This window comes from Qipengyuania sp. ASV99 (genome assembly GCF_047872805.1).
Taxonomy (GTDB): domain Bacteria; phylum Pseudomonadota; class Alphaproteobacteria; order Sphingomonadales; family Sphingomonadaceae; genus Erythrobacter.
Map to the genome: position 1 here is coordinate 1 of NZ_JBLQUK010000009.1, position 113,012 is coordinate 113,012.

General features: G+C 60.9%; 112 protein-coding genes (1 of these 112 running past the window's edge). 47 read left to right on the forward strand and 65 right to left on the reverse strand.

Annotated features, from left to right (window positions below):
- Positions 1-426: 426 nt before the first annotated feature.
- Positions 427-1,602 (forward strand): saccharopine dehydrogenase family protein, encoded by a 1,176-nt coding sequence (locus ACM64M_RS10835; protein ID WP_416228705.1) that lies wholly within the window; start codon positions 427-429, stop codon positions 1,600-1,602.
- Between the two features lie 57 nt (positions 1,603-1,659).
- Here the strand turns inward: ACM64M_RS10835 and ACM64M_RS10840 are convergent, their stop codons facing one another.
- The gene (locus ACM64M_RS10840; protein WP_416228706.1) at positions 1,660-3,825 is read right to left on the reverse strand and encodes a TonB-dependent receptor; all 2,166 of its coding nucleotides are present in this window, start codon (positions 3,823-3,825) and stop codon (positions 1,660-1,662) included.
- A 189-nt stretch (positions 3,826-4,014) separates the two neighbouring features.
- The gene (locus ACM64M_RS10845) at positions 4,015-4,383 is read right to left on the reverse strand and encodes a response regulator (RefSeq protein WP_416228707.1); all 369 of its coding nucleotides are present in this window, start codon (positions 4,381-4,383) and stop codon (positions 4,015-4,017) included.
- A gap of 28 nt (positions 4,384-4,411) precedes the next feature.
- On the opposite strand from ACM64M_RS10845, the gene ACM64M_RS10850 reads away from it, so the two are divergent.
- Genes ACM64M_RS10850 through ACM64M_RS10870 form a run of 5 tightly spaced genes read left to right on the forward strand, consistent with a single transcriptional unit; the run spans position 4,412 to position 7,714 of the window.
- On the forward strand, positions 4,412-4,762 hold the full coding sequence (locus ACM64M_RS10850) for a DUF3572 family protein (protein WP_416228708.1): 351 nt from the start codon (positions 4,412-4,414) through the stop codon (positions 4,760-4,762).
- Positions 4,759-5,388, forward strand: coding sequence for an HAD family hydrolase (locus ACM64M_RS10855; RefSeq protein ID WP_416228709.1), 630 nt, complete (start codon positions 4,759-4,761; stop codon positions 5,386-5,388). The genes ACM64M_RS10850 and ACM64M_RS10855 overlap by 4 nt, the downstream gene beginning before the upstream one ends.
- On the forward strand, positions 5,385-5,843 hold the full coding sequence (locus tag ACM64M_RS10860) for a RidA family protein (RefSeq protein WP_416228710.1): 459 nt from the start codon (positions 5,385-5,387) through the stop codon (positions 5,841-5,843). The genes ACM64M_RS10855 and ACM64M_RS10860 overlap by 4 nt, the downstream gene beginning before the upstream one ends.
- A 6-nt stretch (positions 5,844-5,849) precedes the next feature.
- Positions 5,850-6,578, forward strand: a complete 729-nt coding sequence (locus ACM64M_RS10865; RefSeq protein ID WP_416228711.1) for a glycerophosphodiester phosphodiesterase family protein — start codon at positions 5,850-5,852, stop codon at positions 6,576-6,578.
- Positions 6,575-7,714, forward strand: a complete 1,140-nt coding sequence (locus tag ACM64M_RS10870; protein WP_416228712.1) for a GNAT family N-acetyltransferase — start codon at positions 6,575-6,577, stop codon at positions 7,712-7,714. The genes ACM64M_RS10865 and ACM64M_RS10870 overlap by 4 nt, the downstream gene beginning before the upstream one ends.
- A 9-nt stretch (positions 7,715-7,723) precedes the next feature.
- On the opposite strand, the gene ACM64M_RS10875 is transcribed toward ACM64M_RS10870, so the two are convergent.
- Positions 7,724-8,050 carry a hypothetical protein gene (locus ACM64M_RS10875; protein WP_416228713.1) on the reverse strand — a complete coding sequence of 109 codons (327 nt, stop codon included), beginning with the start codon at positions 8,048-8,050 and terminating at the stop codon, positions 7,724-7,726.
- 332 nt (positions 8,051-8,382) lie between these two features.
- On the opposite strand from ACM64M_RS10875, the gene dksA reads away from it, so the two are divergent.
- From dksA to ACM64M_RS10895, 4 genes are all read left to right on the forward strand, one after another.
- Entirely contained in the window at positions 8,383-8,841 is a 459-nt protein-coding gene (gene dksA / locus ACM64M_RS10880; RefSeq protein ID WP_416228817.1) for an RNA polymerase-binding protein DksA, read from the forward strand.
- Positions 8,842-9,085: 244 nt separating this feature from the next.
- Positions 9,086-9,463: a PilZ domain-containing protein gene (locus ACM64M_RS10885; protein WP_416228714.1), complete on the forward strand. Its 378-nt coding sequence runs from the start codon at positions 9,086-9,088 to the stop codon at positions 9,461-9,463.
- A gap of 191 nt (positions 9,464-9,654) precedes the next feature.
- A complete protein-coding gene (locus ACM64M_RS10890) occupies positions 9,655-11,049 on the forward strand; it encodes an ABC transporter substrate-binding protein (protein ID WP_416228715.1) in 1,395 nt (464 codons plus the stop codon).
- Positions 11,050-11,158: 109 nt separating this feature from the next.
- Positions 11,159-11,548 carry a DUF4112 domain-containing protein gene (locus tag ACM64M_RS10895; protein WP_416228818.1) on the forward strand — a complete coding sequence of 130 codons (390 nt, stop codon included), beginning with the start codon at positions 11,159-11,161 and terminating at the stop codon, positions 11,546-11,548.
- 51 nt (positions 11,549-11,599) lie between these two features.
- On the opposite strand, the gene ACM64M_RS10900 is transcribed toward ACM64M_RS10895, so the two are convergent.
- Positions 11,600-11,821: a hypothetical protein gene (locus ACM64M_RS10900; RefSeq protein ID WP_416228716.1), complete on the reverse strand. Its 222-nt coding sequence runs from the start codon at positions 11,819-11,821 to the stop codon at positions 11,600-11,602.
- Between the two features lie 81 nt (positions 11,822-11,902).
- Positions 11,903-12,511 carry an HNH endonuclease gene (locus tag ACM64M_RS10905; protein WP_416228819.1) on the reverse strand — a complete coding sequence of 203 codons (609 nt, stop codon included), beginning with the start codon at positions 12,509-12,511 and terminating at the stop codon, positions 11,903-11,905.
- Positions 12,512-12,667: 156 nt separating this feature from the next.
- On the opposite strand from ACM64M_RS10905, the gene gluQRS reads away from it, so the two are divergent.
- From gluQRS to ACM64M_RS10925, 4 genes are all read left to right on the forward strand, one after another.
- Positions 12,668-13,510: a tRNA glutamyl-Q(34) synthetase GluQRS gene (gene gluQRS / locus ACM64M_RS10910; protein WP_416228717.1), complete on the forward strand. Its 843-nt coding sequence runs from the start codon at positions 12,668-12,670 to the stop codon at positions 13,508-13,510.
- 25 nt (positions 13,511-13,535) lie between these two features.
- A complete protein-coding gene (locus ACM64M_RS10915; RefSeq protein WP_416228718.1) occupies positions 13,536-13,769 on the forward strand; it encodes a hypothetical protein in 234 nt (77 codons plus the stop codon).
- 16 nt (positions 13,770-13,785) lie between these two features.
- Positions 13,786-14,352, forward strand: a complete 567-nt coding sequence (locus tag ACM64M_RS10920; RefSeq protein WP_416228719.1) for a cob(I)yrinic acid a,c-diamide adenosyltransferase — start codon at positions 13,786-13,788, stop codon at positions 14,350-14,352.
- 103 nt (positions 14,353-14,455) lie between these two features.
- Complete coding sequence (locus ACM64M_RS10925; RefSeq protein ID WP_416228720.1) at positions 14,456-15,325, forward strand: 3-hydroxyacyl-CoA dehydrogenase NAD-binding domain-containing protein; 870 nt, start codon at positions 14,456-14,458, stop codon at positions 15,323-15,325.
- 47 nt (positions 15,326-15,372) lie between these two features.
- On the opposite strand, the gene ACM64M_RS10930 is transcribed toward ACM64M_RS10925, so the two are convergent.
- The gene (locus tag ACM64M_RS10930) at positions 15,373-15,852 is read right to left on the reverse strand and encodes a hypothetical protein (protein WP_416228721.1); all 480 of its coding nucleotides are present in this window, start codon (positions 15,850-15,852) and stop codon (positions 15,373-15,375) included.
- A gap of 47 nt (positions 15,853-15,899) precedes the next feature.
- Positions 15,900-18,551 (reverse strand): DNA mismatch repair protein MutS, encoded by a 2,652-nt coding sequence (gene mutS, locus ACM64M_RS10935; RefSeq protein WP_416228722.1) that lies wholly within the window; start codon positions 18,549-18,551, stop codon positions 15,900-15,902.
- Positions 18,552-18,700: 149 nt separating this feature from the next.
- Between mutS and ACM64M_RS10940 the strand changes: the two genes are divergently transcribed.
- On the forward strand, positions 18,701-20,962 hold the full coding sequence (locus tag ACM64M_RS10940) for an NADP-dependent malic enzyme (protein ID WP_416228723.1): 2,262 nt from the start codon (positions 18,701-18,703) through the stop codon (positions 20,960-20,962).
- Positions 20,963-21,032: 70 nt separating this feature from the next.
- Here the strand turns inward: ACM64M_RS10940 and ACM64M_RS10945 are convergent, their stop codons facing one another.
- The 3 genes from ACM64M_RS10945 to trmB all read right to left on the reverse strand — a co-directional run bounded on the left by ACM64M_RS10945 (position 21,033) and on the right by trmB (position 23,658).
- A complete protein-coding gene (locus tag ACM64M_RS10945; protein ID WP_416228724.1) occupies positions 21,033-21,533 on the reverse strand; it encodes a DUF892 family protein in 501 nt (166 codons plus the stop codon).
- Positions 21,534-21,665: 132 nt separating this feature from the next.
- A complete protein-coding gene (locus ACM64M_RS10950; protein WP_416228725.1) occupies positions 21,666-22,895 on the reverse strand; it encodes a DUF917 domain-containing protein in 1,230 nt (409 codons plus the stop codon).
- Between the two features lie 49 nt (positions 22,896-22,944).
- Positions 22,945-23,658, reverse strand: a complete 714-nt coding sequence (gene trmB / locus ACM64M_RS10955) for a tRNA (guanine(46)-N(7))-methyltransferase TrmB (protein WP_416228726.1) — start codon at positions 23,656-23,658, stop codon at positions 22,945-22,947.
- 99 nt (positions 23,659-23,757) lie between these two features.
- On the opposite strand from trmB, the gene ACM64M_RS10960 reads away from it, so the two are divergent.
- Positions 23,758-24,975 carry a mechanosensitive ion channel family protein gene (locus ACM64M_RS10960; protein ID WP_416228727.1) on the forward strand — a complete coding sequence of 406 codons (1,218 nt, stop codon included), beginning with the start codon at positions 23,758-23,760 and terminating at the stop codon, positions 24,973-24,975.
- Positions 24,976-25,036: 61 nt separating this feature from the next.
- Here ACM64M_RS10960 and ctrA read toward each other — a convergent pair whose 3' ends face one another.
- From ctrA to lptB, 3 genes are all read right to left on the reverse strand, one after another.
- Positions 25,037-25,732, reverse strand: a complete 696-nt coding sequence (ctrA, locus tag ACM64M_RS10965) for a response regulator transcription factor CtrA (RefSeq protein WP_416228728.1) — start codon at positions 25,730-25,732, stop codon at positions 25,037-25,039.
- A 205-nt stretch (positions 25,733-25,937) separates the two neighbouring features.
- Positions 25,938-27,491 (reverse strand): RNA polymerase factor sigma-54, encoded by a 1,554-nt coding sequence (gene rpoN / locus ACM64M_RS10970; RefSeq protein ID WP_416228729.1) that lies wholly within the window; start codon positions 27,489-27,491, stop codon positions 25,938-25,940.
- Between the two features lie 11 nt (positions 27,492-27,502).
- Positions 27,503-28,339 (reverse strand): LPS export ABC transporter ATP-binding protein, encoded by an 837-nt coding sequence (gene lptB, locus ACM64M_RS10975; RefSeq protein WP_416228730.1) that lies wholly within the window; start codon positions 28,337-28,339, stop codon positions 27,503-27,505.
- Between the two features lie 253 nt (positions 28,340-28,592).
- Here lptB and ACM64M_RS10980 point away from each other — a divergent pair, with 253 nt between their 5' ends.
- A complete protein-coding gene (locus ACM64M_RS10980) occupies positions 28,593-28,949 on the forward strand; it encodes a hypothetical protein (protein ID WP_416228731.1) in 357 nt (118 codons plus the stop codon).
- 21 nt (positions 28,950-28,970) lie between these two features.
- On the opposite strand, the gene ppa is transcribed toward ACM64M_RS10980, so the two are convergent.
- Entirely contained in the window at positions 28,971-29,510 is a 540-nt protein-coding gene (gene ppa, locus ACM64M_RS10985; RefSeq protein WP_416228732.1) for an inorganic diphosphatase, read from the reverse strand.
- A gap of 109 nt (positions 29,511-29,619) precedes the next feature.
- On the opposite strand from ppa, the gene hisS reads away from it, so the two are divergent.
- The 7 genes from hisS to ACM64M_RS11020 all read left to right on the forward strand — a co-directional run bounded on the left by hisS (position 29,620) and on the right by ACM64M_RS11020 (position 38,487).
- Positions 29,620-30,855, forward strand: a complete 1,236-nt coding sequence (gene hisS / locus ACM64M_RS10990) for a histidine--tRNA ligase (protein ID WP_416228733.1) — start codon at positions 29,620-29,622, stop codon at positions 30,853-30,855.
- Positions 30,856-31,170: 315 nt separating this feature from the next.
- Positions 31,171-32,238 carry a peptide chain release factor 1 gene (gene prfA, locus ACM64M_RS10995; protein WP_416228734.1) on the forward strand — a complete coding sequence of 356 codons (1,068 nt, stop codon included), beginning with the start codon at positions 31,171-31,173 and terminating at the stop codon, positions 32,236-32,238.
- A gap of 8 nt (positions 32,239-32,246) precedes the next feature.
- On the forward strand, positions 32,247-33,071 hold the full coding sequence (gene prmC, locus ACM64M_RS11000; RefSeq protein ID WP_416228735.1) for a peptide chain release factor N(5)-glutamine methyltransferase: 825 nt from the start codon (positions 32,247-32,249) through the stop codon (positions 33,069-33,071).
- Between the two features lie 275 nt (positions 33,072-33,346).
- A complete protein-coding gene (locus tag ACM64M_RS11005; protein ID WP_416228736.1) occupies positions 33,347-34,228 on the forward strand; it encodes a DUF4167 domain-containing protein in 882 nt (293 codons plus the stop codon).
- Positions 34,229-34,256: 28 nt separating this feature from the next.
- Positions 34,257-35,918: an apolipoprotein N-acyltransferase gene (lnt, locus tag ACM64M_RS11010; RefSeq protein ID WP_416228737.1), complete on the forward strand. Its 1,662-nt coding sequence runs from the start codon at positions 34,257-34,259 to the stop codon at positions 35,916-35,918.
- An 81-nt stretch (positions 35,919-35,999) separates the two neighbouring features.
- Positions 36,000-37,247 (forward strand): methionine adenosyltransferase, encoded by a 1,248-nt coding sequence (metK, locus tag ACM64M_RS11015; protein WP_416228738.1) that lies wholly within the window; start codon positions 36,000-36,002, stop codon positions 37,245-37,247.
- A 40-nt stretch (positions 37,248-37,287) separates the two neighbouring features.
- Positions 37,288-38,487 (forward strand): DUF418 domain-containing protein, encoded by a 1,200-nt coding sequence (locus tag ACM64M_RS11020; RefSeq protein WP_416228739.1) that lies wholly within the window; start codon positions 37,288-37,290, stop codon positions 38,485-38,487.
- A 56-nt stretch (positions 38,488-38,543) separates the two neighbouring features.
- Here ACM64M_RS11020 and ACM64M_RS11025 read toward each other — a convergent pair whose 3' ends face one another.
- The 7 genes from ACM64M_RS11025 to ACM64M_RS11055 form a co-directional block, all read right to left on the reverse strand.
- The gene (locus ACM64M_RS11025; RefSeq protein ID WP_416228740.1) at positions 38,544-38,936 is read right to left on the reverse strand and encodes a hypothetical protein; all 393 of its coding nucleotides are present in this window, start codon (positions 38,934-38,936) and stop codon (positions 38,544-38,546) included.
- 87 nt (positions 38,937-39,023) lie between these two features.
- Positions 39,024-39,572 (reverse strand): GbsR/MarR family transcriptional regulator, encoded by a 549-nt coding sequence (locus tag ACM64M_RS11030; RefSeq protein WP_416228741.1) that lies wholly within the window; start codon positions 39,570-39,572, stop codon positions 39,024-39,026.
- An 89-nt stretch (positions 39,573-39,661) separates the two neighbouring features.
- Positions 39,662-40,813 (reverse strand): CaiB/BaiF CoA transferase family protein, encoded by a 1,152-nt coding sequence (locus ACM64M_RS11035; protein WP_416228742.1) that lies wholly within the window; start codon positions 40,811-40,813, stop codon positions 39,662-39,664.
- Positions 40,814-40,817: 4 nt separating this feature from the next.
- Positions 40,818-41,711, reverse strand: coding sequence for an alpha/beta hydrolase (locus tag ACM64M_RS11040; RefSeq protein WP_416228743.1), 894 nt, complete (start codon positions 41,709-41,711; stop codon positions 40,818-40,820).
- The gene (locus ACM64M_RS11045) at positions 41,711-42,361 is read right to left on the reverse strand and encodes a 3-oxoacid CoA-transferase subunit B (protein ID WP_416228744.1); all 651 of its coding nucleotides are present in this window, start codon (positions 42,359-42,361) and stop codon (positions 41,711-41,713) included. The genes ACM64M_RS11040 and ACM64M_RS11045 overlap by 1 nt, the downstream gene beginning before the upstream one ends.
- Positions 42,358-43,515, reverse strand: a complete 1,158-nt coding sequence (locus ACM64M_RS11050) for a hypothetical protein (protein WP_416228745.1) — start codon at positions 43,513-43,515, stop codon at positions 42,358-42,360. Before ACM64M_RS11050 ends, ACM64M_RS11045 begins: the two co-directional genes overlap by 4 nt.
- On the reverse strand, positions 43,512-44,234 hold the full coding sequence (locus ACM64M_RS11055; RefSeq protein ID WP_416228746.1) for a CoA transferase subunit A: 723 nt from the start codon (positions 44,232-44,234) through the stop codon (positions 43,512-43,514). The genes ACM64M_RS11050 and ACM64M_RS11055 overlap by 4 nt, the downstream gene beginning before the upstream one ends.
- Before the next feature lie 537 nt (positions 44,235-44,771).
- Between ACM64M_RS11055 and ACM64M_RS11060 the strand changes: the two genes are divergently transcribed.
- A complete protein-coding gene (locus tag ACM64M_RS11060; protein ID WP_416228747.1) occupies positions 44,772-47,078 on the forward strand; it encodes a CDC48 family AAA ATPase in 2,307 nt (768 codons plus the stop codon).
- Between the two features lie 8 nt (positions 47,079-47,086).
- Here ACM64M_RS11060 and ACM64M_RS11065 read toward each other — a convergent pair whose 3' ends face one another.
- Complete coding sequence (locus ACM64M_RS11065; RefSeq protein WP_416228748.1) at positions 47,087-48,163, reverse strand: mechanosensitive ion channel family protein; 1,077 nt, start codon at positions 48,161-48,163, stop codon at positions 47,087-47,089.
- A complete protein-coding gene (polA, locus tag ACM64M_RS11070; RefSeq protein WP_416228749.1) occupies positions 48,160-51,009 on the reverse strand; it encodes a DNA polymerase I in 2,850 nt (949 codons plus the stop codon). The genes ACM64M_RS11065 and polA overlap by 4 nt, the downstream gene beginning before the upstream one ends.
- Positions 51,010-51,221: 212 nt before the next feature.
- Here polA and ACM64M_RS11075 point away from each other — a divergent pair, with 212 nt between their 5' ends.
- Positions 51,222-51,500 (forward strand): hypothetical protein, encoded by a 279-nt coding sequence (locus tag ACM64M_RS11075; protein ID WP_416228750.1) that lies wholly within the window; start codon positions 51,222-51,224, stop codon positions 51,498-51,500.
- A 111-nt stretch (positions 51,501-51,611) separates the two neighbouring features.
- Here ACM64M_RS11075 and ACM64M_RS11080 read toward each other — a convergent pair whose 3' ends face one another.
- A complete protein-coding gene (locus ACM64M_RS11080) occupies positions 51,612-52,670 on the reverse strand; it encodes a serine hydrolase (RefSeq protein WP_416228751.1) in 1,059 nt (352 codons plus the stop codon).
- A gap of 254 nt (positions 52,671-52,924) precedes the next feature.
- Here ACM64M_RS11080 and ACM64M_RS11085 point away from each other — a divergent pair, with 254 nt between their 5' ends.
- On the forward strand, positions 52,925-55,270 hold the full coding sequence (locus ACM64M_RS11085) for a DUF305 domain-containing protein (RefSeq protein ID WP_416228752.1): 2,346 nt from the start codon (positions 52,925-52,927) through the stop codon (positions 55,268-55,270).
- A 246-nt stretch (positions 55,271-55,516) separates the two neighbouring features.
- Here ACM64M_RS11085 and ACM64M_RS11090 read toward each other — a convergent pair whose 3' ends face one another.
- The 5 genes from ACM64M_RS11090 to ACM64M_RS11110 form a co-directional block, all read right to left on the reverse strand.
- The gene (locus tag ACM64M_RS11090; protein WP_416228753.1) at positions 55,517-55,828 is read right to left on the reverse strand and encodes a hypothetical protein; all 312 of its coding nucleotides are present in this window, start codon (positions 55,826-55,828) and stop codon (positions 55,517-55,519) included.
- Positions 55,829-55,987: 159 nt separating this feature from the next.
- Positions 55,988-56,836 (reverse strand): hypothetical protein, encoded by an 849-nt coding sequence (locus tag ACM64M_RS11095; protein WP_416228754.1) that lies wholly within the window; start codon positions 56,834-56,836, stop codon positions 55,988-55,990.
- 154 nt (positions 56,837-56,990) lie between these two features.
- Positions 56,991-58,643 (reverse strand): chaperonin GroEL, encoded by a 1,653-nt coding sequence (gene groL, locus ACM64M_RS11100; RefSeq protein WP_416228755.1) that lies wholly within the window; start codon positions 58,641-58,643, stop codon positions 56,991-56,993.
- A gap of 54 nt (positions 58,644-58,697) precedes the next feature.
- The gene (groES, locus tag ACM64M_RS11105) at positions 58,698-58,985 is read right to left on the reverse strand and encodes a co-chaperone GroES (protein ID WP_416228756.1); all 288 of its coding nucleotides are present in this window, start codon (positions 58,983-58,985) and stop codon (positions 58,698-58,700) included.
- Positions 58,986-59,104: 119 nt separating this feature from the next.
- On the reverse strand, positions 59,105-60,496 hold the full coding sequence (locus tag ACM64M_RS11110; RefSeq protein ID WP_416228820.1) for an MATE family efflux transporter: 1,392 nt from the start codon (positions 60,494-60,496) through the stop codon (positions 59,105-59,107).
- 282 nt (positions 60,497-60,778) lie between these two features.
- On the opposite strand from ACM64M_RS11110, the gene ACM64M_RS11115 reads away from it, so the two are divergent.
- A complete protein-coding gene (locus ACM64M_RS11115) occupies positions 60,779-62,002 on the forward strand; it encodes a hypothetical protein (protein ID WP_416228757.1) in 1,224 nt (407 codons plus the stop codon).
- A 10-nt stretch (positions 62,003-62,012) separates the two neighbouring features.
- Here ACM64M_RS11115 and ACM64M_RS11120 read toward each other — a convergent pair whose 3' ends face one another.
- From ACM64M_RS11120 to argB, 5 genes are all read right to left on the reverse strand, one after another.
- Positions 62,013-62,636, reverse strand: a complete 624-nt coding sequence (locus ACM64M_RS11120) for a MarC family protein (RefSeq protein ID WP_416228821.1) — start codon at positions 62,634-62,636, stop codon at positions 62,013-62,015.
- Between the two features lie 15 nt (positions 62,637-62,651).
- Positions 62,652-63,413 carry a hypothetical protein gene (locus ACM64M_RS11125; protein WP_416228758.1) on the reverse strand — a complete coding sequence of 254 codons (762 nt, stop codon included), beginning with the start codon at positions 63,411-63,413 and terminating at the stop codon, positions 62,652-62,654.
- A complete protein-coding gene (folD, locus tag ACM64M_RS11130) occupies positions 63,410-64,303 on the reverse strand; it encodes a bifunctional methylenetetrahydrofolate dehydrogenase/methenyltetrahydrofolate cyclohydrolase FolD (RefSeq protein WP_416228759.1) in 894 nt (297 codons plus the stop codon). The genes ACM64M_RS11125 and folD overlap by 4 nt, the downstream gene beginning before the upstream one ends.
- Entirely contained in the window at positions 64,300-64,596 is a 297-nt protein-coding gene (locus ACM64M_RS11135) for a YggT family protein (protein WP_416228760.1), read from the reverse strand. Before ACM64M_RS11135 ends, folD begins: the two co-directional genes overlap by 4 nt.
- 121 nt (positions 64,597-64,717) lie before the next feature.
- Positions 64,718-65,626 (reverse strand): acetylglutamate kinase, encoded by a 909-nt coding sequence (gene argB / locus ACM64M_RS11140; RefSeq protein ID WP_416228761.1) that lies wholly within the window; start codon positions 65,624-65,626, stop codon positions 64,718-64,720.
- A 246-nt stretch (positions 65,627-65,872) separates the two neighbouring features.
- On the opposite strand from argB, the gene ACM64M_RS11145 reads away from it, so the two are divergent.
- From ACM64M_RS11145 to ACM64M_RS11155, 3 genes are all read left to right on the forward strand, one after another.
- Positions 65,873-66,211, forward strand: coding sequence for a DUF2282 domain-containing protein (locus ACM64M_RS11145; RefSeq protein ID WP_416228762.1), 339 nt, complete (start codon positions 65,873-65,875; stop codon positions 66,209-66,211).
- 126 nt (positions 66,212-66,337) lie between these two features.
- Positions 66,338-66,895 (forward strand): thermonuclease family protein, encoded by a 558-nt coding sequence (locus ACM64M_RS11150; protein WP_416228763.1) that lies wholly within the window; start codon positions 66,338-66,340, stop codon positions 66,893-66,895.
- Positions 66,896-66,977: 82 nt separating this feature from the next.
- Positions 66,978-67,331 (forward strand): DUF4870 family protein, encoded by a 354-nt coding sequence (locus tag ACM64M_RS11155; RefSeq protein WP_416228764.1) that lies wholly within the window; start codon positions 66,978-66,980, stop codon positions 67,329-67,331.
- A 3-nt stretch (positions 67,332-67,334) separates the two neighbouring features.
- Here the strand turns inward: ACM64M_RS11155 and ACM64M_RS11160 are convergent, their stop codons facing one another.
- Positions 67,335-68,264 carry a sulfotransferase domain-containing protein gene (locus ACM64M_RS11160; RefSeq protein ID WP_416228765.1) on the reverse strand — a complete coding sequence of 310 codons (930 nt, stop codon included), beginning with the start codon at positions 68,262-68,264 and terminating at the stop codon, positions 67,335-67,337.
- A 259-nt stretch (positions 68,265-68,523) separates the two neighbouring features.
- Between ACM64M_RS11160 and ACM64M_RS11165 the strand changes: the two genes are divergently transcribed.
- Positions 68,524-69,222 carry a hypothetical protein gene (locus ACM64M_RS11165; RefSeq protein WP_416228766.1) on the forward strand — a complete coding sequence of 233 codons (699 nt, stop codon included), beginning with the start codon at positions 68,524-68,526 and terminating at the stop codon, positions 69,220-69,222.
- Between the two features lie 227 nt (positions 69,223-69,449).
- Here ACM64M_RS11165 and ACM64M_RS11170 read toward each other — a convergent pair whose 3' ends face one another.
- The 12 genes from ACM64M_RS11170 to ACM64M_RS11225 form a co-directional block, all read right to left on the reverse strand.
- Positions 69,450-71,099, reverse strand: a complete 1,650-nt coding sequence (locus tag ACM64M_RS11170) for a P-loop ATPase, Sll1717 family (protein WP_416228767.1) — start codon at positions 71,097-71,099, stop codon at positions 69,450-69,452.
- Between the two features lie 11 nt (positions 71,100-71,110).
- Entirely contained in the window at positions 71,111-72,157 is a 1,047-nt protein-coding gene (locus ACM64M_RS11175; protein ID WP_416228768.1) for a ribonucleotide-diphosphate reductase subunit beta, read from the reverse strand.
- A gap of 151 nt (positions 72,158-72,308) precedes the next feature.
- The gene (locus ACM64M_RS11180; RefSeq protein WP_416228769.1) at positions 72,309-72,611 is read right to left on the reverse strand and encodes a hypothetical protein; all 303 of its coding nucleotides are present in this window, start codon (positions 72,609-72,611) and stop codon (positions 72,309-72,311) included.
- Complete coding sequence (locus tag ACM64M_RS11185) at positions 72,608-72,790, reverse strand: hypothetical protein (protein ID WP_416228770.1); 183 nt, start codon at positions 72,788-72,790, stop codon at positions 72,608-72,610. Before ACM64M_RS11185 ends, ACM64M_RS11180 begins: the two co-directional genes overlap by 4 nt.
- An 86-nt stretch (positions 72,791-72,876) precedes the next feature.
- The gene (locus ACM64M_RS11190) at positions 72,877-73,227 is read right to left on the reverse strand and encodes a PilZ domain-containing protein (RefSeq protein ID WP_416228771.1); all 351 of its coding nucleotides are present in this window, start codon (positions 73,225-73,227) and stop codon (positions 72,877-72,879) included.
- A 92-nt stretch (positions 73,228-73,319) separates the two neighbouring features.
- Positions 73,320-73,691: a membrane protease subunit gene (locus ACM64M_RS11195; protein WP_416228772.1), complete on the reverse strand. Its 372-nt coding sequence runs from the start codon at positions 73,689-73,691 to the stop codon at positions 73,320-73,322.
- 26 nt (positions 73,692-73,717) lie between these two features.
- Positions 73,718-75,760: a ribonucleoside-diphosphate reductase subunit alpha gene (locus ACM64M_RS11200; protein ID WP_416228773.1), complete on the reverse strand. Its 2,043-nt coding sequence runs from the start codon at positions 75,758-75,760 to the stop codon at positions 73,718-73,720.
- 578 nt (positions 75,761-76,338) lie between these two features.
- Positions 76,339-77,247, reverse strand: a complete 909-nt coding sequence (locus tag ACM64M_RS11205; protein WP_416228774.1) for an alpha/beta fold hydrolase — start codon at positions 77,245-77,247, stop codon at positions 76,339-76,341.
- Positions 77,248-77,382: 135 nt separating this feature from the next.
- Positions 77,383-78,321, reverse strand: coding sequence for a TraB/GumN family protein (locus ACM64M_RS11210; protein WP_416228775.1), 939 nt, complete (start codon positions 78,319-78,321; stop codon positions 77,383-77,385).
- 94 nt (positions 78,322-78,415) lie between these two features.
- Positions 78,416-80,041 carry an L-aspartate oxidase gene (gene nadB / locus ACM64M_RS11215; RefSeq protein ID WP_416228776.1) on the reverse strand — a complete coding sequence of 542 codons (1,626 nt, stop codon included), beginning with the start codon at positions 80,039-80,041 and terminating at the stop codon, positions 78,416-78,418.
- Positions 80,042-80,518: 477 nt separating this feature from the next.
- On the reverse strand, positions 80,519-81,487 hold the full coding sequence (locus ACM64M_RS11220; protein ID WP_416228777.1) for an MBL fold metallo-hydrolase: 969 nt from the start codon (positions 81,485-81,487) through the stop codon (positions 80,519-80,521).
- A gap of 20 nt (positions 81,488-81,507) precedes the next feature.
- Positions 81,508-82,458: an ABC transporter ATP-binding protein gene (locus ACM64M_RS11225; protein WP_416228778.1), complete on the reverse strand. Its 951-nt coding sequence runs from the start codon at positions 82,456-82,458 to the stop codon at positions 81,508-81,510.
- Between the two features lie 141 nt (positions 82,459-82,599).
- On the opposite strand from ACM64M_RS11225, the gene ACM64M_RS11230 reads away from it, so the two are divergent.
- The 4 genes from ACM64M_RS11230 (at position 82,600) to ACM64M_RS11245 (ending at position 84,644) form a co-directional block, all read left to right on the forward strand.
- Complete coding sequence (locus ACM64M_RS11230) at positions 82,600-83,166, forward strand: DUF4402 domain-containing protein (RefSeq protein ID WP_416228779.1); 567 nt, start codon at positions 82,600-82,602, stop codon at positions 83,164-83,166.
- Between the two features lie 45 nt (positions 83,167-83,211).
- Positions 83,212-83,472 carry a zinc-finger domain-containing protein gene (locus ACM64M_RS11235; protein ID WP_416228780.1) on the forward strand — a complete coding sequence of 87 codons (261 nt, stop codon included), beginning with the start codon at positions 83,212-83,214 and terminating at the stop codon, positions 83,470-83,472.
- A 152-nt stretch (positions 83,473-83,624) separates the two neighbouring features.
- Positions 83,625-84,113, forward strand: coding sequence for a DUF4402 domain-containing protein (locus ACM64M_RS11240; protein ID WP_416228781.1), 489 nt, complete (start codon positions 83,625-83,627; stop codon positions 84,111-84,113).
- A 69-nt stretch (positions 84,114-84,182) separates the two neighbouring features.
- A complete protein-coding gene (locus tag ACM64M_RS11245; protein WP_416228782.1) occupies positions 84,183-84,644 on the forward strand; it encodes a hypothetical protein in 462 nt (153 codons plus the stop codon).
- 103 nt (positions 84,645-84,747) lie between these two features.
- On the opposite strand, the gene ACM64M_RS11250 is transcribed toward ACM64M_RS11245, so the two are convergent.
- The 5 genes from ACM64M_RS11250 to guaA form a co-directional block, all read right to left on the reverse strand.
- The gene (locus tag ACM64M_RS11250; RefSeq protein WP_416228783.1) at positions 84,748-85,818 is read right to left on the reverse strand and encodes an NAD(P)H-dependent flavin oxidoreductase; all 1,071 of its coding nucleotides are present in this window, start codon (positions 85,816-85,818) and stop codon (positions 84,748-84,750) included.
- A gap of 92 nt (positions 85,819-85,910) precedes the next feature.
- Positions 85,911-86,531 (reverse strand): YceI family protein, encoded by a 621-nt coding sequence (locus tag ACM64M_RS11255; protein WP_416228784.1) that lies wholly within the window; start codon positions 86,529-86,531, stop codon positions 85,911-85,913.
- Between the two features lie 68 nt (positions 86,532-86,599).
- Positions 86,600-86,815 (reverse strand): hypothetical protein, encoded by a 216-nt coding sequence (locus ACM64M_RS11260; protein WP_416228785.1) that lies wholly within the window; start codon positions 86,813-86,815, stop codon positions 86,600-86,602.
- Complete coding sequence (locus ACM64M_RS11265; RefSeq protein WP_416228786.1) at positions 86,815-87,228, reverse strand: hypothetical protein; 414 nt, start codon at positions 87,226-87,228, stop codon at positions 86,815-86,817. The genes ACM64M_RS11260 and ACM64M_RS11265 overlap by 1 nt, the downstream gene beginning before the upstream one ends.
- Before the next feature lie 23 nt (positions 87,229-87,251).
- Positions 87,252-88,826 (reverse strand): glutamine-hydrolyzing GMP synthase, encoded by a 1,575-nt coding sequence (guaA, locus tag ACM64M_RS11270; protein ID WP_416228787.1) that lies wholly within the window; start codon positions 88,824-88,826, stop codon positions 87,252-87,254.
- Between the two features lie 261 nt (positions 88,827-89,087).
- On the opposite strand from guaA, the gene ACM64M_RS11275 reads away from it, so the two are divergent.
- On the forward strand, positions 89,088-89,417 hold the full coding sequence (locus tag ACM64M_RS11275; RefSeq protein WP_416228788.1) for a UrcA family protein: 330 nt from the start codon (positions 89,088-89,090) through the stop codon (positions 89,415-89,417).
- 540 nt (positions 89,418-89,957) lie between these two features.
- Here the strand turns inward: ACM64M_RS11275 and ACM64M_RS11280 are convergent.
- The gene (locus tag ACM64M_RS11280) at positions 89,958-91,511 is read right to left on the reverse strand and encodes a class I adenylate-forming enzyme family protein (RefSeq protein ID WP_416228789.1); all 1,554 of its coding nucleotides are present in this window, start codon (positions 91,509-91,511) and stop codon (positions 89,958-89,960) included.
- A gap of 137 nt (positions 91,512-91,648) precedes the next feature.
- Here ACM64M_RS11280 and ACM64M_RS11285 point away from each other — a divergent pair, with 137 nt between their 5' ends.
- From ACM64M_RS11285 to ACM64M_RS11310, 6 genes are all read left to right on the forward strand, one after another.
- On the forward strand, positions 91,649-92,614 hold the full coding sequence (locus ACM64M_RS11285) for a PIG-L family deacetylase (RefSeq protein WP_416228790.1): 966 nt from the start codon (positions 91,649-91,651) through the stop codon (positions 92,612-92,614).
- 172 nt (positions 92,615-92,786) lie between these two features.
- A complete protein-coding gene (gene gyrB / locus ACM64M_RS11290; RefSeq protein WP_416228822.1) occupies positions 92,787-95,327 on the forward strand; it encodes a DNA topoisomerase (ATP-hydrolyzing) subunit B in 2,541 nt (846 codons plus the stop codon).
- Positions 95,324-95,746 (forward strand): hypothetical protein, encoded by a 423-nt coding sequence (locus tag ACM64M_RS11295; RefSeq protein ID WP_416228791.1) that lies wholly within the window; start codon positions 95,324-95,326, stop codon positions 95,744-95,746. Before gyrB ends, ACM64M_RS11295 begins: the two co-directional genes overlap by 4 nt.
- Positions 95,747-95,778: 32 nt before the next feature.
- Entirely contained in the window at positions 95,779-96,939 is a 1,161-nt protein-coding gene (locus ACM64M_RS11300; RefSeq protein ID WP_416228792.1) for an AI-2E family transporter, read from the forward strand.
- A 3-nt stretch (positions 96,940-96,942) separates the two neighbouring features.
- Entirely contained in the window at positions 96,943-97,740 is a 798-nt protein-coding gene (locus tag ACM64M_RS11305) for a M50 family metallopeptidase (RefSeq protein WP_416228793.1), read from the forward strand.
- Positions 97,741-97,749: 9 nt separating this feature from the next.
- Entirely contained in the window at positions 97,750-98,298 is a 549-nt protein-coding gene (locus tag ACM64M_RS11310; RefSeq protein WP_416228794.1) for a nuclear transport factor 2 family protein, read from the forward strand.
- On the opposite strand, the gene ACM64M_RS11315 is transcribed toward ACM64M_RS11310, so the two are convergent.
- From ACM64M_RS11315 to ACM64M_RS11355, 9 genes are all read right to left on the reverse strand, one after another.
- Complete coding sequence (locus ACM64M_RS11315) at positions 98,295-98,933, reverse strand: hypothetical protein (protein WP_416228795.1); 639 nt, start codon at positions 98,931-98,933, stop codon at positions 98,295-98,297. The genes ACM64M_RS11310 and ACM64M_RS11315 overlap by 4 nt on opposite strands.
- A gap of 98 nt (positions 98,934-99,031) precedes the next feature.
- A complete protein-coding gene (locus ACM64M_RS11320; protein WP_416228796.1) occupies positions 99,032-99,661 on the reverse strand; it encodes a lysophospholipid acyltransferase family protein in 630 nt (209 codons plus the stop codon).
- A gap of 73 nt (positions 99,662-99,734) precedes the next feature.
- The gene (locus tag ACM64M_RS11325; protein WP_416228797.1) at positions 99,735-100,271 is read right to left on the reverse strand and encodes a hypothetical protein; all 537 of its coding nucleotides are present in this window, start codon (positions 100,269-100,271) and stop codon (positions 99,735-99,737) included.
- A gap of 107 nt (positions 100,272-100,378) precedes the next feature.
- Positions 100,379-102,010, reverse strand: coding sequence for a carboxyl transferase domain-containing protein (locus tag ACM64M_RS11330; protein WP_416228798.1), 1,632 nt, complete (start codon positions 102,008-102,010; stop codon positions 100,379-100,381).
- The gene (locus ACM64M_RS11335; protein ID WP_416228799.1) at positions 102,007-102,432 is read right to left on the reverse strand and encodes an endonuclease domain-containing protein; all 426 of its coding nucleotides are present in this window, start codon (positions 102,430-102,432) and stop codon (positions 102,007-102,009) included. Before ACM64M_RS11335 ends, ACM64M_RS11330 begins: the two co-directional genes overlap by 4 nt.
- A gap of 73 nt (positions 102,433-102,505) precedes the next feature.
- A complete protein-coding gene (locus ACM64M_RS11340) occupies positions 102,506-102,808 on the reverse strand; it encodes an alkylphosphonate utilization protein (RefSeq protein WP_416228800.1) in 303 nt (100 codons plus the stop codon).
- Positions 102,809-102,860: 52 nt separating this feature from the next.
- The gene (locus ACM64M_RS11345; RefSeq protein ID WP_416228801.1) at positions 102,861-103,229 is read right to left on the reverse strand and encodes a hypothetical protein; all 369 of its coding nucleotides are present in this window, start codon (positions 103,227-103,229) and stop codon (positions 102,861-102,863) included.
- A 1-nt stretch (position 103,230) separates the two neighbouring features.
- The gene (locus ACM64M_RS11350) at positions 103,231-103,662 is read right to left on the reverse strand and encodes a hypothetical protein (protein ID WP_416228802.1); all 432 of its coding nucleotides are present in this window, start codon (positions 103,660-103,662) and stop codon (positions 103,231-103,233) included.
- Positions 103,659-104,825, reverse strand: a complete 1,167-nt coding sequence (locus ACM64M_RS11355) for an isovaleryl-CoA dehydrogenase (protein ID WP_416228803.1) — start codon at positions 104,823-104,825, stop codon at positions 103,659-103,661. Before ACM64M_RS11355 ends, ACM64M_RS11350 begins: the two co-directional genes overlap by 4 nt.
- Before the next feature lie 191 nt (positions 104,826-105,016).
- On the opposite strand from ACM64M_RS11355, the gene ACM64M_RS11360 reads away from it, so the two are divergent.
- The 3 genes from ACM64M_RS11360 (at position 105,017) to ACM64M_RS11370 (ending at position 109,050) form a co-directional block, all read left to right on the forward strand.
- Entirely contained in the window at positions 105,017-106,612 is a 1,596-nt protein-coding gene (locus ACM64M_RS11360; RefSeq protein ID WP_416228804.1) for a sensor histidine kinase, read from the forward strand.
- 87 nt (positions 106,613-106,699) lie between these two features.
- Positions 106,700-107,488: an ATP-binding cassette domain-containing protein gene (locus ACM64M_RS11365; RefSeq protein WP_416228805.1), complete on the forward strand. Its 789-nt coding sequence runs from the start codon at positions 106,700-106,702 to the stop codon at positions 107,486-107,488.
- On the forward strand, positions 107,485-109,050 hold the full coding sequence (locus tag ACM64M_RS11370) for an ABC transporter permease/substrate-binding protein (RefSeq protein ID WP_416228806.1): 1,566 nt from the start codon (positions 107,485-107,487) through the stop codon (positions 109,048-109,050). The genes ACM64M_RS11365 and ACM64M_RS11370 overlap by 4 nt, the downstream gene beginning before the upstream one ends.
- Before the next feature lie 99 nt (positions 109,051-109,149).
- On the opposite strand, the gene ACM64M_RS11375 is transcribed toward ACM64M_RS11370, so the two are convergent.
- Genes ACM64M_RS11375 through lgt form a run of 3 tightly spaced genes read right to left on the reverse strand, consistent with a single transcriptional unit; the run spans position 109,150 to position 112,365 of the window.
- The gene (locus ACM64M_RS11375; protein ID WP_416228807.1) at positions 109,150-109,581 is read right to left on the reverse strand and encodes a DUF2147 domain-containing protein; all 432 of its coding nucleotides are present in this window, start codon (positions 109,579-109,581) and stop codon (positions 109,150-109,152) included.
- Between the two features lie 58 nt (positions 109,582-109,639).
- Positions 109,640-111,418: a class I SAM-dependent methyltransferase gene (locus ACM64M_RS11380; RefSeq protein ID WP_416228808.1), complete on the reverse strand. Its 1,779-nt coding sequence runs from the start codon at positions 111,416-111,418 to the stop codon at positions 109,640-109,642.
- Between the two features lie 32 nt (positions 111,419-111,450).
- On the reverse strand, positions 111,451-112,365 hold the full coding sequence (gene lgt, locus ACM64M_RS11385; protein WP_416228809.1) for a prolipoprotein diacylglyceryl transferase: 915 nt from the start codon (positions 112,363-112,365) through the stop codon (positions 111,451-111,453).
- Positions 112,366-112,565: 200 nt separating this feature from the next.
- On the opposite strand from lgt, the gene ACM64M_RS11390 reads away from it, so the two are divergent.
- On the forward strand, positions 112,566-113,012 hold the start of the coding sequence (locus ACM64M_RS11390) for a class I adenylate-forming enzyme family protein (RefSeq protein WP_416228810.1). Its footprint extends 1,272 nt past the window's final position; 447 of the gene's 1,719 nt are visible here — the first part of the coding sequence; the start codon lies at positions 112,566-112,568; the stop codon falls past the right edge of the window.

Below are 113,012 nucleotides of genomic sequence, written 5' to 3' on the forward strand. Positions count from 1 at the left end.
GCCTCGGCGCATGGCCTTCGACAAGCTCAGGCTGAGCGGGGGTGGGTGAAGAGGCTTCGCAAGGCGACAGCTTACCAATCGTGGCCGACATGTGCCGCGATTGCGCGTGATCTTGAAACCCACCCCATTTTCCTACTTCGCCATATCGTGCTTAGGTCAGCCGATGATGTCTCCATGCGCCTCTTCTGTTCCCGGCAAATGGGTGTTTTGTTGGAAAAGTGTCAACCGCGTCAATTTCGTTCAATGCTATGAAAATAAATATTATTCCTGCAATTTGTCCGCTTGACACCATGCCGCATGTGTCAAGCAGATCGCGCGCGAATCTCGCCCCAATGGTGCGCGGTGCTGGCATCTGCGGCGCAAGCGGCTAACGTGGCGCGCGAGAGATTCCCGCTGCCGCTGGAATGAGGAATGGGAGAAAGCCCAATGGCTGAAACGAGTTTTGACATTATTGTTTACGGTGCCACCGGATACACCGGGCGGCTGGTCGCGGAATATCTGGATCGGCACTATGCGGGCCGCGATGACGCTCCCAAATGGGCGATGGCGGGGCGCAGCCTCGAAAAACTTGCCGCGGTGCGCGATGAGATCGGCGCGCCTGCCGATACGCCGCTGGTGGTCGCCAATGCCGATGATGCCGCCGATCTTGAGGCAATGTGCGCGCGCACCCGCGTCGTGCTGACCACGGTTGGCCCGTACCAACTTTACGGCGATGCATTGGTCGCGGCCTGTGTGAAGACCGGAACCGATTACGCCGATCTGTGCGGCGAGCCTGCGTGGATGGCGGACAAAATTGCCGAGCATCATGACGCCGCCAAGGCATCGGGCGCGCGCATCTGTTTTTCCAGCGGGTTCGATTCGATCCCCTTCGACCTTGGCGTGATGATGGCGCAGAACGCGGCGAGGCAGCGTTGGGGCGTTTCGGCAAAGCGCATTCGCGGCCGGGTGCGGGCGATGGCGGGGACATTTTCCGGCGGCACCGCAGCCAGCCTCGGCGCGACGATGAAAGCGGCAGCGAAGAGCCCTTCGATCATCAACGTGCTGCGCAATCCCTTTGCGCTCACCCCCGGATTTGACGGGCCAAGCCAGCCCAGCGGCATGATCCCGGCCTATGAAAAAGACCTCGACAAATGGGCCGCGCCGTTTGTCATGGCGCCGATCAACACCAAGAACGTGCATCGCACCAATTTCCTGCTCGGCCATCCTTACGGCACGGATTTCCAATATGACGAAATGATGCTGACCAGCCCCGGCGAGGCAGGCAAGAAAATGGCCGAAGCCGCGGTCGAGATGATGAAGAACCCCTTTGGTGCCAAACCGCCCAAGCCCGGCGAAGGCCCGACCAAGGAGGAACGGGAAAACGGGTTTTACGACGTGCTGTTTGTGGCCGAGGGACCGGGCGGCGAAACGCTGCATCTGGCGGTCAAGGGCAAGTATGATCCGGGCTATGGATCAACCAGCCGGATGCTGTCGGAAACCGGCATCGCGCTGCTTTCAACCGATGCGGAAGGCGGCGTCGGCACGCCCGGTTCGTTCCTGGGCGAAGCACTGGTGGACCGGCTGCAGGAGCATGCCGAGATCAGCTTTATCGTCGAGAAATAGCGCGAATTGCGGCGTGACCCCGCCGCGATGTCAAAACCGGGCGGGGTCTCGCCAAAATCAGAAACTGAGGCGCAGGCTGGCGCGGATGTTGCGCCCGGTCAGCGGGACAAAATCCTTGGTAAAGCTGGCGTGGCGGCGGCCCTCGGTGTCAAACAGGTTCTCACCCGCCAGTTGCAGCACGACGTTGCGATTGTCCGGGATGGGCCGCCACGAAAGGAACAGATTGACGAAGGTGAAGCTGTCGGTCGCGGTTTCGAAATCGGCGATTTCATCCTGCTCGCCAAACCATTGGACTTCGCCGCGGATGGTAAAGGCATCGACATCGGCGTCGAGCGCAGCGAGCAGATTGACCGGCGGAATGCGCGGCAGGCTGGACCCGTCGTCAAGTTCGGCGGAGACATAGGAGGCGCGCAGATCAGCGGAAACAGTGTAGCTGTCCGCTTCGACAATCGGGGCTTCGAACCCGGCTTCGAAGCCGAAGAAGCGGGCGTCGTCCTGGGTGAATGTGAACACCGGCAAATCGTCCTGCTCTTCGCCGGTGGGCGACAGGAAGATGAAGTCGCTGAACGACTGGTAATAGACCGAGGCATTGAACGCGATGGGTCCGGCATTGGTGCGGACAAAGGTTTCGATGCCCCAGGCGCTTTCGATGCCGAGGTCGGGATTGCCGATCTCAAACGATTGCGTTGCAATATGCGGACCGTTGGCGAACAATTCCTCGCCAGCCGGAGCGCGCTCTGACCGCGATGCGGTGAGGCCAAAGCGGGTGCCGCCGGAGGATTCAAGGATCACGGACAGCGCGCCGGAGAACAGGTCAAAATCGCGTTGAAGCCCCAGCGGCTGCGATTCGACATCGACCGTTTCATAACGCGCCGCGCCTTCGATCTGGACCCCGCCAAGATCGAATTCCTGCGCGGTAAAGAATGCAAGGCGGGTGGTTTCATTGGGAGCGACAAACGCCTCTTCGCCGACCGCCTGAAAATCGCGCGAGGTGTATTGCGCCCCGATGACGCCGCCGCCGCGCTGCACCAGTTCGGCGCGCGCCTCATAGGTTTGGGTGTCGAACACGGTGCCCACTTCGGTGCCTTCGAATTCGGTGTGGGTGTAATCGGAATATCCGCCGCGCAGTTTCAGCCGGGAGAAGAACCCGCTGCCCAGCGCAATATCGCCGCGCAAATCGGCGCGCCATTGTTCAAGCCCGATGGAGACGTTTTCATCTTCCTCTTCACCGCCTTGTTCGCCGCCTTCCTCGCCGTGATGATGCTCCGCAGCGGGGCGGCCGACCAGGCCATAAGCGGTGTCAAAATATCCAACCGACGCGCCAAACGAGGATTCGCCCAGAATCACCCCCAGCCCGCCGTTGACCGCCCAGCTTTCGGTGGCGCTGTTGGGCAGGAAACCGCGCTGATTGGCGGCCTCGCGGAATTCTTCGGCTTCCTCGAATTCGCCTTCGGCTTCTTCCTCTGCGGCGACCGCGAGCACGTCGGAGCGCAAGCCGGGAGCGAGCTGAAAGCCAGGAATTTCAAGATTGTCGGTTTCGCGGAACGAGCCATCAAGATGCACGACGAACATGTCATTCAGCGCCGCATCGACCGAAGCCCCGCCGCTGCGCAAATTGCTGGCGGTGTCGAACGCGGTCAGCGCGTCGACGTGAAATCCGTTCTCGGGCACAGCGATCGGAATGCGGCGATCGATAACATTGACGACGCCGCCGATTGCCTGGCTGCCGAACAGCAGCGCCGCCGGACCGCGCAGCACTTCGATGCGTTCGGTGGTCAGCGGGTCAATCGTGGTGGCGTGGTCGGCCGAAGTGTTGCCAACATCCGCGGTGCCCAGCCCGTCGATCAGCACAAGCACGCGCTCCCCATCCAGCCCGCGCAGGATCGGACGCGAGGCACCGGGGGAAAAGCTGGAGGCGGAAACGCCGGGAACCTTGGTCAGAATGTCGCCGAGCTGCCCGCTGAGATCGCGCTGAATAGCGGCAAGATCGATGATGTCCTGACCCGCGATGAAATCGAGTTCCTCCAACGCGTCGGCGCTGACGAGGATTTCACCGCGGTAATGCGGATCGTCCAAAACGTCCTCTTCGGCCTGCGCCTGATTTTCGGAGGGCTGTTCATTTGCTGGCGCAGCGCCCGCACCGCTTTGGGCCAAAGCGGGATAAGCGGCACCGACACCGCACAGCGCCGCCGCAACCGCGATACGAGAAACAATCGAAATCATGCAAACCCCGAGACGTTGAAGTGGTATAATGTGATAACGTATCACGCACCTAATGACTCATGCTCAATCCGCAACAGCCAATCGGGGAAATTCGACGAAACGCTGCCTCTATGGGGACATTCGGCATGGCAGTGCTGCAAATTTGACACGCATTCTGTCACGCAGATGAACGGCGGCGGCGGCGCGGCGCTAGGCGGGCAGCAGGTCCTTCACCGCATTCATGAAAGGAATGATCGAAACCGGCTTTGACAGATAACCCGATGCCCCGGCGGCACGAATCCTCTCTTCGTCACCCTTGGCGGCAAAGGCGGTCACGGCCAGCACCGGGATCGCCTTTAACACAGTGTCGCGCTGGGCAGCTGCAATCAGATCGACGCCGGAAATGCCGGGCAGCTGAATATCCATGATGATCAGATCCGGCACCGCCGCGCGCGCGGTTTCAAGCACGAGATGCCCATCGGCCACCGGGTCAACGTCGAACCCGTTTGCTTTCAGCACATCGTAGAACAATTTCCGGTTGAGGTCGTTATCCTCAACAACCATTATTCGCTTTGTCACTGAATACCCCGATACATTATAGCCGCGCTTGCTTGCTCGCCCGATCATTCCCAACTACCCCGACACAAAGGCCGCTACAATCCCGCAACTGTCCGATCATCCCCGCGACCCCGCATCGCCCGATGCTGTCACCCGCGCCGCAACGCTGGCGCTGGCGGCGCTTGGCTGGCTGCTGCAAGACGAAGAACGCGCCGCGCGCTATCTCGATCTGACGGGACTTGATCCGGACAGTTTGCGCGCCGGGCTGGATAGTCCGCAGGTGCTCGGCTCGGCGCTTGAATTTCTGGCCAATTACGAACCCGACCTGATCCGCGCCGCCGAGGCGCTGGCGGTTACACCCGAAGAACTGATCGCTGCCCAAAAGGACCTGACTGCATGAACCGCCCCCTGATTATCAGCGATTGCGACGAAGTCATCCTCCACATGGTCGCCCATTTCAAGGATTGGCTGGAGACCAGCGAGGGGGTCAATTTCAACCTCGAAGGGCATGATTTTGCCCATGCGCTGCGCTGGCAGGACAGCGGAGAATTGCTCGAACCGGCGGATATCTGGAAGAAACTCGGCGGGTTCTTCGACACGCAGATGGACCAGCAATTGCCGATTGCGGGCGCGGTCGATGCGCTGAATGCGCTCAATGAACACGCTGATGTGGTGGTGCTGACCAATCTGGTCGATTTCCGCCGGGACAAGCGCGCGCAGCAACTGGCCGCGCACGGCCTGCACGCCAAAGTCTACACCAATCAGGGACCAAAGGGCCCGGCCCTGCAAAAGATCGTCGCGGAATTCGCGCCAAGCCGCGCGATTTTCATCGACGATCTTGCCCAGCATCACCTTTCGGTAAAGGAAACCGCGCCCGACGTGGTGCGGTTGCATCTGTGCGGCGAACCGATGATCGCGGGCGCGATCGACTGCGCTTACAAGGGTGGTCATGCTGATGCGCGGATCGACCGCTGGTCAGAGGCTTTGCCGTGGTTGATGGAACGTCTGAAAAGGAATGCCGCATGACAATCAATGCACGTTTGGAAGAACTGGGCATCACTCTGCCCAAAGCCGCAGCCCCGGTCGCGAGCTATGTGCCGGTAGCGGTCCATGGCGGGATTGCGCATGTGTCGGGTCAATTGCCGTTCGTGGACGGGCAATTGGTGAAAGGGCGGCTGGGCGAGGATGTCACCCTGGAGGCTGGCGCAGATGCCGCGCGCGCCTGCGGTCTGATGATCCTGGCGCAGCTTGATGCCGCCGGATTGCTTGACCGGGTAGAGCGAGTGATAAAGCTGGGCGCTTTCATCAATTCCACCCCCGACTTCACCGATCAGCCCAAGGTTGCCAACGGCGCATCTGACCTGATGGAACAGGTGTTTGGCGAAGCGGGCAAGCACGCCCGCGCCGCTGTCGGCGTGCCCGCGCTGCCGCTGAGGGCGGCGGTAGAGGTCGATGCAGTGATCGCGCTGAAAGATGCCTAAGCTGCGATGAACCAACGCCGCGCCCCGGATTGGCTGACCCGGTGTGAATATGCCCATCGCGGGCTGCACGGGGACGGCGTGCCGGAAAACTCGCGGGCCGCGGCAGAAGGCGCGATTGCGGCGGGGCTGGGGATCGAATGCGATATTCAGCGCAGCGCAGACGATCACCCGGTGGTGTTTCACGACTGGAATCTCGAACGGTTGACGGGCCGGCCGGAAGAAACTGAACAGCTTGGCGCTGATGATCTCGAAACGCTTCGGCTGCTCGGCACGGATCAGCGTCCGATGCGGCTGGCGACATTCCTTGCGGCGATCGCAGGCCGTGTGCCGCTCCTGATCGAGATCAAGTCGCAGCCCGGTTATGATGTTGAATGGACCTGCCTTTATGTCGCGCGGCTGCTGGCCGACTATCGCGGGGATCATGCTGTGATGAGCTTCGATCCGCGCGTCGGCGCATGGTTCGCCGCCGAGGCTCCGCATGTCGCGCGCGGGCTGGTGGGGACCGACAGCCTCAAGAACGGGTTCGAGGGCGTATGGCGCGATCCAGTTGCGCTAGAGCTGGCGCGGCCCAATTTCCTTGCCCTGGATGTTCGCGACCTGCTTGACGAAAGTGCCGCTGCGTGGCGTGCCAGTGGACACCCGCTGCTGACCTGGACGGTGCACTCGCCCGAAACGCGGGCCCGCGGACTTGCCCATGCCGATGCCCTGATTGCCGAGGGGGCAGGTCTGGCATGAACGACCATGAATTGACCGTCCGCCTCGCACCGTCGGTCGGCAGCTTTGACGCCGCAGAATGGAACGCGCTGGGCGGCGATCGCAACCCGTTCGTCAGCCACGAATTCCTCACCGCGCTCGAAGATTCGGGCAGCGTTGGTGAGGGGACCGGCTGGGATCCGGTGCCGATTGTCATCACCGACGCAGATGACCGCCTGATCGCCGCCATGCCCAGCTATGCCAAGGGGCACAGTCAGGGCGAATATGTGTTCGACCGCAGCTGGGCCGATGCGCTGCACCGGGCGGGGCGCAATTATTATCCCAAGCTGCAAATCGCCGCGCCGTTCACGCCTGCCAATGGCCCGCGCCTGTTGCTGTCCGATCCCGCGCTATCGGGTCATCTGCTGAAGGCGGCAGAGATGGTCTGCGCGCAAAACGGGCTGTCGTCGGCGCATGCGACCTTTATCGATCCCGAACAGATTGCCTTGTTCGAAGCGGGCGACTGGTTGATGCGCAGCGACATTCAGTTTCACTGGAGCAACCGCGATTATCGCAGCTTTGACGATTTCCTCGATGAACTCGCCTCGCGCAAACGCAAGAACCTGCGCAAGGAACGTGAGGCAGCGCGGCTGGGTCTGCGGATTGAGCGGCTGTCAGGCGGCGATATCAAACCGCATCACTGGGACGCGTTCTGGGTGTTTTATCAAGATACTGGCGCGCGCAAATGGGGCACGCCCTATCTGACGCGCGAAGCCTTTACCCTGCTGGGCGAACGCATGAGCGAAAGGATGGTGCTGATCCTTGCCTATGACGATGATTGCCCGATTGCAGGGGCGCTCAACTTCATCGGCAGCGATGCGATCTATGGCCGCTATTGGGGCTGCACGCGCGATGTGCGTTTTCTGCATTTCGAACTGTGCTATTATCAGGCAATCGACATCGCCATCAAACTTGGCCTACCGCGAGTCGAAGCCGGGGCGCAGGGCGGGCACAAGCTGGCGCGTGGGTATGAGCCGGTCCAGACATGGTCTGCCCACTGGATTGCCGAGCCCGGATTTCGCGCCGCCATTGCCGATTTTCTCGACCGCGAACGCCGCGGAGTGGCGACCGATCAGGTGTTTCTGGATGCCAGAACCCCGTTCAAGAAGGGGGGCTGAACCCTATGCTTAGGCAGCGCGGCGTTCTTCGGCGAGCCAGCGGCGCGCCCGGCGCTGAGCCTCGGCGATTTCGCGCGCGGTCATTTCATCGGCCACATCGGCGCGGCACCAGCCCGCTTCTTCATGGCCGCGCGATGCGGCAAGGTTGAACCATTTGTGCGCCTCGACCAGATCGCAGGTCACCCCGTTGCTGCCGGTCGAATAGGCGACGCCCAGATCGAACAGCGCGGTCACGTCGCCGGCAGCGGCGCTCGCCAGATAGCCGGCAATCGCCAGATCAATCTCGCCAGCGTCAAGCCGCGCCGCATCCCCTGTATTGAAAATTTCCAGTTTCATTGCCCATTCCCCATTTTCATCGCCATTTTTGCACGATGACACAGACCCCCGTTCGAACTCTGCAACACCAGACCTGTCCAATCGTGGTCAACAATTGGTTAACGCAGCGCGAAATTTTTTGACGGCACGCCTAGCAAGCGCGTCATTTTGCCCGGATTTCCGCAGCTTTCAGAGTTTGTGAAGATTGCCGTGCCAAACCGGGCCAAACCGGCTTGTGCGGGCGGTATGGCTTGCCTATAGGCGCGGCAATGCCCCGACCTGCACAGCAGCAACCGTCGCGGTGGAAATGGGACGGTACGGTCAGCCAGGACTATTTGAGATTAGAGGACCACATGCCAGCGGCCGCGTCTGAAGAAATCACCATCCTTGAAAAAGCCAAAAGCATCCTTGCGCCCGATTACGTGCCAAGCGAGGATGAGGAATATATGGGCAAGAAGCAGCTTGCCTATTTCCAGATGTTGCTGATCGAATGGAAACGTTCGATCCACACCGCCGCCGGACAGACGCTGCAATCGCTCGCTGACGGACCCATGCGTGAGGCTGATCTCAACGACCGCGCATCAAGCGAGACCGATTGGGGCATCGAATTGCGCACCCGCGACCGTCAACGCAAGCTGGTGTCGAAAATCGACGCCGCGCTGCGCCGGATCGATCAGGGCGAATATGGCTATTGCGAAGTGACCGGCGATCCCATCGGCCTGCGCCGCCTGATCGCTCGCCCGGTGGCGACCATGACAGTCGAAGCGCAGGAAGCGCATGAACGGCGCGAAAAAGTGTCGCGCGACGATTGAACCCCCCCGCTCCGGCGGTAATCCTGACAGCGACACAAAGGCCAACCAGAAATTTCGTGTCAATTTGGCACGCGTCGCCGGTTTGGCGGGGCCACCGCGCGAAATTTAACGGCTCATTTACCGCGAAATTATAATCGGTTCGGCAGGGTCCGTGGCAGGTTTTGCACCCCGCCACGCTCGTTTTTTGGGGATGATTGCCCTTTGCCGGGGCAATCGTGAAGAACGGTTCAGGAGAATTGCAAGGATGACGGGTCTCGAAACCAGGAGCGTATCGCGCGATAGCCTGTTTCTGCTCGCCAATGTGCGGATCGAACAGCAAAGCGAGACGCATCGTGCGCGGGTTCGCAACCTTTCCGATGGCGGGATGATGGGCGAAGGCGCCATGCCGGTCAAACGCGGCAACAGGGTCACTGTAGAACTGCGCAATATCGGCACGATCGGCGGCACTGTCGCATGGGTTCAGGATCAGCGATTCGGCATTGCCTTCGATGAAGAGGTGGATTCGCAACTGGCCCGCAAGCCCGCTTTCGAAAGCTCGAATGACGACAACCATTTGAATGCACCATCCTATGCGCATCGCGCGCCGCCGCAGCTTGATCCAGGCAGCCTGCGCAAGGTCTGACACCATGCGGGTCCGGCGCTGTCCTTGCGCGCGGATTGAGCCAGTGACCGGGGCCAATAACATAAGCCAGTGACTTCGCGCTGACCTGCCGCTCACAAGCTGCTAGTCACTTTGGCGCAATGCGATTCTGTCTGATCCTGATTTCGGCCATGCTTCTTTCCGCTTGCGGTTCTGCGGCGGACCGAGGCCCGGTGGACATTGCAATTTTCGCCACTGAGGAAACGCTGATACAGGACGGCGTGCGGCTGTCACACGCGGCTCAACATGTGCGCGCATCAACCAATGAGGGGCTCGTTGCGCTGGATGCTGCGGGACAGGTCGTGCCCGCCATTGCCGAACGCTGGATCGTTACTGATGACGGGCTGAGCTATATTTTCCGGCTGCGCAGTTCGAATTGGCCCGACGGCGAAGAAATCACCGCCGCCGAGGTGCGCCGTTTGCTGCGCGAGGCGATCCGCAAGCTGGACGGCACCTCGCTCGGCCTCGACCTTGCCAAGGTGACAGAGGTTCGCGCGATGACCGGGCGGGTTGTCGAACTGCGCCTGTCGGGGCCGATGCCTGAATTTCTGCGGCTGCTTGCGCAGCCCGAACTCGGACTGGTCAATCGCGGCAGTGGTGCAGGGCCGATGGTCCTGTCGCGCGACGATGAAACGCAGATCATCCGGCTCAGCGCGCTGCCACCGCAGGAACGCGGGCTTCCCGCCAAAGAGGATTGGGAAGAGGTGTCGCGCGGGCTGAGTGTGCGCGCGCTGGCGGGACAGGCGGCGGTCGATGCCTTTACTGGCGGCGATGTGGATCTGTTGATGGGCGGAACGCTGGCGACCTTTCCGCTGGCGAAATTGGGTCCGCTGTCGCGCGGCACGGTGCAAGTCGATCCGGCACTGGGCCTGTTTGGCTTTATCATCCGCAGCGATGCTGGCGTATTATCTGATCCTGCGCGGCGCGAGGCGCTGTCGATGGCGATTGACCGTTCGGTCCTGATGCAGCCGTTCGGGCTGGGCGGCTGGCAACCGGCAACCTGGATCGTGCCGCAGGCCATGTTTGCGCCGACGCAATATCCGCTCAACCGGTGGGACGGGCTCGAAATTGACGAACGCCGCCAGATTGCACGGGCGCGCATCGCGCAATGGGAGGCGGGCAGCGGCGAACAGGCGGTGCTGCGGCTGGGTCTGCCCGAAGGTCCGGGCAGCGACCTGCTGTACGAACAGATTGCAGGTGCTTGGCAGAGCATTGGCGTCACATTGGTGCGCGTGGGTATTGGTGAAGGTGCAGAATTGGAATTGAGCGACCGGATGGCGCGCTATTCGTCGCCGCGTTGGTATCTCAACCAATTCAATTGCGCGCTCGACCTGGGACTGTGCTCACCCGGAGCCGATACGCTGGTACGCGATTCGCTGAGCGTTCGGGACCCTGAAGAAAAACAAGCACTTTTGGCAGAAGCCCATGCCGAAATCATAGCCGCCGAAGTGTTCATTCCGCTGGGCGTGCCAGTGCGATGGTCATTGGTGCGCGGCGCGGTGAGCGGGTATCAGGCGAACCAATGGGGCATCCACCCCTTGTTTCCGCTATCGCAGCCCACCAATTGATGCGGAAAAGGAGAATGCCATGAGCGGTCCCGATCGCCAACCTTTCGACGGTATTCAGAGTGGTCCGTTCACTGGCCCATCCGCTGGCCCATCCAATGGTCCGCAAGTGATGGGCCTGACCCTGCCCACTGGCAGCGACCCTGCTTCTGTCCGTGCGCGGGTGGAGGCGGTCGAATTGCTCCTTGAACGCAGCTTTCGCATCCCCGGCGTCAATTTTCCCATCGGACTCGACGCGCTGATCGGGCTGGTCCCGGTGCTAGGCGATATCGTCGCAACCGCGCTGGGCGCCTATATGGTGTGGGAGGCCCGCAATCTCGGGATGTCGAAATGGCAGCTCACCCGGATGGGTGCCAATGTCGCTTTCGATGCCGCAATCGGATTGTTGCCCGTGGTCGGCGATGCGGCGGATTTCGTATTCCGGTCGAACAGCCGCAATTTGCGGATCATTCGGAAACACCTAGACAAACACCACCCGGAAACCCGCATCATCGAGGGGTAATTCACGGGGCGGCACAGCCGATGGACGACGACCTGATTTGCCTATGCAGGTCTATTCGTCGCTCGCAGGCGAGCTTTCGCTGAGCATTTTGGCGCTTTTGGCGATGAACATCGTTGCCAGTGCGGACAGCATCACGCCAATCCCGACCGGAAGATAGGCGTTTTCCATCAGGTTCACCGTCATACACAGCCCGTACCCGATATTCAGACACGAAACCGCAAGCAGGACGACGCCCGCTGTCAGACTGGCATTTGGGTCGGCTTTGTTTGCCATGAACCATCCCTCGATAAGGCCCGGAAACCCACGCCGCGCACGAAGTTGTCACAGTCCTCGCCCTGCAACAAGCAGAACCGGCTAGGCCTCCAGCTCAATGTCCCAATACAGCCAGTCGCGCCATGTTTCGTGCAGGTAATTGGGCGGGAACAGCTTGCCGTGTTGCTGCAATTGCCAGCTTGTCGGGCGGATCGGTTTCATCTGCACCGGCATTTTCGCCTGGCTGGGCGTGCGTCCGCCCTTCTTCATGTTGCACGGCGCGCAGGCGGTGATGATGTTTTCCCATGTGGTGCGCCCGCCCAAACGGCGCGGGATCACATGGTCAAACGTCAGATGATGGTCGCTGCCGCAATATTGGCACTGAAACCGGTCGCGCAGGAATACGTTGAACCGCGTGAAGGCGGGAAATTCGCTCTGCTTCACATATTGCCGCAGCGCGATCACGCTGGGGATTTTCATGTCGAGGCTGGGCGAATGGACCTCGCGGTCATAGCTCGCGACAATATCCACCCGGTCAAGAAACACCGCCTTGATCGCGGTCTGCCACGGCCAGATGCTCAGCGGATAATAGGATAAAGGGGTGTAATCCGCATTGAGCACCAGCGCAGGGCACGCGGACAGGTTGCGTGTCGGATCTTCCCCGGCGCTGCGAAACTTCGCGGCGGTTTCGATCAGTTCGGCTTTGAACACTTCGGATGTTCCTCCCTGATTGAATGCGAACATGCCGTGGCAAGCTAAAGAGTCAAAGCCGTGACACTCTTGCTATCCACAGGGTCGGCCTGTTGATAAGATGTGGATAGCGCAAAAAAATGTCCACCCTGCCCTGCTTTGCTGCATGATGGCATGATGACCGCCTCGTCAGAACCCCCACCCCCCGTGGTCACCCGCTTTGCCCCTAGCCCCAATGGGCCGATGCATCTGGGCCATGCGTGGTCGGCGATTTTCGCGCATGATATTGCCCGCGCGGCTGGCGGAAGATTCCTGCTGCGGATCGAAGATATCGACGGTGCCCGGTCGCGCCCTGATCTGATCGACGATTACCGGCGCAATCTCGAATGGCTGGGTCTCGAATGGGACGAAGTGCCCGCGCAATCAACCCGGCTGGCCAGCTATGCGGCGGCTGCGGACGAACTGGCTTCGCGCGGATTGCTGTATCGCTGCACCTGCACTCGCAAGGAGATTGAGGATGCCGGTGCGCGCGAAGGTGAAGAGGGGCTGATCTATCCCGGCACCTGCAAACACGGCCCTGCTGACCCCGCGCTGCCCGCTGCACTGCGGCTGGATGCTGACAAAGCCCTGCGTGAGGTCGGCGAATTGATCTGGAACGATGCCGCCGCCGGGCCCGCCGCCGCCGATCTGAGCGGGTTTGGCGATGTCGTGCTGGTGCGCAAGGATGCGCCCGCCAGCTATCATCTCGCGGTGACTTTGGACGATGCCGCCGACGGAGTGACCATTGTGACGCGCGGGGCCGATCTGTTCACCGCGAGCCATATCCACCGGGTGCTGCAAGCCCTGCTGGGGCTGCCCGTGCCGCTTTGGCATCATCACGACCTGTTGCTTGACCCAGAAGGCCGCAAACTGGCGAAGCGGCGCGGATCGCCTGCGCTGTCTGACCGGCGCGAAAGCGGCGAGGATGGACTCGCGCTTGCCGCGCAACTGCGATTGCATAAAACGAAGGCTGGAACTTAACGCGAAGACGGCCATAATGTCTGGTATGAACTATATCCTCATCCCCCTGCTCATCGGGCTGTGCATCCTCGTCGTCGTATCACTGGTGCGCGGGATCATTGCCTTCCTGAAAACAACCAAGATCGACCTTGAAACCGGCGAAGGCGAAACCGTCACCGAAATGCAATTGCTGCAGAACAAGGCAATGTTCGCGCGGATCAAATATCAGGCCGCCGCCATCGCAGTGGTCGCGGTCATCGGTCTGCTGGCCAGCAGCTAGGCCGCAGCGCGCATCCATGGTCAAGCTCAACAAGATTTACACCCGCACCGGCGATGACGGCACCACCGGCTTTGTCGATGGATCGCGCGCGCCCAAACATTCGGCGAGGATGACAGCCATCGGCGCGGTCGATGAGGCAAATTGCGCCATCGGTTTTGCGGCGATCCTGATGTCGGATCAACCCGCCGCCGATATTGCGCGCATTCAGAACGACATGTTCGATCTGGGCGCGGATCTGGCGACGCCCGGCGACGACTTCACTCCGTCGGAAATGGTGCTGCGGATTGTTGCGGCGCAGACCGATTGGCTGGAGCAGCGGATTGACGCGCTGAACAAAGACCTTGCTCCGCTGACCAGCTTTATCCTGCCCGGCGGGACAGAGCTTGCCGCGCGGCTGCATCTGGCCCGGTCGAGCACCCGCGCCGCCGAACGCGCGATGACCGCGCTTGCGGAACAAGCGCCCGTCAATCCCGCAGCGCTGGCCTATATTAATCGCTTGTCGGATTATTTTTTCGTGCTGGGCCGGGTCGTCAACGACAATGGCCAGCGCGATGTAAAGTGGGTTCCCGGCGCCAATCGCTAAAGGCTGCGCCGTGCCTATGTGACCTCGACAAAACGACGCTAGCCACGCTAGCGCTTCCTCGCTACCACGCGCGCTTTGCTGCACTTGCGAAGGACATATTGCCATGCGGAACATTGCCGTCATCGGGGCCGGTCAGATGGGAACCGGGATCGCTCAGACCATTGCGGCGCAGGGGATGCTGGTCATGCTCTCCGATATTGATCTGGCCACGGCTGAGGCGGGCAAGGGCAAGATCGAACAGGCTGTCACCAAACTGGTCGGGCGCGGCAAGATCGAAGCCGACGCTGCCGAAGCCTTGTTGGCGCGAATCACGCCGGTTGCCGATTACGCCCCGATGGAAAGCGCCGAACTGATTATCGAGGCGGCGACAGAGAAGGAGCCGATCAAGCAGGCGATCTTTGACAACGCTGGCAAAGTGCTCGCGCCGACCGCGATCATGGCGTCGAACACGTCTTCGATCCCGATCACCCGGATGGCCAACCATTCGCCCGATCCGGCGCGCTTTATCGGGCTGCATTTCTTCAATCCGGTGCCGGTCATGGGCCTGATTGAGGTCATCCCCGGCCTCGCCACCGCGCAGGCGACCACCGACCGCATCGTCGGTTTCGCCGAAGGTCTGGGCAAGGAAGTGGTGCTGAGCCAGGATGAACCCGGCTTTGTCGTCAACCGCATATTGCTGCCGATGATCAACGAGGCGGTGTTTGTGCTGGGCCAATCGACGGCGGGGATCGAGGATATTGACAAGGGTTGCCGCCTTGGCCTCAATCATCCGATGGGGCCGCTGCAACTCGCTGATTTCGTGGGGCTTGATACTTGTCTCGACATTATCAAGGTGCTCTACAAAACCACTCGCGACAGCAAATACCGTCCCGCGCCGCTGCTGGTGAAATATGTCGAGGCTGGGTGGCTGGGCCGCAAGACGGGTCGCGGTTTCTACGATTACACGGGCGATGCGCCGGTCCCCACGCGGTAAATCCCAGACCGGTTTCGGGCGCCGGCTTCGGGCGCGGGTTTCGCGGGTTATTCTACCCGTTCAAGCGAAGCGGATTCGTTGCCACCGGATCTTTCCAGCGGCGGAGCATTGGCTGCCGCACCTGATTGTATGCGCGGCCCGTCGCCCTGCCGTGACCGCTGAGTTGCGGAGCCGCCCCGCGCTTCGCTGCGCATGTCTTCCTGCGCGCCCGAACCGGAATAATCGCCAAATTCAGGCTGTTCGCTGGGCATCGGCCCGGCCGCTCCGCTGCCAAAGGCGCTGGCCGTATCGACAGAGGAAGCATTCCAGTCATCGGCATAGCCATCATCCGCCCATGCGGTCTGCGGCGCTGGCTGCGCAGGTGCGGGTTTGGCGGCCTCGGCTTCGGGCTGGGCAACCACTTCGGGTTCAACGGCTGCTTGCGGCAGAAATGCGCTCGCCGCGAAAGACGCAGCGACGCCGATGGCGATCGTCACCCCGGCGAAACCCAGCGCGGCTTTGGGATTGGCAAACATGCTTTTCGACATAGGGCAGATATAACCCGCAGAGGGTTAAGGTTTGGTGCAAGCCCGCTTCAATCAATCTCGCGCTTCAATTCATACAGCAGGTCGAGCGCGCCGCGCGGACTGAGCGCGTCGAGATCGGTGTCGCGCAGCCGGGCGGCAAGCGCCTCTGCTGCCGACGGCGCTGACGGGGTCGGCGCCTGCGCTGCGGCGGCGGCGAACAGCGGCAATTCGCCCAGCCCCCGCGCCAGTCCGCCGGTTTCGCTGCGTGCCTCCTCCAGCCTGTGCAAGACCTGCCGCGCACGCTCGACCACGGCATCGGGCACCCCCGCCAATTTAGCCACCGCCAGCCCGTAGGAACGGTCCGCCGGGCCATCGGCCAATTCGTGCAGCAGCACCAGATCGCCCTTCCATTCGCGCGCCCGGACATGGTGCAGCGAGAGATTGGCGCAGCTTTCCGCCAGCCGCGCCAATTCGTGATAATGCGTGGCGAACAGGCACCGGCAAGTGATCCGCGAATGCATCGCTTCGGCCACCGCCCAGGCCAGCGCCAGCCCGTCATAGGTCGATGTGCCGCGCCCGACCTCATCCAGAATCACGAAACTGCGCGGGGTCGCCTGCGCAAGAATCGCCGCGGTTTCGACCATTTCGACCATGAAGGTGGAGCGCCCTCGTGCCAGATTGTCCGACGCGCCGACGCGGCTGAACAATCGGTCGACCAGCCCGATCCGCGCCGCGGTTGCAGGCACATGGCACCCCGCCTGTGCCATCAGCACGATCAGCGCATTCTGCCGCAGAAAGGTCGATTTGCCGCCCATGTTCGGCCCGCCAATCAGCCACAAATGATCGCTTTCATTGAGAGCGCAATCATTGGCCACAAACCGCTCCCCGGCCTTGGCCAGCGCCGCCTCGACCACTGGGTGCCGCCCGCCGGTGATCGTCAGGCCGCGCCCTTCCTCCACGTCCGGGCGGCACCAATCGCCCTCGGCGGCGCGTTCGGCATTGGCAGCGCTGACATCGATCCGGGCAAGCACGGCGGCGGTGGCGGCGATGCCTTCGCGCGCGGCGATGATGGCGCCGGTCAGTTCCTCGAAATGCGCCTCTTCGGCGGCGAGCGCGCGCCCGCCAGCCTCGGCAATCCGCGATGCCTCTTCGTGCAGGCTGAGCGAATTGAACCGCACTGCGCCTTTCATCGTCTGACGGTGGGTAAAGCCGCTGTCTGCCGCCATCAGCGCATCGCCGTGGCGGCTGGGCACTTCGATGAAATAGCCGAGCACGCCGTTGTGCCTGATCTTCAGCGCGGCGATCCCGGTGTCGCTGCGATAGCGCGCCTCCATCGCCGCAATCGCGCGCCGCGAATTGCCCGCCGCATCGCGCAGCTCATCAAGGCTGGCGTCATAGCCCGGCGCGATGTAACCGCCGTTTGAGCGCTCTGTCGGCGGAGCGGCGACCAGCGCCCGGCTGAGCAGATCGGTCAGCGCGCCGTGGCCGGTCAGCCGGGGCAACAACGCCCGCAGCAGCGCCGGTGCATCGGCCTCTTTCGACAACCAATCGTGCAGTCGCCGGGCCTCTTCCAACCCGTCGCGGATTTGCCCCAGGTCGCGCGGACTGCCCCGGCCCGCCGCGATCCGGCCCAGCGCCCGGCCCATATCAGGCAGCGCGCGCAAGCAATCGCGCAGGTTCGCGCGTTCAATTGGCCGCTCGCGCCAGAACCCCACCAGCGCCAGTCGGTCTTCAATTGCGGCGCGGTCGAGCAAGGGTGCGGCGAGGTCTTCGGCAAGCAGCCGCGATCCCGCCCCGCTCGAACAGCGATCCAGCGCCGCGATCAGGCTGCCTGCACGCCCTCCGCCTGCGCTTTCAAGGATTTCGAGGCTGGCCCGCGTCGCCTGATCCATCGCCATGGAGGCCGCAGCGCTGCGCGCCACCGGCGGCAGGATCAACGGCATGGACCCGCGCCCGACATGGTCAAGATAGGCGATCAATCCGCCCGCCGCCGCCAGCATCGCGCGCGAAAATTCGCCGAAGCCGTCGAGCGTTGCAACCCCGTGCTGGGCGCAAAGCCGCGCTGCGCCGCCACCGCTGGAAAAATCGCTATGGGTGCGGAGCGTTGCATCTTCCGGCCCGTGCGGCCAGTCTTCGGGCACCACCACTTCGGTCGCGCCAAGCCGCGCCAGTTGCGCGCCCAGCATCTCAGGCGCGGCTTCCTCCAGCACCATCGCGCCGGTCGATATGTCGCAGCTGGCAAGGCCGATCACCCCGCGCACCTCGGCCAGCGCCGCCAGCACATTGGCACGGCGCGGTTCGAGCAAGGCTTCTTCGGTTAGCGTTCCCGCCGTGACGAACCGCACAATGGCGCGCGCGACCAGCGCTTTGGAAGCGGGCCGGCCTTCGCGCTTTGCCCGCGCCTTTGCCTCGTCCGGGGTTTCGACCTGTTCGGCAATCGCCACCCGCTGACCGGCCTTGATCAGCCGGGCAAGATAGCCTTCCGCCGAATGGACCGGCACCCCGCACATCGCCACCGGCGCGCCGCCATGCTGACCGCGCGCAGTCAGCGCAATGTCGAGGATCTCTGCGGCCACTTTGGCATCGTCAAAGAACAGCTCGAAGAAATCGCCCATCCGGTAAAACAGCAGCGAATCGCCTGCCTCGCGTTTCAGCGCGAGATATTGCTCCATCATCGGAGTCGGCCTGTTTTCAGATTCCTGGAGGTCTTTTTCGGCCATTGCACCCGCCTAGCGAGCGCGGGAATGATTCGGAACGGGCATCCACGCTTTTTTCAACGCACTTGGCCTCTATCATCTGCGCCGGGAGCGGGCTAAGCCGGGGAGAACGTGCAAACCGTGCAATTGGTGGGATTTTAGGGGGGTTTATCATGGCTGATGAAAACAAGGGCGGCTTTACCGCTCGTGAGGCGCTATTTTATCACGAATCGGGTCGCCCCGGTAAGATCGAGATCGTCGCAACCAAACCGATGACCTCGCAGCGCGATCTCAGCCTCGCCTATTCGCCGGGCGTCGCGGTCCCGGTCGAGGCCATCGCCGCAGACCCCGCGCTAGCCATGCGGTACACCGCCAAAGGCAATCTGGTTGCGGTTATCTCAAACGGCACCGCGATCCTCGGTCTCGGCAATCTCGGCGCGCTCGCGTCGAAACCGGTGATGGAGGGCAAGGCGGTGCTGTTCAAACGCTTTGCCGATGTTGATTCGATCGACATCGAACTCGACACTGAAGATCCCGAAGCGATCATCAACGCGGTCGCCTTGATGGAGCCGAGCTTTGGCGGGATCAACCTTGAGGACATCAAGGCGCCCGAATGCTTCATCATCGAAGCCGCGCTGCGCGAACGCATGAATATCCCCGTCATGCATGATGACCAGCACGGCACCGCGATCATCACTGCGGCGGGTCTGCTCAACGCCTGTTATCTGACCAACCGCAAGATGGAAGACGTCAAGGTTGTGGTGAATGGCGCGGGCGCGGCGGCAATCGCCTGCACCGCTCTGATCAAGGCGATCGGCGTGCGCCACGAAAACGTCATCATGTGCGACCGCAGCGGTCCGATCACGCCGGGCCGCAGCGGGGTCGATCAATGGAAAAGCGCCCATGCGGTTGCCACCGACGCCACCACTCTTGAAGAGGCGCTGAAAGGCGCGGATATCTTCCTCGGCCTGTCGGCAGCCGGTGCGCTCAAGCCCGAATGGGTCGCCGACATGGCGGACAAACCGATCATCTTTGCGATGGCCAACCCGACCCCGGAAATCATGCCCAACGAAGCCAAGGCCGTGCGCCCCGATGCGATCATCGCCACTGGGCGCAGCGATTTCCCCAACCAGGTCAACAATGTGCTGGGCTTCCCCTTCATCTTCCGCGGCGCGCTCGATGTGCAGGCGACCACGATCAATGAAGAAATGAAGGTCGCCGCCGCCACCGCGATTGCCGAACTGGCGCGCGAGCAGGTGCCCGAAGAAGTCGCCGCCGCTTACGGCAAGAACCAGAAATTCGGGACCGATTACATCATTCCGGCCCCGTTTGATCCGCGCCTGATCGAAGTCGTGTCCTCTGCCGTGGCCAAGGCAGCGATGGATTCGGGCGTCGCCAAGAGCCGCATCGACGATTTCGACGCCTATCGCGTGCAGCTGCGTTCGCGGCTCAATCCGACCACTTCAGTGCTGACCGGGGTTTACAACGAGGCAAAGAACAATCCCAAGCGGATGGTGTTTGCCGAAGCCGAAGAGGAAGTGGTGCTGCGCGCCGCGATCCAATTCCGCGATTTCGGCTATGGCGAACCAATTCTGGTGGGCCGGACCAAAGCGGTGATGGACAAGCTGCACCAGCTTTCGGTTTCCGATCCCGGCAGTTTCGACATTCAGAACTCGGCTGACAGCCCGCATATCCCGGCGATGGTGGATTTCCTCTACAAACGCCTGCAACGCCGCGGCTATACCGAGCGCGATGTGCGCCGCATGGTCAATCAGGAACGCAACATCTTTGCTGCGCTGCTGGTTGCGCTGGGTCACGGTGACGGGATGATTTCGGGCCTGACCCGCACCTATGCCCAGACCGTGCGCGAAGTGAATATGGTGCTCGATAAAAAGACCGATGCGCTGCCGTTCGGTATCCACATGATGATCGGCAAGAACCACACCACCTTCCTTGCCGATACGACGATCAACGAACGGCCCAACTCGGTTGAACTGGCCTATATCGCCAAGGAAACCGCCGCCGTCGCCCGCCGCATGGGCCACGAACCGCGCGTCGCGTTTCTATCCTATTCGACCTTTGGCAACCCTTCGGGCCAATGGCTCAGCAATATCCGCGAAGCGGTCGCGATCCTCGACCGCGACGGCTGTGATTTCGAATATGAGGGCGAAATGGCCCCCGACGCCGCGCTCAACCCCAAGGTGATGGCGCTCTATCCTTTCAGCCGCCTGTCGGCTCCGGCCAATGTGTTGATCATGCCGGGCCTGCAATCGGCGAATCTGTCGGCCAAGCTGCTGCGCGAACTGGGCGCGAACACAACGGTGGGACCAATGCTGATCGGAATGGAAAAGCCCGTGCAGATTGTCCCCATGACCGCCGCCGCACCCGATGTGCTGACGCTGGCGGTGCTGACCAGCGCGGGGGTGGTGGGCTGACGCAAAAAAGGCCCGGTCTGATGCCGGGCCCTTGTTTGCTTTCGGTCTGATGCGACCGATGTGTTTGGCGTTATGCGGCCATCGCTTCCTTGTTGACCTCTGCCACGGCGACACCGGTCATACGGACATCGCCGCTGCGGGTATTTTCGAGGCAGCGGCGCAGGGTTGCTGCATCACCGTCAAAGCCAAGCCGTTCGGCGAAGGCGGTCGCGGTACCGTATCCTGCCATCGCGTAGTGCGCCATGCGCTGATACTGGGCGATGATCGAGGCGTCGCGTACATCGCGATCTGCGATGTCGGCGTTGATCGCATGTGCCTTCGCTTCCTTGACGAGGCCTTCCATGCCCTTGCAGAATTCTGCTGTCGGATCGGCATCGCGGTTCCGGATCAGGCCCTTGACCTGCTCCATGCCCTGCGAAATGCCCTGGGCGCCGTCCGCGAGCGCGGTTTTCAGGTCGCGCGAGGTTGCCGTATCGTGCAATTGCTTGGTCACATCGAGCGCCTGCTTGTTGGCGCTGTAGATGTCCTGCAGCTGGTCGATATAGAGGTCGGTAAGAGTGCGGATAGTCATTGTGGTTCGTCCCTTCGTTCGAGTTGACGTATACCTAATCAATGCGCGGACCTTACCGATTGTTCCGAAAAAGTCTTTAAAATACCGATATATAAGACAGCGTCCGCGGTAAGCTCGGGCAAAATGTGGGCGCTATTTCAGGATCGTTTCGATTGGCACATAGTCCAAATCATACCCGAAATAGCGCGGGCTGAAGACTGCGAGTCCTGCTTTGCTGCGCCATAACGGGTCGCAGCGGAAGCCGAGCACAGCTACCTCCTGCCCTTTGGTGAAGTCGGGATTGTTGACCCCGTCGTATGTCACAAGGTCGATCACCGAGATGAGGTCGGGGCAGGTCGCGACTACTGCGCTGTCGCGTCGCGCGACGAGGTGTTCGTTCTTGTAGTCGCTCAGGAAAGTCTGGCCAGCGAACGCGCCGGTTCCGACAATTGTGACCTCTCCCATCAAAAATCCGTCCTCGTCGCGCCAGTCGAAATCGCTGACCGTGCCGGTGAACAGCAGGTAGCCGTCACCCGCCTTGCGCGCAGCCTCGATCGGGTCGCTGTTTACGGCCTTGGCTTCGCGCACCGCCGCACCGATCGAACGGGCGAGGGTGAGGCTGCCCTGCACCAGCGTTCCCGCACGCTTTGCCTGACGCCCGGTAATCGGGCTGTCGGTCACACCGCATTCCCGGCTCACAACCGCTACCGCGCGCAGGATATCCTCTGCGCGGGTCGGATCGCCGAGCTGGCCGACCACCATCTCATCCCCGAACGGGGTCGCCGCGCCGATTGGTGTGAGAGGGATGCCAGCGACCTTGACCGAATGCTGATTGATCTCGGGTACAGCGCGACCAACCGTATCGGCATCGAGCGCAGGAACGCCCAGCCGCGCGGCGATGGAGAGACCCTCGGCAAGGCTCAACGGCCCGATTTCCCCGAGGATTACGGCGGAGAATTTCTGTCCTATGTGCTTTTCGAGCGTCTCGAACGCGGCCTGGACGGGACTATCGATGCGCCCTTCGATTCCATCGAGCCGCGCCTGCATTGCGTCACTGGCCGGCGCGAGGCTCGCAAGGCCATACGGGCACGCAACCCGGTCGCTGTCGGACAGAGCGGTAACGGGCAGGGCAGAAAAACTAAGGCCTGCGGCTAGATCCCCGGCGATCAGGGCGCGCGCCTCGGCAAGGCTGCCCCCGCCCCCGGTGCCGAGATAGGAACTGCCGACCAGCGCGTCTTCGAGCGCTTCGGCATCGAGCGGGGCAGCGTCGTCGCGGACGGCCCGTGGCACCCCGCCGCCTTCACCCGGAGCAGTCTCGCGGCATGCCGCCAGCGCCCCAGTTGCGATTGCCAGTCCGCCAAGAAATTGCCGCCGTGATGCCATTGGAGCCCCTTTTTCCGGCGAGCTTGGCGCGCCGCTGCGGGGATTGCAATCACCGCCGCCGAAATCGGAAGTACCACACCTCATGGCCAAATACCGTGCGGGCCTTGTGTTCGTAGCGGGTTTCACACCAGCCGCTGGGGCGGTTCTGCCAGTCTGCGGGGCCTTCTGCGACCCATTCGAATGCGTCCGTATGGCGCTGCATCACCATCAGCGCGTGGCGCAGATAGACCGCGTGATCGGTGCCGAACCGAAACTCGCCGCCGGGCTTCAGCTTGGCGGCGATCATCTGCAGCGGCCCGTCGTTCATCATCCGCCGCTTGGCGTGGCGGGCTTTGGGCCAAGGGTCGGGGTGGAGCAGATAGACCATCGTCAGCGCGCCGTCGGGTATCCGCTCCAGCACACCTAGCGCGTCACCGTGATGCAGCCGCACATTGGCGAGCCGGTCATCCTCAATATGGGTGAGCGCCTGCGCCACGCCGTTGAGGTAAGGCTCTGCGCCAATAAACCCGTGATCGGGCAGCAGATCGGCGCGGTAGGCCAGATGCTCGCCCCCGCCAAAGCCAATCTCGAAATGCAGCGGCCGATCCCCATCCGCGCCATCCCCGAACAACCCCGCTGCCGTCACCGGCCCTTCGGTCGGGACGGCGATCCTGGGCAGCAAAGTGTCAACCAGCCCCTGTTGACGCGCGCGCAACGGCTTGCCCTGGCTGCGGCCATACAGCCGGCTGAGCGTGGTGGGATCGCCTTCCTTAAATGCCGTCATGCCGTGCCCGCTAGTCTGCCAAGGCGGGACCTGTCCAGATAAGAATATGGGGACCGCGGGTTGAGGGCACCGGACACATCCCTATAGAGCGGCGTAGATATGGAAGAACTCTCCCGCACATTCGCCGCGCAGCCGCTGTGGCTGCAATCCCTGATCGGCCTTGCTCTATTAGCGGCGGCCTCGCTGGCGCTTAATTATGTGCTCAAACATGTGATCCTGAGGCTGGCGGCCCCATACCTCGACCGCCAGACCAAGACGATCGACAAGGCGGCAACCTGGCTGGCCACCGCTGCGCCATTGCTGGTCGTGTCGCGCGGGATCGCGCTGGTCCCGCACCTGCCGCAAGAGGTTTACACTCTCGTTAGCAACACCGCACAGGCGTTGATCGTGATTTCGGTGGCGATGGCCATTGTCAAGTCGCTGACCTACGCCAACGAGCTGTACGAACGCCTGCCGCGATCACGCAACCGCCCGATCAAGGGGTTTGTGCAGGTTGTGAAGATCCTCGTTCTGTGCGGCGCGGCGATTATCCTGATCGCGGTGCTGATTGACCAGTCACCGCTGCTGCTGCTGTCGGGTCTTGGCGCGATCACCGCCGTGCTGCTGTTGGTGTTCAAGGACACGATCCTCAGCCTGGTCGCCAGCGTTCAGCTGACCACCAACGATATGCTGCGCGTCGGCGACTGGATCACCATGCCCAGCATGAGCGCCGACGGCGATGTCATCGACATCTCGCTGCATACGGTGAAGGTGCAGAATTTCGACAAGACAATCATCACCATCCCGACCCACCGGATGGTATCCGACGCCTATCAGAACTGGCGCGGGATGAGCGAAAGCGGCGGGCGGCGGATCAAACGGTCGCTGATTATCGACCAGAACAGCATCCGGTTCCTGACCGAGGTAGAGGTGGACGAGCTCAAGAAGTTCAAGATGCTCGAACCCTATCTGGCGGCCAAGCGCGAGGAAATTGCCGAATGGAACGCGCGCGAGCTATCGGGTGAAGACGCGCCGGTCAACGCGCGGCGGCTGACCAATATCGGCACTTTGCGCGCCTATATCACCGCCTATCTTGGCTGGCACCCAAGCATTGCCGAGGATTTCACCCTGATGGTGCGCCAGCTGGAGCCGGGTCCGCAGGGCATCGCGCTGGAGGTCTATTGCTTCACCAACACCACTTCATGGGGCATTTACGAAGGCATTCAGGCCGATATTTTCGATCATCTGCTGGCGATCATTCCGGCGTTTGGCTTGAGATTGTTTCAGGAGCCGAGCGGGCACGACATGGCGAGGGCCTTTGCCGAACCAGATGAATAGCAAAACGCCCGAGGCGCGAGGCCCCGGGCGTTTTTGGATTCCGGATCGATGAAAGCGTGGCCTACGCCGCTTCGGCCTGGCTGTCGGGATCGCGCAGCACATAGCCGCGGCCCCAGACGGTTTCGATATAATTCTCACCGCCGCACGCATGGCTGAGCTTCTTGCGCAGCTTGCAGATAAACACGTCGATGATCTTGAGTTCGGGTTCGTCCATGCCGCCATACAGGTGGTTGAGGAACATTTCCTTGGTCAGCGTGGTGCCTTTGCGCAAGCTGAGCAGCTCTAGCATCGCATATTCCTTGCCCGTCAGATGCACGCGGGCGCTGTCGACTTCGACCGTCTTGGCATCGAGGTTCACCGCCAGCTTGCCGGTGCGGATGACCGACTGGCTGTGGCCTTTTGAGCGGCGCACCACAGCGTGAATACGCGCGACCAATTCTTCGCGGTGAAACGGCTTGGTCACGTAATCATCTGCGCCAAAACCGAACGAACGGATCTTTGAATCCATCTCGGCGATCCCGGACAGGATCAGCACCGGGGTCTGCACCTTGGCGACGCGCAATTTCTTCAGCACGTCATAGCCATGCATGTCGGGCAGGTTCAAATCGAGCAGGATGATGTCGTAATCATACAGCTTGCCGAGGTCCAAGCCCTCTTCGCCGAGGTCGGTCGAATAGACGTTGAAACCTTCGGTGGTGAGCATGAGCTCGATGGCCTTCGCCGTTGTCGGCTCGTCCTCAATCAGCAGCACTCGCATGTGTGGTCCCCTAATTGCCCCGTATGGCGGACATCATGTGCGCGGTAACATCTCGATAAGAGACATTGCCCTCTATTAACCACACAAGGTCTGAACGGAAAAGGTTAATTTTGCGTAAACCCAGCAATTCCGGCGAGTCGCGCGGGCACTACGTAACGAATGGCGTGATGATTCGGCGGCAGGTCGGGGCCAGATCGGGATCGGTTCAGAGGCTTTCGAGCCGTTTGTGCCGCCGTCTTTGCGCGCTTGACCCGATCCCTGCGGCCTCGCGGTATTTGGCGACGGTGCGGCGGGCGAGGTCAAATCCTTCGGCCTTGAGCATCTCGACCAGCGCCTGATCGCTCAGCACCTTTTTGGCGTCCTCGGCATCGGTCAGCGCCTTGATCCGGGCCTTGATGGCTCCAGACGAGGCACCTTCGCCGTCACTTGACCCAACCCCGCTGGTAAAGAAATATTTGAGCTCAAAACAGCCCCGGTCGCAGTTCAGATATTTGTTGCTGGTGACCCGGCTGACAGTGCTTTCATGCATGTCGATTTTCTCGGCCACTTCGCGCAAGGTCAGCGGGCGCAGCTCGGATACGCCGCGGCGAAAGAAACCGTCCTGCTGCTTCACGATTTCGGCGGCGGTCTTGAGGATCGTCTTTTGCCTTTGGTCGAGCGCGCGGATGAGCCAATGCGCATCGGCGAGCTTTTCCTTGAGCCAGCCCTGCGCCTCTTCGCTGGGTGCACCGGCGCTGAGTTCGACATAATAGCTGCGATTGACGATCAGACGCGGCAAGGTGGCCTCGTTCAACGCGATGTCCCAGCCGCCGCTATCGTTCCGGGTGACCAGGACATCGGGGATCACCGCCTCACTGGTTACCGCGGCAAAGGCGAGGCCGGGCTTGGGATCATAGGAACGCAATTCGCGCAGCATGTCGGCAAAATCTTCGTCATCGACCTGGCAGATGCGTTTGAGCCGGGCGACCTCCCCCTTGGCAACCAGATCGAGATTGTCGATCAACGCGCGCATACAGGGGTCGTAACGGTCCGCCTCTTTCGCCTGCAGCGCCAGACATTCGGCCAGAGTGCGCGCCCCGACCCCGGTGGGATCGCACATCTGCACCACTTCAAGCGCATCCTCCGCCTGATCGAGCGTGATGCCGAGATCATAGGCGATGTCGCGCAGATCGGTGGTGAGATAGCCCGCCTCATCCAGCAATCCTGCGATGTGGCGCGCGGCGCGGACCTCGCCTTGATTGACCGCCAGCCCGCCGATTTGCCGATCAAGATGTTCGCTCAGCGACAGTTCGGCGGCGCGCGCGGATTCGATGCCCGAATAATCCTCCGCGCCCCCGCCCGCGCTGCCGGCCCCATCGCCAATCGCGCCGCCCCATTCAGCGTTGGCCCATTCCGCATCGCTATTGCGGGCACCATCGCCGCTGCTGCCGCCAACGCCGGGGTCGCCGTCACCCGTATCGCGGTCGCGGTCGAGCGCGCTGGTATCAATGTCGAGCGGGGCGTCGCCTTCGCCCTGACCCTGCGCAATCAATTGATCGGCGGTGAACTCCTCGCGCGGAACATCACTCTCGCCATCCGGCTCCCCGGCCTCTCGCGAGACCGCCCCCGCTTCGAGCAAGGGATTGGCTTCGAGCGCGTCGGCGATGAAGCTCTCAATTTCAAGATTGGAGGCCGCAAGCAGTTTGATCGCCTGCTGCAATTGCGGCGTCATCACCAATTGCTGGGATTGGCGAAGATCGAGGCGTGGACCAATTGCCATCGCAGCAGCCGTTAGAGCGTGAAGCTCTCGCCAAGATAAAGACGCTTTACGTTTTCATCCGCAACCAGCGCCTGCGGGGTGCCCGCAAACAGCACCTGCCCGCCATATATAATGCAGGCGCGGTCAACGATGTCGAGTGTTTCGCGGACATTGTGATCGGTGATCAGGACCCCGATCCCGCGCCGTTTCAAATCCTTCACCAGATCGCGGATATCGCTGATCGACAGCGGATCGATCCCGGCAAAGGGTTCATCAAGCAGCATGATTGAAGGCTTTGCAGCCAAGGCGCGGGCAATCTCGCAGCGCCGCCGCTCACCCCCCGATAGCGCCATGGCCGGGCTTTCGCGCAGCCGCGCAAGGCCGAATTCATCGAGCAACCGTTCCAGTTCGGCGGCGCGGGTGGCCCCGTCAGGCTCAACCATTTCGAGCACGCAATTGATGTTCTGCTCGACGGTCATCCCGCGAAAAATGCTGGTTTCCTGCGGCAGATAGCCCAACCCCAGGATCGCGCGCCGATACATCGGCAGATTGGTCACATCCTCGCCGTCCATCAGGATGCGGCCCGAATCGGGCTTCACCAGCCCCATAATCGAATAGAAACAGGTGGTCTTGCCCGCGCCATTGGGACCGAGCAGCCCGAGCACTTCGCCCTTGGCCACGGTCAGCGAAATGTCGGTCAGCACCGCGCGCTTGTCATAGCTTTTGGCGATGGAAATGACTTCGAGCCCGCCTCCGGGCAGCGGCGCGGAGGCATCAGCGGCAGCGGCGGACGCAGCGGCACCATCGACCGCCGCGTTGGATCCGTTTGCAACGTAGGCGGGATCGTCCAGAGAGGGTGAATCGCTCATGACGCCATGCCTTAGCATTGTCGGCTGCGCAGGAAAGAGCGCGATGCGACGTTTTGGCAAGATTTTTGCTTTGAGCACGCCTGTCTGCCAGTCATCGCAGCGCGCCAGTGATAAAACACCAGACTTTCCAGCAAGATGCGCGCGTTGCTCCCCCAGCGATTGTAAGATTGTTGCGGTATGGTTACGAAGCTTGCAAGTCTTCCCCGGTTTTGAGATACTCATATACAACTGGAAACCGTTGGGGAGCGGATTGATGCGAGAGCTGGCAAAGCACCAAAGCGTAGCGGGCAAGACCCGCGACTGGCGCAAGGCGATGAGCGATCATGTCGCCTACGCTCTCGTCATCTACACCATCTTGCAGATATTTCTCACGGTGAAGGCGCTCGGCGAAGGTTTCTCATCGCTCATGCCCTATTTTGCGCTGGTGGTGCTGGTGGCAGCGATCATTCCGCTGTGCCGCTGGTTTGAAAAGCGCTGGTCGCATCTCTCCGACGAACAGGCCGCCGACGAAGATTATGCCGCCGCGTTCCGCCGCGACACGATCGGTCTATGGGCGCTCGCGCTTTGTCTGCCGGTGGCGCTGACCGCGCTGTTCAAGACAATTTTCTAGCGGCTGAGCCTGAGGCGGGGCCTAAGCCTTGGCTTCCTTGGCCGCCCGCTCGATTGCTTCCATCACGATCTGACGCGCTTCGGCACGGTCGCCCCATTTGCCAATCCGCACCCATTTCTCGGCTTCCAAATCCTTGTAATGGGTAAAGAAATGCTCGATCTGCTGCATGATGATTGACGGCAGGTCCTTGGTCTCTCCGACGTCCGAATAATATGGGAAAGTCGTGTCGACCGGCACGCAGATCAGTTTTTCATCGCCGCCATGTTCATCTTCAAGATTGAGCACCCCAATCGGGCGCGAGCGCACGACGCAGCCCGGAATGAACGGTGAGCGCGCAATCACCAGCGCATCCAGCGGATCACCATCGGGGCTGAGCGTGTGCGGGACAAATCCGTAATTCGCCGGATAGCGCATCGGTGTGTGCAGGATCCGGTCAACGAACAACGCGCCCGAAGCCTTGTCGAATTCATATTTCACCGGCTCGCCCCCGGTCGGGACTTCGATGATGACATTGAGGTCATCGGGCGGATTGCTGCCAGTTGGGATCATGTCGATGCGCATTAAGGGTTCCTGCTAGTGATGATCGGCCCCTCTCCCAAAAGGCGTGCCCCCGCCGTTAGCGGCCTCTGGATATTGCGGCAAGTTCGAGTGTAGCCTAATCGCGGCCTCCATGAGCAAAAATACCCCCCAGGCCATTCGCGGCACCCAGGACATTTTCGGTGCAGAGGCCGAGGCGTTCGCCTTTGTGGCCGAAACCTTTGAGCGCGTGCGCAAACTCTATCGGTTTCGCCGCGCCGAATTTCCGGTGTTTGAAAAGACCGAAGTGTTCGCCCGCAGCCTTGGCGAGACGACCGACGTGGTGTCGAAGGAAATGTATTCGTTCGAGGATCGCGGCGGCGATTCGCTGACCCTGCGCCCCGAATTCACCGCCGGGATCGCGCGCGCTTACCTCACCAATGGCTGGCAGCAATATGCCCCGCTAAAGATCGCCACCCACGGCCCGCTGTTCCGCTACGAACGCCCGCAAAAGGGCCGCTATCGCCAGTTCCACCAGATCGACGCCGAGATTATCGGCGCGGGCGAACCGCAGGCCGATGTCGAATTGCTGGCGATGGCGGATCAATTGCTGAAAGAGCTGGGTATCGAAGGCGTCACCCTGCACCTCAACACGCTGGGAGACGCACAAAGCCGCGATGCATGGCGCGCGGCGCTGGTGGAATATTTCCTTGGCGTGAAGGATCAACTGTCCGAGGAATCGCAGGAGCGGCTGGAGAAGAACCCGCTGCGGATTCTCGACAGCAAAGACCCTCGCGACAAGCCGTTTCTCAGCGACGCACCCCGGATTGACGCCTTTCTGTCGGACGAGGCGCGCGCCTTTTTCGCCGCCGTCACCAGTGGGCTGGACGCCGCCGGGGTGAATTGGACGCGCGCCGAAAGCCTCGTGCGCGGGCTCGATTATTACCGTCACACCGCGTTCGAATTCATTCCCGACGAAGGCAGCGCCTCAGCAGCGGCTTTGGGAAGCCAAAGCACGGTGCTGGGCGGCGGGCGCTATGACGGGCTGATGGAATCGCTCGGCGGCGCGCCGACGCCGGCGGTCGGCTGGGCCGCGGGGATAGAGCGGCTGGCGATGCTGGTGGGGGTGCGGGAGGAAGCGCCGCTGGAAGCAATGGTGCTTGTGGAAGACGATTCAGGGCTGGGCGCGGCTTATGCGTTGCTAGCCCATCTCAGGACCGCAGGAATTGTCGCAGAGATCATGGCCACGGGATCACCCAAGAAGCGATACGAAAAAGCCGTAAGGCAGCAGCCGCGTGCAATCTTGCGGGTCAACGCATCGGGCTACTACGGGTTTTCAGGGGATGAACTTGATCCCAATGTGTCTGCAGCATTGCAGACCTACACATAGCAAATACGTCACCCTGAACTCGTTTCAGGGTCCATCGCGCCGCATCAACTGCGGCCCGAAGCCGCGCAATGGATGCTGAAACGAGTTCAGCATGACGAGCGTGGGAATGACGGTTGCGAAACGCCCGCTTTCCTACATCGCCCAATCTCCGCTATGACATCCTGACGTGAAGAAGGGCCCGAGGAAAAGAAAAAGCGTTGGAAAAGTGTCAACCGCGCCTTTTGACTGAAAACCTCTTGTTTACAAACACCTAACCCCCAAAACCCTGCTTGACACCCTGTCAAATGTGTCAAGCAGAAATGCCAGAGAACCCGCTTGACCATACCCGCCGAACGCCTTGACCAGATCACCCACCGCTTTGCCGAGCTGGAAGCGCGGATGGCGTCTGGCACGCTCGAAGGCGATGCTTTCGTGCAGGCCAGCCGCGATTATGCCGAGCTGGAACCGGTGGCAAAGCTGGCGCTGGAGGTGCAGGCGATGCGCGCCGAGATGGCCGATCTGGCGGACATGCTCGCTGACCCGGAAATGAAGGCCATGGCGGAGGAAGAACTCGCCGCGATCCGCGCTGCAATCCCCGAAAAAGAACGCGCGCTCGCCGTGGCGCTGCTGCCGCGCGACAGCGCCGATGCCAAGCCAGCGATGCTCGAAATCCGCGCTGGGACGGGCGGCGATGAGGCGGCCTTGTTCGCGGGCGACCTGTTCCGCATGTACGAACGCTTTGCCGCCGAACAGGGGTGGAAAGTGGAGCCGGTCAGCATGAATGCCTCCGAGGTTGGAGGCTTCAAGGAAATCGTCGCCAATGTTGCCGGGACCGGCGTGTTCGCCAAGCTGAAGTTTGAAAGCGGCGTTCACCGGGTGCAGCGCGTGCCCGCGACCGAAAGCGGCGGGCGCATCCACACATCTGCCGCGACAGTCGCGGTGCTCGCAGAGCCGGATGAGGTCGACGTGCAGATCGAGGAAAAGGACCTCAAGATCGACGTCTACCGGGCCAGCGGCGCGGGCGGCCAGCACGTTAACACCACCGATTCGGCGGTACGGATTACTCACTTGCCGACCAACACCGTGGTCACGTGTCAGGACGGCCGCAGCCAGCACAAGAACAAGGAAAAGGCGATGCAAGTGCTGCGCACGCGGCTCTATGATGCGCAGCGCGAAGCCACTCAGGGTGCCGAAGCCGAAGCGCGCAAGGCGATGGTCGGCAGCGGCGACCGGTCCGAACGCATCCGCACCTATAATTTCCCGCAAGGCCGCGTGACCGATCACCGGATTGGATTGACCCTGCACAAGCTGGAAGAAGTGCTCGCCGGGCCGGGGCTTGCCGAACTGGTCGACGCGCTGATTTCCGAGGACGAGGGCAAGCGGCTGGCGGCGCTAAGCGAGTGACGGGCAGCGTGACCGTCGCTGAAGCCATCCGCGCCGCTGCAACACGCCTTGCCGCCACCAGCGACACCGCGCGGTTTGATGCCGAATTGTTGATGGCGCAGGCGCTGGGGATCAGCCGGTCGGACATGCTGCTGCGGGCGATGGGCGCGTCTGTGCCCGAGGGCTTTGCCGCGCTGATCGAACGCCGCGCCGCGCATGAACCGGTCGCCTATATTCTGGGCCATCAGGAATTTTACGGGCGCGAATTTCGCGTGACGCCCGATGTGTTGATCCCGCGCGGGGATAGCGAGACGTTGATTGCGGCGGCGCTGGAGGTGGCCGCAGATGCCGCGCTGGTGCTCGATCTGGGAACGGGATCGGGGGCGTTGCTGGTAACCGCGCTGCTGGAACTGGGCGCTGCGCAGGGCGTCGGCACCGACAGGTCGCAGCCCGCGCTGGATACAGCGGAGGGCAACGCGCGCCGCCTCGGCCTTGGGGCAGAGCGCGCGCAGTTTCGCCGCCTCGACTGGCGCGCGGCAGGCTGGGCAAAGGAGCTGGACAGGTTCGACCTGATCCTTTGCAATCCGCCCTATGTCGAGGATGCGGCCGAGCTGGCGCCTGATGTGCGCGACCATGAACCGGCAGGCGCGCTGTTTGCCGGGCCGGACGGGCTGGATGATTACCGGATCCTGATCCCGCAGCTCCGCGCTTTGATGAAGCCCGGCGGCGCGGCGATATTTGAAATTGGTTTCATTCAGGGCGATGCGATCACCGCGCTGGCTCAGGCCCACGGATTCCACGCGGAACTGCGCCATGATCTTGCAAATCGACCACGCGCTGTGGTTCTTTGGTAACGAAATTGCGGCAAAACGCCGGTTGGGCTTGGCAAATGCAATCAGGCTCGCTAATTCGGGTGCAGACCTGCCGAAGGGCGCGTGATGCGCAGATCGGTGAGGTCAAGCTCCGAACTACTGTCTGAATTGACCATGCGGGTCACACCCTTGGTCTGTCCTGAACGGTTGCGCCTTAACTAAGTGGGCGTTTTGAAACTAGGATCAATTCGGGGTCCACTGGCCAGAGAGGCGCGCTTTGACAGATCGCCTGAGCCACGGATGAGGATAAATTTCCTTTGAATAACAATCGTAATACAAACAATCGGCGACGCGGCCGGGGCAATCGCAACAGCCAGGGCGGCGGCGGCGGCAATCAGCTGAACCGGATTGACAGCCGGGCGCGCGGCAATGCGCCGCAGATGCTCGACAAATATAAGAAGCTGGCTCAGGACGCGCAGCACAATGGCGACCGTGTGCAGATGGAATATTATCTGCAATTCGCGGACCATTATTTCCGCGTGATCGCCGACAACAAGGCGCGTCAGGACGAAGCGCGCGGCAAACGAGGCGATGGCCGCAGCGAAAATCGCGATTCGTCGAATGACGACGACGACGGTTACGATAGCGATAGCCGTAGCGATGGGCGCAATGATGGGCGGAATGACAACCGCTCTGACGGTGGTCGTTCTGACGGAAACCGCTCCGACAATGTCCGTTCTGAAAGTGGACGCGGGGAGAGCGATCGCTCTGACAGCAGAAACGCCGGCAACCGCCGTGCGCGCGGTCGCCGCGACAATCAGGACTATGATGATTTCGATGGCGGCAGCGAACGCTCTGGCGGCATGGACACCGATAGTTTCGATGCCGACGACGCCCGCGATTATGATGATTCCGACGCACGGTCAGATACGCGGGCCGATTCGCGGCCAGATGCACGGACCGAATCGCGGCCCAAACGCACCGCCCGCAAGCCCAAGGCCGAAGCCTCTGACGAGACCCCGCGCCGCAAGCCGCGCAGCCCCGTTCGCGCGAAAGCCCGCGCAGGGTCAGACCCGAACGGCGCCGAAACAAACGGCAAATCGGGCAAGGGCGGCGGTGAGATAGATTCCGCCGTGCTTCCGCCCGCAATTGGCAGGGCAAGCCGCGACGCTGACGACAATCTCGAAGCCGTCGGTTAAGCCGGTCTGACAGGCGGCTTGTTCGCAGATGGCTGGGGCGTCGATGGCCGATCAATCGCTGACTCCGGGATCAGGTAGGGCCGCTGAACTCGCCCGCCGATGGCAGACAGTCGCAGCGGCGTATCCGAGTCTGGTCGCCGCCGGACTGGGATTGATAACGGCCTGCGGATACCCGCCGCTGCACGCCTGGTGGATTGCTCTTCCGGCGCTGGCGCTGCTGGTCAGCCATATCAGCACCGCGCCGAATTGGCGCAGCGCCATGTGGCGCGGGTGGCTGTTCGGCTGGGTCCATCTGACACTGGCGAACAACTGGATCGCAACCGCTTTCACCCATCAGGCGAAAATGCCCGAAGTTCTTGGCTGGCTTGCGGTGCCGCTGCTCTGTATTTATCTCGCGGCCTATCCCGCACTGGCCGCGCTGGCGGCGCATCTGGCGGCGAAGCGCGCGGGACCGCTGGCGTTTGGAGCAGTCTTCGCCGCAGCGTGGATCGTGACCGAATGGCTGCGCAGCTGGGTGTTCACCGGCTATCCGTGGCCTCCGCTTGGACTGATGCTGCTAGGCGGGTGGGATGCGCAGGGTCTGGCGAGCCTGCTGCCATGGATGGGCACTTACGGCTTGTCGGGGCTGGCGTTATTCACTGCGAGCGTCCTGCTCGCAGTAACATTGGCGCATCGTTGGATCTCGGCGGTGGTGTTCGCCTTGCTGGTATCGGGATGGATGATAATCCCTTACCTTCAGGTCACGCCGCCAAATGACGGCATTCGCTACACCCTTGTTCAACCGCTCATCCCGCAAAGCGAGATCAACGACGGCTCCAAGTTCGAGGCGCAATTTGAACGGCTTGCGCAGCCCACATTGGCAGGGCGCGATCAATCTCGCGTGGTGCTGTGGCCCGAAGGCACTTTGCCCGACTATCTCGAAGACGGCTACCCGCAGCGTTACTACGACCGAATGACCTATGCGCAGGACCCTGTGCTAGCACGCCAACGGATCGGACAGGTCATCGGTCCGCAATCGACATTGCTGACCGGCGTGGTCAACCTCAATATGGCCGAGCGCGCCGATGGCACAGTCGGCGCTGTCTCGGCGCGCAATTCGGTGATTGCTCTGAATGGAGCAGGCGAGATCACGCACCATTATGCCAAGGCGCATCTGGTGCCTTACGGGGAATACCTGCCGCTGGAATGGGCGCTCGAACCTTTGGGACTGGCGCGGCTTTCGGCGGGTGCGATCCCCTATATCCCTGGCCCTGGACCGCGAACACTCGATCTGGGAGCACATGGCCGCGCTGGGGTGCAAATCTGCTATGAAATCGTGTTTTCCGGGCAGGTTGCGGACCGCAATGATCGCCCCGACTATATCTTCAATCCCTCCAATGATGGCTGGTTCGGCAGCTGGGGCCCGCCGCAACATCTGGCGCAGGCACGGATGCGCGCGATTGAGGAGGGACTGCCGGTGCTTCGCTCCACCACCACCGGCATCAGCGCGGTGATCGATGCGCGCGGGATCGTGCGACAGAACATTGCCAGCGGGATAGCGGGCAGTGTCGAGGGAACCATTCCCGCCCCCCTGCCACCAACGCTGTTTGCCAGGCTGGGCAATGCTCTGCCGCTGATCTGGGCGGCGCTGATGGCGCTGATGGGATTTGGCCTGCCGAGATTGCTTGCGCTGCGGTCAGCGCGCGGCTAGGGGCACATTACACACATAAAGGTTTCCTTATATCTGCATAAGGGGCCGCACGCCAAACGAAGTCAAGCCCTCGGAGACACCATGCGCAGCAATTATCTCTTCACATCCGAAAGCGTTTCCGAAGGGCATCCGGATAAAGTTTCCGATCAGATTTCCGACGCTATTGTCGATCTGATGCTGGCCAAGGACCCCGAGGCGCGAGTTGCCTGCGAGACCATGACCACCACCCAGCGGGTTGTGCTGTCGGGCGAGATTCGCTGCAAGCCGATGTATGATGACAACAACGAAGCGTGGAAATTCAACAGCTATTGGGCACCTGGTGCGCGCGACGAGATTGAAGGCGCGGTGCGCCGCACGGTCAAGGAAATCGGCTATGAACAAAGCGGATTCCATTGGGAAACGCTGACGTTTGAAAATCATCTGCACGGCCAATCCGCTGAAATTGCGCAGGGCGTCGATGCAGGGGCCGAAGGGTCGAACAAGGACGAAGGCGCAGGCGATCAGGGCATCATGTTCGGTTTTGCCTGCGATGAAACGCCAGACCTGATGCCGGCGACGCTGGATTACAGCCACAAGATCCTTCAGCAGCTGGCCGCCGACCGCAAGGATGGCACCGCGCCCTTCCTGGAACCCGATGCGAAGAGCCAGGTGACGCTGCGTTACGAAAACGGCCAGCCAGTCGCCTGCACCGCCGTCGTTGTTTCGACCCAGCACGCAAAGGGCTATCACGAAGGTGACAAGGAAGCTGAACTCAAAGCCTATGTCAAAACAGTCGTAGGCGGGATTCTTCCAGCCAATTTCATCACTGATGCGACTGTTTGGCACATCAACCCGACCGGCGCGTTTGAAATCGGTGGGCCAGATGGCGATGCCGGGCTGACAGGGCGCAAGATCATCGTGGACACCTATGGCGGCGCATCCCCGCATGGCGGCGGCGCGTTTAGCGGCAAAGACCCGACCAAAGTCGATCGCAGCGCCGCCTATATTACCCGCTATCTGGCGAAAAACGTGGTTGCGGCTGGACTGGCCAAGCGCTGCACCATTCAGATTGCCTATGCCATTGGCGTGTCAGAGCCGCTTTCACTGTACGTCGACACCCACGGCACCTGCGCCGAGGGCGTGAGCGATGAAGCATTGGAAGATGCGATCCGCAGCATCAGCAGTCTGGGCGGCCTGACCCCGCGCGGCATCCGCATGCATCTGGGCCTCAACAAACCGATTTACCGCCAAAGCGCTGCCTATGGCCATTTTGGCCGGATCGCAGAGGGCGATTTCTTCCCATGGGAACGCACCGATCTGGTCGACGAATTGAAAGCGATATTCGCCTGATAAGGCGCGGATGATCTGTTAAGGGCGTAAGGAGATGGCCATGCCTCCACCTCCTCATGCTGCGGGTAAGAGCCGGATTGTCGAACTCGACGCGTTGCGCGGCGCCGCGGTGGTCGGCATCGTCTGGATGAATGTTTATAATTTCGCCCTTCCGGCTCAGGCCTATTACAATCCGATAGTCTGGGGCGGCGGGGCCGAGCTCGACCGGATGGTCTGGGCGGTCAGCTTTGTTTTTATCGAAGACAAGTTTCGGACGTTGTTTGCCATGCTGTTTGGCGCGGGGTGTTTGATCCTGCTTGAACGATCAGGCGAACGCAGATGGCGGCCGCATTCTGCCCGGATGGCGGTGTTGTTTGCAATTGGTCTTGCGCATTCGGTGCTGCTGGCCAGCAATGACGTGCTGCGCGCCTATGCGCTTGCCGGATTTGCGCTGCCATTCCTGGCGCATCTATCCGCACGCGAGCTCTATGCCATCGCTATTGGACTGGTGGCGGTGCATTTTGGTGCGGGCATGATCGTGTTTGGCAGCGCTGTTGTCGATTTTCTAGCAGGGAGAGCGGGCAGCGACGCAGCCCTGTTTGCGGAGCGCAATTTTGGCGCTGATGAGGCGGCGGTGCGATACACTTACGCGCTTGGGCAGGAAGGGTTAGCCGAAAGGATTGCCCGGCGCTCTGCCAATATCCCAGATCAGATCACCGTCATTGCCGCCGCCGTACCGCTCAATCTGGCGGCGATGACGCTTGGAATGGGGCTTTGGAAGAGTGGGATGCTCAAGGCCGAATGGCGCACCTTTCGGTTGCAAAGGCTGGCTGCGATCTGCGCATTGGCTTCAATCCCGGTGCTGTTGTTGCTTGCGTGGTGGACAGCGGATAGTGGCTTTCCCGGGGCGCTCGCGGGTGCCGGTTCGCTGGTGCTGTCGGCCCCCTTCGATATGCTATTGGGAGTGACTTATGCCTCACTTGCGATGGCTTTTTTCCAGCCCGGTGGGCCGGTGACACAGCGCTTGGCCGCGACGGGGCGGTTGTCGCTCACGAATTATCTGATGACGTCGGTGATTTTGGCCGCGATCTTTGCGACTTGGGGGCTCGGCCTGTTTGGCGAAGTTAGCCGCGCCGGTGCCTTTGCGCTCAGTTTTGTGCCGATTGCCTCCATGATCGCGTGGTCCCCGCATTGGGTTGAGCGTTTGGGGCAAGGACCGTTCGAACGGCTGTGGCGCGCCGGTGGCCGGTGGCTTACATGAAACGGCAAGACGGGCGTCCCGGAAACGGGCGCCCGTCTTTCAAATGCTTATAGGAATCAGGCTTCGGTTCCGGCCGCCCTTGCAGCCCATTGTTCCTCGCGGAACCATTCGCCGACCTTGCGTCCGAACTTGGCAATCGCATTCATGTTGAAGAAGTGCATCAGGCCAAGCGCGACGACAACGATACCGACCTTGCTCGACAGGAACTGGACCGCTTGCAGCGCAGTTTCGGGCGGAGCGCCAAACCGCAAAGTTAGCAGGATCCAGCCAAGGTTGACGAGATAGAACCCGACCACCAGCAGATGATTGGTAGACGCGGCGAGCAATTGATCATGTCCAAAGCATTCGGTCAGAAAGACATAGCCATTCCTTGATAGCGTGCGCGCAACCCAGATGGTGAGGGCGATGCTAATGAGAAGGTAAGCGCAATAGGATGTGAGAGCGTACATCTTTATCTCCTGTTATTTCTGTAATTAACGAAACTTGTAATCGCAGGCCTTTCTCATTCGGTCTTCCTTGTGCTGTTGGGAAATGGGTTAGGAGGTGCCGCCCGAGCCGGGCAGGAAGCGGGCGATGCCGCGCCCCAGCTTCATCAGGCGGACCAATGTCGGTTTGGGCAGACCGCGAACATCCGCATACCAGCCTGTCAATGTGTCGATAAAGCTGTGCATCCGTCCGATCCGCTCCCGCACGTGGACCGGCACGTCATTGCGACCATCCAAACTTTCCGCCAATTCACCGAGAAATTGAATGGTCGGATCAAGTTCGCGTTTCTTGCGCTCCGCTGCGATCCGCATCAGCATTTCCCACAGGTCGGTTTCCGCGACGAAGTGATCGCGCCGATCCCCTTCGACATGGACTCGGCGCACGATGGAATAGGATTGCAGTTCCTTGAGCCCGTTCGATACGTTTGACCGCGCCAGGCCCAGCGTCTCGCAGATTTCCTCGGCATGAAGCGGACCATCGCTAAGATAGAGCAGTGCGTGAACTTGCGCGACCGAACGGCTAACGCCCCACTCGGTCCCCATCTCGCCCCAATGAAGGATGAAGGATCGCACCTCTGGAATGTCGAGCAATCTGGTCACGACTCGCAGCTCCTTTTTCAATTTCAGAAATTACAGAAACATAAGGAACATGCAAGCTAAACTTCGCCAGCGCTTGCCATACGCCGGATTCAGCCGTCCTCACCCAACATCGGAGAGGGCCGGTCCAGAGCCAATTCGGCGTCGGAAAAGGTGAAAGGACTGCGCACTCCCGGCAGTCCTCCAAGATCAATCCGCATTCCGCGCGCGACCACTTGCGGGTCTGCGAATACCTCGTCGAGACGGTTGATTGGGCCTGCGGGAACGCCCGCTGCGTGGCAGTCATCGAGCAGGCCTTGCTTGGTCCATGCCGCTGTCGCCCTCGCAATTTCGGCATCGAGCGCAGCGGCGTTGGCTGTGCGGTCGCCATTGGTAATAAACCGCGGATCACTCACCAGATGGTCCAGATTCAGCACGCCCATCAGCTTGCGGAACAGCCCGTCATTGGCGGGTGACAGGATCACGTGACCGTCGCTTACCGGGAACACACCATAGGGCGCGACCTGCGCGTGCGCATTGCCCATTCGCGGCGGATTGTGACCGGTTGAGAAAAGATAGCTCGCCTGATTGGCCAGCAGCGCGACCGAACAATCCATCAGGCTCATATCGACATGCTGACCTTTGCCGGTCCGGGCGCGCATCAACAATGCCGCCTGTATCCCGTTCGCGGCCCAAACTCCGGTTGATAGGTCGGAGATCGAAATGCCCATCTTAACCGGATCGCCGCCCGGATCACCGGTTAAGGACATGAAGCCGCTCATCCCTTGAACCACGAAATCATACCCTGCTTCTTGGGCGCGGGGTCCGGTCTGCCCAAAGCCCGTTATTGAGCAATAGACGAGACCCGGATTGGTCGCAGTTAAGGCCGCGTAATCGAGTCCAAATTTGGAGAGACCACCCGTCTTGAAATTTTCGATCACTACGTCAGCTTCGGCGATCAGCGACTTGATCCGCGCCAAGTCATCTGCCCTTCTGAAGTCGGAGACTATCGATCGCTTCCCGCGGTTGCAGGCGTGGTAATACGCGGCCTCACGGTGCACCTTGCCACGGGCATCGACGCGCTCAACCCAAGGCGGCCCCCAAAGCCTTGTGCCGTCGCCCTCCGGGCTTTCGACCTTGATCACGTCGGCACCGAGGTCGGCAAGGATCTGACCCGCGAACGGCCCCGCGAGCACCCGCGCCAGTTCCACGACCTTAAGTCCGGCCAGCGGAGCATTGGGGTTGCGCGGCGTGCACAGCCACATGGCCTTATTCCCCTTCGTCCGCCAGATTGGCGCGCAGAAAAGTCACGCTATCAGCAAGCACCGGCCCCTTGCTTCGGAACGGTTTGGACAGCGCCATCACCACCTCTTCATGCGTCAGCGGCCCATAATTCCTCAGCTCAACCGGCGCGCCAAGCGCGCGCAGCTTTGCGGAAAGATTGTTAGCATTTCTTGGCCGCACCGTCTCATCACCCTGCGAAGTGACCAACAGCAGTGGCGGCGCATCGGCACGGGCAAATTCAATCGGCTGAGTTTCCAGTGGGCGCGGCCACTTACTCATCGCCGCAATCGAGCGCGGCTTAACGAAAGGGTAGAAATCGTAGGGCCCCGAAAGGCCGATGCTGGCCTTGACGACAGCCGGATCGACCCCGGCATCCATCAGCCATTTGGTATCAAGCGCAAGCATCACCGCGACATAGGCCCCGGCGGAATGGCCCATAAAGGCAATGCGATCAGGATCGCCGCCACGATCAGCAATATTGTCGCGCGTCCACGCCACCGCCTCTGCGCCGTCTTCCAGAAATGCCGGGAAGCGCACTTGCGGCACCTTGCGGTAATCGGGAACTACCACCAAAAATCCCTCGCTCGCCAAGGCCCGCCCGGCAAAGGCATAGGCCGCGCGGTCACCCTTGGCCCAGCCGCCGCCATACCAGAAGACCACGACCGGCAGCTTGCTCGCTTTTGGATGCGCCGGGGCCCAGATGTCGAGCGTCTGCCCGTGACTGCCGAAGGGCATACCTTCCGTCACCTGCCGTGCGTCCGCACCTCCGCCCGCCGCCCAATCATACTCCGACAGGAGCCTCGGCGGCGAAGTGAAAGCAAGCACACCTCCAATCATCAGGACGATAGCAAGTCCGATGAGTGCGATGACTCGGCGCATCACGCGACGTAGTGCGCAGTGGTGCTCGAGGCGATATCCGCGTCGCTGACGCCGGGAGCCCGCTCGATCAGGCGAAACGGACCTTCGTGATCGGGCCGCTGGAACACTGCGAGATTGGTGATCACCATATCAACCACGCCAGCACCAGTCAGCGGCAGGGTGCATTCGGGGATGAATTTGGGACTGCCATCCTTTGCGGTATGATCCATCACCACGATGATTTTCTTGACCCCAGCGACCAGATCCATCGCGCCGCCCATCCCCTTGATCATCTTGCCGGGGATCATCCAATTGGCGATGTCGCCGTTTTCAGCGACTTCCATCGCGCCGAGCACGGTCAAGTCGATGTGCCCGCCGCGGATCATGCCAAAGCTGGTGGCGCTGTCGAAATAGGCGCTATGCGGCAGTTCGCTAATCGTCTGTTTGCCCGCGTTGATCAGATCGGCGTCGACCTCGTCGTCATACGGGAATGGGCCAATGCCGAGCATCCCGTTCTCGCTCTGCAACGTCACCAGCATCCCTTGCGGAATGTGGTTCGCTACCAGTGTCGGAATGCCGATACCGAGATTGACGTAATAGCCATCGCGCAATTCCTTCGCCGCACGCGCGGCCATCTGATCGCGGGTCCAGCCTTTTGGTTCAGAGCTCATGGCGCGGACCTTTCTGGTAATAGCGGCGTCGGGATCAGGAACCAGCCTTCACCAATCAGCGGCTCCAATGCAGCTGCGTCGCTGGGGTTGAGAAGGTATTCAAACAATTCATGAAAGTCTGAGCGCGTATCACCGGCCATCGCAACCAAGCACGTGTTGCGCGCCAGTTCATCACGGCGGGTCTGCTTGCGTTCATCTGAGTTGCGCATCAGCAAAACCTCGTCAGTGCCCAGCGGGTCCAGCCCCGATTGATATAGCGCGCCGCGAATTTCATCGGTGCGATCGACAGAGCTTTGCGAAATCCACGCGATGCCGATGCCCCTGACGCGTAGCTGCGCCAGTCTTTCGGCTAGCGCGGGTGAGGCGCTGCGCGGATCAATCGGGAACAGCTCGCCCTCTTCCGGATCAAGGTCGATCAGCACCGTGGACACCCCCTCGGAACAGTCGATCCTGTCGGGTTTCAGCGCTGTTGGATCAACCAATGTCGCCGATGGCCGGGCATCGCTGCGCATGAAAGCCGGGTCCGATGCATAGGCGAAGAGCGGATCGAAGAATGTACCCCCTGCAACCGAAGGAGCGGCTTGAGGAATGGGTATAACGATCCCTGATCCCACACTCGGCGCTGCAGCAGACACCGAAGCAGGCGTGGGCTCAGGGGCGGGCGCAGGCGCGGGCTGCGCGGGTATCGCGACCGGTGCGGCGTCAGCCGGGTCATTTGCAGCAATTGCGGTCGTTGCCGCCGGTCCCATGGGTGCGCCGGCTGGTTCTGCCTTGGTCTCTGTCTCGGCAATAGTGAGAGCGTCACTGCTTTCTGAAACTGGGACGGTGGGCTCCAGCACACCCACTTCGCCTTCGGGACCATCATCCCGATTGGCATTGGGCTGCACGCTGGCCTGGGCGTTTGCCGGAGCAGATGCAGTCACCGGAGCAGGATCAGCGGCGGCAGCTATCGCGGCGTCGGTGGTCGTGGTAGCGGTTGTCGTGGTGGCTGATGCCGGTTCGCCTTCGTCCGCGGCATCCATCCGCGCTCCGCCAGCAAGCAATCCGCCCGCTGCAATCGGAAATGCAACCGCTACGCAGCCTTGCAATGTCACCGCCATACAGCCTGCCGCGATCAGCTTGACTGCGCGCCCTCGTTCGATCTCCAAAATCATGCCTCCTCGCGTTCGCGCACAGTGCGAAATTCGATTTTCTTGTCATATGGCGCTCCCAGGATGATGCGATTGACGAACACGCCGGGCAAGTGGATTTGATCCGCATCAAGCGCGCCTGCAGGAACAATTTCCTCAACTTCAGCGATGCAGATCCTGCCGCAGGTCGCCGCAGGCAGATTGAAGTTGCGCGCGGTCTTGCGAAAGACGAGGTTGCCTGTCTCGTCCGCCTTCCACGCCTTCACAATCGACAAGTCAGCAAAGATCCCGCGCTCGAGGATGTAGGTGGACATGATCCCGTCCTGATCGGGGAATTGCTTGTGTTCCTTGCCTTCTGCAACTTGAGTGCCGACGCCGGTTTTGGTGTAAAAGCCGGGAATACCCGCCCCTCCGGCCCGCATCCGCTCTGCCAAAGTGCCCTGGGGGCTGAATTCGACCTGAAGCTCTCCGGCCAGAAACTGCCGTTCGAACTCCTTGTTTTCGCCCACATAGGAACTGATCATCTTGGCGACTTGCCGAGTGCGCAGCAATTTGCCGATACCTTCATTGTCGATTCCGGCATTGTTGCTGGCAAAGGTCAGGCCGGTCACACCGCTGTCGCGAATGGCGTCCAGCAACCTTTCGGGAATGCCGCAAAGGCCAAACCCGCCGGCTGCGATCAACAAATTGTTGGCGATCACACCGTCGAGCGCCGCTGCGGCATCGGGATAAATCTTTGACATGGTAGGGCCCCGCGTCCTTTCGGCAATAAAGGCGGCAATGAAAGGTTGAACGGCGATGAGGCCGGTCAAGTCTGGCGTAATTAGTCGCAAGAATGTGCGCTGTCACGTTCCAGCATGCCAACCTTGCAGGTCTGCGGCAACGATCCCTGAACCGACGATGCTGCGTCGCACCATTCAAATACAGGATATTTGCTGCAATCTTGAGCGATTGTTCAAATTTTAGGCAGCATTTTTTGCAAGAACCGCCACAAAACTGACCGATTTCTGACATGTAATTGCGTTTTTTGCATGAAAAGGTGCGTCATTCGCACTTGCACAAAAAGTCGTCCGCCCTCATATGCAATTGTGCCTTTCAGGCATCCTCTCCCAAACTTTCAAGCCCGGCCTTTGTGCCGGGCTTTTTTTGTCCAGGGCATCGGGGTGCGATGCAAAAGCGCCGCCTTGCGCCTGCGATCCTTCGGTTTGCAATCCGCCGCTGCGCTCCTTAGCTACTCAGCGACGAGTTTGCCCTGTTTCATCAGCCTAAAGGACCTGCACATGGCCGATGCCGAAGCCGCCAATCCCAGCCGGACTGCACGCCTCCAGGTTGCTCCAGCGCGGCAAGAAGAATCGGGACAGGGGATCGCCAGAATGCCCCGCTCTGCGTTTCAAAAGCTCGGAATTACCGAAGGCGACGTGGTGGAGATCGCCGGAAAGCGCACAACGGCCGCGATTGCGATGGCCGCCTATGAAGAGGACGACACGCTTGATGTTGTCCGGCTTGATGGCTTGCAGCGGGGCAATGCCGAGACCGGATCAGGCGAGCATGTCACCATATCAGTGGCCGAATCGCGCCCTGCGACGCGGGTCGTTTTCGCCCCCGCCCAGCGCGAAATGCGGCTGCAGGGGCCGACGCAGGCGCTGAAACGCAACTTTTTTCGCAAACCGTTGGTCGCCGGCGATCTGGTTGCCACCACCGGACAACAGCCGGTGCAGAATATGCCATCGGACGTGCGCCAATTGCTGCGCGCCCCAGCCTATGCGCTGACGCAAATCCGGCTTTCGGTTGCTTCAACCACACCCAAGGGCATCGTCCATATTGACGACAACACCGAAGTTGAGCTGCGCACCGAATTCGAGGAGCCGCGCGATCCGCGCGCAGGCGTGAATTACGACGATGTCGGGGGCATGGTGGACACGATCCAGCAGCTGCGCGAAATGGTCGAGCTGCCGCTGCGCTATCCCGAATTGTTCACGCGGCTGGGCGTTGATCCGCCCAAGGGTGTGCTGCTGCATGGCCCGCCCGGAACGGGCAAGACCCGGCTAGCGCAGGCCGTGGCGAATGAAAGCGATGCCGAGTTCTTCACCATCAACGGACCCGAGATCATGGGTTCAGGCTATGGCGAAAGCGAAAAGCGACTGCGCGAAGTCTTCGAGGCAGCCACCCGTGCTGCTCCTGCGATTATCTTTATCGACGAAATCGATTCGATCGCGCCCAAGCGCACACAGGTGCCGGGAGAAGCGGAGAAGCGGCTCGTTGCGCAAATGCTCACCCTGATGGACGGGCTGGAGGCCCGCGCCAATCTGGTCGTGATCGCCGCGACCAACCGGCCCGACGCTCTCGACGAGGCGCTGCGCCGCCCCGGAAGGTTTGACCGCGAGATCGTAATCGGCGTTCCCGATCAAAGTGGTCGCCGCGAGATTCTGGCCATTCACACTCGCGGAATGCCGCTGGAACAAGCGGTCAATCTAGATGAACTGGCGCGGGTGACCCATGGTTATGTCGGAGCCGATATTGCTGCGCTTGCCCGCGAGGCGGCGATTGACGCGGTGCGCCGGATCATGCCCAGGCTCGATCTCGATGCACGCGAAATTCCCCCGGAGGTGCTCGAAGACCTGTGCGTCACCCGCGATGATTTCTTCTCGGCTTTGAAGCGCATCCAGCCTTCCGCCATGCGCGAAGTGATGGTGCAGATGCCCGATGTCGGATGGGACGATATTGGCGGCATCGGCGATGCGATCGACAAACTGAAAGAAGGGATCGAACTGCCGCTCAAGAACCCCGATGCGTTCCGCCGTTTGGGTATCCGCTCGGCCAAGGGTTTTCTGCTGTATGGACCGCCAGGCACAGGCAAGACGCTGCTCGCCAAAGCGGTGGCGAAGGAAGCCGAAGCCAATTTCATCTCGATGAAAAGCTCGGACCTGCTGTCCAAATGGTATGGCGAAAGCGAACAACAGATCGCCCGCCTGTTTCAACGCGCCCGCGCCGTTGCGCCTTGCGTGTTGTTTATCGACGAGATCGACAGCCTCGTGCCCGCGCGCGGTTCAGGGCAAGGCGAGCCGCAGGTTACAGGCCGCGTGGTCAACACAATCCTGGCCGAGATGGACGGGCTGGAAGAATTGCAATCGGTGATCGTGGTCGGAGCAACCAATCGCCCGACGTTGGTCGATCCCGCGTTGCTTCGTCCGGGCCGGTTTGATGAATTGGTCTATGTCGGCACCCCTGATGAGCCGGGCCGTGAGCACATTCTGGGCATCCACACTCGCAACATGCCGCTGGCGAAAGATGTAGATCTTGCTGCGGTCGCAGCAAAGACTGACCGGTTTACCGGTGCCGATCTGGAAGATGTGGTGCGCCGCGCAGGTCTGGCCGCGCTTCGCCGTCTCGGCGGTGATGTTTCCGAAGTCGCAATGGCCGATTTCGAGGAAGCTCTGAAAGACAGCCGCGCTACCGTTACCGCTGCGATGGAAGCGGAATATCGCAAGATACGCGGAGAGCTGAAAAAGCGCGCGGCGGAGGTCAACCCGATTGGCTTCTTCGCGCCTGACACTCTCGAACCGGCGCGGGCGAAGAAGCACGAATAGGGCCGCTATCAGGGCTCGCCCGCCTTGGGGTGCCCATGCGGCACCTCAAGCCGGTGGCGGATCAGAGCGTTCTCCATATTCTCGCGCAACCAAGCCAACATATGTTCGCGCACGTCGCAGCGCAGGGTCCAAAGATCCCCAATCGTCCCAGCGCTCAAGGACAGCCGCAACTCGATGCTTTCGGGGTAGGTCTGTGTCACGGCAAGCTCGCAATTGCGTCCGTCGAATAATGCGTGCGACCCGGCAAAGCGTTCAAATTCCGCACGGATCGGGGCGACGTCGGTAATTGGGTCGAGATGCAGGAAAACCGTGCCGGTCAGTGCTTCATTCTGGCGCGACCAGTTTTCGAACGTTTCATCGAGGAACCGGCTGGTCGGTACCACCAAGACCCGTTCATCCCACGTCCGCACGGTGACAAAACTCATGTGGATTTCTTCAACCCGCCCCGTTTCGCCATCGACCTTGACCAGATCGCCGATACGCATGGGTTCGGTCAAAGCGACCTGCACCCCGGCGATCAGCGACTTGAGCGCGGGCTGCGCGGCCGCTCCAATCGCCAGTGCGGCCAGACCGGCCGACGCGAGCATGGTTGTGCCAATCGTCCGCACCGAAGGGATAGCGAACAGCATCAGCCCGATTGTAATAAGAATTATCGCAAACGTGGCGATGCGCGACAGCACCGCAATCCGCGTGCGGCGACTGCGCGAGGCGATCGGGTCTGCGTCCGCCATGCGCAGTTCCATCGCCGCTGTCAGGCCGCGAACGATATTATAGGCGATCCAGCCGAGCAGCGCCGGGCGCAGAAACCGCGCAAAAGGCTCCCAAACTTCTCGCAGCGCCGGATCGGCTTGCGCTGCGAGCGTTACCCCGATAGCAAGGAAGGAGTACTTGATCGGCCGCCTAATACGCTGAATCAAAAGGGTATCGACCGCAATCTCGGACAGCTGGGTAAGCCTTCCGACAATCGCGAACACCGCCAAATAGGCGAGATAAGCGGCGACTACGGAGACCACTACGGTCAGGCCTGAAATCGTCAGCAATCCCCAATCAATCGCCCAATTTGCATTCTGGAATGCCTCAATCAATGCGCCGCGCCCCAAGACATGCCGGTGCCGATATCGATACCCAACGGTACATCCAGCTTCACTGCAGGAAGGGCAGCCTCTGCCATAACCCGTTCGATAATCGGAGTAGCATTCGCAACGTCGCTTTCAGGAAGTTCGAACACCAGCTCATCGTGAACCTGCAGCAGCATGCGAACATCTTTCAGGCCCGCATCGCGCAAGGCCGGGACCATGCGCACCATCGCCCGCTTGATAATATCCGCGCTGGTGCCCTGGATCGGCGCGTTGATCGCAGCGCGCTCTGATCCCTGACGCTCGGCCTGATTCTTGGACTTGATCCGGGGAAACCATGTCTTGCGACCGAACAGCGTTTCCGAATAGCCGCGCGCGCCGACCGTTTCGAGCGTCTCCATTATATAGCGCTGAATTCCCGGGAAGCGTTGGAAATAGGTGTCGATCATGGCCTGCGCTTCGTCGGGATCGACTTCGAGTCGTCCCGCCAGACCCCAGCGCGAGATGCCGTAGAGGATCGCAAAATTAATCGTCTTGGCCCGCGCGCGCGTGTCGCGGGTGACCTCGCCAAACATCTCAGCCGCTGTGCGCGCGTGGATGTCTTCACCATTGGCAAAGGCTTCTTTCAAGGTGCCAACATCGGCCATATGCGCGGCCAACCGCAATTCGATCTGGCTGTAATCAGCAGCGAGGATCACATTGCCCGCCTCCGGCACAAAGGCATCGCGGATTTGGCGGCCTATGGGGGTGCGGATTGGAATATTCTGAAGGTTGGGATCGGTAGAGGAAAGCCGCCCGGTCTGCGCTCCAACAAGACTGTAGCTGGTGTGTACCCGGCCAGTTGAAGCGTTTATCTGTGCCTGAAGCGCATCGGTGTAAGTGGATTTGAGCTTTGACAGATGCCGCCATTCGAGCACTTTCGCGGCAATCTCTGCACCTGTCCCGGCGAGCTTTTCCAGCACCGATTGATCGGTTGAATATTGCCCGCTCTTGCCTTTCTTGCCGCCTTTGAAACCCATTTTTTCAAACAGGACCTCGCCTAGCTGTTTCGGGCTGCCAACCGCGAATTCCTGCCCGGCGATGCCGTGTATCTCCCGCTCCAGCCTTACGGTTTCCGCAGCGAATTCCTTAGACAGCTTGGCGAGTCTTGCGCGGTCCACTTTGATCCCTTCGCGCTCCATCGCAGCCACAACAGGGATCAGCGGGCGGTCAACACGCTCGTAGATCCGGGTTCCGCCTTCGGTCGCCAGCCTCGGTTTGAGGCATTGATAGAGCCGCCAAGTTACATCGGCGTCCTCGGCAGCATATTGGGTCGCACGGTCTAGCGGGACCTCGCCGAAGCTTATGGCTTTCTTGCCAGTGCCGCACACATCCTTGAACGCCAACGGTTCATGGCCAAGGTGCCGACGAGACAATTCGTCCATCCCGTGCCCGCCTCCGATCCCATCTTCGCTGCGACCAGCATCCAGATCAAAGCTGATGACCATCGTGTCTTCGACCGGGCTGACCTGAATATCATGCCGGGCAAGGACATTGAGATCATATTTGCCGTTCTGGAAAATCTTGAGAACGCCGTCATCTTCCAGCATCGACTTCAGAGCCGTCAGCGCTAACTCAATCGGGATCTGTTCAGGCTTTTCATCGAACATATCGCTGCCGCCATGGCCAAGCGGGATATAGCACGCATCGTTCGGTCCCAGCGCAAGGCTTATGCCCACCAGTTCCGCCTGCATCGCATTGAGCGATGATGTCTCGGTATCAACCGCCACCAGACGCGCTTTCATCGCGCGGTCGGCCCAAGCCTCCAGCCGTTCAATCGTTTGCACGGTTTCGTAAGCGCTGCGCTCAACCGGGGGCATCTCGGGAAGCGGCTGGCGATTGCCGCTGGCACCGCCTGCGTCGCTGGCTCTTTCCGCCTTGGCCGGGTTCAGGTTGTTGGCCCGCTCTGGACTGCCCGTCCCTGCACCCAACCGTTTTAGAAGCGAGGTAAACCCATGTCTTTCAAGGAAATTGATAAGCGGCGCTTCGGGAATTTTCTCGATCCGCATATCCTCGATGGCAATGGGCAGATCGCAATCTTCGCGCAAAGTTACCAGCACGCGCGACAATTCGGCATCCTTGCGGCCTTCGATCAATCGATCCCTGAGCTTTGAGGCTTTCATTTCGGATGCCTGATCCAGCGCGGCGGTAAGCGATCCATGGTCTGCCATCAGCTTGCTCGCGGTTTTCGGACCAACCCCATAAATACCTGGAATATTGTCGGCCGTGTCGCCCATCAACGCCAGCACATCACCGACCAGTTCAGGCCTAACGCCGAATTTCTCTTCTACCTCATCGATATAGATGCGGGCGCTCTTCATCGTGTCGAGCATGTCGATCCTGCCTCGACCATTGGGGCCGTCGACTTCCCCGATCAATTGCATCAGATCCTTGTCGGACGAAACAATCGTGACATTCCACCCTTGCCGCTGCGCCGCGCGGGCATAGGACGCAATCAGGTCGTCCGCCTCCAATCCCTGTTCCTCGATACACGGCAGGCTGAATGCCCGCGTCGCATCACGGATCAATGGGAATTGCGGTCGCAAGTCCTCCGGCGGCGGCGGGCGGTTGGCCTTGTATTCGGGATAGATGTCATTGCGAAAACTCTTGGAATCCTTGTCGAGGATCACCGCAAGATGCGTCGGCCCATCGGCTGCATCAAGGTCATCGGCCAGTTTCCACAGCATAGTCGTATAACCATAGACCGCGCCCACCGGCGTCCCTTCGGGATTGGTCAGCGGGGGAAGCCGGTGATAGGCCCTGAAAATATAGGACGACCCATCGACGAGATAGAGATGCTGCTGATCAGAGGACATTTCCGGGTGCTAGCACCGCTTGGCCAGCTCCGAAACGGAAATTGAAAAGTGGCAGGAATATGGCGAAATTTGGGCAACTCGCCTCAATTCGCTTGCAATGCCACAATTCGGCCATTATTTGGGGCGTGAAGTCGGGGGTCAGAAGCCGACTTTCGCACGAGCTCGCAAAACTGGGCCGCGCGATATTCACTCGCTGAACAAGGAATTATATTATGCGTAAGTTCGTTCTTGCTGCTGCAATCGCCACCTCGGCACTTGGTCTTGCTGCTTGCGGTGAAACCGCTGACGCCGTTGGCGAAACCGGTGATGCGATGGCTGCCGACGCTGAATCGATCGCCGAAGATGCGACCGCTGTTGCTGAAGAAGGCGCAGAAGCCGTTGAAGGCGCTGCTGCTGAAGCTGGCGAAGCTGTTGAAGGCGCTGCCGAAGCAACCGGCGAAGCTGCAGAAGCAGCAGCTGTTGAAGCCGAAGCTATGGTCGAAGGCGAGTAATTCGTCCTTCATCGACGCGCTCTGTCATTGAACGCGGCGGGCCAATAATGGCAAAAAGAAAAGGCGGCGCTGCGAGGTGCCGCCTTTTTCTGTGCTCGATCTCAATCGGAATTATCTGCCACTTCCGCTGCGCGGCGCACTGGTCCATATCTGGCGCGGATTGCCCCCTGGATTTTGCTGAGCGCGGGCACCGAAACCATCATAAAGCGCTCGCGCAATCGAAGCGATTCGCCGTTCCCGCGCAAGCCGTGATCCCTGCCCTGTCACATAGATCGCAACCGCAATCGCGCGGCCATCGGGCGATTCGATGATACCGATGTCGCTTGAGGTGTTGTTGAGCGATCCGGTCTTGTGGCTGACCCTTGCTTCTGCCGGCATGTTGGCCGGAATTCTGCGGGAGCCGGTAACCGTGCGGCTCATCGAACCGAGCAGAACCTGACGGCTCTGATCGGACAGAAAATCACCGCGATAGAGCCCTTGGAGCAAGCGCACCATCGCCCGCGGCGTCGCTGCATCGCGCGGATCAATCCAGCTTGCCGGATCATATTCGCCATCATCGCGAACCAGTGTCGCAATGTCGCGGTCGATCGAAAAATCATTGATACCCTGACGGCGCATCCAGTCATTGACCGCCTGCGGCCCGCCGACCGCCGCAATCAGCGCGTCGGTCGCCGGGTTGCTGGAACGGGTAATCATCATCTCGATCAGATCGATTGCCGGCATGTAATTGCCTTCGCGCACCGGCGCCGCCGCTGACGAAAACTTCGCCGAGCGAACCGGGATGAGCAGCGGAAATTCTGACGTCAGCGAATAACGGCCCTGTTCAACCATTTCGAGATAGGTCGCGGCTACCGCGATCTTGCTGGTCGAAGCCATGGGGAACAATTGGTCGCCCAGCACCATGATCTGATCGCCAGTTGAAAGATCCACGGCGGCAACCCCGATGCGTCCGTCATTGCCATTGGCAAGCTCGGCAATGCGTTGTTCGAAACCGCTCGCATAGATTGCCTCAAACGTTTCGGGCGACCGCATTTCGGTGCCAAACGCATCGTCAAAACTTGCGTGCAGATCGTTTGACTGTGCCGCAACCGGGGCAGCGAAGGCGGCAAGGAGCGCCGCCAGCAAAGCAGGGACGCGATGGGAAATGAGGATGCGATAGATAAGAGCCATCGGGCGGAGATACTCCGATCAGGGTTAGCGGTGACTTAACATCAGTCTGTAGGTGCAAGCGATTCGCCGCGACAAGCGTTCGGGCCGCCGCATGCGACGAAATGTGCGCGCGCCGCGACCGGACTGGCGCTTACGCAGCTGACGGGTGGCAATTGCGCTTTCGTCGAACAACCGCATTTTGCACAAGCTGCGGCCTTGACTGCAATCGGCAGTTCGTCAGACATGACCGCAAGATATTTGGAACAGGGACGTTTATGACAATTTTGCAAACCGGCTCGCGCAGCGCCGCGGTCCAATCGCGCGCGCTCTTTACCGCGATGCTGCTGTGCAGTTCTGGCATTGCCTTTGCTCAAACCGCTCCTTCCGCGCCGATCGTGCAACCAGGAGCGCCGGGGCAGGCCAGTCGGATGCTGAGCGCGGACGAAGCAACCAATCTGGCCAAGGCCAGCCACACCGCAGCCGATGTGCGTTTCATGCAAGCGATGATCGTGCATCATCAACAGGCGGTCGACATGGCCGTTTTGGTGGAGGCTCGCACCAATAACGAAGACATCGTGGCCATCGCTGGTCGGATCAAATCCAGCCAGGCCGATGAAATCGAATTCATGAACGAATGGCTCGCTGCACGGGGCGAGAGCACTGCAATGGCCTCCATGGCCGGACATTCGGGCCACGCTGGACATGCCGCAGTTGTCGATCATTCGCAAATGGCGGGGATGGCCAGTCCTGAGCAAATGGCAGCATTGGCCGCAGCCGAAGGCACCGAATTTGACCGTTTGTTCCTGACGCTGATGATCGCGCATCACGAAGGCGCGCTCGACATGACCGAGGACTTGCTGGATCAACCCGGCAGCGCGGCGGACCCGGTGCTGTTCCGCTTTGTTGGCGATATCGACAACGACCAATCCACCGAGATAGATCGGATGGACGGCGTGTTGGCGAGCCTGTCGGTCGATCCTCGCGCCAATCTTACCCCCGGTTTTGACGATGCGGGTGAGGCCATCATGCACCTGCGCCACGTTGCTTTCCTTGCAAAGCCTGCGGGCTTTTTCGATCCTGACAACCCTGCCGATCTGCGGCCCCCCGTTCCCCCGAGCGAAGACGAAGCGGTAGAGGAAGATGGCGAGGGACAGGGCGAGGTAGTGACCGAAGTCGCCGCCGCAGACGCAAGCGCTGATGAAGCAGAAGGAGCTGCAGAAACCGAAGAGCGCGGCGAAGAGGAAAGCCTCACCCAATTTGCCGAGCGTTCCCCGCTGCTCGATTTTGCCAACACCGATATGGCGTTCTTCGGTGACATCATGGTCGCGGGCAATTACCACGGTTTCAACATCTACCGCCTTGGCGACGATGGCGCGCCGACGCTGCTCAGTTCGGTCGTCTGTCCGGGCGGGCAAGGCGATGTTTCGGTCGTCGGCGACATCCTTGTCATGAGTGTCGAACAGACCCGCGGGCGGGTCGATTGCGGCTTGCAAGGGGTCGAAGGCGAGGTCAGCGAAGAACGTTTCCGGGGTCTGCGCATTTTCGACATTTCCGACCTCACCGCCGTGCGGCAGGTCGGGCAGGTGCAGACCTGCCGGGGCAGCCACACCCATTCCATCGTCAGCGCCGATGACGAGCGGATCATCGTCTACAATTCGGGAACCTCGCGCATCCGCAAACGCGAAGAGCTGGCGCGCTGCATTGATAACCCTTCGGATTCGCGCACCGCGCTGTTCAGCATCGACGTGATCGAAATTCCGCTGGCGGACCCTTCACGCTCTCGGATTATCAGCAGCCCGCGCGTCTTTGCCGATCCTGAAACCGGAGAGATCGCCGGCCTGTGGCAGGGCGGCGACAGCGGCGACGGCACTCAGAGCACCGCACGCACCGATCAATGCCATGACATCACCGTGTTCCCCGCGCTTGGTCTCGCGGCGGGGGCGTGTTCGGGCAATGGCATCCTGATGGACATTTCCGACCCGATGAACCCGGTGCGGCTTGATGCGGTGTTCGACAAGGGCTTTGCCTATTGGCATTCGGCCACGTTCAACAATGATGGCACCAAGGTGATCTTTACCGACGAATGGGGCGGCGGCGGACGCCCGCGTTGCAAGGCTTCGGACCCGATGACCTGGGGGGCCAATGCGATCTATGACATCGTCGATGGCAAGCTCGAATTCCGCAGCCATTACAAGATGCCCGGACCGCAGAGCGAATGGGAAAATTGCGTGGCGCATAACGGCTCTATCGTGCCGGTGCCGGGGCGCGATATTTTCGTGCAAAGCTGGTATCAGGGCGGGATCAGCCTGATGGATTTCACCGACAGCGCCAACCCGCGAGAAATCGCTTTTTTTGACCGCGGCCCGATTGACGACGAACAGATGGTCGTCGGCGGTTTCTGGTCGTCTTATTGGTACAAGGGCCGGATTTATGGGACCGAGATCACGCGCGGTATCGACGTGTTCGCGCTCCAGCCGAGCGAGTTTCTGACCGCAGCCGAAATCGCGGCGGCAGAGGCGGCCAGCTATGCCGACACCCGTTTCAACCCACAGACCCAGACCCAGGTGACGTGGGATGCGGACGTGATCGAGGCCGCAGAGGCCAGCCGCAAGGGCGGGTGACGCAGCTTTACGCACCTGCTGCCCGCGCGAAACCCAATGATCCTGCTTGACACATTGGCCATAGTGTCAAGCAGGGTTGCTGCCCTAAACACCTGTTTTTATACAAAACCATGCCAAAAGCGCGGTTGACACTTTTCCAACAAAAACCCGTTTGCCTCACTGCACATTCAGACGATTTCAAAGAGCATTGCGGCAATCGCACGAAACTGCCGCTGTAGGAAAGCGCCGCGAGACCCGTTGACGCGATCACTCATCAGCGGGCGGTGATCCCAGAAGCCTGTCGCGCAGCCTGGCCGCTTGCTTGACCCGGATGTGACCGGGTCCGGTTGCGGCCAGCAAGGCATCATGGACCCTGCCAATTTCAGCCAGCGCGGTATCACGCTCCCCTTTGGCGGCGAGAATTTCGAGCCAGACCAATTCGCTGACCTGCGTTTGAGGATGATCGGGATTTAAGACTCGGGACTGCTGGGAGATCGTGCCAAGTATTTCTCTTTCGGCATCATCGATGCGTCCCAGCGCTAGTAGGACCTCGCTGCGAAGGCGCAGGGCTGCGAACATATTTGGATGCTCGGCACCGAGGTGCCCCTTAAAAATGGAATAAGGACGTCAATTTCGTCCAGCGCCTGTGGGAGTGTGACTTGAGATGGCGAAGCCCAGCACGATTGGATGGTCATTACTCTGAACACGCTTTTGATAAGTTAGTGGCGTCCGCATCGTCTAAGCCGTAGGTTTTCCGTCCTCGTCACAACGAGTTGCAACCTGACTTAGGAAACCCTTCACCATTGCGATGATGTGGGCAGCCTGTGCTTCGTCATACGACGACTCTAGGTGCATGGTTTCGTTTCGGTAGGGATTCTGGAACGCTGCAAGAGCTCCATACAAGCGGTCAAAGAATTTATAATCATCCGCAACCTTATCCGCCGCAGTTGGCCATCTTGTATCCAACGCTTCCTTCACCTTTCTCTGCATGGCACTCCAGTTTCGGTCAGGCCCCTTGATCGGGTCAGGAATGCCAAGGCAGCGGGAAACAGCGCGAATGCCTACCTCAAGGCAGCGGATGGCGTGGAACGCGCTAGCGGTCCATCGCGAAAATCCGAAACACTTGGCAGCCTCCGTTGCTTCAGAAGTTACGCTTGGGAATGCATTTTCGACCGCCTTTCCAAAAAGCGAAAAGTCATCTGCAAGATACTTCGTTTGCTCCGTCCGCAAAACGAGGAATTTTTTGCTCTCGGCTTCAAACGCCAAGCTCCCGTTGTGCAAATAATCGAATGACCTCTTGAGGTCATTAAACTCTTCGCCGGATACAGAAACGCCTCCGTATGTCGGGTCTGACTTGGCCCCAGAAAGAAGGTCTACTACGCGCCGAGAATGCCGCGCAGCCACATCAAGTCCGAACGCGTCCAATTGATTTGCATACGCCCTTAGCCTGTCTAAAGCACCATCTAGATTTTCAGGGTTTTTGAAATTTATAAAGCCCCACAGTCGGTTGTGGTGCGCTGTCTGCGAGAACGATGCCAAAAGAGAATGGCCGTCAAGCAACTTGTGTAATTCGGCGGAATTGAACATATCCCAAAGGCTCACAATCCGATTAGGTGTTAGAAGAATCTAACACCTCCCGTGAAGTTTTGGTATGCCCCGTATAATAACGGCAACGAAAAACCCCGGCGGACGAATGTCCACCGGGGTCTTTCTGTTGACGTTGGTTGGGTAGCGAGCCGGCTTAGAAGCCGCCCATTCCGCCCATTCCGCCCATGCCGCTCATATCGGGCATGCCGCCGCCAGCGGCCTTGTCTTCGGGCGCGTCGGTGATGGCGGCTTCGGTGGTGATCAGCAGGCCGGCGACCGATGCAGCATCCTGCAGCGCGGTGCGCACGACCTTGGTCGGGTCGATCACACCGGCAGCCACGAGGTTTTCATAGGTGTCGGTGGCCGCGTTGAAGCCCTGCGTTTCATCGCCTTCACGCAGCAGATTGCCCGAAACCACCGCGCCATCATGGCCAGCGTTTTCGGCGATCTGACGGATCGGTGCGAGGATTGCCCGGCGCACGATGTCGATCCCGCGGGTCTGGTCGTCGTTTTCGCCCTTCACCCCTTCGAGAACCTTCGAGGCGTAAAGCAGCGCGGTGCCGCCGCCGGGGACGATGCCTTCTTCAACCGCAGCGCGGGTTGCGTGGAGAGCGTCATCGACGCGGTCCTTGCGTTCCTTCACTTCGACTTCGGAAGCGCCGCCGACCTTGATCACCGCAACCCCGCCAGCCAACTTGGCCAAACGTTCCTGCAGCTTTTCACGGTCGTAATCGCTGGTGGTGGCTTCCATCTGAGCCTTGATCTCGCCGACGCGGGCCTTGATTTCATCGGCCGAGCCAGCGCCATCGACGATGGTGGTGTTGTCCTTGTCGATGGTGACGCGCTTGGCTTCGCCGAGCATGCCGAGCGTGACGTTTTCAAGCTTGATGCCCAGATCTTCGCTGACCATTTCACCCTTGGTGAGGATCGCGATGTCCTGCAGCATGGCCTTGCGGCGGTCGCCGAAGCCCGGGGCCTTGACCGCAGCCACTTTCAGGCCGCCGCGCAGCTTGTTGACCACCAGGGTCGCCAGCGCTTCGCCTTCGATGTCTTCGGCGATGATCAGCAGCGGACGCCCGCTCTGAACAGCCGCTTCGAGCACCGGCAGCATGGCTTGCAGGTTCGACAGCTTCTTTTCATGGATCAGGATATACGGATTTTCGAGTTCGACCGTCATCTTGTCCGGGTTGGTGATGAAATAGGGCGACAGGTAACCACGGTCGAACTGCATGCCTTCGACGACATCGAGTTCAAATTCGAGGCCTTTGGCTTCCTCGACGGTGATGACGCCTTCCTTGCCGACCTTTTCCATGGCTTCGGCGATTTTCTCGCCGACTTCCTTGTCGCCATTGGCAGAGATGACGCCGACCTGTGCGACTTCAGCCGAACCGGCGACTTCTTTCGAACGGGCAACGAGGTCTGCGACGACCTTGGTCACGGCCAGATCGATCCCGCGCTTCAAATCCATCGGGTTCATGCCCGCTGCGACCGACTTCATGCCTTCGCGCACGATTGCCTGACCCAGAACGGTGGCGGTGGTGGTTCCGTCCCCAGCGATGTCGTTGGTCTTGGACGCCACTTCCTTGAGCATTTGCGCGCCCATGTTTTCGAACTTGTCCTTAAGCTCGATTTCCTTGGCGACGGTGACGCCGTCCTTGGTGATGCGGGGTGCGCCAAAGCTTTTGTCGATCACAACATTGCGGCCTTTCGGGCCGAGTGTCACTTTGACAGCATTGGCGAGGATATCGACGCCGCGAAGAATGCCTTCGCGGGCTTCACGGCCGAACTTTACGTCCTTGGCAGCCATTGGTGTTTCTCCTGGAAAAATTGAGTGTTGAAAAAAGCGTGTGGTTCAATCGGCTCAGCCAATGATCCCCATGATGTCGCTTTCCTTCATGATCAGCAGGTCTTCGCCGTCGATCTTGACTTCGGTGCCCGACCATTTGCCGAACAGGACCCGGTCGCCGGCTTTCACATCCATCGGGATGCGGTCGCCATCGTCGTCACGGGCGCCGTCGCCAATCGCGACGACTTCGCCTTCGCTGGGCTTTTCCTGTGCAGAGTCGGGGATGATGATGCCGCCAGCGGTTTTCTGGTCGGCTTCGATGCGGCGGACCACAACGCGGTCGTGCAGCGGACGAAATGCCATAGGTGATGACCTTTCAAATGGGTTGAGATGTGAATTGGCACTCTCCCTCCGAGAGTGCCAGCATAGCGCATTTGGGGCTTGCCGGGCGTGTTTCAACCAAGCGGAATGAAATTTTTTCGTCAGACCGAACGCCGGACCAGCCGCAATTTCTCGCGCAGCATCCACCGCCAGGTCAGCAGCAGTGCGGCAAAAGCGAGGCCCGCTGCCAGTCCGATCCAGACCCCGGTGCCTTGCAAGGGGGTGAAAAAGCCTAGTCCGATGGCGAGGCCAAAGCCTGGTACCCAATAGCTGAAAATCGCGATCCACATCGGCACCCGCGTATCCTGAAGCCCGCGCAGGGCGCCCGCCGCAACCGCCTGAACCCCGTCAACCAGTTGGAATGCGGCTGCCAGCACGAGATATTGCAGCGCAAACCCCACCAGCGCGGCGTTCTTTGCCGCATAAGGATCGACATAGATCGACAGCAGCGCATAGGGCGCGAGCACCATGGTGCTGGCGGTGAGTGCCATGAAGCCGGTGCCAATCGCCAGCGCGACCCAACCGGCGCGCTTTATGCCGACCGGATCGCGCGCGCCGTAGAAATACCCCACCCGGATCGTCACCGCTTGCCCGACCCCGAACGGCACCTGAAACGCGAGCGCGGCCAGTTGCAGCGCGACAGTGTGACCGGCAAGCTCGGCCGCGCCAAACCGCCCCATCAGGAACGCCGCCGCGCCAAAGATTCCGGCCTCCGCCGTGACAGTCAGCGCTATCGGGGTGCCGATGCGGATGATCAGCCAGAACCGCTGCCAATCGGGCCGCCAGAATCGGTAGAATATCCGGTAACGCGCCAGCGCCGGGTCGGCGAGGATCACCGCGACATAGACCGCCACGGTGAAAAAGCCGGTGATAATCGTTGCCACCGCCGCGCCGCTCAGCCCAAGCTCGGGGGCGCCGAAATTGCCAAAGATAAAGGCGTAATTTGCCCCGGCATTCACAAAGATGCCGAGGCCGGTGATCGCCGTGGCGAAAAGCGGGCGGCCCAAGGCCGAGACATAATTGCGCAGCACACCCGCCAGCAACATCGGGATCAGCGAATAGATGATGACCAGATTGTATTCGCTCGCCAGCGCGATGATCGCGGGCTGCTGACCTGTGGCGCGCATGATCGGTTCGAGCAGCAGGCACAGCCCCATCCCGATCACCCCGGTGATCACCGCCAGCCACAATGCCATGCGCGTTGCGCGCCGGACCGGGCGAAACGAAGGCGAACGCGATCCGATGGCTTCGGCGATCAACGGAGCGACCGCGCCGGTCAGCGCCGTCATCGCCCACAGCACCAGTCCGAACAGCGCCACCGCCAGCGCCGATGCGGCCAGCGGCTCATCACCCAGCCGGGCAATAAAAATGACGTCCACCGCATAGGTCAACATCTGCAGCAAATTGGCCGCCGCCAATGGCGCAGCGAGCAGCGCCGTGGCGCGCAGTTCCTGCCCCCAACTGGGCGTTTGAAGAGGTATTGTATCGCGCATCATAAGTTTCCGCTCGCACGCCGAAACCTGAACTGGCGAGCCGGACCGGATAGGGAAGCGCGCGATTCAAGGAAAGCGGTTTCTTGGCAAGGGCGGAGCAAAAGGGAGAATCTGCTTTATGCAGAGGGTTAAAACCTGCATAAACTCCCTTAAGGGTAAATACGGGGGGATTCGGTGCAATTGCGTCCGGAACACAGTTCATCAGACAGGGCCGCTGAAACGGATTCGCTCCGCGCCTTGCGGCTGTTGCCGGGACCACTGCCGGTTGCCGAGCAGGCGGCATTGGCCTCGACACTCCTCTCAGCCTCTGCCCGTGCAAGCAGAGCAAACAGGGCGCGCGTGCTTGCCGGAGCGGCGGCATTGGTGTTCGCGGTAACGATCCCCGATCTTTCCGCCGGAGCGATGGATTCGCCCTATTTGCGCATTGATGTGCGCGAACCGGCCCCAATCCTTCAGCAAAGCATCTGGAGCCCGGCGGCAAAGCCAACTGGCCCGGTCTATGTGTCGACCATGGCCGCAGAACAGATCGCGCCAAGCTCGCTGACATATGGCAGCCGGACCCGTTTTGCTGGGATGGAGCGCACCGCACCGCTCGGTTTCCTCGAAACCGGATCGGAACGCTTTGACCTCGCCTTTGCCGGTGTAGCAATGCCAACGCCGCCCGCCTTTACTATCTCTCGCGGACTGCCCGAACAACCCGCGGCGGCAATTCAGGCCTTCACGCCCGCGCTGCGGGCGCGGCAGGTCGATATTCAGCAAATCACCAGCCTCAGCGGGATTGCGCGAGTCCCTGGACCGGCTCAGTCCCGTGCGCGGGCAGCATCGGCGGAGGTGCGCGTGCAGCGGGCGCGGCCTGCGCTTGAAGCCGGCTCATCATCGCTGCGCAGTCTGATCGCAGCCAATGAATCGGTGGCGGCCGCCTTTGCCGGAACGCTGGATGTATCGGGCGATCTGCGCGGTGCGATCCCGCTGGTGCTGGTGCCGGTCCCGACCGCGCCCATTCGTCAGCAGCAGCGCGCGAATGAACCCGCGAGATCACCTCGCCCCTCACCCGTGCCAGCGCCCGAGAGTGAACGCGCGGCGATTGCCGTGCCAACGTCGGCGCGCCGCGCATCCGTCAGCGCCAGCAGCGAAGCGCAGGCGGTGCTGAACGCGAAAACCCACCTTGATGCCCGCGTAAACGGCGTGCTGGCTGGCCGCGTCGATTTCCGGCAGCTTGACGGGACGATCGCCGTTCGGCTCGGATCGCTGGTCGATCTGTTGCAAGAACGGTTTAGCGCATCAGAGCTGGATCGGCTTGCCTCGGCAGGCGGTCTCGGTTCCTATATCACCCTGGCTCAGCTTCAGGCGGCGGGCATCCCGATCAGCTATGATCCCGTCTATGACGAGGTTGCGCTGGGGATTGATTATGACGACGCTCCGCAGGCCGGAAAGGTGCAGGTCGAACAGATCGGAGCGCCGACGATGGGTTCGGACCGCACCCTGATCGACCAGATCCCGCGCTGAGTTCTGGTCGCTAGAATCCGAAGCTGCCTCTGAGGCCGTCGATCACATATTGCGTCGCCAGCGCGGCCAGCAGCACGCCCAGCAGGCGGGTGATGACCGCCTCCACCTTGTCACCGAGCAGCCGGATCAGCGGCCCGGCGGCCACCAACGCAGCGGCGGTGATGATCAGCACCGCGCCCAGCGCAGCGAACACTTCGGCAGCCTGCGCCGCCGTATCCGCCTCGTTCATCAACAGCATGATCGCGGCAATCGCACCCGGCCCGGCGAGCATCGGCATCGCCATTGGGAAGACCGAGACATCCTCAACCTCGGGATCGGCATTGATCTTGTCGGCGCGTTCGGTGCGGCGCTGGGTGCGTTTTTCAAACACCATCTCGAACGCGATCCAGAACAGCATAAAGCCTCCGGCAATGCGGAAACTGTCGAGCTGAATATGCAGCGCGCCGAGCAGCTTTTCGCCAAAGAACGCAAAGATCAGCAGGATGACCGCCGCAATCGCGGTTGCGCGCAGCGCCATGTTCCGCGCCTGAGCCGGGCTCGCATCCTTGGTCAGACCCGCATAGATGGGCGCGCAGCCGGGCGGATCAATCACCACGAACAGGGTGATAAAGGCTGAAATGAAGAGTTCGGGCAGCATCGCCGCCCCTCATCACCCTTCGGGCGGGGATGCAAGACTTTCTTCGATACCGTTTACCCACGCACCTTCGTAAAAGTAATCGGCGCTGATGGTCCGCGTGCCGTCGGGGCGGTGCTGCCACTGCCAACGCATGGTCCCGTCGCGCGATAGCTGCGCGGCGGATGCGCCGTCATCTCCGATGCCGATGGCGGGCGGCGGCGGCACGGTTTCATCGCCGCGCGGGCAGGTGGCAACCAGCCCTTCGATCGAATCGATCGCAGTCACAACAATATTGCCGTCCTGCCCCTGTTGCTCGACGCGAATCGGCTGCGGATTGTCCAGACCGGCGGCGTGATAGGTCCATTTGTAGCCGCCATTGCCTTGCCGCGCCCAGGTTGTGACGTAATTGCCGACCTGTCCGTCCTGATCGGCAAACCGCCCCATGCTGAGCGCCAGCTCGCCGTCGCAGCTCATCACAATTGCTCGCGGATTCCAGGTGGCGGCAATCGGCGCGGTGCGCGCGGAGGGATCGAACAGAGCCGCGCCGCTGCGGCCATGCACCAATGCTCCCGGCGCGGCGGTGTCGGCGCTGGCGGCGGGCAGGCCGCGTTCTTTTGCGTCGCGGGCATAGGCCACTTCGATGGCGACGATGGTGCTGGGCTGCGCGGCACCCGGCGCAGAGGCGAGCACGCGGTTGATAAGCTGTGTCGATGGCCCGCGCTGACCCTGACCGGCGCAGGCCGATAGCGTGACAGCCAGTGCCAGACTAGCAAGAACGGTCCGCGCTTTGCTCACAATCCCTCCGGCACGGCAAGGCCCGCGTTGCGGAACGCCGCGACCAGAGTGTTGCGCAGCAGCACCGCAATCGTCATCGGGCCGACCCCGCCGGGCACCGGAGTGATCGCGCCCGCGACCTCGCTCGCCTCGTCAAAGGCAACATCGCCAACGAGCCTGCCCTTTTCGCTGCCCGCCTCCGGGGCGAGGCGGTTGATGCCGACATCAATCACAGTGGCGCCCTCCTTCAACCAGTCCTTGCGGATCATCTCAGGCCTGCCGACTGCGGCAACCACGATGTCCGCACGCTTAACGACGCTGGCGAGGTCTTTGGTGCGGCTGTGCGCGATGGTGACGGTAGCGTTGGCGTCGAGCAGCAATTGCGCCATCGGCTTGCCGACGATGTTCGACCGCCCGATCACCACCGCATCAAGCCCCGACAAATCGCCCAGCCGGTCGGTGAGCAGCATCATACAGCCCAGCGGAGTGCAGGGCACGAAACCCGATTGTCCCACCGAAAGCCGCCCGGCGTTGATGACGTGAAAGCCGTCGACATCCTTGTCCGGGCTGATCGCGGCGATGATGCTGTGTTCGTCAAGGTGAGCGGGCAGCGGCAATTGCACCAGAATACCGTCGACCGCATCGTTGCGGTTGAGCTGATCGACCAGTGCCAGCAGTTGCTCCGCGCTGGCATCATCGGGCAGGCGGTGTTCATAGCTGTTCATGTGGGCGGCGAGGGTCGCCTTGCCCTTGGACCCGACATAGACCTGGCTCGCCGGATCATCGCCCACCAGCACCACGGCCAGCCCCGGCTTGCGCCCGGCGGCGGCGGCAAATTCCAATGCTCGTTCGCCCACCCGTTCGCGCAGGCGCGCGGCAAAGGCCTTGCCGTCGATCAGCGCGGCGGTCATGCGACGCTGCTGATGACGCCGCGCAGAACAATGAGCACGATCTGCGCCACTACGATCACCACCAGCGGCGACAGATCAAGCGCGCCCGTCTGCGGCATCACGTTCCTGATGGGCCGCAGCACCGGTTCAAGCAGGCGATTGATCGATTCGTAAATCTGCCGCAGAAATTCGTTGGACGGGCTGATGACGTTGAAGGCGAACAACAGCCCGATCACAAATTGGACGATGATGAGCATCACGAAAACCTGCACCAGCAGTTCGATGATCTCGTAAAGTACGAATAGTCCTTGCATGAGTTTGTTCGGTACCCTTGTTCGGCGCGGGATATTCCAGCGCGCTTGGTTTGTCCCTTGAACGGCGTATTATCTGACTAATACGCCTATTTCCAGTGTTCGGTTCCAGATAGGCGCGCGATCATGCGCTCACCAGCGTTCCCGCACCGCGCGCGGTGAAAAATTCGAGCAGCATCGCATGCGGCACCCGCCCGTCGAGCACCACCGCCGCCTCGCAGCCCGATTCGACTGCCGAGACGCAGGTTTCCAACTTGGGCACCATCCCGCCTTTAATCACGCCGGCCTCGCGCAGGCGGGCGATGTCGACGGGCTTCAGATCGGTCAGCAATTCTCCGTCAGCATCCAGCACGCCTGCCACATCGGTCAACAGGAACAACCGCGCCGCGCCCAACGCCGCGGCAATTGCGCCCGCCATCGTATCGGCATTGATATTGTAAGTCTCGCCGTCCTCTCCCGGCGCGATCGGCGCGATCACCGGGATCATCCCGGCGGCAACCGCAGTGTCGATAACGCTGGTGTCGACATGCGCAGGCTCCCCGACAAAGCCCAGATCGACCACGCTTTCGATCAGGCTTTCGGGATCGCGCGTGGTGCGGGTCACTTTGCGCGCGATGACCAACCCGCCATCCTTGCCCGACACGCCGATCGCCTTGCCCCCGGCACTGGCCAACCAGCCGACCAGTTCCTTGTTGATGGCACCCGACAACACCATTTCGGCGATCTTGGCGGTCGCCTCATCAGTGACGCGCAGCCCGTCGACAAAGGTGCTTTCCACCCCCAGCCGCGCCAGCATCTCGCCAATTTGCGGCCCCCCGCCATGCACCACGACCGGATTGATCCCGACCGCCTTGAGCAGCACGATATCCTCGGCAAAATCGCGCGCGGCCTGTTTGTTGCCCATCGCATGGCCGCCATATTTCACCACAAAAGTGCGCCCGGCGTAACGTTGGAAGTAGGGTAGCGCCTCGATCAGCACTTCGGCTTTCGTCAAGTCGAGCGTCTGCCGGGGTGCCGCAGTCTTATTTGTCATCGCATTATCTGGCATCGCATTATCTGGCATTGCGCCATCGCCTTTCGCTGCGCCGCTTGGATTAAACGCGCCGCTTAGCCGCTTCGCTCGCCATAGGAAAGGATTGGCTACAGCGTCGGCGCAGTGTTTGTGACCCATTGCTGAAATTTGGACTTGGCAAGGTAACCAAATGCTGTTTCTTTGCGAACTGGTCGATGACGGTGCAAAGGGCATGCGCTGATCGGTTATTTTGACGGAGGAAACATCATGAACACCACTCGCCTGAAAGGCTCTATCGCTCTTGCCGCCGCCGCTGGCCTTGCCGCTGCATGTTCGGGCGGCGCTGACGCCCCCACCGAAGCCGCAGAAGCCGGCGCAGAGGGCGCGGAAATGGTCGCCGCCGCTGACGATGCAGCTGCGAAAGAGAAATGCTACGGCATCTCGCTCGCTGGTCAGAACGATTGCGCCGCCGGTCCGGGCACCAGCTGCGCCGGCACCAGTGTTGTCGATTATCAGGGCAACGCCTGGAAATATGTCGATGCGGGCACCTGCGTGGACACCGAAACGCCAAGCGGCACCGGCTCGCTTGAGCCCATCGAAGCCTGATTATTTGTAAGCCGCGCGGCATCGCGCGGCACAATCCGCACATGGGCCGCCCGGATTTGATCCGGGCGGCTTTTTGCATCGCTCACAGGTGGAGCAGGCGCGACCGGACTGCTACGTTCGCCGCCGATGTTTCGCCGCCGCTCTCCTCCCCGTTTCAAACGCTCCGCCGCCAAACCGCGCCGCCGATTGTCCGATTGGTGGCTCTTGTGGCGGGTCCCCACGCTGCTGCTGATCGTGATGGCAGTCTGGTGGTTTGGTTTCAGACCCATCCAGGCAGAGCAAGGCTGGGTCCGCGAAACCCGGAGCTTCCCCCTGTGCGGCGCGGGATCGGGCCGCGCGGCGGGCTGCGTGGTCGATGGAGACACGCTGATGATAGGTTTTGGCAGCGAGCGGCGGCGGGTCCGCTTCACCGGCTTTGACGCGCCTGAAAGGGACGGCGTATGCGAGGCCGAGCGTCAGCTTGCTGAGGCTGCGCGCGTTCGGCTCCAGCAATGGCTCGCGCAGGGGTCGTTCGAATGGAGCGGGGCTGATGAACCCCCGCGCGACCAATATGGCCGCGAACTGCGCGAGGCATGGCGTACCGCCCGGGATGGTTCGCGCGAATACCTTTCGGAAACGATGATCCAGAGCGGGCTCGCCGCCGAAAACGGCTGGGGCGCCGCTGCGCCGGATTGGTGCGATTGATCGGCAAATTCCGACTTAGCCCTTGCCCCTGTTTCAGCGATCTCTAGACTGCACATATCGTCAGGCAACAAGGGGATCAGCCATGAACGAACCAGCAACCAACAATGGTTTCGACTTCAATCAGCCAACCATCATTTCATTGCTCTATCTGGGCAGCTTTGTGACCGGGATTTCCGGGCTGGTCGGCATTGTTCTGGCGCATGTCTGGCAGGGCGACAATCAGGCGAATTGGGCGGCGTCGCATTTCAGCTATCTCATCCGCACATTCTGGATCGGATTTGTCGCGTCGCTCATCGCTGGCGTCCTGTCGGTGGTCCTTATCGGTCTGCTGCTGTTCCCGCTGATCATGATTTGGGTCGGCGTGCGCAGCGTCATGAGCCTGATCAAGGCGCAGAAGCAGGAGCCGATGCCCGATCCCAAGACCTTGCTGTTCTAACCGCTACACCGATGCGTCGACTTCTGCCGCCAGCGCGGCGAAGTTGGCGTGGCCGGTGACCGGCGCAATCCGCTCTGCCCAATAGGCGTCAATCTGATCGGCGATGGTCTGCGGCAGCGCGCTCGCAGAACTGCCGGTCTTTTGCACCTTGGTCGAATCGCTCGCGGCGGCCACGCCGCAACGTTCCTCCAGCACCCGGCACACCATCGCATCGTCAAAGCGGTGCTCATGCGCGCTCATGAACTCGCGCGTGGTCCGCTCCAGCACCAATGCCTCGATCTCTGGGGTCAGCGCAATCTCGCACAGCGCCGCCAGCCGCCGGATCGCTTCGGCGCGGTGCTTTACCGCCCATTTATAGGTCATCACCAAACTGTCAGCCGCGCCGCGCCGCGCATACCAGCTCAGCAGATGCGTCGCATAGTCGCAGCCCCCCGGCCCGCCGCTCAGCCACATTGGCATGAAATCCTCCATCGGCACCGCGCCGTCTTCAAAGTGCCAGCCGGTGAGGAAGCGGTAGAACGAGACATAGGTCTCCTTGGGATCGCGCAGGGTGACGACATAGCGCATGCCCGCAGGCAAGCGCTCATATTCGCGGTGCGATTTGAAACCGCGCGGGGCTGCCACCTGTGCAGCGGTCATGTCGAAATCGAGCATGTAGGCGGTGTCGTCCCACGGGGTCATCCGGCTGATGTCGTCAAAGTCCATGTCGCCGCCATCCGCGCCGGTGCGCAATTGGTGGAACATCTGCTGCATCAAGGTCGTGCCGCTTTTGGCCCAGCAGGTGATGAACACATCCCCCGGTTGCGGTTCGTAAGGGCGGTGGTTGGGCCGCTCGCCACCCATCGCCTGGCCCATCATCGCGCCGTATTGCTCCATGCTGCGCGCCCGCCCGCCCGTATAGGCACCCGCATCCGAGCCTGCATTGCTTGCCATTCGTTCCCCCCACTTTGCACCCGTTGACAGACTAGGGCCTTGTCGCTGCTTGGCAAGCGGTGAGCGCCCGCCGCTGACGCACTGTCCAGAGGTGGCAATCGCATCGGGTCACGGCGCGCCGACGGTTGGAGCAAGCAACACAGATGCAGCGGAGCAGCGCGCGGTCATCCGGCCGATCATATTGCGGCCCCCCGTTGCAGGAAATTGCGCGTGCGATTGCGCAAGCGACAAGCCCGATTTTCCGCGCTAGCTTGCGCCCATGACAACCCACCACCGCTTGATGCGCCTCGCCCGTCCTCTCACCCCGGGCTTGGCCCTGACCCTTTCCGCTGCGCTCGTCACCGGATGCAGCCAGCCTGCTGCCGAAGGCGAGACGCCCGCTGCGGTCGCCGCCGAAACCACCCCGCAGGACGCATTCTTCGCTGCGCTCGCAACGCATTGCGGCAAGGCCTATGCCGGGCGGCTGGTCAGTGATGATCCCGTGGACGCCGATTTCGTCGGTGCGCCGATGGTGATGCATGTCGCCGATTGCAGCGCGGATCAGATTGCGGTGCCCTTTCATATTCAGGTCGATGGCGAATGGGACCGCTCGCGCACCTGGATCTTCACCCGCACCGACACCGGCCTGCGGCTGAAACACGATCACCGCCACGCCGACGGGACCAGCGACGCGGTGACCATGTATGGCGGCGATACTGCGGACGAAGGCACCGCCCGCGCGCAAAGCTTTCCCGTGGATGCAGAAAGTATCGCCATGTTCGAAGCCGAAGGGCTCGCCGTATCGGTCACCAATGTCTGGAGCGTCGAGGTCGATCCGGCGGGCACTGCGGATGGGCGCTATGTCTACCAGCTGAAACGCACCGAAGCCGGCGGCGCGCCCGAGGATCGGCTGTTCCGTGTGGAGTTCGACGTAACGCAAGCGGTGGAAGCGCCACCAGCGGCTTGGGGTTGGGAATGACCGCTATGGCCGCAGCCTGATGCTGGTCGCCCGTGACGGCGCGGGCTTAGGCGCGGTGCTGGTGAATGTGGGACTGGCCGAGCGCTGAGGCGGGCCGCGTAAGGTGTGGTGTTAGGGGGCGCTTAGCCCCCACGTCTTCCCGGGCTTGACCCGGGATCCCCCTGTTCTTTGCGCCGCCGCAGAAGGAAGCGGGGCCCCGGGTCAGGCCCGGGGCGGGGGGCCATGAGCTAGTAATCTTCGAAAAGCGTTTTTAGCTCTGCACGTCTCTTTAGCGTTTGCCAAAGCATCGGGTGGACTAAACAGCGTGTGTTTTCACTTATTTCGCCAACTGAGACCGAAGGGACAGAATTGAATGAAAATTGCCAAGATGAATTTTCTTGGGTCCGAATGCCTATAACACCTATTCGATATAGATCCGCGATAATTCTTACCAATAGTTCCATTCTACTGTCAGCGTCGTTTCTTTCAAATGCTGATTTTGCGAAGATTATCAACGGCAAATGAAGCGAATCGTAGTCTCCGCAGAGCTGCATGACGACTTGATCTATTGCATCTGAGTCCACTCCGCCGACACGAAACTCAGCCGACATCTTTCGATGTCCAAGAAAATTTATTAGATCATCGACGTACGGGAGGGCTTCCCGCCATTCACCTACTAAGGCTGCGCGCCGACTTTTAGAAAAGTCTAACTCAACGGAGCGGATGTCCTTTAAGGAAATATTTGATTTCCCACCAAATCGATCTAGCAAAACATTGAAATACGCCAGAACGTCTCTTGGGCGCAGCATAGTGCGATCGACTATATAGTCAAAGTAGTCACCTTCGCCCTTATTTTGTGAAAAGAGGTCTTTTAGGCCAACCCCCTCTTTCGTATATTTGCGTTTATAAAGGTAAGAGACTCTTTTTTCAATAAATTCCCGCAATTCTGATTTTCGCCAATTTATTCTGGTGTGGTAATCGTCAAATTTATCGCGCTGAAATCCCGGCGTGTTGGCCTGTCTTAATACTAAATCAAGGAGGTCATCGCGCATTGCTACAATGATTTTCACATTTCGAATTTTACGAAATTTCGGTAGAACGTTTATCAAAGCCTCAATTAACTTGACTCTTATCCGATCATCAGCCCACTGCTTATCAAGATCATCTATAACTAAAATAGTTTTCTGCATTCTATCGTTGAAAATATCTTCATCTAAAATGTCGATTATTTGAGCAAGTTCACGCATTTGGACAGAGCTAACAATTTTTTGGGCGTTAGAAACAAGTTCTTTTGTCTCATGGCGACCTATTTTTTCTCCCCGCTTATATTTCGCAAGAATTCCTTTGAAGTTGGCCCCACTTTCGCCTTCGACTTGGCGCTCAAAATCGTCAGTTATCTTACGGATACGCTCGTCCGTATCAGACCAGAACGTACCGCCGTATCTGTTTAAATACTCCATCGCCTTCTTCTTGCCGCTGTTGTCCTTAAACATTCCAACAATTCTAGACAAGAACTGGCTTGACTTTGATTCGCTATCGAGTCCTTCGTGATGCTTCAAAAGCTCAACAACCAGCACATGGCGCCATAATTGCTGATAAAAAAGACCAAGGTCAAATTCATTTTCTGTAAGAAAATTCAAGAGCCATGAGTCAGCCATATAGGCTAAAGACAAATCCTCAGGATTTACCTGAATTACATTTGGTTGGTGCTCCCTTATTTTCCTGATTAGTGCCGACTTTCCGCTACCAATGCGCCCAACAATGATCGATGTGGCACTGGATTCGGACAACAATCTTGAAATTAACCCTGTATCAACAAAGCAATTCTCAAAATACTCATCATCGAATTCAGCTGATGCCTTGCCAAGATCGGCATATCGTGGGACAACAATGTTCACGGAGATAACCCCTACTCCGCCGCCTCAACCCCGAACATGTCCGGGCCGTCGTTGACCGCTTCTCCCTCAACGACCGCCTTGGCCTTCTGCCTTTTGTCAAAGCTTGACCAGACGTCGTTCCACGAACCTTTGGTCGCGCCTTTGGAATATTCGGTGGCGCGTTGTTCGAAGAAGTTGGCGTGCTCCACGCCGTTCAGCAGCGGGGCTAGCCATGGGAGCGGGTGTTCTTCGACCATGTAGATCTCCGACAGGCCGAGCTGTTTCAGCCGCCAGTCGGCGATATAGCGGATGTAGCGCTTGATTTCCTTTGCGGTCATGCCGTTGACCGGGCCCATTTCAAACGCGAGGTCGATGAAATTATCCTCCAGCCGCACGGTTTTCTGGCAGATGTCGATAATGTCTTCCTTGACCGATTTGGTCAGGCAGTCACGCTCCTCGCAAAAGGTGTGAAACATCTTGATGATGCCTTCGCAATGCAGGCTTTCATCGCGGACCGACCATGACACGATCTGGCCCATGCCCTTCATCTTGTTGAAGCGCGGGAAATTCATCAGCATTGCAAAGCTGGCGAACAATTGCAGCCCTTCGGTAAAGCCGCCGAACATCGCCAGAGTGCGCGCAATATCCTCGTCATTGTCGACGCTGAATTGCTGCATGTAATCGTGTTTGTCCTTCATCTCCTCATATTCGAGGAAGGCGCTGTATTCGCTTTCGGGCATGCCGATCGTGTCGAGCAAATGGCTGTAGGCCGCGATATGCACCGTCTCCATGTTGGAGAAAGCGGCGAGCATCATCTTGATCTCGGTCGGCTTGAACACCCGGCCGTATTGTTCGTGATAGCAATTCTGCACCTCGACATCAGCCTGGGTGAAGAACCGGAAGATCTGGGTGAGCAAATTGCGCTCATGCTCGGTGATTTTTTGCGCCCAGTCGCGGCAGTCCTCGCCCAAGGGCACTTCTTCGGGCATCCAGTGGATCTGTTGCTGACGTTTCCAGAAGTCGTAAGCCCAGGGGTATTCAAACGGCTTGTAGGTCTTGCGGGCTTCGAGCAACGACATGTTGTGATCCTTCGGTTGGAGGCTGACGACTCATATAGGGAACCAAACTACGAATTCGAAGGCAAGCGGGGATGATTCGCTGGGGATAGTCCGTGCAAAATCTGAGTCGAATGGAAACCGGGGATAAGCCCTCCTAGCGGTGCGGCGATCGCTAGTCGCGCTTGCGGCTTTTCGATCCGAAGAAACTGCCCCCGCCGAGCACCGTGATGCCGAGGAAGAACCCGAAATCGTACCACCCGCCGGTGTTGGGCACGGCATAGACCGCGATGTCGGGGCTGAACAGCGAACCGATAAAGCTCCACGGAAAGATGAATCCGTGCCACAGGCCCCACAGGAACCCCGGCGCGGCGTCCGCCTGGCTGACGCCCGCGCCGATCTGGCTGGCGCAGGCCGAAACGAGCAGCGCGAGCGCGGTGGCAGCGATGGCGCGGCTGCGCTGCATGGGCGCGCTCACAGCACCGACCTCAGCACAACCAGCCACAGGATCGGCAGGAATATCACCGCCATGAAGATGTGCAGACGACCGGCGTTGGCTGCGTGGCCCTCTGGCCCCATGACGTTGCGCACACCGTTGCCGATGAAGGCAAGCGCCAGCACCGTGCCCGCTATTCCGATCCAGATGGGTGCCGCCATGCTTCGCTCCTTGCTGCGCTTTGGCGGAAGAATTGCACAATTTCCGGGCGAGTGCGAGGGGGAGCTTTGCGACGCGGAGGTGGACGTCAGATCACGCGCCGCATCGGCAGGCGGGAGCTTTCTTCGCGGTCGGCGATGCGCGCGGCCTCCCATTCCTCGCGGGCGAGCAATTGCAGGACCCGCGGAGCCAGCGGCTTGAGGAACTCGATCCCGACCCGGTCGCCTTGTCGCCATGCAACCTCGGCGTGATGCGGACCCGTTCCGGCGATGAAGAGTTTGACGACTGCGCCGAGAGCCATCCCGTGACGCGGATCATCGACCCGGCAGCCGCCAAGCGAGAGGTCGTCAAACTGAATATCCCACTGGGTTCCGCGCGCGGTCTTGCACGTACCTGTTGCGCGAGAGCGCACGCGTTCGGATTGGCGGGCCTGCATCATATCAGGGAGACTTTATACCGATATGGTTAAGAATTGACCTGCGAACACCGGGGCAATTTGCGGGGGGTCAACTTTCAGTTTTGGCCTCAGGCCTATTCCTGCAAGCGCCGAGCCTCGGTCACCGGCAGCCCCGCCTCGGTCGGGACATAGATCAGCGATGCTCTGGTTTCGGCCAAGGCCTGAATCTGGAGGTAGCGCAGATAGCCTTCCGGCCCGCCGAGCGAGTCCTGAATGATCCGGTTCGCCTTGGCCGCGCCTTCCGCCTCAGCCAAAGCGACCGCGCTTTCGCGGCGCGCTTCGGCTTCGAGAATGGCGATGCGGCGCGAAGATTGCGCCTCCGCCAGTCGGGCTTCCCCGGCGAGCCGTTCCGAATAGAGGCCGTAAAGCGGGATGCCCCACATGGCGAGTGGGACCAGTAGAACTGCCGCTATCAACAAGATCAGCACTACACCGGGATTACGCATGGCCTACTCCGCTTTGGTGCCGCAACTCACTGACAGCTCAGGCATTCCTCGTAATCGGTCTGACCGCTGCCATCGACGCCCATGCCGGCGGTCAGTTCGATCTTGGCTGCATCGGCGGTGTTGTCGGCCTCTACCCCGCCCGCAAAACCGGCGCGCTGGATCGATTTCGAGCGGAGGTAATAGAGCGATTTGATACCCTTTTCCCACGCTTGGAAATGCAGCATCATCAGGTCCCATTTGTCCACGTCCGCCGGGATGAACAGGTTCAGCGACTGCGCCTGATCGATATAGGGCGCGCGATCAGCGGCAAAATCGAGCAGCCAGCGCTGATCGATTTCGAAACTGGTCTTGAAGCTCGCCTTTTCCTCTTCGGAGAGGAAATCGAGGTGCTGGACGCTGCCGCCCTTTTCGAGGATCGAATTCCAGACATTGGTCGAATTTTTCGATTTCTTGTCGAGGATCTTTTCCAGATAGGGGTTCTTGACGATGAAGCTGCCCGACAAGGTCTTGTGGGTGTAAATATTCGCCGGGATCGGTTCGATGCAGGCGCTGGTGCCGCCGCAGATGATGCTGATCGACGCGGTCGGGGCGATTGCCATCTTGCAACTGAAACGCTCCATCGCGCCCATATCGGCAGCATCGGGGCATGGCCCGCGTTCCTGCGCGAGCAGCATCGACGCCTCCGACGCCTTGGCCTGAATATGTTTGAACATCTTCAGGTTGAGCGCCTTTGCCATCGCGCTTTCAAAACCCAAGCCCTTTGACTGCAGGAAGGAATGGAAACCCATCACCCCCAGCCCGACGCTGCGTTCGCGCATCGCGGAATAGCGTGCGCGGGCCATCTCTTCGGGGGCGCGGTCGATATAATCCTGCAGCACATTGTCGAGGAAGCGCATCACGTCCTCGATGAATTGCTTGTCGCTGTTCCATTCGTCCCATTTTTCAAGGTTGAGCGAGGACAGGCAGCACACTGCGGTGCGATCATTGCCTAGATGGTCGATCCCGGTCGGCAGGGTGATTTCGCTGCACAGGTTCGAGGTCGAAACCTTCAGCCCCAGATCGCGGTGATGTTTTGGCATCATCCGGTTCACGGTGTCGTTGAAGACAATATAGGGCTCGCCCGTGGCCAGCCGGGTCTCAACCAGCTTCTGGAACAGCGAACGCGCATCCACCTTGCCGCGCACTTCGCCGGTCTTGGGCGATTTGAGTTCAAACTCCTCGCCCGCCCGGACCGCTTCCATGAAAGCATCGGTCAGCAACACGCCGTGGTGCAGGTTCAATGCCTTGCGGTTGAAATCGCCCGAAGGTTTGCGGATTTCGAGGAATTCCTCGATCTCGGGATGCGACACGTCGAGATAACACGCCGCCGATCCGCGCCGCAGCGACCCTTGTGAAATCGCCAGCGTCAGGCTGTCCATCACCCGCACGAACGGGATGATGCCGCTGGTCTTGCCGTTCAGCCCGACCGGTTCGCCAATGCCGCGGACATTGCCCCAATAGGTGCCGATGCCGCCGCCTTTCGAAGCCAGCCAGACGTTTTCGTTCCAAGTGTCAACGATCCCGCTGAGGCTGTCCGAAACGCTGTTGAGATAACAGCTGATCGGCAGGCCGCGATTGGTGCCGCCATTGGACAGCACCGGTGTGGCGGGCATGAACCACAGGTTCGAGATGTAATCATACACCCGCTGGGCATGCGCCTGATCATCGGCATAGGCATCGGCGACGCGGGCAAACAGGTCCTGATATTTCTCCCCCGGCAGCAAATAGCGATCAGTCAGCGTGTCCTTGCCAAAGTCGGTGAGATTGGCGTCGCGGCTATCGTCGATCTGAATTTCGAAGCGGCGATCGTTGACCTTCTTGCTATCAGGCGCAGCTGCGGCCTTGGCCGCCGCAGACATGGCATTGCCCAGCGCTTCGGCGCCTTTCGCCGCGATCAGTTCTTCGCTGCCGGTATCGGGCTTTTCCATGGTCACGGCCTTTTCACTCTTCCCCGCCTGCGCCGTTGCAATGCCTGCCTGTGGCCCGGTCGCTGCGTCGCTCAACATCTCGTCACTCGCCTTGAATTCCATTGTCGCCCCATCTCAGTCCGTTCGAATCAGGCAGCGTTTCTCCTATAGCGGAAAAGCGTCTTTGTTCCGATTCTGTTCTGCACCATTTCATCGACAGCCTATCCCCGCATTAGCCCCGATTGACCCACAGGCTTGTCCGCCGAACTCTTCATAATTCCCCGCCCTGCCGCATTCTGCACCCCGTATCGGCAGCGACTCCTTCCCTGATTGCGCCGATTGGTGCGCGGGAAAAATCACTACGAATTGGGGGTCCATGACGAACCGGACCACTAGATCATGAATCAGCGAAGGATTCCGGTCAACGGGAGATTAACCACGATTCGACATGCAGGGGCGGTGTATTACTATGCTGCAACGCCGCGACGCGTGGTCAAAGCTTGAGTCGCGCGCCGCGCAAGCCCCAAATTGAATCTGTGAAGAAAAATTTGGTGATTGAATCTTTTGAATCAACCATTGAATCTTTCGGCCCGGTGGCGCGAATATTGTTGCGCGGGCAGGCCCCCTTGGTTGGCCAAGGCCGAAGCCTTTACCCGCCCGCGCATCATCCTGATTCAGGCAGAGCCGCTTGGGTCCTGACCCTAGGCCGCAACCGGCGTTGCGGCGCGGGCGTCGCGGGCGTGCAGCGCAATCTCGTTCGCCAGGCGATCGATCAGCTCCACCGGCAGATCGTGGCCCCACCCCGGTATCGTCACCAGCTTTGCGCCCGGAATATGCCGCGCGGTGTCCTGTCCTGCGGGCAGCTTGACCAATGGGTCATCCTCCCCGTGCAACACCAATGTTGGCGTGGTGATCTGTGCGAGCCGCGTGCGGCGGTCGCCATCGGCGATGATTGCGGCAAGTTGGCGGGGCAGGCCCGGCGGATAGACGCTGCGCCGCACGCCTCTCAGCACCTTCTCGCGCTGCCGATCTGGATCGGAGGGGAAGCCCGGACTGCCGATGTTGCGGGCAATGTTGATCCCGTGGGCAACCACCGCCTCTTCATCGAGCGATTTGAGCGGCGCGGTCAGCGCCTCGATCGCGTGTTTTTCCGCTTGCGGCAGATTGGGATTGCCAGTGGTCGACATGATCGAGGTGAGTGACAGCAATTTGTCCGAATGATGCACCGCCATCAGTTGCGCAATCATCCCGCCCATCGACGCGCCGACCACATGTGCGCGCGAGATCGCCAACGCATCGAGCAGCGCAGCCCCGTCATTGGCCATGTCGCGCAAGGTGTAGGGCACGGCGGCAGGCCAGCCGATCTTCTGACGTATCACCTGCCACGCCAGTTTCGGCGCACGCTTGCCCTCCATCTTTTCCGACAGGCCAATGTCGCGGTTGTCATAGCGGATCACGCGGTATCTCTTGGCCACCAGCGCTTCGACAAATTCATCCGGCCACAGCGTCAGCTGCGCGCCCAATCCCATGACCAACAAGATCACCTCATGTTCGGGATTGCCGTGATCTTCGTAAAACAGCGAAACGCCATTCGCGGCGATATGCGGCATATATTTATTGCTCCTTGATCGCCCTCTTCGGGGCTTTGGCCGACCCAAGGCCGGACAAGAGCCGGTTTGGAGCGCCAGATCAAGCGCAGGATACATCTGGCTTACGATTTGAATGCGGAAAGTTTGCGCCGCGCTTCAGCGCCAGACAGGTCCGCCAATAACAAAGCCTTGTCCCTTCAGCAGGTCGAGCACGCCGCCCTCCTCCGCCAGCACGCGCAACGGCACCACGGCGAGCGTCACCCCCGGTTTCTGCGCGGCATCGGTGATCATGCCGACCCATTGCCCGCGAATTTCATCGCCCAGCTCGTCATCGGCCCACGGCCAGCATTGTCCCAGCGCCCGTTCGATCGGGTTGTCCATCACAGCGGGAATATCAAACTTTCGCCAGTCGTCGCCGCGCGCAGCGATGATGCCCCGACCCGCTTCGGTCGCAGCCATCGCGGCTTCGAGGCAGGGGATGTGGCTGGCCGGATCGGCCTCGGCAAGATTATCGAGCAGATCCTCGCCCCGGAATTGTTCAGGCCTGGTGATCGGCACATCGGCCCGGTCTGCCGCCTTGCTGACGATCTCTGTCGCATCCTCGGTGGTCTGGTCATCGAAATCGAGGCGGCGGGCGAGCAGATCGAAGGCGGTCATCAGGAACGAGCGTTCGTCGTAATCGACATCATATTCCGCCTCCAGCGCAGCCAGCCGCGCGCGCTGATCGGTGCTGAGGTAATCGGCGGCGACCGAGCCGTCGGGCAGTTTGGTGAACCTGCCGCCGCGAAAGATCAGGCGAAAAACGTCGCCGGGCGAGAATTTGGGGCGCGAGCGCAGGATCACCTGACTTGCCTCGCCAGTGGCCTCCTCCAGCCGGTCAGGTTGCCACGGGGTCGCTTTGGGCACAGCGCGAATTTCGCCGACGAGGATGATCGCGCCGTCGGGTGTGTCGATGGTCCACATCGGCGCGCCGGAACGCTGCGCGGTGACGACGATCTGGTTTTCGGTGGGGGCGGGGGTTTGGGCGAAAGCTTGCGGGCTGCCGAGAAGCGCAAATCCCGCCGACAGTGCAACATATTTTTGGAAGATCCACATCGACGCGATCCTTGGCTTGGCCCCGCTGCACGGTGCATGAACGCCCTAGGGTCAGGACCTAGGTTCCTGCGTTCGCGGGGATGACCACCCGTGCTCACGGCACCAGCACCGTATCCTTCGCCGCTGCGTCCATCTCAGGATAATCCATCGTGTAGTGCAGCCCCCGGCTTTCGTGTCGGGCGAGCGCGCTTTTCACGATCAATTCGGCGGATTGCAGCAGGTTCCTGAGTTCGATCAGGTCGGTCGTCACGCGGAACGCGCCGTAATAATCGTCCACTTCTTGGCTTAACAATTCGATCCGGTGCTTGGCGCGTTCCAGCCGCTTGGTGGTGCGCACGATACCGACATAGTTCCACATAAAGCGGCGGATTTCGGTCCAGTTCTGCTTGATCACGACTTCCTCGTCCGAATCCGTCACACGGCTTTCGTCCCACGGCAGGATCGCGGGCGGATCGTCGAGTTCATCCCACATCGTCAGAATGTCGGAGGCCGCCGCCTCACCAAACACGAAACATTCGAGCAAGGAGTTCGACGCCAGCCGGTTCGCGCCGTGCAGCCCGCTTTCGGTGCATTCACCCGCCGCCCACAGTCCCGGCAGATCGGTGCGCGCAAACAGGTCCACCACCACCCCGCCGCAGGTGTAATGCTGCGCGGGGACGACCGGGATCGGCCCCTTGGTCATGTCGATGCCCAGGCCCAGCAGCTTTTCATAGATGGTCGGGAAATGGCCCCTAACGAAATCGGCGGGCTGATGGCTGATGTCGAGATGGACGTAATCGAGCCCGAAACGCTTGATCTCGGAATCGATTGCGCGGGCAACCACGTCGCGCGGCGCCAGCTCCATGCGTTCAGGATCGTAAAAGGTCATGAAACGCTTGCCCGTGCGCGGGTTGATCAGATGCCCGCCTTCGCCGCGCACGGCCTCTGTGATGAGGAAATTCTTGACCTCCAGATTATACAGGCAGGTCGGGTGAAACTGCATCATCTCCATATTGGAGACGCGCGCGCCCGCGCGCCACGCCATGGCAATCCCGTCTCCGGTCGCGCCGCGCGGGGCGGTGGAGAATTGATAGACGCGGCCCGCGCCCCCGGCGGCGAGGATCGTCGCGCGCGCAACGTGACGTTCGACCCGCCCGGTTTCCTCGTTCAGGGCATAGACCCCCCAGACCCGGCCTGCGGCTGAATAGCGTTCGCGGTGGCGGTCGGTGATGAAATCGATTGCCGTGCGCCCGCCCAGCATGGTGATGTTGGGATTGGCTTCCGCCGCCTTAAGCAGCGCGCTCTGCACCGCCCAGCCGGTCGCGTCGTCGACATGGACGATGCGGCGGTGCGAATGACCCCCTTCGCGGGTGAGGTGGAGCGAATTCGCATCGCGGTTGAACGGCACCCCCAACTCGCACAGGCGGTCAATGCTGGCGGGGGCGCGCTCGATCACGAATTCGACCGTTTCGCGGTCATTCAATCCGGCGCCTGCGACCATGGTGTCGCGCACGTGGTTTTCAAAAGTGTCGCCCGCGTCGAGCACGGCGGCGATCCCGCCCTGCGCCCAGGCGGTCGATCCGCCAGTCAATGAACCCTTGGCCAGCACCAGCACCCGCAAATCCGTTGCCAGTTCCAGCGCCGCCGTTAGTCCAGCGGCACCCGACCCGATGATGATAACGTCGAAATCACCCGGCTTTTCGCCGGGCAAGGTGCCGCGATTTTCAGATGGATTATCCATCCCTGACGCAATGGCGCGCGGCGCGAAACATGGCAAGTGGGCAGCGTCACTGCTGCGACCGAGACGAGACGTGGCGAGAATACCATGAACGGCTCAATAATGGCATCGCAATCAGGCATTCCCCTTAGGCGACAAAAATCACGAATGTTATAGTCTGCGTAGAGACGGATTCGTTGTGACAATCTTGTGAAATCAAAGATTGCATTATTGTGATCCGTATTCGTGTGAGCATTGATGTATAACTTGTTAGCCTAGGGACACCCCTCCATGTCCATTATATCTCCAATTGCTTGTCTTGTAGGGCGGCATGAGCCTCAGCGCCGTGACGTTGAATGGGATGGCCGAGTGTATGTTGGAAACTGCAAATATTGCGGCAAGGAAATCGAACGCGTTTCGCACCGCAATTGGCGTGAACGGCTGTCGCAGGCTTCCTAGAACCCGCGAACCATGGCCCGGTGCTGGGCGCTATGCTGGCCGCTATAAAGCGTAGCAATCGAGGTCGCTGGCGACACTCACCGGGCCCGAATAGGCCGCGCCAATGGCTGAGAGGCTGCCCTCGATGCGGCTAAGCGAACGCTCCATATTGTGCGTCAACACCAATTGCTGCGGCTCCAACGCGGCTGCCAGCGCGCCAATCTCGGCAGGGGTCCGGTGGAGCCCGCGCGGCTGACCGGCTTCGGCGTTGATGACGTGGTGAGCGAACAAGATTGCTGGCTTCGCGCCGGTCAGATCATCCATGAACCTTGTCGAGGCCGCGCTTTGATCGCCGGTGATAACGACGCTGGCATTGCCGAGTTCGATGACATAGCCCAGCGCGGGGACCACGCCGTGGTTCACCGGATGCGCCGTAACCCTGTATTCGCTGGAAATATCGAGCACGGCAGCGGCGCCGTCACCCTGCGCGGTGACAATATCGAGCGGCTCCAATCGCGGCTTTCCCTCAGTCCCGTCGATAAATCCGCCATTGTAGGCAAAGGCTCCGCTGTCCTTTGACAGCAAGCGGGTGAGAAATTCGCGCGTCCCGGGAAAGCGCGGCGCAGCATCGGGACCAATCACCGTCAGCGGCGCGGTGCGCCCTTCGAACCCGCCGGAATTGAGGATACCCGCCAGATCGCCCACGTGATCGGCGTGGAGATGGCTCAGCAGGATCGCGTCGAGCGCCGCAATATTCCCGCCTGCCTCGGCAAAGCGCAAAAAGCTGCCCGCGCCAGCATCGATCAGCAGCCGCGGGGCGCCGTCGATCCACAGCAAGTAAGACGTGCCAGCGCGGCCCTCTTCCCCGGCCTTTTCGGCAATCGGCCCGCCGCTGCCAAGCACCTGCAATGCCGCGCCTTGCGTGGGGCAGGCGGCGGCCGAGCTTTGAGCCAGCGCGTTCTGGTCGGTGTCGACGAACGATCCACAACCGGACAGGCTGGCTGCGAACAGACCTGTCATCATGAACCGCATTGCGTCGCTCCCTTTTCTGACTACGCGCCGCTGCCCGTCAGCTGCACGAACACATCTTCGAGATCAGCCTCGCGGGTGGTCACATCCTCGATCGTCAGGCCTTGTTCCTGAAGGATCGCGAGCACCTGCCCGGCGCTCATCCGGTCCTTGTCATAGGTGACCTCAACCCCGCGCGGCCCAGTCTGTTCGACCTTGGCAAAAGCTTCATGCGCGGGCGCGGCGGCTAAATCGGCCGCCACGGTCACCGCAACGATTTTCTCGCGCGCCATATTCACCAGTTCGCGGGTCGGCTTGTTGGCGATCAGCTGGCCATGGTTGATAATGGCGATGCGGTCGCACAATTGCTCCGCCTCTTCGAGATAATGCGTGGTCAAAACCACGGTCACCCCTTCGCGGTTGAGCGCGGTCACCATCTCCCAAAGCTGGCGGCGCAGTTCGACATCGACCCCCGCAGTCGGTTCATCCAGCACCAGGATCGGCGGGGAATGGACCATCGCCTTGGCTACCATCAGGCGGCGTTTCATCCCGCCCGACAAAGTGCGCGCATAGGCGTTGCGCTTGTCCGACAATCGCACCGCGGCCAGCAATTCCTCGCTGCGCCGCTCGCGCACCGGAATGCCGTAGAATCCGCCCTGATTTTCGAGCACTTCGAAAGGGGTGAAGAACGGGTCGAAGACGATTTCCTGCGGCACAATCCCGATGGAGCGGCTGGCGTTGCGGCGGTGACGATCAATATCAAAGCCCCAGATGTCCACCTGACCATCGGTCTTGTTCACCAGACCGGCAAGAATGTTGATCAGCGTTGACTTGCCCGCACCATTGGGGCCGAGCAGCCCGAAGATTGACCCTTCGGGCACGTCGAAACTGACCCCGTCCAGCGCCAGTTTCCCCGCCGCATCCTCGCCCTTTGCCCCTTTAGGCGCAGCGTAGCGTTTCACCAGATTTTCGATGCGGATGGCGGGCGGAGTCATGCCGTGATGCAATAGTGATGGTGCGCCCTGAAGCAAGAGCCGCTGGAAAAAGTGGCGAGCACGAGCCGCAATTCGTGAAACCGGCATTAACCGCGTCTGTTCTTCATCCGACCACAAAGCATGGTTAGATGCAGATCCAAGATGGACTTGTTGTTTCCCGCTTGCGCCTTGCGCACCACCAGCCTCGCTCTGGCTGCGACCCTTGCCGGGTCGTTTTTGGGCGTGCCCACAGCGGCGCTGGCACAGGACAATTTAAGCGTCCGGTCGGTCGTTCGCTTGCCAGGAGAGACGCGGATCGAAAAGCAGGGAGACCTCCACTTTGGCGACATTCTGGCGGGCAATACCGGCGGCACCATCACCCTCGGCGTCAATGGAGCGGTTTCGACCACCGGCACGGTGCAGTCGCTAGGAGGGGATCCGCAGCCTGCCGAATTCGTCATTACCCGCACACTGCTGGCCGATTTCCCGACCTATAGCGGGCCAGCGGGTTCAGATTCGGTCTTGCTGACCCATATCAATGCGCCCGGCGAGACCATGGTGCTACGAAATTTCACCACCGATTTCAACCGCACGATCTTCTTTGGGTTACCGGCCTATCTGTTTCGGACAAGCTACGATTTCCGGGTCGCCGGAACGTTGGACGTCGAGGGAGATCAGGAGCCGGGACAGTATCTTGGTTTTTTCACCGTAACGATTGATTACGATTGAGAGTAGCGGTTGAAATCGCCGGGCGGCGCGACTAATCCCGCCGCCATGAACACGCCTCCCCCTGAAACGCTGATGGTCGATGCGCGCCGCGTCAGTTGCGACGGCGCGAGCGGCATTCGCGGGGGCGAAAACTACCGCCCCGCCGCGCTTGGCCATCCGCGCATATATCTTGAGATTGACGAACACGGCTATGTCGATTGCGGCTATTGCGACCGCCGCTTTGTGCTCAAGGGCGGCCCGGCTGACGGCGCGGATCAGGCAGCCTTGCCGGATATTTCCGAAGGCGGAGACCCCGGTCACCGGTAATACGCTTGCCAAAGCGCTCGCCCAGGTGTGGTTTCAAATCATTGTTAATGTCTGGCTACTAAGGCTTTGCAGACATGGGCGATCTGGATTTGAGAATGCACCACATATTACGTAGGTTTGGGTGGCCCTTCGGCCTCTTGTGGTTGGCGACAATGCCCGCCGCGCTGGCCGCGCAAACCACCGAGCCGAGCGAGGCGCAGGCATTCGTCGTTACACCGCTCAGCTTTGTAAAGCAGTTCGATCTTGATTTCGGGCAGATCATCCCCGGCGACACCAATGGCGCTGTGGTGATGGATTCGACCGGCGCGGTGACGACCACGGGGGGCATCATTCAGATCAACGGGACTCAGCAACCGGCGCGGTTCTGGGGCTTTGGCACGTTCAACCAGCGGGTGCTGATCAATTCCGACGCAACCAGCTATGTCTTGACCCGCGAAGGCGGCAGCGAAACCATGGTGATGGATCAATTGCTGATCGGCAGCCAGCCCCCGATCGTGATCAACACCAATCCGCGCCGGTTCCGGATCGTCAATCCTGACGGCTATTTTTCCTTCACCATTGCAGGGCGGCTGCAAGTCGCCGCCAATCAAGCGTCGGGTGTCTATAGCGGAGAGTTTACGATCCAGCTCGAATATGAATGAATCATCCGCCGCTCATGCAGGGTTCAGCGTAGCTGTGTATGCTCTGAAGCCGAATCATAGGAGTGCGCCATGATCTATTCCCTCAAGACCCATGCTCTTAGACTGGCTTCGGCTGGCAGTCTCGCCGCGCTTGCGCTGGTCGCCGCTCAACCGGCCTATGCCGATGAAGAGCCGGCCGCCAGCGAAACTGCAATGACCGAGGGCGAGGCGCGGCTAGCCAAATTGCTCGAAGGCCGCGTGGCGGGCGAACCGCAGAACTGCATCCGCACCCGGCCCAATTACCGGCTGACCGTGATCGATGATACCGCCTATGTCTATGGCAGCGGGCGGACGATCTATGTTCAGCGGACGCAGAACCCCCACCATATCGATGACACCGATACGCTGGTTTCGCGGCGATTCACTTCGAGCGAGATTTGCCGTCAGGATATTGTGACGACAATCGACCCGGTGCTCGGGTTCTTCACCGGCACGGTGTTTTTTGACGATTTCGTTCCCTACACCCGTGTCGAAGAGAACGAAGAAGGCTGATCGTCAGGTGGGCTGACCCGGTTCAGCCCACCGAATTCGCCACCTACGCTTTCACCAATTACGCTTTCACCAATTACGCTTTCGCCACTTACGCTTTCGCCCCCTAAGACTTCGCCATTGCGTTCATCCGGGCGAGAATTTCGTCCGCCTGCGCCATGATCCCGTCGATCAGTTCCTTGCAGGTCGGGATATCGTGGATCAGCCCGGCAACCATGCCGCAGCTCCAAGCGCCTTCGTCCATTGCGCCTTCCATCATGATCTTGGGATAGACCCCGGCAACCTCGGGCAGGATGTCCTGGATGGTGATGGCGTCGCCCAGTTCCTTTTCTTTCTGGATCAGCCGTTCGACTGCGGCATTGGCGAGCACCCGCTCGGTGTTGCGCAGCGGGCGCATCACCAGCCGCGTATCAAGCTCGCTCGCCGCAACGATCGCCTGTTTCACGTTCTCGTGAACCGGCGCTTCCTTGGTGGCGATGAAGCGGGTCCCCATATTCATGCCTTGTGCGCCCATTGCCAGACTGGCGACCAGACTGCGCCCATCGGCCATCCCGCCTGACGAAACGAAAGGAATATCCAACTCATCAGCGGCGCGCGGCAGCAGGATGAAGTTGGGCACGTCGTCCTCACCCGGATGTCCGCCGCACTCAAACCCATCGACACTCACCGCATCGCAGCCAATATCCTGCGCTTTCAAGCTGTGACGCACGCTGGTGCATTTGTGGATCACCTTGATCCCCGCATCCTTGAGCGGGGGCAGCAGGTCAACCGGATTGCGCCCGGCGGTTTCGACCACCTTGACCCCGCCATCGATCACCGCCTTCACCAATCCCGGATAATCGGGCGGGGTCAATGTGGGCAGAATGGTCAGGTTCACGCCAAATGGCTTGTCCGTCATATCGCGGCAGCGCGCGATTTCATTCGCCAGCTTTTCCGGGGTGCCCTGCGTCAGCCCGGTGATGATCCCCAGCCCGCCCGCATTCGACACCGCCGCCGCCATTTCGGCAAAGCCGACATAATGCATCCCGCCCTGAATGATGGGATGCTGAATGCCGAACATTTCGGTGATGGCGGTTTTCATGGCTGTAGTTCTCCCTGAGAGTTTCGATTTGTAGGGGAGACAAGCGCAATACGGCCTGCGGTGCAAGCACGCTTTTGATGGGGCAGATGACCGCACCTGGCCGAGGACGCGTGCCGTATCGTCAGGCGATCAGATTACACTATAGACGCTCGCCGCGCACAACGGCAGCGGAGGCCAAGGGTCAGAACCTAACGTGCGAATGTCAGCGAGAAAGTCACCGGCACGACCGGAGTGATCGACGGCAGCCCGGCAAGTTCCTGCAACTGTGCCAGCCCTTCGGTCAGTTCGAGCGCGCCGGCGTCGACGATCACTGGTGCATCGGACACCGCCATCACCCGGTCCGGTCCGGTGCGTGTGACGGTGACCTGCGCCTGAAACGGGGCCTCCGCGCCCCTAAGTGAGAGCGTCCCGTCAAGCGTTGTGTCGGTGCTCGCGCCCACGGCGAGCGTTTCGAATGCCGCCGGGTCGATCTGTGCGGAGATGCTGGCGGTGGGATTGTCGGCAACGACAAACAGAATGTCGCGCATACGCTCATCGCGAATATCCACCCCGGTGGAGACGCTGGCCAAGTCAATCTCGATATTGGCCGCGCCATCGGCGGATACGGTGCCGGACAGTGTTTCGAACGAATTGACCTCAGCAATCTCCCCCGCCTTGATCGTGACATAGGACAGTTCAGATGCCGCCCCGTCGAGCGTCCATTGCGCCCCGGTCACTGGCGGCGCGTCAGCCGGTGCTTGCGAGCAGGCGGCGAGGGTGAGGAGGGCGGTGGTGGTCAGAATGGGATTGCGGAGCATTGATGCGGCCATGGACAAGCTCAAACGTTGGAATTGAAGAAAAGTCGACTTGCAAGGCGCGGGCCTCACATCGAAGAACGCTATTGAGGGGTTGAATCACGCCCTACAAACCTTGCGGTGAACACGGCACCCAGCAGAGCTCCGAACAGACCGCCAATCGCAGGCGCAAACGCATTCGCCGCGATGATCATGCCCATCACAGTTCCGGCGCTTGCGCCAGCAGCAACGCCAGCGCCGATATCGTCGCGGCGCTTTTCCTGTTGCTTTTGTTCGGCTTTGGTGGCGGCAGTGGCCATCAATCTACTCCTTGAACTCGCTTTTGCATGACATAACACACACGCACGGAAGCGACGAGTAAAATCACGGTCGGTATATATATCCGTGCAGTCGGCTTCCAGTCTGGATCCTGTGCCCAAATAGTTATGAATGCACCAAATACCACAATGGCGAGCAAACAGAGGCCTGACTGGATAACGAGCGAGTCAAACGGTTTTTCGGCTCTGAAGTAATCATCAAAATTCGAGCCGATCAGCGTGACCGTATAGGTTACAAGCGCCCATGGACTGATATCAAGCCATCGGGCAATGCTGATTTCAAATTCAGGCTCACCAAGTTTCCATGCGAGCATGAACAACATCGAAACGGCCAGTGGTCCCGCCAAGGGAGCGAGAAAGTTCCACATGAGCCAACGTTTCATCTTTGCGTCCATCAGAATGCGCCCCTCTCATCCCGCTATTCCCACTCAATCGTCCCCGGCGGCTTGCTGGTATAATCATAGACCACCCGGTTGATGCCTTGCACTTCATTGACAATGCGGGTGGCGACTTGAGTGAGGAAGCCTGCATCGAACGGATAGACATCCGCCGTCATGCCGTCGGTGCTGGTCACCGCGCGCAATCCGCACACGCTGTCATAGGTGCGGCTGTCGCCCATCACCCCGACCGTTTTGACCGGCAGCAGCACCGCAAACGCCTGCCAGATTGCGTCATACAATCCTGCGTTGCGGATTTCTTCGAGATAGATCGCATCGGCTTTGCGCAGGATATCGCAGCGTTCCTTGGTCACTTCGCCGGGGATGCGGATGGCAAGGCCGGGGCCGGGGAACGGATGTCGCCCGACAAAGGCTTCGGGCAGGCCCAATTCGCGGCCGAGCTCGCGCACCTCATCCTTGAACAATTCGCGCAAAGGTTCCACCAATTGCATGTTCATGCGTTCGGGCAATCCGCCGACATTGTGGTGGCTTTTGATCGTCACGCTTGGCCCGCCGGTGAAGCTGACACTTTCGATGACATCGGGATAGAGCGTCCCCTGCGCGAGGAAATCCGCGCCGCCCACGGCCTTTGCCTCTTTCTCGAACAAGTCGATGAACGCCCCGCCGATGAACTTGCGCTTCTTTTCCGGGTCGGTGACACCTGCCAGCCCTGCAAGAAAGGTCTCCTCCGCATCCACTGCGACCAGCGGAATGTTGTAGGAGCCCCGGAACAGCGAAACGACCTGATCGGTCTCGCCCTGACGCATCAGACCGTGATCGACATAAACACAGGTGAGTTGATCGCCGATCGCCTCATGGATCAGTACAGCGGCAACCGCGCTGTCGACCCCGCCCGACAGCCCGCAGATAACCCGGCCCGATCCGACCTGCGCGCGGATTTCCTCAATCTTGGTTTTGCGGAATTCGGCCATGGTCCAATCGCCTGCCAGTCCGCAGACGTGGCGCACGAAATTGGCGATCAGCTTGCCGCCGTCGGGTGTATGGACGACTTCGGGGTGGAACTGCGTGCCGTAGAATTTGCGGCTCTCATCGGCAATGACCGCAAAGGGCGCGCCGTCGCTGGTGGCGACAATTTCGAAACCGGGGGCAAACCGGGTGACCTTATCGCCGTGGCTCATCCACACCTGATGGCGTTCACCTTCCTGCCACAAGCCGTCGAACAACGCACAGGACCGTGTCACGGTAAGGTAGGCGCGGCCAAATTCCCCACCCTCTCCGGTTTCGTGGCCGGGCCGGACTTCGCCGCCTAGCTGGTGGGTCATCACCTGCTGGCCGTAACAGATGCCAAGGATCGGGACGCCCGCTTCGAAAAAGGCCTGCGGGGCGCGCGGGCTGCCGTCGTCGGGAACGCCGGCGGGCGATCCCGACAAGATGATCCCTTTGGGTTTGAGCCGCGCAAAGGCTTCGATAGCCATGCTGAACGGCGCGATTTCCGAATAGACGCCCGCCTCGCGCACGCGGCGCGCGATCAGCTGCGTCACCTGGCTGCCGAAATCGACGATGAGGATCGAGTCGGGGAGATGATCTGTTTGCATGAAGGCGGCGTTACGTCAGCCCGAGCGGCGCTGTCCAGCATGCCGTAACGTCACGGTGCAAGCTATCGACAATTGTTGCATCGCACCATCGGCAATCGGCGAGAATTTGGCGGTTTACTGGGAATTTTTGGGAACAACCCCGGCATTGTTCGCATTTGCACAATCATCTTGTGCATCGCGCCAAGGTATCAAGAAACAACCGAAGGCCGGTGCACGGCCCACCCTGTCACGACACCCTCTTTTGAATTCTGGAGAATACCCATGCGTCTAGTACTTTCCGCCGCAACGCTCGCCCTGATCGCCGCCGCGCCCGTCGCGGCTGCACCGTCTGCCGGCGAAGCATCTGTGACCGTGCGCGTCGACATCGCTGATATCGACCTGACCAGCGCCGAGGGCCGGGCTGCGCTCGAAGCGCGGCTTGATGCAAAGCTGCGCGCCGCTTGCACCATCGAAACCCGTCTGCGCTATGGGCTTGGCCGCGAAATCGTGGATCAGGACTGCCTCGCCAGTGCGCGGACCGCTGCGCTGGCCGAGGCGGAGCGCATGGCTGCCGCCGATTTGCGCGCCGGTCGCTCAGTCGCGGCCAACTGAACGCCGCCCTCTCTCTGATTTTGCAGGCGGCCGGCGGAGCGATCCGGCGGCCGTTTCGCTATTGATTTCAGAGTGGTGCCCGACATGCAAAGCAAATGCCGCGACATAGTTGCAAAACTTGCAATTAAACTGCGCATTTTCGCATTTGAGTTTCGTCCAATCGAACATCATTTGAGCCCCGCAGCGCAGTGCAAGGCACCTCTCTCCCCTCCTTCACGCGCCGCAGCGGCAGGATCAAAGCCTCAATTGGCGGTTCTGCCAGTCTGCTTGCCGGTGGCTGGCAGCCAGATCAAACGGGTTTGCGTCCGGCGATGACTTCCAGCATCGCAGCGCGCCACAAATGGCCCGTTTGAGCAGCGTCCCCGTGCTGCGGCTGTCTCTATGCGGTCCTGCCGATGCGCCGTGCGCCTCCCCCCGGCGGCGGATGCATCACAGTTCAGGACCGGCCTGCACCCGGCACAGCAGCGAGCGAGACGCGGCCACCCCATCCCCCCCGAACGGTGGCCGCGTCTCCACCCGCATGCTTCGATAGCGCCTGCGTCAGACCTGTTCCTCGGCCAATGCCCGCAACTCGGTCTTGAGCAATTTGCCGATATGGCTGCGCGGCATTTCATTAATCGCATGAAGCGCAGACAGGCGCTGTGTCTTGCCCAGCCGCGCGTTGACGGCGGCCATGATCGCCGCCGGCTCGCGCGCGCCTTGGCGTAGCACGGCAAAGCCAACCGGGGTTTCGCCCCATTGCCGCGAGGGGACGCCAACCACTGCGGCCTCGGCAACATCTTCCTCGCGCATCAATTCGGCTTCGAGATCGCTGGGGTAAATGTTGAACCCACCCGAAATGATCATGTCCTTGGCGCGCCCGACGAGTTCGACAAAGCCGTCTGCATCGACTCGCCCGATATCGCCCATTCGCATCCACACGCCGCCATCCGGGTCGATCCACTGCGCCTCTGCCGTCTTGTCCGGGCGATTCTTGTAACCCATCATCATCGTATGCGAGCGCCCGACGAGATTGCCCGGGGTGCCCGGCGGCACTTCCGTGTCGCTATCGTCCAGCACCTTGACCTCGCTGCCCGGCGCGGGGCGGCCAACCGTGTGGAGCTTGTCGGGGAATTCATGCGCGGCGAGCAGGCACACCACGCCGCCTTCGGTCATCGAGTAAATCTCCACCAATCCGCCCGGCATGCGGCGCAGCACTTCGCGTTTCAATTCGGCTGAAAACGGCGCAGAGGTGCAATATTTCATCGCCAGCGACGACAGATCGTGATCGTCAAGCCCGGGTTGATCCATCAACCGCTGATATTGCACCGGAACCAGCATGACCACCGTCGCCTTGTCACCCGCCGCATGATCCAGCCAGCGCGCGCAATCGAACTTGCCCATGATCCGCACCGTGCCCCCGGCCAGCAAGGGCGCGAGGAAAGCCACCATCGTAGTGTTGGAATAAAGCGAGGTCGAAGCGAGCGAGCGCACCTCCAGCCCGCTGGCAAGATAGGACAGCGCGGTCGCGCCAAATTGCCGCCAGCGCATCTGGTGCGAATGGACGATCCCCTTGGGAATGCCGGTGGTGCCCGATGAATAGATGATGTTGAATGGATCGCCCGGTGCTGGGTCGGTATCAGGCGCACGGCTACCAGGAGGCGCCATCCAGCTGGCAATTTCCTCCGGCGGGACATGGATCATATTCGCCATGAAATCGGAGCCAAGTTCGGCGGCCTTTCCGGCATCGATGAACAGGTGCCGCGCGCCCGAATCCTGCGCCATTCCAGTCAGCTGATCTGGTGTGGCGCTGGTGGTCAGCGGGGCCGCCACCCCGCCTGCACGCATCGCGGCGAGGAACACCAGCGCATAAGAGACTGTGCTGGTGCCAAGGATCGCCACCGACTGCCCGCGTTCCAGCCCTGTTTCGATCATCCGCATTGCCAGCCGATCGATCCGTTCGACCAATTCGGCCCAGCTGCAGCTTTCATGATCGTCGATCAAGGCCGGCTTGTCCGGCTGCGCGCGCGCCCAATCGCGCAGGATCGCGGGATAGGAACCAAAGGATTCGGAAAGCCGCTGGCTCATGATCTCGATTGTGTCTGGTGTCGTCATGAGGCGGGGTTTAGCCCAGCCAGCGGATCGGGCAAGCCGGTCAAGCGATGCGCTTGTGGTGATTTGTTTACGCTTGCCCGCGAAACTGCAACAGCGGCATTGATTGGCCCGCAGGGCGAGGCCGCGTGGGAGAGCGCATGATGCGACAGCAGAAATATCATACGAGCCGGGCGCTGGCGGCCATGCTGGCCTGCGCAGCGTTGAGCGGTGCGGCACTGGCTCAGGACAAAGCTCCACCCCAAGACGCGCCCGAAGACGGCGAGCGCATCGAAATTCCGCGCGATATGACTCCCGACGGCGTCTCGCGGCTGTTGAACGGTGGGGCCGCATCGCCGGCTCCCGCCGACCCTTCCTCCCCCAACCCCGCAGAACCGCAAACGCGGGCACGCAGCCTGCCATCCGTGCTCGCCATTCTGGCGCATCCCGATGACGAAATCACCATCGCCCCGGTGCTGGCCCGAATGGCGCGCGAAGGCGGCGAGGTCACCGTGGTGTTCGGCACCAGCGGCGATCAGGGGCCGGGCGTGAGCGCCTTGGAGCCCGGGGCCGAGCTCGCCGCGCTGCGCGAAGACGAAGCGCGCTGCGCCGCTTTTGCCATGGGCCTGCCTGAACCGATTTTCTGGCGGCTGGGTGATGGGGCGCTGGCGACCATGGCGCGCGCTCCTGATAGCGCCGCAAAGGGTATGGCCGAACGCATCACCGCGCTCATCGCGCTGCAAGACCCGCAAATCGTCATCAGCTGGGGGCCGGATGGCGGATATGGTCATGCCGATCACCGCATGGTCAGCAATGTCGTCACCGAAATCGTGCAGGCGATGGGCGCAGCGCGGCCCGATCTGCTGTACACCGCCATTCCCGCTGCGGGCGCAGATGAGGCGCGGCCCGATCTGCCGGGGTTCGAAGGCTGGGCAACGCTTGACCCAGCGCTGATCACCGATCGCATCCGCTATGATCTGATCGATCTGGAAGCGACCCGGAGCGCCGTCGATTGCTATCAAAGCCAGTTCGACGAGACCGCGCGAGCGGTTTTGCCGGACCTGCTCGACCGCAATCTGTGGCAGGGAACGGTGTATTTCCGGCTGGCATTTCCTCCGCGACCCTGAGCCCGGATTTCGCCGGGTTCCGCTGCGGTGGAAAAGCCGCAAGGGATCGCCGTGAAAGCTTGGGAAATGGGTCCCCTGCGCCTATATATTGCGCATGGATGACAATAACCTGCCCCCCGGCGACACCCCCGCAAATTCCCCTGCCAACACCCCACCCGAAAAAGTGCGCCAGATGGGCGAATACGGCGCCGATTCGATCAAGGTTCTCAAGGGCCTGGATGCCGTGCGCAAACGCCCCGGCATGTATATCGGCGACACCGATGACGGGTCCGGCCTCCACCACATGGTGTTCGAGGTTTCAGACAATGCCATCGATGAGGCGCTGGCCGGGCATTGCGATCTGGTTCTGATCGAACTCAATCCCGATGGCAGCGTCTCGGTCGAAGACAATGGCCGCGGCATCCCGGTTGGCATGCATACGGGCGAAGGCGTCTCCGCAGCCGAGGTCATCATGACCCAGCTGCACGCGGGGGGTAAGTTTGAAAACACCTCCGACGACAACGCCTACAAGGTTTCAGGCGGCCTCCACGGCGTCGGCGTGTCGGTGGTCAATGCGCTGTCCGAATGGCTGGAACTGGTCATCTGGCGCGACGGCAAGGAACATTGGATGCGGTTTGAACACGGCGATGCCGTCTGCCCGCTAAAGATCACCGGCGATGCACCAAAGGTCGATCAGAACCCCGATGACAACGGCTTCAAAAAGGGGACTCGCGTCACCTTCAGCGCGTCTCACGACACGTTCAAGAACGTCACGGAATTTGATTTCGACAAACTTGAACACCGTTACCGCGAATTGGCCTTCCTTAATTCCGGGGTGCGCATCTTGCTGCGCGACAAGCGGCACGAGGACGTGCGCGAACACGATCTGTTTTACGAAGGTGGAATCGCCGCTTTCGTCAAATATCTCGACCGCAACAAGGTGGCGCTGATCTCTGAACCGATTTCAGTGTCGGCGGAAAAGGATGGCATTGCCATCGACGTCGCGCTGGAATGGAACGATTCCTATTATGAAAACGTCCTCGCCTTCACCAACAACATCCCGCAGCGCGACGGCGGCACACATCTGGCGGCATTCCGCGCGGCGTTGACCCGGACGCTCAACAATTACGCCGACCGTTCAGGCCTTTTGAAGAAGGAAAAGGTCACGCTGTCGGGCGAAGATATGCGCGAAGGGCTGACCGCGATTGTCAGCGTCAAATTGCCCGATCCCAAATTTTCATCGCAGACCAAGGACAAATTGGTGTCGTCCGAAGTCCGCCAGCCGCTCGAATCGCTGATGGGCGAAAAAATGAACGAATGGCTGGAAGAAAATCCCGGCGATGCAAAATCGATCGTTCAGAAAATCATTGATGCCGCAGCTGCGCGCGAGGCGGCCAAACGCGCCCGCGAAATGAGCCGCAAGGGCGCGATGAGCGTCGCTTCGCTGCCCGGCAAGCTGTCTGACTGCCGCGAACGCGACGCGACCAAGGCTGAAATCTTTCTCGTCGAGGGCGATTCGGCAGGCGGCTCGGCCAAAGGCGGGCGTGACAGCCAGTATCAGGCGATCTTGCCGCTGAAAGGCAAGATCCTCAATGTCGAACGCGCGCGGTTTGACCGGATCATCTCATCGAAGGAAGTCGGCACGCTGATTCAGGCGATGGGCACCGGCATTCGTGATGAATTCGACATTGAAAAACTGCGCTATCACAAGATCGTGATCATGACCGACGCCGATGTTGACGGCGCGCATATCCGCACTTTGCTGCTCACCTTTTTCCATCGGCAATTGCCCGAAATCGTCAAGGCCGGGCATCTTTTCATTGCGCAGCCGCCGCTGTTCAAGGTCGCCAAGGGGCGCAGCGAGGTTTATCTCAAGGATCAGGCCGCGCTCGACCGCTATCTGGTCGATAGCGGGCTGCAAGGGCGGATGATCGAAAGCGCGGGCGGTGCGCGAGCTGGTGATGATCTGCGCGGCCTGGTGGATCAGGCCCTGCGGCTGAAAAACCTCATGGCGTTTGTCCCGCGCCGCTATGATCCGGCGCTGATCGAACAGATGGCACTGACCGGGGCGCTCGATCCTTCGCTGAGCGATGCCGAGCGCGGCGCGGCGCTTACCCGCACCGCGCAGCGGCTGGAAGCGGGCGATCACGACGCGACATGGACCGCATCGGTGCTTGACAGCGGCAATGTACGGTTCGAGCGCAAATGGCGCGGCGTGACCGATGTCCATGAAATCGAAGGCCGTTTCCTCACCAGCACCGAAGCAATCAAATTGCACAGCCTCGCAGGGGCGCAGGCCGACGCCTATGACAATCCGGTCTGGCTCGTCAAAGCAGGCGATGTGGCGGACAATATCCCCGCCACGGCGGACGATCAGGACGCCGGTTCAGATACGGGCGGCCCCGACGCAGACGGTCCCGAAAGTGACGAAGGAGGGCCAGCCGCCGCCGTCGGCGAAGATGCCATCTCCCGTCCCAGCCAGTTGCTCGCCGCCGTCATGGCCGCCGGGCGCAAGGGCCTTTCGATCAGCCGTTACAAGGGGCTGGGCGAAATGAACCCTGAACAATTGTGGGAGACCACGCTCGATCCCGAAAACCGCATCCTGTTGCAGGTTAAGGTCGAAGACGCCGACGTCACCGATGAAATTTTCACCCGGTTGATGGGCGACGTGGTCGAACCTCGGCGGGAATTCATTCAGAACAATGCGTTGAACGTGGCCAACCTCGACGTGTGAGCGGGATTCTGCCCGTCGCTGCAATGGTTGCCGTCCTGCTGGGCGCCTTGTGGTTGGTTTTTGTCGGCGCAGTGTGCGGTATTGCCCCGCAGCGCGCGCAGCGCGGGCTGGCACAAATGGGGGCAAACTGGCAGGTCCAACTGGGCGAGCACATTCCCCGCGCAATTGTAGGTGCGGCGATGATCGTGCACGCAGCCGAATCCGCCGCGCCGCAGTTGTTCACCATCGGCGGATATTTCCTTGTCGCCAGTTCGGCCCTGATCCTGATCCTGCCAAGACGCTGGCACCATGACTATGCCAGTTGGTGGGCGGCGCGCATCCCGTTACTGGCCTACCGTCTGCTGGCAATCCCAGTGATCGCCGCAGGGGTCTTGCTGGCGCTTGCGACTTTGTCGCTATCGATGCCGGGTATCTCTTGATGTTTGTGCAATAAGACCCGACATCTTCCTGCATGTCGCCGTCCGAACCCAACGAATCCAGCGCGCTCGAACACTGGAGCTTCCTGCTGCTGCTGGCGGTGGTGTCTTTCCTGTTCGTGTGGGTGGCGTGGCCCTTTGCCTCGCCTCTGCTGTGGTCGGCGCTGGCCGCGATCATGTTTCAACCGCTGTACAAATGGTCGCTCAGGAAAACACGCGGGCGGCGCAATCTGGCCGCTTCACTCTCACTGCTGATTATCTTTGTCGCGGTGCTGCTGCCCGCGTTATGGATCGGCTCGATCGTCGTCAATGAGACTTTGGGACTGGTCAACACACTGCGCGAAGAACCGGTTGATCTGGCCGCCTGGTTTGATCAGGCTTTCGCCATGCTGCCCGCCACGGTGCAGAATTTTATCGAAGCCAATGGCTGGACCGATGTCTCCAAACTGCAGGATCAGCTCCAAAGCGTGCTAGGTACCAGTGCCGGGATGATCGCCAGCCAGGCGGTTTCCATCGGCAGCGGGGCCTTGGGATTTGTTCTGAGCTTTACCCTCGGTCTTTACGTTCTGTTTTTCCTGCTGCGCGACGGTTCGCGGATTGGCGAGACTATCCTGCTGTCAGCCCCGATCGAACGCGCCATCGCCGACCGGCTGGCGCAAAGGTTCCTCGGTATTGTCCGCGCGGTGATTAAGGGCTCAGGCGTCGTCGGACTGGTCCAGGGCACGCTGGGCGCGATTACGATGATGATTGCGGGCGTGCCCTCGGCCTTGCTGCTGGGCGTGCTGATGGCGATCCTTGCGCTCATCCCGGCGGTCGGCACGGCGCTGGTCTGGGCCCCGGTGGGCATCTGGTTGCTGGTAACCGGAGAGGTCTGGCAGGGGGTGTTTGTGCTGGGATCGGGGTTTGTCATCATCAGTTCGGCCGACAATGTGCTGCGTCCGATTCTGGTAGGACGCGACACCGGAATTCCTGACTGGATCATCCTAGTCACTACCCTTGGCGGACTATCGATTGCAGGGTTTTCCGGAATCGTGCTCGGACCGCTGGTCGCGGGACTGTTTCTGGCCAGCTGGTCGATCCTGCAGGAGCAGCGCGCCGAGGATGAGGAGGCAGCCAAGCGTTACCGGACCCGCGTTGACCCAGACGGCAAGGTGCGCGAGTCGGAAGATGGCGCCGCCGATACGCAGGAAACCTGAGTGATGCGGTCGATGGTCGAACCCGGCAGTCAAGCAGAGCAGGTCGGACGGCTGATCCTCGCGGGCTTTGTTGTGGTGGCGCTGCCATCGCTGCCGCTGGGCGCCTACCTCATCTATCCCTTCGCCATCCTCACCACCTGGTTTCACGAAATGGGCCATGGCTTGACGGCCTTGTTGGTGGGCCAGCAATTCGAACAGCTGATGATCTATGCCGATGGATCGGGCGTGGCCAACAGCCTGGTGGCAAACGACGCATCGCCATTCACCCGCGCGGCGATTGCTGCGGGCGGGCCGCTTGCCCCCAGTCTGGTCGGCGCAGCGCTGATCCTGGCCAGCGCGCATCAGCGATTGTGGCGTCCGGCGCTGTGGATCATGGCGATTGCAATCTTTGCCTCGGTCATCGTCTACGTCCGCTCACCGGTCGGCTATGCGGTGCTGCCTGTGACCGCGGCATTTCTGGCGGTGATTGCATGGAAGGCGCCCGTCGGTGCGGCGCGCTTCACCCTGCAATTCCTGGGCGTGCTGGGCGCGATGAGCATGCTGCGCGATTTCAATTACTTGTTCACTGAACAGGCGGTGATTGGCGGCCAGAATATGCTGTCTGACACCGGCCAGATCGAAGCTGCGCTGTTCTTGCCGCATTGGTTCTGGGCCGCGATCATTCTGGCCCTATCAGCGGGCATGATCGGGGCCAGCCTCAAATATGCGCTGTCGGACCAGCGCCGCCTGCCGCCAGCACGCAAATTGCCCGCCAATGTCCTGCAATTCAAACGCGCACCCGGCGACAAGAACCGGCGCTAGAGATGCACTATGGTTGAACCCTTATCCGAATTGGATATGCGGCGGCTCGCCGACCGGCTGGCGATTGACGAAGTGTTCGCGCGCTATTGCCGGGGGATAGACCGCTGCGACCCCGACGAATTGGCGCGGGTGTTCACCAAAGATGCGCGGATCGATTACGGCGACGGGCCAAAGCCGCGGGATGAAACCATCACTGGCCTGATGGCGGGCCTCAGCGCGATGCGCCTGACCCAGCACAATATCGGCAATGTCATTTGCGAAATTGCGGGTCAGCGCGCCCGCGCCGAAACCTATTGCGTGGCACTCCACATCCTGCCCGGAAATGAACCAAGCGGGGGTTCGGGCGAGATCGAAATGGTGGTTGGCGGGCGCTATCTCGACACGTTGGAAAAGCGCACGGGCAAATGGCGCATTGCCGAACGGCTGTATGTCATGGATTGGAACCGTCAGGGGCCTGCGACCATGAACGAGGTGGGCGGGCTTTACGATACGCTGGCACGGCGAGGATCACGCGCACCCGATGATCCATCCTGTGCGTGGTGGGCAAAGGCGCTTTAGGAAGCCACCCGAATCGTGTTGACCCCGCGCGCCTGACTGCCGGTTTCGCCAGACAGTCCGATGAAGATCGTGTCGACGATCCGCGCCAGCTTATCCTCGGACAGCTTGTCCCCAAGATATATCAGCGCATCGGGAAGCGTGTAATTCGACACCATCTGATTGATCAGCGACAGCGCCTCGTCAATCTCAAGCCCGGCGAAGAACCCGTCGGCCTGCGCCTCAACAATGATTTCGCACAGGTAATGGTCGGCCAGATCAACGTAGGATCGTACCCTTTCGAAATTGGCCGCGCCCATTTCGCACAGCAATGCAAAGTTTTCCGGATCACCGCGAAAACGATCATACGAAATGACGAAACGCCGCCTGAAGAATTCATACATCTTGCGGGTGGGCGGAAGATCGGTGCCCAGCACTTGCTCCATCACTTCCATATGCGGAGTGAACCAGATCGCCGCCACTGCATCGAACAGATCGTCATAGTCAGGAAACAGCTGTTCAAACCGGCTGCGCGACAATCCGCTTTCGGTCAGCGCAACGGCATGGGAAATTTCGGTGCCGCGCTCTTTGACGAGATCGAGCACCAGTCGCGCAACCCGTTCGCGCTCGGCCTGCCGTGCTTCTTCGCTCAATGCCATGGTCTGCCTGCCCTCTACAATTCGCCCATAGATAGGGTCCGGATCGAGCGGCTTAAAGACATATCTTGCAAAATTTGTGCGGCGCAATAGCGCAAGGCTCAGATATCGGTGCGGCCTTCAATAATGGCCTTGGCCTGCGCCTCCAGCACCTTGAAGCGCTCGTAATCGGGCAGCTTTGCGCGGAACCATTCGGCGAGTTTGAGCAAATCCTCGCCGTAATTGCCGGTCGGGAACAGCGGTTCACCAAAGCCGATAATCATCCGTTCATTATCGGCATAGGCCGGAACGATCGGCACGCCTGCCGCCTGCGCGATGTTGTAAAATCCCGATTTCCACTTGCCGTCCGACTTGCGCGTGCCTTCGCAGGCGATCACGAGAGCGAGTTCTTCGCGCCGCTCAAATTCGGCCTTCATCTGCTCGACCGTGTTGGCCTTTCTCGTGCGGTCAACCGGGATGCCGCCCATGTCGAGCATGAAGTTGCGCATCATGCCCTGAAACAAAGTGTGCTTGCCCATGAAATTGGGCTGCACGCGCTCCTCATGCGTGGCCCCTGCAAAGAACACGAAATCCCAATTCGAAGTGTGCGGCGCACCAGCGATCACATATTTCTTGAGATGCTTGGGCAAACCACCATCGATTTTCCAGCCCTTCCATTTGTACAGGAACAGGATGATCCGCTTCACCAACCGCGACAGCAGCGTGGGCGTGCGGGTTTCGTTGTGTTTCAATGTTTTTGGCCCCTCTCTTACCTGCGTGTCTGCCCGCAATGGGAGGAGTTACGCAAGGGAAAGTGTGAGGGTTTCAGTCGGTCGTTGAACCGGAGATCACGAACATGCTATGGTCATCGAGCTTGAAGATCGTGAAGAGGAACACGCCCCACCATTCCATTCCCGCCTCGAACAGAGGATGAACCCTGGTCAGGTCGCCGCGGCTCCAGTCGAAGATCTCAATCCGTTCACCCCGGCCAAGAAGCAGTTCTGTCGATGCCTTGAACAGCCGCTGTATCTTGGCCGACGGCCCCTCCAGACTGTAGGGCGGGCATGAAAAGGCATAGGCATATTGACCGGGCTCCTCGCAATCGGGTGTGGCTCCACCCCAGCTCCGGAACGGGGCCTCCCCAAGCTTGTCGTAACGGATGTCGCTGACCTGCCCAAGACCTTCGACCTCGCCTGATCCGCGCTTGATTAGCATCAGATCGCGCGGATCGCACCATTCGCCCAGAAAGGCCTCGCGCGTGAGATTGCATTGGTTGAGCGATTGCAAGGCTGCAACCGCATCGGCAGGCAGGTGCCATTCGCGCGGGCTCTCGGCCCCCGACAAGTGCGCATCGATGGCCAAGAGCCGGGAAAGCCGATCCGGTCCTGCGCCCGCAAAAAATGAATAGTCGAGCGCGACCCCGATGCCTGCGAGTTCGAAAAAGATTGGGGGGCTGGGGGCTCGATACATCACATCCGGAAAACCCCAAACGCAGGCCGTTCCGCAATCGGCGCCTCAAGACACGCCGCAAGCGCAAGCCCCAGCACGTCGCGGGTCTGCACCGGGTCCACCACGCCATCGTCCCACAGGCGGGCGGTGGCGTAATAGGGGTTGCCTTCGTCCTCGTATTTCTGGCGGATCGGGGCCTTGAAGGCCTCGGCCTGCTCCGGCGTCCAGCTGTCCGCGTCGCGGTGGACGGTGGCCAGCACGCTCGCGGCCTGCTCCCCGCCCATCACCGAGATGCGCGCATTGGGCCAGGTGAACAGGAAGCGCGGCGAGTACGCCCGCCCGCACATGCCGTAATTGCCCGCGCCAAAGCTACCGCCGATCACCACGGTCACCTTGGGCACGGTCGCGGTGGCGACTGCGGTGACGAGCTTTGCGCCGTGTTTGGCGATGCCCTCCGCCTCATATTTCCCGCCGACCATGAAGCCCGAGATGTTCTGGAGGAACAACAGCGGGATGCGGCGCTGGCACGCCAGTTCGATGAAATGCGCGCCCTTCTGCGCGCTCTCCGAAAACAGCACGCCATTGTTGGCTAGGATCGCGACCGGCATCCCCCAGATATGCGCGAACCCGCACACCAGCGTGCTGCCGTAATGCGCCTTGAACTCGTGAAACTCGCTGCCGTCGACCAGCCGCGCGATCACTTCCTTGACGTCATAGGGCGCGCGCACATCATCGGGGATGAGGGCATAGAGATCATCCGCGTCGTATTTCGGACTGCGAACCCCCGCGAAGGCGGGGGTCTCCTTGCCGAGCAAGGCCCCCGCCTGCGCGGGGGCGCACGGAGAGCCGAGGTGCGAGACGATATCACGCACGATGGTGAGGGCATGCTCGTCGTTCTCTGCCAAGTGATCGACCACGCCCGACTTCTTGGCGTGCAAGTCACCGCCGCCGAGGTCCTCGGCGCTGATCTCCTCGCCCGTCGCGGCCTTCACCAACGGGGGCCCAGCCAGAAAAATCGTACCCTGATTGCGCACGATCACGCTCTCGTCCGACATGGCGGGCACATAGGCACCGCCCGCGGTGCAGCTCCCCATCACGCAGGCGATCTGCGGGATGCCGAGCGCGGACATATTGGCCTGATTGAAGAAGATCCGCCCGAAGTGATCGCGGTCCGGAAACACCTCGGCCTGATGCGGCAGGTTCGCTCCGCCGCTGTCGACGAGGTAGATGCACGGCAGGCGGTTTTCCTGCGCGATCTCCTGCGCGCGCAGATGCTTTTTGACCGTCATCGGGTAATAGGTGCCGCCCTTCACGGTCGCATCATTGCATACGATCATGCACTGGCGACCCGACACGCGCCCCACCCCGCAGATCAGCGAAGCGCCATTGACGTCGCCTTCGTACATGCCGTTGGCGGCGAGCTGGCCGATTTCGAGGAAGGGCGAACCCGGATCGAGCAGCCGCTCCACCCTTTCTCGCGGCAGCAGCTTCCCGCGCGAGACATGCCGCTCGCGATGCTTCTCCGGCCCGCCCAGCGCGGCTTCGGCGACAGCGGCACGAAGCTGCTGCGCCAGCGCGTGATTATGTGCGTATCGGGCCTTTGCCTCGGGGCTTTCGCGGTCGAGTTTGGTGGTGAGGGTGGGGGCGGTCACGCGCAATCCTCCCCGGCACGGGGAGGGGGACCGTCCGCCGGACGGTGGAGGGGCACCCCAAGTTGCTCAATCCGTTCATCACAAATCACGACAATTCGCCTCACCACTGACTCCAAATTCTCAAGCACCCGCTGCGCCGGGATGCGCGTGGTGGCAATCCCCTGTGAACGCAGCCACGCCGATCGCGCGCGATCCCGCTCCGCGACCGTCGCATTGTCATGCGCCCAGCCGTCAACCTCGATATCGAGCCGCGCCTTGGCGCAATAGAAATCGAGCACATAGTCCCCCGCCGGGTGCTGCCGCCGGAACTTGTGGCCGCCGGGGCGCTTGCGCAATTCGTGCCAGAGTACGGCTTCCGGCAGCGACATCTCGCCGCGCAATTTGCGGGCGCGTTTGACTGTGTCGCGGGGGCCATTGATCATGGCGCGTGCCCCTCCACCACCCTGCGGGTGGTCCCCCTCCCCCGCTGGGGGAGGATCGAGGCCGCGCGTTCCCTCACCGTTTGCGCACAAACTCGGCCCGCAGCACCAGCCCCTTGATGCCGGGATATTTGCAGTCGATCTCCTGCGCGTCGCCGGTCAGGCGGATCGACTTGATGAGGGTGCCCTGCTTCAGCGTCTGTCCCGCACCTTTGACCTCGAGATCCTTGATCAGCGTCACCGCATCGCCATCGGCCAGCAGATTGCCGACCGCGTCGCGGACTTCGACGATGTCTTCTGCTGCCTGCCGCGCGGCGAATTCGCTGGCGGGCATCCATTCGCCCGATGCTTCGTCATAGACGTAATCTTCGTCGCTCATCGTGCGGCTCCAGTCAGCCTCGCATCGGGCTCAATCGAAAGAACGGGTGCAGTCATTGTTTCTCTTGCCTCTTCTTGCCCCGCCAATGCTCCCATGCGGTGAAAAACACAAACGCGGCAAAGACGCTTTGCAGGGCAAGGCTGAAATAGAATTCCTCATAACCCGCGATAAAGGCGGTGTAGCCGTTCACCAGCACATTGGACGCCATGATGGCGACGCCCAGCCACACGCCCCACCGCTCTCGCACCCAGATCAGCACGGCGGCGAGCGGATCGAGGAACGTCAGACTGGTCCAGTAGATGTTCCACGGCAGCGGACGGAAATCATAGGGCAGCCAGCCGCCGTGATAGAGATCGAGCGAATGCGTGATCGTCCCGATCAGAAACCCGACAGTCCAGATGATCCGGGCGATGGTGGGCATCTCAGAAATCTTCTGGCCATTCGAGATTGTTGCTGTCAGTCCATGCTAGACTGGCGGGGGCAACCACCGGGCAATTCAGGAATTCGGCGATTGCCCGCAAGGCTTCTTCTCCGCTGACAAGGCTACTTGCCGGGACGGTCGCTCCTGCATCGCTTTCCAGCCAGCCCTCCGCCTGCTCCCTGCCTTGCGAATACCACATGGAATTCGCCATTGGCTGCTGCTGGCTGTAAATATCAAAGGCCAGCGAAAAGCCGTACGCGCCAGCGGCCTCGACCATCAGCGTGCGGCGCTCACCGCCATCGTCTGCAAATTGGAGCGTGCCGTAATCGCCCGGCTGCAATTCCCGGCATGACCCGGCGTCAATCGCCTCACGAAGCGCGACTGGATCGATCGGCCTGCCGCCGAGCAGCAAGGTCGAATGGAAACCGCTCAACCGGCAGCCCCGATCAACTCGCGCCCGATCAGCATCCGCCTGATCTCGTTCGTCCCCGCGCCGATGTCGAGCAACTTCGCATCCCGCATATACCGCTCAACCGGCCAGTCGGTGGTGTAGCCCGCGCCGCCCAGCGCCTGCACGCTTTCCGCCGCGACCTTGAAGGCGTTCTCGGACGCCAGCAGGATCACCCCCGCCGCATCGAAGCGCGTCGTCTGCCCGGCGTCGCACGCCTTGGCGACCGCATAGGTGTAGGCGCGCGCGGATTGCAGAGCGACATACATGTCGGCGACCTTGGCCTGCATCAGCTGGAAGCTCCCGATGGCTTTGCCGAACTGCTTGCGCTCGCGCAGATAGGGGATCACTGTGTCAAGGCACGCCTGCATGATGCCGAGCTGCAACCCGGCGAGCACCACGCGCTCGTAATCCAGCCCGCTCATCAGCACGCCGACGCCGCCGTTGAGCGGGCCCATGATGCGGTCTTCGGGTATGAAGCAGTCCGAAAACACCAGCTCGGCGGTGGGCGAGCCCTTCATGCCGACCTTCGAAATCTTCTGGCCGATGGCAAAGCCCTCGTCGCCCTTCTCGATCAGGAAGGCGGTAATCCCCCGCGATCCGGCGTGTCCGTCGGTCTTGGCATAGACCACCAGCGTATCGGCTTCGGGCGCGTTGGTGATCCAGAACTTGGTGCCGTTGAGGACGTATCCGCCCTGAACCGCCTCGGCCTTCAGCTTCATCGAGACCACGTCCGACCCCGCGCCCGCTTCCGACATGGCGAGGCTGCCGACATGCTCGCCGCTGATCAGCTTGGGGAGATACTTCGCCTTTTGCTCATCATCCCCCCAGCGACGGATCTGGTTGAGGCAGAGGTTTGAATGCGCGCCGTAGGACAGGCCCACAGAAGCGCTGGCCCGGCTGACTTCCTCGACCGCGATCACATGTTCGAGATAGCCGAGCCCCAGCCCGCCCCATTCCTCTTCGACCGTGATGCCATGCAGGCCCAATGCGCCCATCGGCTCCCACAGCTCGCGCGGGAAGCGGTCTTCGCGGTCGGTGCGTTCGGCCAAGGGCGCGATCTGCTCGTCGGCAAAGCGCGCGGTGGTGTCGCGGATCATCTCGGCGGCTTCGCCAAGGTGGAAATCGAAATCGGGGGTTGCTCGCATCGGTATCTTTCGCTGTCGAAACGGAGCCGAAAGGGCTTTGGCTCCGATTGCAATCAAGGCTCTGCCTTTCGCCTTAGCAATCCGGTCGCAGAACGCCAATGTTACAACAGCCCGAAAGGCTTGCACCTGAGCGATGTTGATACCGGGCAATGTTGCTGGCAAAGGTTGATGGGGCCAAGGGGGATCGAAGGATGAACACATCCCCAAAAGCACTCGCCCAATCAGGCAGGAGCGACAAGCTGAGCGTAACAGAACCCGCCTTATGGCCGCCGGGAAAGGCTCCCGCTGAGGAATTCTGCGGTGAGGATAAGCGGCTTCGAGTGCTCGCCAGCTTTGATGCAGGCGCGCTTTCGGGTGATGCGGAGCTTGCCCGCATCACTCGCTTTGCCGCGCAATTGTGCAATGCCAGCAGCGCCGCAGTCAGCCTGGTCGAAGCCGAAAGCCAGCGCTTTATCGCGGGCGCTGGCCTGACGCAGGATGAAACGCCGCGCACCACCAGCCTATGCGCGCACACCATGCTGGGGTCCGATCTGCTGGAGGTGCTCGATGCGTCCGGCGATGCGCGCTTTGCCAATTTCGAATTGGTGCGCGGGGCAGCCGGTCTGCGCTATTACGCGGGCGCGCCGCTGATCTCTGCCGAAGGGGCGCCGCTGGGGGCCTTGTGTGTGACCGACACCGCGCCGCGCAGCGCTCCGCTTTCAACGCTCCAACGCGAAGGATTGATGGTTCTGGCAGAGGCTGTCATGCGCCGCCTGCACTCGCACCGCGAGGCCAACGCAGCGGGTATGGAGCTCAAGAAGAGCGCTGAGCAGCTGCAATTCATGCTCAACAGCGTTCCCGATATCGCCTGGTCCGCTGCCGCCGGGCCGAAATTCGACTATTTCAACGCGCGATTTACCGAAGTCACAGGATTGCCGCCGCGCCAAAGCATCGATGACTGGCGCGACGTGATCCACCCGGATGATTTCGAAGCCTCGCTGGTAAAATTGCGGCAGGCGATGAGCACGGCAACGTTCTTTGACGATGAATGGCGATTGAAGCAGGCCGATGGCAGTTATCGCTGGGTGATTTCACGCGCCGTGCCTTCCAGCGATGATCCGCAGACAGCCCGCTGGTTCGGGACGCTGACCGATATTCATGACCGGCACATGATCGCGGAAGAACGCGAATTGCTGGCAGGGGAGTTGGTGCACCGGATCAAGAACATCTTTGCGGTTGTCACGGGGTTGGTGACCTTGCATGCGCGCGGCGATCCGGCGCTGAAAGATTTCGCCGACACGCTTTCTGAAAATATCAGAGCACTGTCGCGGGCGCAGGAATTTGCCTTACGGGCAGGAGGGCGAGCGGGGAGGCGAGCCGGAGGGCAGGCTGGCGGGCATGACCAACAGACCCTGAAGGACTTGCTGGAAGTGCTGATGGCCCCTTACGGAGTGCCTGGCAAAAGCGCGATAGCCATCAGCGGAGCCGAGGTTGCCACTGGCCCGCGTTCGGCGACGCCGCTGGCGCTGGTGTTCCATGAACTGGCGACGAACTCGGCCAAATATGGCGCGCTAAGCGTGGCGCAAGGCAGGCTCTTCATCGACATTCGCCGCGAAGAACAGAATGTGCGGATCATTTGGCGCGAAACTGGCGGTCCCGCTGCTACCGCCCCGCAGGAAGTGGGCTTTGGATCGCGGCTGATGAGGCTGGCGGTCGAAAATCAGCTTGGCGGCACCATTTCTCAGGATTGGCAGAGTGATGGACTGGTGAGCGAGATCATTGTTCCGGCAGAGCGGCTGGAACGGTGAGCAGCGGACCTGATCGTTCCTGCATGCGCACTTGGCGCAGCCCCGTTAGCAATCTAGGCATAAGTCCGAGGGGCTGATCCGATTACCTTGCCAACACCAAATGAAACTGCCGCCAGCACCGTGCTGAATTTTGAAGCCGCTGAGCGCATTTATGGCGACGTGGTGGCAGTCGGCGGGGTCACCTGCGCGATTGCCGCGCGCAGCTTTGTCGCGCTGGTGGGATCATCGGGTTCGGGCAAATCGACCTTGCTCAAAATGGTCAACACTCTGGTCACCCCCAGCGGCGGGCGGGTGCTGTTCGGCGGTGAGGATGTAACCACGCTCAAACAATCGCAATTGCGCCGCCGGGTCGGCTATGTGTTTCAGGGCATCGGTCTGTTTCCGCATTTCAGCGTCGGCGAGAACATTGCCATCGGCCCGCGTCTCGCCGGGGAGAAACTGGCGCGCGAACGGATCGCGGAACTGCTGAATCTGGTCGAACTGGACCCGGAGATGGCCACCCGTATGCCCGACGAACTGTCGGGCGGTCAGCGGCAGAGGGTCGGCGTGGCGCGGGCGCTGGCGGGTGATCCCGAATTGCTGATCATGGACGAACCGTTTGGCGCGCTGGACCCGATTACCCGCAATGCATTGGGCGAAAAGGTGCGCGAGTTGCACGAAAAGCTCGGCCTTTCCACAATCATGGTGACGCATGACATGGCAGAGGCGCTGCTGCTGGCAGACCGGGTGCTGGTGATGGATGCGGGCGCGCTGGTTGCCGATAGCACGCCGCGGGGGCTGCTCGCGGGGGAAGGTGGTGCCATCGCGCAAGGGCTGGTCGCGGTCCCGCGTCAGCAAGCGGAACGGCTTGCGGCGATGGAAGCGGGCCGGGCATGAACGGGTTCGGCGACATCCTGATCGGGCTGGGAGACAAACTTGCCGCGCATGTTGTGCTTTCGGCGGCTGCCATTGGACTAGGGATTGCGGTCGCTCTGCCGCTCGCCGTGTGGGCCAGCCGTTCACCGGTGGTCGGGCGGGTCGTGCTGGGCTTTGCCAGTCTGGTGCAGACGATCCCGGCGCTGGCGCTGCTGGCGCTGTTTTTCCCGATCCTGTTGTCGCTTAGGGCGGTGTTCGGCGAAGGCCTGCCAACGCTTGGCTTTCTGCCGGCGCTGCTCGCGCTAGCGCTGTATGCTCTGCTGCCGATCCTCAGGAACGCGGTCACCGCGCAGGCCAACCTCGATCCCGGTGTGCTCGAAGCCGCCGACGGGGTCGGAATGACGAAATGGCAGAAACTCGTGCTGGTCGAAGCGCCGCTCTCAGCGCCGTTTATCATGGCAGGGATCCGCACCGCCAGCGTGTGGACCATCGGCGCGGCCACGCTGGCGACGACCATCGGTCAGCCGAGCCTTGGCGATCCGATCTTTGCCGGGCTGCAAACGCAGAATTGGGCACTGGTGCTTGCCGGGTGCTTTGCCAGTGCAGGTCTGGCGCTGGCGGCGGACAATCTGCTGTGGGTGATCGAACGCGGCCTCGCCCGGCGCTCGCGCTGGCAATATGGCGGCGGCATTGTGGCGGTCGCGCTCGGCATCTGCGCGGCGCTCTTGTTCCAGTATGGCGACGCGGTCTTTGGGAAGGAGCGCAGAGACGGTGACCCCGGCCCCATCGTTATCGCTTCAAAGCAGTTTTCCGAACAATATATCCTTGCACAGTTGATCGGTGCGCAGCTTAAGGCAGCGGGTTATGAGGTCGAGTATCGTGACGGCCTGGGATCGGCGGTGGTGCATAGCGCGGTGGCATCGTCGGCTATCGACATCTCGGTTGATTACACTGGCACGATCTGGACCAATGAACTGGATCGCAGCGACAATCCGGGCCGCGATGTCATGTATGAAACCATCGCGGAATGGGAGCGCGTCAACACCGGCGTGCGTGTGCTGGGGCGGCTGGGGTTCGAAAACGCCTATGCCTTTGCCATGCGCGAGGACCGGGCGGCGGAATTGGGGGTTGCCACGCTCGCAGACCTCGTCCCGGTTGCCCCGCGCTTGACTGTTGGCGGCGATCCCGAGTTTTTTGAACGGCCCGAGTGGATTTCGGTGCGCGACGCCTATGGTATGCAGTTTGGCCAAACCCGCAATTTTGCGCCGACTTTCATGTATAACGCGCTGCGTTCGGGGGAGGCTGATGTGATCAGCGCCTATACGTCAGATGGCCGGATCGCGGCGGACCGGCTGGTGGTGCTGGAGGATCCGCGCGGAGCGCTGCCCAGCTACGACGCCATGCTGATGCTGTCCCCGCGCATTGCCGATGACGAAGGCATTGCCCGCGCGCTTCAGCCGTTGATCGGGGCGATTTCGGTCGAGGCCATGCGCGAGGCGAATTTCGCCGTTGACCGCGAAGGACAAGGCAAGCTCAGCCCAGCCGATGCAGCGGCGCAGCTGGCGGAGAATATAGGCCTTTGATGAAATGATCGGTCCGCAAGGCCAACGGGCCGCCGCGCCTTTTGGCGCGCAAGCGGGGCGAGCCGGATGGCCCGCGCCCGGCGCTTGCGGGCGCAATCATTACCGCGACCGGCGCCACACCTGTGACTGGCAAAACGGGCCAATACAGCCGCGCACCTCGATCGTATTGGCGCTCGTTCGCCGGATGACCGAGCGGTAGCTTTTGCCGGTCTTGGGATCGTATATCCGCCCGCGCCACAAATCCGACTCTTCGCGGAACTGGGTCAGGATCGGCAGGCCGAGCAGCCGCCGCGTCTTGAGATTGGGATCGGGATTGTAGATGTCGCGTTGATCCGCGCCATCGGGCGGCGGCACCAGAAACCGCGCAATCGTGCCGCAAGTGGCATTGCCGCAAGGTCTGATTTCAACGATTGCGTCGCGCTCTGCAGTGATCCAGCGGCCGGTAATCGCCTCTGCCGCATTGGCAGGAGTGGCAATCATCGTCACCGCCGTCAGCATGGCGGCAAGTCCCGTGGCAATGCGTGCGATCATGTGATTCTCCCGTTTGCGGTTCAGATTACATGCCAATCGCCCTGTGCGACACCACCAATCAATCAAACCCGACGCCAATCGGCCAGCGCCGCCCGCAAATGCCCAGCACCTTGAACAACGCGCCCATCTGATTGTCCTGCACCAGCCGATCATATTGCCGTTTGAGTGTGTCGACCTCTTTGGGATTCTTGCGCTGCAACGCCTCATAGCGGACGTCGATTCCCATTTGCCGCAGCCATTCGCCCTGCATTTGCAGACCCATCACATCCGCACCGTTTTTCTCCGCGACGTCTTTCAGCAGCTCAAAATCGACATGCGCCGTCAGGTCGGCCTCGCCCGGATGGCTTAGAACATCGACTTTCTGATGCGCGCGGAGCGCTTGCAGCGTCGATCCGGCGCGCAGTTCGAATGAACCGTAATCAATAATAAGCGCCGCGCCGCCCTGATTTTTCAGCCGCTGTGCAATCTCGCCCATCACCGCGCTGGCCGCCGCGCTGGTTTCGATCATCGTGCCTTGCGATGCGCTTTTCCAGCTTTTGGGGACGATCGAATCCATCGGTGCGGTTCCGGCGACGAACGCCAGATCGTTGCCTTCCAGCCCGATCATGCGTTCGTGCCACCCGTCAGCCGAGCGGACGAGTTGATGGATTGGCAGCGCATCGAAGAATTCATTGGCGACAATCAGCAAAGGGGCATCGTCGGGCAGGGTCGACAGGTCATCATGGTGGACCGCATCGGGGAACTTCTCGCGCTGAATTGCGCGCAGCGCCTCAGAGGTTTCGACAAAGTGGATCTGGGGCGCAAATTCATACCTTGCCGCAGTGCTCAAGGCATCGCTGGTGAGCGTCCCGCGCCCTGGACCCAGCTCGACGTAATGGATGCGTTTGCGCGCGCCCATGCGCACCCACAGATCGGCAAACCACAGGCCGATCAATTCGCCGAACATCTGGCTGACTTCGGGAGCAGTGATGAAATCGCCCTCTTCACCCAGCGGATCGCGGCTGGTGTAATAGCGCGCGTTGCTCTCTGCCATGTAATGCGCGAGGCTGATGGGACCGGTTTCGCGGATCAGGCGGCGGAAAGTCTTGCCAAGATCTCTGGCGGCCAGCGCGGCGGCGGCCTTGGCTTTCTTTTCCGCATCCGCTTTGGCTTTGGCCTCGGTTTCCTGCTTTGCCTTTTTGTCGGCTTCGGCCTTGGTCTTTGCTTCTGCCTGCGCCTGAGCTTTGGCTGCCGCTTCTGCTTCTGCCTTCGCTTTTGCCTTGGCTTGCGCTTCGGCTTCGGCCTTGGCCTTTTTTTCGGCCTCAACTTTTGCTTTGGCTTCAGCCTCGGCCTTCTTTTCAGCCTCAAACTTGGCTTTTGCTGCTTTGGCCGCCTCCTTCGCTTTGGCTTCAGCCTCTGCCTTTAGCTTTGCTTCTGCCGCTGCCTTGGCCTTGGCTTCGGCTTCCTGTCGGGCTTTCGCTTCGGCTGCCTTTCGCGCTCGCGCTGCGGCGGCAGCCTTGGCCTGAGCCTCTGCCTCCGCAGCGGCTGCGGCTTCCAATCGGGCGAGTTCTCTTGCCTTGGCCTCGGCCTGTTCCTTGGCCTGGGCTCTTGCCTTGGCCTTCGCGTCCTCCGCCGCTTTGGCCTCTGCCTGAGCCTTGGCTTCAGCCTCGGCCTCGCGCTTGGCTTGAGCCTTCGCGGCTTGTGCTGCCGCAGCCTCAATCCGCGCCTGCTCTTCAGCCTCGGCTTTGGCAGCAGCCGTCGCGGCGGCATCGGCCATCGACCTTGCGGACGCCTGCCGGACTTCACCATCGAGCGGAATTTCTGTCTCGGTCCCGTCCGCCTCAATCAGGTGCAGCACGCAAGGCCGCGGCACCCGCAGTGTTATGATTCCTAGGCCGCTGGCGACGCCGCGGTGCCGGTCCCCGAGGGTTTCCTGGTCACGGCGTAAATCGTGACAATCAATCCAGTCAATATCAGCGGTATTGTTAGCCATTGGCCCATTGATAGTCCGGTTCGTGCCGCAAAGTCAGCCAATTGTGCGTCAGGTTCGCGGAAAAATTCGTTAACAAATCGCGCGATACCCATGCCCAGCGTGAAAATGCCCACCAGCAGACCGGGACGGTAGCGCGCCCGCGTTTTCCAGAACAACAGCATCAGTATGACCAGCAGCGCGAGCCCTTCGAGCCCCGCCTGATACAGCTGGCTGGGGTGACGCACGATCTCACCCGCCCGCGCATCAGGGAACACCATACCCCATGGGACATCAGTGGCACGGCCCCACAATTCGCCATTGTTGAAATTGGCCAGCCGCCCCAGCAACATGCCCATTGGCACATTGACCGCAATGTAATCGCAGACCCGCAGGAACGACAGTTTGTCGCGTAGCGAAACCCAGCCGATCGCCGCCAGAACGCCCAGCAAACCGCCGTGAAAGCTCATCCCACCATCCCACAGCCGCAGCAATTTCCAGCTGACAAAACCGTCACCCGAAAAATCGGTGAAGGCGCTGGGGATGCCGGTGTCGCCGCCGGTGTAAAACGCCGCATAACCCAGCCGTCCGCCAAGGATCACGCCAAGCGTGCAATAGAAAAACAGATCATCCGCATGCCGCTGAGCCATCGGTGCGCCGGGCGATTTAAGCATCCGGGACAGGTGCCAATAGGCAAACACCACACCAATCAGATAGGCCAGCGAATAATACCTCAGCTGAAACCCGCCAATATCGAACAAATAGGGCCTCAGCCCGAGATCGGACCAATATATCGGATCAACAACGCCGCTGCTTGCGGCAAGTAGTGACAGCACGGCAGGAACCTCTTAGTAAACGTGACAAGCCTGACGGCGCGCGTCACCGGACCCGGCTTCTGGCACAGCGGGGACTTCGGGGGAAGCCTCGCAAATGGCCCGGACATTTAAGAACGGTGCAATTCACGATGCGGCAGCCCGCGCGGTTGCACCGATTGCAAAACGCCCCAAAAGGGGTGCATTGAAGGAGAGAGAACCGCATGCCCACTCAGCTGGACACTGCACTGGAAGCAATCATGGCGCAGCTGACTCAGCCGGGTCAGCCCTTTCATACGACACAGATCGATCAGGGCGGCGTTGCCATGCCCGCCTTTACCGCCGCTCCGCCGACGCTGGCGCATTATTTCGCGCATTTCTGCAACGAACATAAGGACACGCCCTTTATCGTCGATGGCGATGTCCGGCTGACCTTTGGCGAAACTTACGCTGCGGCGGTTTGTGTGGCTGAAGGTCTGGTGACCCGCCACGGCGTGGCCAAGGGCGATAGAATAGGAATTGCAGCGCGCAATTCGGCCAATTGGATGATCGCCTATATGGGCATTGTGATGGCGGGCGGATGCGTGACCTTGCTGAATGGTTTCTGGTCCGGTGATGAACTGGCCTATGGGATCCGGCTCGCCGAATGCAAGCTGGTGCTCGCCGACGAA

Excerpts from the sequence above, each read along its gene's own strand:
- ACM64M_RS10945 (WP_416228724.1), bottom strand. The coding sequence starts at position 21,533 with ATGACTATCCGCACTCTTACCGACCTCTATATCGACCAGCTGCAGGAC.
- ACM64M_RS11055 (WP_416228746.1), bottom strand. The coding sequence starts at position 44,234 with ATGTCAAAGATTTATCCCGATGCCGCAGCGGCGCTCGACGGTGTGATC.
- ACM64M_RS10960 (WP_416228727.1), top strand. The coding sequence starts at position 23,758 with ATGGAAGAACTCTCCCGCACATTCGCCGCGCAGCCGCTGTGGCTGCAA.
- ACM64M_RS11175 (WP_416228768.1), bottom strand. The coding sequence starts at position 72,157 with ATGTCGTTGCTCGAAGCCCGCAAGACCTACAAGCCGTTTGAATACCCC.
- groL (WP_416228755.1), bottom strand. The coding sequence starts at position 58,643 with ATGGCTGCCAAGGACGTAAAGTTCGGCCGTGAAGCCCGCGAAGGCATT.
- ACM64M_RS11280 (WP_416228789.1), bottom strand. The coding sequence starts at position 91,511 with ATGACGACACCAGACACAATCGAGATCATGAGCCAGCGGCTTTCCGAA.
- ACM64M_RS11235 (WP_416228780.1), top strand. The coding sequence starts at position 83,212 with ATGAACACGCCTCCCCCTGAAACGCTGATGGTCGATGCGCGCCGCGTC.
- ACM64M_RS11025 (WP_416228740.1), bottom strand. The coding sequence starts at position 38,936 with ATGTACGCTCTCACATCCTATTGCGCTTACCTTCTCATTAGCATCGCC.
- ACM64M_RS11185 (WP_416228770.1), bottom strand. The coding sequence starts at position 72,790 with ATGGCGGCACCCATCTGGATCGGAATAGCGGGCACGGTGCTGGCGCTT.
- ACM64M_RS11205 (WP_416228774.1), bottom strand. The coding sequence starts at position 77,247 with ATGCCGCATATCGCCGCGAATGGCGTTTCGCTGTTTTACGAAGATCAC.
- ACM64M_RS11340 (WP_416228800.1), bottom strand. The coding sequence starts at position 102,808 with ATGAGCGACGAAGATTACGTCTATGACGAAGCATCGGGCGAATGGATG.
- ACM64M_RS11090 (WP_416228753.1), bottom strand. The coding sequence starts at position 55,828 with ATGTTCGCAGCCCTGCGCCTTCGCAGCGAGGTCCTACTAGCGCTGGGA.
- ACM64M_RS11020 (WP_416228739.1), top strand. The coding sequence starts at position 37,288 with ATGCCTCCACCTCCTCATGCTGCGGGTAAGAGCCGGATTGTCGAACTC.
- folD (WP_416228759.1), bottom strand. The coding sequence starts at position 64,303 with ATGACCGCCGCGCTGATCGACGGCAAGGCCTTTGCCGCGCGCCTGCGC.
- ACM64M_RS10855 (WP_416228709.1), top strand. The coding sequence starts at position 4,759 with ATGAACCGCCCCCTGATTATCAGCGATTGCGACGAAGTCATCCTCCAC.
- rpoN (WP_416228729.1), bottom strand. The coding sequence starts at position 27,491 with ATGGCAATTGGTCCACGCCTCGATCTTCGCCAATCCCAGCAATTGGTG.
- nadB (WP_416228776.1), bottom strand. The coding sequence starts at position 80,041 with ATGGATAATCCATCTGAAAATCGCGGCACCTTGCCCGGCGAAAAGCCG.
- hisS (WP_416228733.1), top strand. The coding sequence starts at position 29,620 with ATGAGCAAAAATACCCCCCAGGCCATTCGCGGCACCCAGGACATTTTC.
- gluQRS (WP_416228717.1), top strand. The coding sequence starts at position 12,668 with ATGACCGCCTCGTCAGAACCCCCACCCCCCGTGGTCACCCGCTTTGCC.
- ACM64M_RS11190 (WP_416228771.1), bottom strand. The coding sequence starts at position 73,227 with ATGATGCAGGCCCGCCAATCCGAACGCGTGCGCTCTCGCGCAACAGGT.
- ACM64M_RS11160 (WP_416228765.1), bottom strand. The coding sequence starts at position 68,264 with ATGGCAAGCAATGCAGGCTCGGATGCGGGTGCCTATACGGGCGGGCGG.
- ACM64M_RS10940 (WP_416228723.1), top strand. The coding sequence starts at position 18,701 with ATGGCTGATGAAAACAAGGGCGGCTTTACCGCTCGTGAGGCGCTATTT.
- ACM64M_RS11335 (WP_416228799.1), bottom strand. The coding sequence starts at position 102,432 with ATGATCAATGGCCCCCGCGACACAGTCAAACGCGCCCGCAAATTGCGC.
- ACM64M_RS11075 (WP_416228750.1), top strand. The coding sequence starts at position 51,222 with ATGCGTAAGTTCGTTCTTGCTGCTGCAATCGCCACCTCGGCACTTGGT.
- argB (WP_416228761.1), bottom strand. The coding sequence starts at position 65,626 with ATGACAAATAAGACTGCGGCACCCCGGCAGACGCTCGACTTGACGAAA.
- ACM64M_RS10900 (WP_416228716.1), bottom strand. The coding sequence starts at position 11,821 with ATGGCAAACAAAGCCGACCCAAATGCCAGTCTGACAGCGGGCGTCGTC.
- ACM64M_RS11200 (WP_416228773.1), bottom strand. The coding sequence starts at position 75,760 with ATGGAATTCAAGGCGAGTGACGAGATGTTGAGCGACGCAGCGACCGGG.
- groES (WP_416228756.1), bottom strand. The coding sequence starts at position 58,985 with ATGGCATTTCGTCCGCTGCACGACCGCGTTGTGGTCCGCCGCATCGAA.
- ACM64M_RS10980 (WP_416228731.1), top strand. The coding sequence starts at position 28,593 with ATGCGAGAGCTGGCAAAGCACCAAAGCGTAGCGGGCAAGACCCGCGAC.
- ACM64M_RS11050 (WP_416228745.1), bottom strand. The coding sequence starts at position 43,515 with ATGATTTTGGAGATCGAACGAGGGCGCGCAGTCAAGCTGATCGCGGCA.
- ACM64M_RS10915 (WP_416228718.1), top strand. The coding sequence starts at position 13,536 with ATGAACTATATCCTCATCCCCCTGCTCATCGGGCTGTGCATCCTCGTC.
- ACM64M_RS10895 (WP_416228818.1), top strand. The coding sequence starts at position 11,159 with ATGGGCCTGACCCTGCCCACTGGCAGCGACCCTGCTTCTGTCCGTGCG.
- ACM64M_RS11305 (WP_416228793.1), top strand. The coding sequence starts at position 96,943 with ATGCGGTCGATGGTCGAACCCGGCAGTCAAGCAGAGCAGGTCGGACGG.
- ACM64M_RS11345 (WP_416228801.1), bottom strand. The coding sequence starts at position 103,229 with ATGCCCACCATCGCCCGGATCATCTGGACTGTCGGGTTTCTGATCGGG.
- ACM64M_RS11045 (WP_416228744.1), bottom strand. The coding sequence starts at position 42,361 with ATGAGCTCTGAACCAAAAGGCTGGACCCGCGATCAGATGGCCGCGCGT.
- ACM64M_RS10860 (WP_416228710.1), top strand. The coding sequence starts at position 5,385 with ATGACAATCAATGCACGTTTGGAAGAACTGGGCATCACTCTGCCCAAA.
- ACM64M_RS11080 (WP_416228751.1), bottom strand. The coding sequence starts at position 52,670 with ATGGCTCTTATCTATCGCATCCTCATTTCCCATCGCGTCCCTGCTTTG.
- ACM64M_RS11300 (WP_416228792.1), top strand. The coding sequence starts at position 95,779 with ATGTCGCCGTCCGAACCCAACGAATCCAGCGCGCTCGAACACTGGAGC.
- metK (WP_416228738.1), top strand. The coding sequence starts at position 36,000 with ATGCGCAGCAATTATCTCTTCACATCCGAAAGCGTTTCCGAAGGGCAT.
- ACM64M_RS11145 (WP_416228762.1), top strand. The coding sequence starts at position 65,873 with ATGAACACCACTCGCCTGAAAGGCTCTATCGCTCTTGCCGCCGCCGCT.
- mutS (WP_416228722.1), bottom strand. The coding sequence starts at position 18,551 with ATGGCCGAAAAAGACCTCCAGGAATCTGAAAACAGGCCGACTCCGATG.
- trmB (WP_416228726.1), bottom strand. The coding sequence starts at position 23,658 with ATGACGGCATTTAAGGAAGGCGATCCCACCACGCTCAGCCGGCTGTAT.
- ctrA (WP_416228728.1), bottom strand. The coding sequence starts at position 25,732 with ATGCGAGTGCTGCTGATTGAGGACGAGCCGACAACGGCGAAGGCCATC.
- ACM64M_RS11230 (WP_416228779.1), top strand. The coding sequence starts at position 82,600 with ATGGACTTGTTGTTTCCCGCTTGCGCCTTGCGCACCACCAGCCTCGCT.
- ACM64M_RS10950 (WP_416228725.1), bottom strand. The coding sequence starts at position 22,895 with ATGGCATCACGGCGGCAATTTCTTGGCGGACTGGCAATCGCAACTGGG.
- lnt (WP_416228737.1), top strand. The coding sequence starts at position 34,257 with ATGGCTGGGGCGTCGATGGCCGATCAATCGCTGACTCCGGGATCAGGT.
- ACM64M_RS11260 (WP_416228785.1), bottom strand. The coding sequence starts at position 86,815 with ATGGCCACTGCCGCCACCAAAGCCGAACAAAAGCAACAGGAAAAGCGC.
- ACM64M_RS11240 (WP_416228781.1), top strand. The coding sequence starts at position 83,625 with ATGCCCGCCGCGCTGGCCGCGCAAACCACCGAGCCGAGCGAGGCGCAG.
- ppa (WP_416228732.1), bottom strand. The coding sequence starts at position 29,510 with ATGCGCATCGACATGATCCCAACTGGCAGCAATCCGCCCGATGACCTC.
- dksA (WP_416228817.1), top strand. The coding sequence starts at position 8,383 with ATGCCAGCGGCCGCGTCTGAAGAAATCACCATCCTTGAAAAAGCCAAA.
- ACM64M_RS11285 (WP_416228790.1), top strand. The coding sequence starts at position 91,649 with ATGATGCGACAGCAGAAATATCATACGAGCCGGGCGCTGGCGGCCATG.
- ACM64M_RS11095 (WP_416228754.1), bottom strand. The coding sequence starts at position 56,836 with ATGTTCAATTCCGCCGAATTACACAAGTTGCTTGACGGCCATTCTCTT.
- ACM64M_RS11315 (WP_416228795.1), bottom strand. The coding sequence starts at position 98,933 with ATGGCATTGAGCGAAGAAGCACGGCAGGCCGAGCGCGAACGGGTTGCG.
- ACM64M_RS11110 (WP_416228820.1), bottom strand. The coding sequence starts at position 60,496 with ATGCGCGATACAATACCTCTTCAAACGCCCAGTTGGGGGCAGGAACTG.
- ACM64M_RS11220 (WP_416228777.1), bottom strand. The coding sequence starts at position 81,487 with ATGCGGTTCATGATGACAGGTCTGTTCGCAGCCAGCCTGTCCGGTTGT.
- ACM64M_RS11165 (WP_416228766.1), top strand. The coding sequence starts at position 68,524 with ATGACAACCCACCACCGCTTGATGCGCCTCGCCCGTCCTCTCACCCCG.
- ACM64M_RS11375 (WP_416228807.1), bottom strand. The coding sequence starts at position 109,581 with ATGATCGCACGCATTGCCACGGGACTTGCCGCCATGCTGACGGCGGTG.
- ACM64M_RS11040 (WP_416228743.1), bottom strand. The coding sequence starts at position 41,711 with ATGCGCCGAGTCATCGCACTCATCGGACTTGCTATCGTCCTGATGATT.
- ACM64M_RS11085 (WP_416228752.1), top strand. The coding sequence starts at position 52,925 with ATGACAATTTTGCAAACCGGCTCGCGCAGCGCCGCGGTCCAATCGCGC.
- polA (WP_416228749.1), bottom strand. The coding sequence starts at position 51,009 with ATGTCCTCTGATCAGCAGCATCTCTATCTCGTCGATGGGTCGTCCTAT.
- ACM64M_RS11245 (WP_416228782.1), top strand. The coding sequence starts at position 84,183 with ATGATCTATTCCCTCAAGACCCATGCTCTTAGACTGGCTTCGGCTGGC.
- ACM64M_RS11355 (WP_416228803.1), bottom strand. The coding sequence starts at position 104,825 with ATGCGAGCAACCCCCGATTTCGATTTCCACCTTGGCGAAGCCGCCGAG.
- guaA (WP_416228787.1), bottom strand. The coding sequence starts at position 88,826 with ATGCAAACAGATCATCTCCCCGACTCGATCCTCATCGTCGATTTCGGC.
- lptB (WP_416228730.1), bottom strand. The coding sequence starts at position 28,339 with ATGAGCGATTCACCCTCTCTGGACGATCCCGCCTACGTTGCAAACGGA.
- ACM64M_RS10920 (WP_416228719.1), top strand. The coding sequence starts at position 13,786 with ATGGTCAAGCTCAACAAGATTTACACCCGCACCGGCGATGACGGCACC.
- ACM64M_RS10875 (WP_416228713.1), bottom strand. The coding sequence starts at position 8,050 with ATGAAACTGGAAATTTTCAATACAGGGGATGCGGCGCGGCTTGACGCT.
- ACM64M_RS11370 (WP_416228806.1), top strand. The coding sequence starts at position 107,485 with ATGAACGGGTTCGGCGACATCCTGATCGGGCTGGGAGACAAACTTGCC.
- ACM64M_RS11265 (WP_416228786.1), bottom strand. The coding sequence starts at position 87,228 with ATGGACGCAAAGATGAAACGTTGGCTCATGTGGAACTTTCTCGCTCCC.
- ACM64M_RS10835 (WP_416228705.1), top strand. The coding sequence starts at position 427 with ATGGCTGAAACGAGTTTTGACATTATTGTTTACGGTGCCACCGGATAC.
- ACM64M_RS10930 (WP_416228721.1), bottom strand. The coding sequence starts at position 15,852 with ATGTCGAAAAGCATGTTTGCCAATCCCAAAGCCGCGCTGGGTTTCGCC.
- ACM64M_RS11210 (WP_416228775.1), bottom strand. The coding sequence starts at position 78,321 with ATGTGGATCTTCCAAAAATATGTTGCACTGTCGGCGGGATTTGCGCTT.
- ACM64M_RS11060 (WP_416228747.1), top strand. The coding sequence starts at position 44,772 with ATGGCCGATGCCGAAGCCGCCAATCCCAGCCGGACTGCACGCCTCCAG.
- ACM64M_RS11275 (WP_416228788.1), top strand. The coding sequence starts at position 89,088 with ATGCGTCTAGTACTTTCCGCCGCAACGCTCGCCCTGATCGCCGCCGCG.
- ACM64M_RS10870 (WP_416228712.1), top strand. The coding sequence starts at position 6,575 with ATGAACGACCATGAATTGACCGTCCGCCTCGCACCGTCGGTCGGCAGC.
- ACM64M_RS10925 (WP_416228720.1), top strand. The coding sequence starts at position 14,456 with ATGCGGAACATTGCCGTCATCGGGGCCGGTCAGATGGGAACCGGGATC.
- ACM64M_RS11255 (WP_416228784.1), bottom strand. The coding sequence starts at position 86,531 with ATGGCCGCATCAATGCTCCGCAATCCCATTCTGACCACCACCGCCCTC.
- ACM64M_RS11360 (WP_416228804.1), top strand. The coding sequence starts at position 105,017 with ATGAACACATCCCCAAAAGCACTCGCCCAATCAGGCAGGAGCGACAAG.
- ACM64M_RS11155 (WP_416228764.1), top strand. The coding sequence starts at position 66,978 with ATGAACGAACCAGCAACCAACAATGGTTTCGACTTCAATCAGCCAACC.
- ACM64M_RS10885 (WP_416228714.1), top strand. The coding sequence starts at position 9,086 with ATGACGGGTCTCGAAACCAGGAGCGTATCGCGCGATAGCCTGTTTCTG.
- ACM64M_RS11150 (WP_416228763.1), top strand. The coding sequence starts at position 66,338 with ATGTTTCGCCGCCGCTCTCCTCCCCGTTTCAAACGCTCCGCCGCCAAA.
- ACM64M_RS11225 (WP_416228778.1), bottom strand. The coding sequence starts at position 82,458 with ATGACTCCGCCCGCCATCCGCATCGAAAATCTGGTGAAACGCTACGCT.
- ACM64M_RS11135 (WP_416228760.1), bottom strand. The coding sequence starts at position 64,596 with ATGCAAGGACTATTCGTACTTTACGAGATCATCGAACTGCTGGTGCAG.
- ACM64M_RS10865 (WP_416228711.1), top strand. The coding sequence starts at position 5,850 with ATGAACCAACGCCGCGCCCCGGATTGGCTGACCCGGTGTGAATATGCC.
- ACM64M_RS11195 (WP_416228772.1), bottom strand. The coding sequence starts at position 73,691 with ATGCGTAATCCCGGTGTAGTGCTGATCTTGTTGATAGCGGCAGTTCTA.
- ACM64M_RS10840 (WP_416228706.1), bottom strand. The coding sequence starts at position 3,825 with ATGATTTCGATTGTTTCTCGTATCGCGGTTGCGGCGGCGCTGTGCGGT.
- ACM64M_RS11310 (WP_416228794.1), top strand. The coding sequence starts at position 97,750 with ATGGTTGAACCCTTATCCGAATTGGATATGCGGCGGCTCGCCGACCGG.
- gyrB (WP_416228822.1), top strand. The coding sequence starts at position 92,787 with ATGGGCGAATACGGCGCCGATTCGATCAAGGTTCTCAAGGGCCTGGAT.
- ACM64M_RS11035 (WP_416228742.1), bottom strand. The coding sequence starts at position 40,813 with ATGTGGCTGTGCACGCCGCGCAACCCCAATGCTCCGCTGGCCGGACTT.